Annotated in this window: 111 protein-coding genes and 1 tRNA gene (1 of these 112 cut by a window edge); 74 read left to right on the top strand and 38 right to left on the bottom strand. The window is 57.1% G+C overall.

All coding sequences use genetic code 11. The features are described from left to right. From ffh to rplS, 5 genes are all read left to right on the top strand, one after another. Positions 1–623: the end of a signal recognition particle protein gene (ffh, locus tag ACY8FN_RS00560; RefSeq protein ID WP_042024260.1), read on the top strand. Its footprint begins 754 nt before the window's first position; 623 of the gene's 1,377 nt are visible here — the last part of the coding sequence; its start codon lies beyond the left edge, outside the window; it ends in the stop codon at positions 621–623. Positions 624–801: 178 nt separating this feature from the next. Further along, the gene (gene rpsP, locus ACY8FN_RS00555) at positions 802–1,050 is read left to right on the top strand and encodes a 30S ribosomal protein S16 (RefSeq protein ID WP_021141082.1); all 249 of its coding nucleotides are present in this window, start codon (positions 802–804) and stop codon (positions 1,048–1,050) included. Between the two features lie 24 nt (positions 1,051–1,074). Beyond that, positions 1,075–1,596 (top strand): ribosome maturation factor RimM, encoded by a 522-nt coding sequence (gene rimM / locus ACY8FN_RS00550; protein ID WP_042024262.1) that lies wholly within the window; start codon positions 1,075–1,077, stop codon positions 1,594–1,596. 34 nt (positions 1,597–1,630) lie between these two features. Further along, positions 1,631–2,380, top strand: a complete 750-nt coding sequence (gene trmD / locus ACY8FN_RS00545; RefSeq protein ID WP_005340400.1) for a tRNA (guanosine(37)-N1)-methyltransferase TrmD — start codon at positions 1,631–1,633, stop codon at positions 2,378–2,380. Positions 2,381–2,412: 32 nt separating this feature from the next. Continuing rightward, positions 2,413–2,760, top strand: a complete 348-nt coding sequence (gene rplS / locus ACY8FN_RS00540; RefSeq protein WP_005313505.1) for a 50S ribosomal protein L19 — start codon at positions 2,413–2,415, stop codon at positions 2,758–2,760. Positions 2,761–2,864: 104 nt separating this feature from the next. On the opposite strand, the gene ACY8FN_RS00535 is transcribed toward rplS, so the two are convergent. Beyond that, a complete protein-coding gene (locus ACY8FN_RS00535; protein WP_033135513.1) occupies positions 2,865–3,188 on the bottom strand; it encodes an isoamylase early set domain-containing protein in 324 nt (107 codons plus the stop codon). 80 nt (positions 3,189–3,268) lie between these two features. Then, positions 3,269–3,943 carry a DNA mismatch repair endonuclease MutH gene (mutH, locus tag ACY8FN_RS00530; RefSeq protein ID WP_463098947.1) on the bottom strand — a complete coding sequence of 225 codons (675 nt, stop codon included), beginning with the start codon at positions 3,941–3,943 and terminating at the stop codon, positions 3,269–3,271. 733 nt (positions 3,944–4,676) lie between these two features. On the opposite strand from mutH, the gene rppH reads away from it, so the two are divergent. The 8 genes from rppH (at position 4,677) to ACY8FN_RS00490 (ending at position 12,275) form a co-directional block, all read left to right on the top strand. Next, positions 4,677–5,204 (top strand): RNA pyrophosphohydrolase, encoded by a 528-nt coding sequence (rppH, locus tag ACY8FN_RS00525; protein ID WP_042024265.1) that lies wholly within the window; start codon positions 4,677–4,679, stop codon positions 5,202–5,204. 13 nt (positions 5,205–5,217) lie between these two features. Beyond that, positions 5,218–7,497 carry a phosphoenolpyruvate--protein phosphotransferase gene (gene ptsP / locus ACY8FN_RS00520; RefSeq protein WP_463098946.1) on the top strand — a complete coding sequence of 760 codons (2,280 nt, stop codon included), beginning with the start codon at positions 5,218–5,220 and terminating at the stop codon, positions 7,495–7,497. A 67-nt stretch (positions 7,498–7,564) separates the two neighbouring features. Continuing rightward, on the top strand, positions 7,565–8,389 hold the full coding sequence (gene lgt / locus ACY8FN_RS00515) for a prolipoprotein diacylglyceryl transferase (protein WP_101323584.1): 825 nt from the start codon (positions 7,565–7,567) through the stop codon (positions 8,387–8,389). Further along, positions 8,389–9,183, top strand: a complete 795-nt coding sequence (gene thyA / locus ACY8FN_RS00510; RefSeq protein ID WP_303845593.1) for a thymidylate synthase — start codon at positions 8,389–8,391, stop codon at positions 9,181–9,183. The genes lgt and thyA overlap by 1 nt, the downstream gene beginning before the upstream one ends. Positions 9,184–9,407: 224 nt before the next feature. Continuing rightward, on the top strand, positions 9,408–10,598 hold the full coding sequence (gene nhaA / locus ACY8FN_RS00505; protein WP_463098945.1) for a Na+/H+ antiporter NhaA: 1,191 nt from the start codon (positions 9,408–9,410) through the stop codon (positions 10,596–10,598). Then, a complete protein-coding gene (locus tag ACY8FN_RS00500) occupies positions 10,595–11,002 on the top strand; it encodes a Rossmann-fold NAD(P)-binding domain-containing protein (protein ID WP_101317880.1) in 408 nt (135 codons plus the stop codon). The genes nhaA and ACY8FN_RS00500 overlap by 4 nt, the downstream gene beginning before the upstream one ends. Next, positions 10,989–11,921, top strand: coding sequence for a transcriptional activator NhaR (nhaR, locus tag ACY8FN_RS00495; protein WP_101323635.1), 933 nt, complete (start codon positions 10,989–10,991; stop codon positions 11,919–11,921). The genes ACY8FN_RS00500 and nhaR overlap by 14 nt, the downstream gene beginning before the upstream one ends. 51 nt (positions 11,922–11,972) lie before the next feature. Continuing rightward, entirely contained in the window at positions 11,973–12,275 is a 303-nt protein-coding gene (locus tag ACY8FN_RS00490) for an ArsR/SmtB family transcription factor (protein WP_068977384.1), read from the top strand. Between the two features lie 49 nt (positions 12,276–12,324). Here ACY8FN_RS00490 and rpsT read toward each other — a convergent pair whose 3' ends face one another. Further along, positions 12,325–12,588, bottom strand: a complete 264-nt coding sequence (rpsT, locus tag ACY8FN_RS00485) for a 30S ribosomal protein S20 (RefSeq protein WP_005892298.1) — start codon at positions 12,586–12,588, stop codon at positions 12,325–12,327. A gap of 191 nt (positions 12,589–12,779) precedes the next feature. On the opposite strand from rpsT, the gene murJ reads away from it, so the two are divergent. From murJ to tapY2, 12 genes are all read left to right on the top strand, one after another. After that, positions 12,780–14,342, top strand: a complete 1,563-nt coding sequence (gene murJ, locus ACY8FN_RS00480; RefSeq protein ID WP_068977385.1) for a murein biosynthesis integral membrane protein MurJ — start codon at positions 12,780–12,782, stop codon at positions 14,340–14,342. Positions 14,343–14,487: 145 nt separating this feature from the next. After that, the gene (gene ribF, locus ACY8FN_RS00475; RefSeq protein ID WP_463101113.1) at positions 14,488–15,462 is read left to right on the top strand and encodes a bifunctional riboflavin kinase/FAD synthetase; all 975 of its coding nucleotides are present in this window, start codon (positions 14,488–14,490) and stop codon (positions 15,460–15,462) included. Beyond that, a complete protein-coding gene (gene ileS, locus ACY8FN_RS00470) occupies positions 15,462–18,323 on the top strand; it encodes an isoleucine--tRNA ligase (protein ID WP_463098944.1) in 2,862 nt (953 codons plus the stop codon). Before ribF ends, ileS begins: the two co-directional genes overlap by 1 nt. Next, positions 18,323–18,820, top strand: coding sequence for a signal peptidase II (gene lspA, locus ACY8FN_RS00465; RefSeq protein ID WP_463098943.1), 498 nt, complete (start codon positions 18,323–18,325; stop codon positions 18,818–18,820). Before ileS ends, lspA begins: the two co-directional genes overlap by 1 nt. 8 nt (positions 18,821–18,828) lie before the next feature. Further along, positions 18,829–19,281 carry an FKBP-type peptidyl-prolyl cis-trans isomerase gene (gene fkpB, locus ACY8FN_RS00460; protein ID WP_463101112.1) on the top strand — a complete coding sequence of 151 codons (453 nt, stop codon included), beginning with the start codon at positions 18,829–18,831 and terminating at the stop codon, positions 19,279–19,281. A gap of 79 nt (positions 19,282–19,360) precedes the next feature. Beyond that, positions 19,361–20,296: a 4-hydroxy-3-methylbut-2-enyl diphosphate reductase gene (gene ispH, locus ACY8FN_RS00455; protein WP_463098942.1), complete on the top strand. Its 936-nt coding sequence runs from the start codon at positions 19,361–19,363 to the stop codon at positions 20,294–20,296. Positions 20,297–20,406: 110 nt separating this feature from the next. Further along, positions 20,407–20,832, top strand: coding sequence for a type IV pilin protein (locus ACY8FN_RS00450; RefSeq protein ID WP_463098941.1), 426 nt, complete (start codon positions 20,407–20,409; stop codon positions 20,830–20,832). A 2-nt stretch (positions 20,833–20,834) separates the two neighbouring features. Beyond that, a complete protein-coding gene (gene pilV / locus ACY8FN_RS00445) occupies positions 20,835–21,401 on the top strand; it encodes a type IV pilus modification protein PilV (RefSeq protein ID WP_101317892.1) in 567 nt (188 codons plus the stop codon). Then, the gene (locus ACY8FN_RS00440) at positions 21,398–22,393 is read left to right on the top strand and encodes a PilW family protein (protein ID WP_463098940.1); all 996 of its coding nucleotides are present in this window, start codon (positions 21,398–21,400) and stop codon (positions 22,391–22,393) included. Before pilV ends, ACY8FN_RS00440 begins: the two co-directional genes overlap by 4 nt. Next, a complete protein-coding gene (gene tppD, locus ACY8FN_RS00435; protein WP_463098939.1) occupies positions 22,390–22,827 on the top strand; it encodes a type IVa pilus pseudopilin TppD in 438 nt (145 codons plus the stop codon). The genes ACY8FN_RS00440 and tppD overlap by 4 nt, the downstream gene beginning before the upstream one ends. Positions 22,828–22,837: 10 nt before the next feature. Continuing rightward, positions 22,838–26,542: a pilus assembly protein gene (locus ACY8FN_RS00430; protein ID WP_463098938.1), complete on the top strand. Its 3,705-nt coding sequence runs from the start codon at positions 22,838–22,840 to the stop codon at positions 26,540–26,542. Then, on the top strand, positions 26,539–26,820 hold the full coding sequence (tapY2, locus tag ACY8FN_RS00425) for a type IVa secretion system protein TapY2 (RefSeq protein WP_101317898.1): 282 nt from the start codon (positions 26,539–26,541) through the stop codon (positions 26,818–26,820). Before ACY8FN_RS00430 ends, tapY2 begins: the two co-directional genes overlap by 4 nt. Positions 26,821–26,847: 27 nt before the next feature. Here the strand turns inward: tapY2 and ACY8FN_RS00420 are convergent, their stop codons facing one another. Both ACY8FN_RS00420 and ACY8FN_RS00415 read right to left on the bottom strand, forming a co-directional pair. Next, positions 26,848–27,375: a GspH/FimT family pseudopilin gene (locus ACY8FN_RS00420; RefSeq protein ID WP_463098937.1), complete on the bottom strand. Its 528-nt coding sequence runs from the start codon at positions 27,373–27,375 to the stop codon at positions 26,848–26,850. Between the two features lie 97 nt (positions 27,376–27,472). Continuing rightward, positions 27,473–27,991 carry a GspH/FimT family pseudopilin gene (locus ACY8FN_RS00415; RefSeq protein WP_463098936.1) on the bottom strand — a complete coding sequence of 173 codons (519 nt, stop codon included), beginning with the start codon at positions 27,989–27,991 and terminating at the stop codon, positions 27,473–27,475. 146 nt (positions 27,992–28,137) lie between these two features. On the opposite strand from ACY8FN_RS00415, the gene ACY8FN_RS00410 reads away from it, so the two are divergent. From ACY8FN_RS00410 to luxS, 4 genes are read left to right on the top strand one after another with little or no spacing between them, the layout of a single operon-like run. Continuing rightward, positions 28,138–29,760 (top strand): NAD+ synthase, encoded by a 1,623-nt coding sequence (locus ACY8FN_RS00410; RefSeq protein ID WP_463098935.1) that lies wholly within the window; start codon positions 28,138–28,140, stop codon positions 29,758–29,760. A gap of 9 nt (positions 29,761–29,769) precedes the next feature. After that, positions 29,770–30,108, top strand: coding sequence for a nitrogen regulatory protein P-II (gene glnB, locus ACY8FN_RS00405; protein ID WP_005308848.1), 339 nt, complete (start codon positions 29,770–29,772; stop codon positions 30,106–30,108). A 59-nt stretch (positions 30,109–30,167) separates the two neighbouring features. Then, positions 30,168–30,761 carry a transglycosylase SLT domain-containing protein gene (locus tag ACY8FN_RS00400; RefSeq protein ID WP_275066015.1) on the top strand — a complete coding sequence of 198 codons (594 nt, stop codon included), beginning with the start codon at positions 30,168–30,170 and terminating at the stop codon, positions 30,759–30,761. Positions 30,762–30,779: 18 nt separating this feature from the next. Next, positions 30,780–31,289 carry an S-ribosylhomocysteine lyase gene (gene luxS, locus ACY8FN_RS00395; RefSeq protein WP_101323652.1) on the top strand — a complete coding sequence of 170 codons (510 nt, stop codon included), beginning with the start codon at positions 30,780–30,782 and terminating at the stop codon, positions 31,287–31,289. Between the two features lie 324 nt (positions 31,290–31,613). On the opposite strand, the gene ACY8FN_RS00390 is transcribed toward luxS, so the two are convergent. After that, complete coding sequence (locus tag ACY8FN_RS00390) at positions 31,614–32,225, bottom strand: type II secretion system protein (RefSeq protein WP_463098934.1); 612 nt, start codon at positions 32,223–32,225, stop codon at positions 31,614–31,616. 41 nt (positions 32,226–32,266) lie between these two features. On the opposite strand from ACY8FN_RS00390, the gene ACY8FN_RS00385 reads away from it, so the two are divergent. From ACY8FN_RS00385 to deoD, 7 genes are all read left to right on the top strand, one after another. After that, complete coding sequence (locus ACY8FN_RS00385) at positions 32,267–33,046, top strand: TatD family hydrolase (RefSeq protein WP_463098933.1); 780 nt, start codon at positions 32,267–32,269, stop codon at positions 33,044–33,046. Between the two features lie 220 nt (positions 33,047–33,266). After that, positions 33,267–34,541 carry a NupC/NupG family nucleoside CNT transporter gene (locus ACY8FN_RS00380; RefSeq protein ID WP_068977402.1) on the top strand — a complete coding sequence of 425 codons (1,275 nt, stop codon included), beginning with the start codon at positions 33,267–33,269 and terminating at the stop codon, positions 34,539–34,541. 125 nt (positions 34,542–34,666) lie between these two features. Then, positions 34,667–34,837 (top strand): XapX domain-containing protein, encoded by a 171-nt coding sequence (locus ACY8FN_RS00375; RefSeq protein ID WP_042024325.1) that lies wholly within the window; start codon positions 34,667–34,669, stop codon positions 34,835–34,837. Positions 34,838–35,260: 423 nt separating this feature from the next. Continuing rightward, complete coding sequence (gene deoC, locus ACY8FN_RS00370; protein ID WP_040096802.1) at positions 35,261–36,034, top strand: deoxyribose-phosphate aldolase; 774 nt, start codon at positions 35,261–35,263, stop codon at positions 36,032–36,034. Between the two features lie 109 nt (positions 36,035–36,143). Beyond that, on the top strand, positions 36,144–37,475 hold the full coding sequence (deoA, locus tag ACY8FN_RS00365) for a thymidine phosphorylase (protein ID WP_463098932.1): 1,332 nt from the start codon (positions 36,144–36,146) through the stop codon (positions 37,473–37,475). A gap of 14 nt (positions 37,476–37,489) precedes the next feature. Continuing rightward, positions 37,490–38,698, top strand: a complete 1,209-nt coding sequence (locus ACY8FN_RS00360; RefSeq protein ID WP_463098931.1) for a phosphopentomutase — start codon at positions 37,490–37,492, stop codon at positions 38,696–38,698. Positions 38,699–38,773: 75 nt separating this feature from the next. Beyond that, positions 38,774–39,490, top strand: a complete 717-nt coding sequence (gene deoD, locus ACY8FN_RS00355) for a purine-nucleoside phosphorylase (protein ID WP_042024331.1) — start codon at positions 38,774–38,776, stop codon at positions 39,488–39,490. A gap of 72 nt (positions 39,491–39,562) precedes the next feature. On the opposite strand, the gene ACY8FN_RS00350 is transcribed toward deoD, so the two are convergent. Further along, positions 39,563–41,428 (bottom strand): bifunctional diguanylate cyclase/phosphodiesterase, encoded by a 1,866-nt coding sequence (locus tag ACY8FN_RS00350; protein WP_463098930.1) that lies wholly within the window; start codon positions 41,426–41,428, stop codon positions 39,563–39,565. 64 nt (positions 41,429–41,492) lie between these two features. Next, positions 41,493–42,104: an AhpA/YtjB family protein gene (locus tag ACY8FN_RS00345; protein ID WP_101317922.1), complete on the bottom strand. Its 612-nt coding sequence runs from the start codon at positions 42,102–42,104 to the stop codon at positions 41,493–41,495. A 120-nt stretch (positions 42,105–42,224) separates the two neighbouring features. Here ACY8FN_RS00345 and serB point away from each other — a divergent pair, with 120 nt between their 5' ends. Together serB and ACY8FN_RS00335 are read left to right on the top strand one after the other, a co-directional pair. Beyond that, positions 42,225–43,235, top strand: a complete 1,011-nt coding sequence (gene serB / locus ACY8FN_RS00340) for a phosphoserine phosphatase SerB (RefSeq protein WP_463098929.1) — start codon at positions 42,225–42,227, stop codon at positions 43,233–43,235. A gap of 27 nt (positions 43,236–43,262) precedes the next feature. Beyond that, positions 43,263–44,168, top strand: coding sequence for an alpha/beta hydrolase family protein (locus tag ACY8FN_RS00335; protein ID WP_463098928.1), 906 nt, complete (start codon positions 43,263–43,265; stop codon positions 44,166–44,168). A gap of 48 nt (positions 44,169–44,216) precedes the next feature. Here the strand turns inward: ACY8FN_RS00335 and ACY8FN_RS00330 are convergent, their stop codons facing one another. After that, positions 44,217–46,589 (bottom strand): PilZ domain-containing protein, encoded by a 2,373-nt coding sequence (locus ACY8FN_RS00330; RefSeq protein WP_463098927.1) that lies wholly within the window; start codon positions 46,587–46,589, stop codon positions 44,217–44,219. 100 nt (positions 46,590–46,689) lie between these two features. Between ACY8FN_RS00330 and radA the strand changes: the two genes are divergently transcribed. After that, positions 46,690–48,057 carry a DNA repair protein RadA gene (gene radA / locus ACY8FN_RS00325; protein WP_068977410.1) on the top strand — a complete coding sequence of 456 codons (1,368 nt, stop codon included), beginning with the start codon at positions 46,690–46,692 and terminating at the stop codon, positions 48,055–48,057. A gap of 96 nt (positions 48,058–48,153) precedes the next feature. On the opposite strand, the gene ACY8FN_RS00320 is transcribed toward radA, so the two are convergent. Both ACY8FN_RS00320 and ACY8FN_RS00315 read right to left on the bottom strand, forming a co-directional pair. After that, positions 48,154–48,534, bottom strand: coding sequence for a PilZ domain-containing protein (locus tag ACY8FN_RS00320; protein ID WP_042024345.1), 381 nt, complete (start codon positions 48,532–48,534; stop codon positions 48,154–48,156). A gap of 102 nt (positions 48,535–48,636) precedes the next feature. Next, the gene (locus ACY8FN_RS00315; RefSeq protein WP_042024348.1) at positions 48,637–49,119 is read right to left on the bottom strand and encodes an Rsd/AlgQ family anti-sigma factor; all 483 of its coding nucleotides are present in this window, start codon (positions 49,117–49,119) and stop codon (positions 48,637–48,639) included. A gap of 331 nt (positions 49,120–49,450) precedes the next feature. Between ACY8FN_RS00315 and hupA the strand changes: the two genes are divergently transcribed. Continuing rightward, entirely contained in the window at positions 49,451–49,723 is a 273-nt protein-coding gene (hupA, locus tag ACY8FN_RS00310; protein ID WP_042024350.1) for a nucleoid-associated protein HU-alpha, read from the top strand. A 142-nt stretch (positions 49,724–49,865) separates the two neighbouring features. Here hupA and ACY8FN_RS00305 read toward each other — a convergent pair whose 3' ends face one another. From ACY8FN_RS00305 to ACY8FN_RS00295, 3 genes are all read right to left on the bottom strand, one after another. Further along, complete coding sequence (locus tag ACY8FN_RS00305) at positions 49,866–50,309, bottom strand: PACE efflux transporter (protein WP_139694395.1); 444 nt, start codon at positions 50,307–50,309, stop codon at positions 49,866–49,868. Between the two features lie 155 nt (positions 50,310–50,464). Then, positions 50,465–51,322 carry an alanyl-tRNA editing protein gene (locus ACY8FN_RS00300; RefSeq protein WP_463098926.1) on the bottom strand — a complete coding sequence of 286 codons (858 nt, stop codon included), beginning with the start codon at positions 51,320–51,322 and terminating at the stop codon, positions 50,465–50,467. Positions 51,323–51,450: 128 nt separating this feature from the next. Next, a complete protein-coding gene (locus ACY8FN_RS00295; protein WP_463098925.1) occupies positions 51,451–52,674 on the bottom strand; it encodes an Nramp family divalent metal transporter in 1,224 nt (407 codons plus the stop codon). A gap of 237 nt (positions 52,675–52,911) precedes the next feature. Between ACY8FN_RS00295 and rpsF the strand changes: the two genes are divergently transcribed. From rpsF to ACY8FN_RS00275, 4 genes are all read left to right on the top strand, one after another. Beyond that, positions 52,912–53,298 carry a 30S ribosomal protein S6 gene (gene rpsF / locus ACY8FN_RS00290; RefSeq protein ID WP_042024358.1) on the top strand — a complete coding sequence of 129 codons (387 nt, stop codon included), beginning with the start codon at positions 52,912–52,914 and terminating at the stop codon, positions 53,296–53,298. 30 nt (positions 53,299–53,328) lie between these two features. Next, on the top strand, positions 53,329–53,559 hold the full coding sequence (gene rpsR, locus ACY8FN_RS00285) for a 30S ribosomal protein S18 (protein ID WP_005313392.1): 231 nt from the start codon (positions 53,329–53,331) through the stop codon (positions 53,557–53,559). Between the two features lie 49 nt (positions 53,560–53,608). After that, positions 53,609–54,055, top strand: a complete 447-nt coding sequence (gene rplI, locus ACY8FN_RS00280; RefSeq protein ID WP_042011812.1) for a 50S ribosomal protein L9 — start codon at positions 53,609–53,611, stop codon at positions 54,053–54,055. Positions 54,056–54,156: 101 nt separating this feature from the next. Then, positions 54,157–54,900, top strand: coding sequence for a ferredoxin--NADP reductase (locus ACY8FN_RS00275; protein WP_463098924.1), 744 nt, complete (start codon positions 54,157–54,159; stop codon positions 54,898–54,900). 71 nt (positions 54,901–54,971) lie between these two features. On the opposite strand, the gene ACY8FN_RS00270 is transcribed toward ACY8FN_RS00275, so the two are convergent. Together ACY8FN_RS00270 and ACY8FN_RS00265 are read right to left on the bottom strand one after the other, a co-directional pair. Next, positions 54,972–55,328, bottom strand: coding sequence for a hypothetical protein (locus ACY8FN_RS00270; protein WP_463098923.1), 357 nt, complete (start codon positions 55,326–55,328; stop codon positions 54,972–54,974). Between the two features lie 19 nt (positions 55,329–55,347). Then, positions 55,348–55,626: a hypothetical protein gene (locus ACY8FN_RS00265; RefSeq protein ID WP_139728919.1), complete on the bottom strand. Its 279-nt coding sequence runs from the start codon at positions 55,624–55,626 to the stop codon at positions 55,348–55,350. Between the two features lie 274 nt (positions 55,627–55,900). On the opposite strand from ACY8FN_RS00265, the gene ACY8FN_RS00260 reads away from it, so the two are divergent. After that, on the top strand, positions 55,901–56,911 hold the full coding sequence (locus tag ACY8FN_RS00260; protein ID WP_463098922.1) for a Preprotein translocase subunit SecY: 1,011 nt from the start codon (positions 55,901–55,903) through the stop codon (positions 56,909–56,911). Between the two features lie 52 nt (positions 56,912–56,963). Here the strand turns inward: ACY8FN_RS00260 and ACY8FN_RS00255 are convergent, their stop codons facing one another. Further along, positions 56,964–57,131 carry a hypothetical protein gene (locus ACY8FN_RS00255; RefSeq protein WP_162511886.1) on the bottom strand — a complete coding sequence of 56 codons (168 nt, stop codon included), beginning with the start codon at positions 57,129–57,131 and terminating at the stop codon, positions 56,964–56,966. Between the two features lie 56 nt (positions 57,132–57,187). On the opposite strand from ACY8FN_RS00255, the gene ACY8FN_RS00250 reads away from it, so the two are divergent. The 4 genes from ACY8FN_RS00250 to gshA all read left to right on the top strand — a co-directional run bounded on the left by ACY8FN_RS00250 (position 57,188) and on the right by gshA (position 63,097). Further along, the gene (locus ACY8FN_RS00250) at positions 57,188–58,162 is read left to right on the top strand and encodes an NADP-dependent oxidoreductase (protein ID WP_463098921.1); all 975 of its coding nucleotides are present in this window, start codon (positions 57,188–57,190) and stop codon (positions 58,160–58,162) included. Continuing rightward, on the top strand, positions 58,159–58,596 hold the full coding sequence (locus tag ACY8FN_RS00245) for a YqaA family protein (protein WP_101317941.1): 438 nt from the start codon (positions 58,159–58,161) through the stop codon (positions 58,594–58,596). The genes ACY8FN_RS00250 and ACY8FN_RS00245 overlap by 4 nt, the downstream gene beginning before the upstream one ends. A 27-nt stretch (positions 58,597–58,623) precedes the next feature. Next, the gene (locus tag ACY8FN_RS00240; RefSeq protein ID WP_463098920.1) at positions 58,624–61,437 is read left to right on the top strand and encodes a M16 family metallopeptidase; all 2,814 of its coding nucleotides are present in this window, start codon (positions 58,624–58,626) and stop codon (positions 61,435–61,437) included. A 61-nt stretch (positions 61,438–61,498) separates the two neighbouring features. After that, positions 61,499–63,097: a glutamate--cysteine ligase gene (gene gshA / locus ACY8FN_RS00235; RefSeq protein ID WP_463098919.1), complete on the top strand. Its 1,599-nt coding sequence runs from the start codon at positions 61,499–61,501 to the stop codon at positions 63,095–63,097. 69 nt (positions 63,098–63,166) lie between these two features. On the opposite strand, the gene ACY8FN_RS00230 is transcribed toward gshA, so the two are convergent. Further along, positions 63,167–64,957: an AMP-dependent synthetase/ligase gene (locus ACY8FN_RS00230; RefSeq protein ID WP_101346306.1), complete on the bottom strand. Its 1,791-nt coding sequence runs from the start codon at positions 64,955–64,957 to the stop codon at positions 63,167–63,169. Between the two features lie 185 nt (positions 64,958–65,142). Here ACY8FN_RS00230 and ACY8FN_RS00225 point away from each other — a divergent pair, with 185 nt between their 5' ends. Then, complete coding sequence (locus ACY8FN_RS00225) at positions 65,143–65,688, top strand: thioredoxin domain-containing protein (RefSeq protein ID WP_463098918.1); 546 nt, start codon at positions 65,143–65,145, stop codon at positions 65,686–65,688. 39 nt (positions 65,689–65,727) lie between these two features. Here ACY8FN_RS00225 and rimI read toward each other — a convergent pair whose 3' ends face one another. Next, the gene (gene rimI / locus ACY8FN_RS00220) at positions 65,728–66,177 is read right to left on the bottom strand and encodes a ribosomal protein S18-alanine N-acetyltransferase (protein WP_463098917.1); all 450 of its coding nucleotides are present in this window, start codon (positions 66,175–66,177) and stop codon (positions 65,728–65,730) included. Between the two features lie 109 nt (positions 66,178–66,286). Next, the gene (locus tag ACY8FN_RS00215; protein ID WP_463098916.1) at positions 66,287–66,721 is read right to left on the bottom strand and encodes a DNA polymerase III subunit psi; all 435 of its coding nucleotides are present in this window, start codon (positions 66,719–66,721) and stop codon (positions 66,287–66,289) included. A 268-nt stretch (positions 66,722–66,989) separates the two neighbouring features. Between ACY8FN_RS00215 and ACY8FN_RS00210 the strand changes: the two genes are divergently transcribed. The 4 genes from ACY8FN_RS00210 to prfC all read left to right on the top strand — a co-directional run bounded on the left by ACY8FN_RS00210 (position 66,990) and on the right by prfC (position 74,076). Next, positions 66,990–68,603 carry an ATPase RavA domain-containing protein gene (locus ACY8FN_RS00210; RefSeq protein ID WP_463098915.1) on the top strand — a complete coding sequence of 538 codons (1,614 nt, stop codon included), beginning with the start codon at positions 66,990–66,992 and terminating at the stop codon, positions 68,601–68,603. A 9-nt stretch (positions 68,604–68,612) separates the two neighbouring features. Then, positions 68,613–70,067, top strand: a complete 1,455-nt coding sequence (gene viaA / locus ACY8FN_RS00205) for an ATPase RavA stimulator ViaA (protein WP_463098914.1) — start codon at positions 68,613–68,615, stop codon at positions 70,065–70,067. Between the two features lie 188 nt (positions 70,068–70,255). Beyond that, positions 70,256–72,121 (top strand): GGDEF domain-containing protein, encoded by a 1,866-nt coding sequence (locus tag ACY8FN_RS00200; protein WP_463098913.1) that lies wholly within the window; start codon positions 70,256–70,258, stop codon positions 72,119–72,121. Between the two features lie 365 nt (positions 72,122–72,486). After that, entirely contained in the window at positions 72,487–74,076 is a 1,590-nt protein-coding gene (gene prfC / locus ACY8FN_RS00195; RefSeq protein ID WP_101317961.1) for a peptide chain release factor 3, read from the top strand. 248 nt (positions 74,077–74,324) lie between these two features. Here prfC and ACY8FN_RS00190 read toward each other — a convergent pair whose 3' ends face one another. Further along, the gene (locus ACY8FN_RS00190; RefSeq protein ID WP_463098912.1) at positions 74,325–75,236 is read right to left on the bottom strand and encodes a bifunctional helix-turn-helix transcriptional regulator/GNAT family N-acetyltransferase; all 912 of its coding nucleotides are present in this window, start codon (positions 75,234–75,236) and stop codon (positions 74,325–74,327) included. Positions 75,237–75,370: 134 nt separating this feature from the next. Then, positions 75,371–76,567, bottom strand: coding sequence for a multidrug efflux MFS transporter MdtH (gene mdtH, locus ACY8FN_RS00185; RefSeq protein ID WP_463098911.1), 1,197 nt, complete (start codon positions 76,565–76,567; stop codon positions 75,371–75,373). Positions 76,568–76,659: 92 nt separating this feature from the next. Between mdtH and ACY8FN_RS00180 the strand changes: the two genes are divergently transcribed. Then, the gene (locus ACY8FN_RS00180; protein ID WP_463098910.1) at positions 76,660–77,553 is read left to right on the top strand and encodes a LysR family transcriptional regulator; all 894 of its coding nucleotides are present in this window, start codon (positions 76,660–76,662) and stop codon (positions 77,551–77,553) included. A 32-nt stretch (positions 77,554–77,585) separates the two neighbouring features. Here the strand turns inward: ACY8FN_RS00180 and ACY8FN_RS00175 are convergent, their stop codons facing one another. Next, positions 77,586–79,361, bottom strand: a complete 1,776-nt coding sequence (locus tag ACY8FN_RS00175) for a M4 family metallopeptidase (RefSeq protein WP_463098909.1) — start codon at positions 79,359–79,361, stop codon at positions 77,586–77,588. Positions 79,362–79,708: 347 nt separating this feature from the next. On the opposite strand from ACY8FN_RS00175, the gene ACY8FN_RS00170 reads away from it, so the two are divergent. Further along, entirely contained in the window at positions 79,709–80,263 is a 555-nt protein-coding gene (locus ACY8FN_RS00170) for a GNAT family N-acetyltransferase (RefSeq protein WP_463098908.1), read from the top strand. Beyond that, positions 80,263–80,814: a ribosomal protein S5-alanine N-acetyltransferase gene (rimJ, locus tag ACY8FN_RS00165; RefSeq protein WP_463101111.1), complete on the top strand. Its 552-nt coding sequence runs from the start codon at positions 80,263–80,265 to the stop codon at positions 80,812–80,814. Before ACY8FN_RS00170 ends, rimJ begins: the two co-directional genes overlap by 1 nt. A gap of 62 nt (positions 80,815–80,876) precedes the next feature. On the opposite strand, the gene ACY8FN_RS00160 is transcribed toward rimJ, so the two are convergent. The 3 genes from ACY8FN_RS00160 to ACY8FN_RS00150 form a co-directional block, all read right to left on the bottom strand. Next, positions 80,877–81,125: a hypothetical protein gene (locus tag ACY8FN_RS00160; protein WP_042024461.1), complete on the bottom strand. Its 249-nt coding sequence runs from the start codon at positions 81,123–81,125 to the stop codon at positions 80,877–80,879. A 308-nt stretch (positions 81,126–81,433) separates the two neighbouring features. Next, positions 81,434–82,483, bottom strand: coding sequence for an oxidoreductase (locus tag ACY8FN_RS00155; protein WP_463098907.1), 1,050 nt, complete (start codon positions 82,481–82,483; stop codon positions 81,434–81,436). 135 nt (positions 82,484–82,618) lie between these two features. Further along, on the bottom strand, positions 82,619–83,782 hold the full coding sequence (locus ACY8FN_RS00150; protein ID WP_172954075.1) for a multidrug effflux MFS transporter: 1,164 nt from the start codon (positions 83,780–83,782) through the stop codon (positions 82,619–82,621). A gap of 237 nt (positions 83,783–84,019) precedes the next feature. Here ACY8FN_RS00150 and rdgB point away from each other — a divergent pair, with 237 nt between their 5' ends. Both rdgB and hemW read left to right on the top strand, forming a co-directional pair. Continuing rightward, complete coding sequence (gene rdgB / locus ACY8FN_RS00145) at positions 84,020–84,613, top strand: RdgB/HAM1 family non-canonical purine NTP pyrophosphatase (RefSeq protein WP_042024421.1); 594 nt, start codon at positions 84,020–84,022, stop codon at positions 84,611–84,613. Between the two features lie 75 nt (positions 84,614–84,688). Continuing rightward, positions 84,689–85,834: a radical SAM family heme chaperone HemW gene (hemW, locus tag ACY8FN_RS00140; protein ID WP_463098906.1), complete on the top strand. Its 1,146-nt coding sequence runs from the start codon at positions 84,689–84,691 to the stop codon at positions 85,832–85,834. A gap of 117 nt (positions 85,835–85,951) precedes the next feature. Here hemW and ACY8FN_RS00135 read toward each other — a convergent pair whose 3' ends face one another. Further along, positions 85,952–86,191 (bottom strand): alternative ribosome-rescue factor A, encoded by a 240-nt coding sequence (locus tag ACY8FN_RS00135; protein ID WP_463098905.1) that lies wholly within the window; start codon positions 86,189–86,191, stop codon positions 85,952–85,954. Positions 86,192–86,385: 194 nt separating this feature from the next. Beyond that, complete coding sequence (gene zntR / locus ACY8FN_RS00130) at positions 86,386–86,841, bottom strand: Zn(2+)-responsive transcriptional regulator (RefSeq protein WP_139728898.1); 456 nt, start codon at positions 86,839–86,841, stop codon at positions 86,386–86,388. Between the two features lie 438 nt (positions 86,842–87,279). Between zntR and purH the strand changes: the two genes are divergently transcribed. From purH to ACY8FN_RS00085, 9 genes are all read left to right on the top strand, one after another. Continuing rightward, complete coding sequence (gene purH, locus ACY8FN_RS00125; protein WP_463098904.1) at positions 87,280–88,872, top strand: bifunctional phosphoribosylaminoimidazolecarboxamide formyltransferase/IMP cyclohydrolase; 1,593 nt, start codon at positions 87,280–87,282, stop codon at positions 88,870–88,872. 114 nt (positions 88,873–88,986) lie between these two features. After that, on the top strand, positions 88,987–90,273 hold the full coding sequence (gene purD / locus ACY8FN_RS00120) for a phosphoribosylamine--glycine ligase (RefSeq protein WP_463098903.1): 1,287 nt from the start codon (positions 88,987–88,989) through the stop codon (positions 90,271–90,273). Between the two features lie 279 nt (positions 90,274–90,552). After that, on the top strand, positions 90,553–90,927 hold the full coding sequence (locus ACY8FN_RS00115) for a cytochrome b562 (protein ID WP_463098902.1): 375 nt from the start codon (positions 90,553–90,555) through the stop codon (positions 90,925–90,927). Next, entirely contained in the window at positions 90,908–91,465 is a 558-nt protein-coding gene (locus ACY8FN_RS00110; RefSeq protein ID WP_463098901.1) for a cytochrome b/b6 domain-containing protein, read from the top strand. The genes ACY8FN_RS00115 and ACY8FN_RS00110 overlap by 20 nt, the downstream gene beginning before the upstream one ends. 396 nt (positions 91,466–91,861) lie before the next feature. Next, positions 91,862–93,154 (top strand): tyrosine-type recombinase/integrase, encoded by a 1,293-nt coding sequence (locus ACY8FN_RS00105; RefSeq protein ID WP_461603601.1) that lies wholly within the window; start codon positions 91,862–91,864, stop codon positions 93,152–93,154. Then, positions 93,154–93,711: a hypothetical protein gene (locus tag ACY8FN_RS00100; RefSeq protein ID WP_461603602.1), complete on the top strand. Its 558-nt coding sequence runs from the start codon at positions 93,154–93,156 to the stop codon at positions 93,709–93,711. Before ACY8FN_RS00105 ends, ACY8FN_RS00100 begins: the two co-directional genes overlap by 1 nt. A gap of 78 nt (positions 93,712–93,789) precedes the next feature. Next, a complete protein-coding gene (locus ACY8FN_RS00095) occupies positions 93,790–93,987 on the top strand; it encodes a helix-turn-helix transcriptional regulator (RefSeq protein ID WP_461603603.1) in 198 nt (65 codons plus the stop codon). Further along, positions 93,987–94,439 (top strand): hypothetical protein, encoded by a 453-nt coding sequence (locus ACY8FN_RS00090; RefSeq protein ID WP_439984404.1) that lies wholly within the window; start codon positions 93,987–93,989, stop codon positions 94,437–94,439. The genes ACY8FN_RS00095 and ACY8FN_RS00090 overlap by 1 nt, the downstream gene beginning before the upstream one ends. Positions 94,440–94,762: 323 nt before the next feature. Continuing rightward, positions 94,763–95,404: a YagK/YfjJ domain-containing protein gene (locus tag ACY8FN_RS00085; RefSeq protein ID WP_463098900.1), complete on the top strand. Its 642-nt coding sequence runs from the start codon at positions 94,763–94,765 to the stop codon at positions 95,402–95,404. 211 nt (positions 95,405–95,615) lie between these two features. On the opposite strand, the gene ACY8FN_RS00080 is transcribed toward ACY8FN_RS00085, so the two are convergent. From ACY8FN_RS00080 to rpsU, 6 genes are all read right to left on the bottom strand, one after another. Beyond that, complete coding sequence (locus tag ACY8FN_RS00080) at positions 95,616–96,302, bottom strand: hypothetical protein (protein ID WP_461603606.1); 687 nt, start codon at positions 96,300–96,302, stop codon at positions 95,616–95,618. Positions 96,303–96,610: 308 nt separating this feature from the next. Further along, a tRNA-Ile gene (locus ACY8FN_RS00075) sits at positions 96,611–96,687 on the bottom strand. A gap of 165 nt (positions 96,688–96,852) precedes the next feature. After that, positions 96,853–98,709, bottom strand: coding sequence for an RNA polymerase sigma factor RpoD (gene rpoD / locus ACY8FN_RS00070; RefSeq protein ID WP_042024428.1), 1,857 nt, complete (start codon positions 98,707–98,709; stop codon positions 96,853–96,855). A gap of 222 nt (positions 98,710–98,931) precedes the next feature. Further along, positions 98,932–100,719: a DNA primase gene (gene dnaG, locus ACY8FN_RS00065; protein WP_463098899.1), complete on the bottom strand. Its 1,788-nt coding sequence runs from the start codon at positions 100,717–100,719 to the stop codon at positions 98,932–98,934. An 88-nt stretch (positions 100,720–100,807) separates the two neighbouring features. After that, on the bottom strand, positions 100,808–101,251 hold the full coding sequence (locus tag ACY8FN_RS00060) for a GatB/YqeY domain-containing protein (protein ID WP_463098898.1): 444 nt from the start codon (positions 101,249–101,251) through the stop codon (positions 100,808–100,810). A 15-nt stretch (positions 101,252–101,266) separates the two neighbouring features. Next, entirely contained in the window at positions 101,267–101,482 is a 216-nt protein-coding gene (gene rpsU, locus ACY8FN_RS00055) for a 30S ribosomal protein S21 (RefSeq protein WP_005309452.1), read from the bottom strand. A 179-nt stretch (positions 101,483–101,661) separates the two neighbouring features. Here rpsU and tsaD point away from each other — a divergent pair, with 179 nt between their 5' ends. Next, complete coding sequence (gene tsaD / locus ACY8FN_RS00050) at positions 101,662–102,675, top strand: tRNA (adenosine(37)-N6)-threonylcarbamoyltransferase complex transferase subunit TsaD (RefSeq protein ID WP_463098897.1); 1,014 nt, start codon at positions 101,662–101,664, stop codon at positions 102,673–102,675. 222 nt (positions 102,676–102,897) lie between these two features. On the opposite strand, the gene ACY8FN_RS00045 is transcribed toward tsaD, so the two are convergent. After that, positions 102,898–104,217, bottom strand: coding sequence for an anaerobic C4-dicarboxylate transporter (locus tag ACY8FN_RS00045; RefSeq protein ID WP_042024432.1), 1,320 nt, complete (start codon positions 104,215–104,217; stop codon positions 102,898–102,900). 127 nt (positions 104,218–104,344) lie between these two features. Next, entirely contained in the window at positions 104,345–105,787 is a 1,443-nt protein-coding gene (gene aspA, locus ACY8FN_RS00040; protein WP_101323693.1) for an aspartate ammonia-lyase, read from the bottom strand. 443 nt (positions 105,788–106,230) lie between these two features. Here aspA and ACY8FN_RS00035 point away from each other — a divergent pair, with 443 nt between their 5' ends. Next, positions 106,231–106,710 carry an FxsA family protein gene (locus ACY8FN_RS00035; RefSeq protein ID WP_463098896.1) on the top strand — a complete coding sequence of 160 codons (480 nt, stop codon included), beginning with the start codon at positions 106,231–106,233 and terminating at the stop codon, positions 106,708–106,710. 36 nt (positions 106,711–106,746) lie between these two features. Here ACY8FN_RS00035 and ACY8FN_RS00030 read toward each other — a convergent pair whose 3' ends face one another. Next, positions 106,747–108,081, bottom strand: coding sequence for an MATE family efflux transporter (locus ACY8FN_RS00030; protein ID WP_463098895.1), 1,335 nt, complete (start codon positions 108,079–108,081; stop codon positions 106,747–106,749). Positions 108,082–108,340: 259 nt separating this feature from the next. On the opposite strand from ACY8FN_RS00030, the gene ACY8FN_RS00025 reads away from it, so the two are divergent. The 4 genes from ACY8FN_RS00025 (at position 108,341) to ACY8FN_RS00010 (ending at position 112,873) form a co-directional block, all read left to right on the top strand. Beyond that, positions 108,341–108,634, top strand: coding sequence for a co-chaperone GroES (locus tag ACY8FN_RS00025; RefSeq protein WP_033136012.1), 294 nt, complete (start codon positions 108,341–108,343; stop codon positions 108,632–108,634). Positions 108,635–108,678: 44 nt separating this feature from the next. Next, positions 108,679–110,313 (top strand): chaperonin GroEL, encoded by a 1,635-nt coding sequence (groL, locus tag ACY8FN_RS00020; protein WP_042024445.1) that lies wholly within the window; start codon positions 108,679–108,681, stop codon positions 110,311–110,313. 104 nt (positions 110,314–110,417) lie between these two features. Continuing rightward, positions 110,418–110,918 carry a putative pterin-binding protein gene (locus tag ACY8FN_RS00015; RefSeq protein WP_463098894.1) on the top strand — a complete coding sequence of 167 codons (501 nt, stop codon included), beginning with the start codon at positions 110,418–110,420 and terminating at the stop codon, positions 110,916–110,918. A gap of 23 nt (positions 110,919–110,941) precedes the next feature. Further along, positions 110,942–112,873, top strand: coding sequence for a putative bifunctional diguanylate cyclase/phosphodiesterase (locus ACY8FN_RS00010; protein WP_463098893.1), 1,932 nt, complete (start codon positions 110,942–110,944; stop codon positions 112,871–112,873). A gap of 42 nt (positions 112,874–112,915) precedes the next feature. On the opposite strand, the gene ACY8FN_RS00005 is transcribed toward ACY8FN_RS00010, so the two are convergent. Continuing rightward, positions 112,916–113,122: hypothetical protein (locus tag ACY8FN_RS00005; protein ID WP_463098892.1), on the bottom strand; the 207-nt coding region annotated here is incomplete at its 5' end.

Genomic DNA, 113,122 nt, shown 5'->3' with positions numbered 1-113,122 from the left:
GTGATGCTCGTGGTGGTGCCGCCTTGTCGGTGCGCCACATCACCGGCAAGCCGGTCAAATTTATCGGTATGGGCGAGAAGACCGATGCGCTGGAGCCATTCCACCCGGATCGTCTCGCCTCCCGCATCCTCGGTATGGGCGATGTGCTGTCGCTGATCGAGGAAGTCGAGCGCAACGTTGATAAAGAGAAAGCCGCCAAACTGGCCGACAAGGTCAAGAGTGGCAAGGGCTTTGATCTGGAAGACTTCCGCGAGCAGCTGGCCCAGATGCGCAACATGGGCGGCATGATGGGGATGCTCGACAAGCTGCCCGGTATGTCTGGCTTGCCGGATAACGTGAAAGATCAGATGGATGACAAGCTGACCGTGCGGATGGAAGCGATCATCAGCTCCATGACGCCCAAGGAGCGTGCTCATCCTGACCTTATCAAAGGGTCGCGTAAACGCCGTATCGCGGCAGGCTCTGGCATGCAGGTGCAGGACGTGAACAAGCTGCTCAAGCAGTTCACCGAGATGCAGCGCATGATGAAGAAGATGTCCGGCAAGGGCGGCATGCGCAAGATGATGAGTCAGATGAAGAACATGATGCCCCCCGGTTTCGGTGGCGGTCGCGGTCCGTTCTGATCCGGCCTGTGGGTTTATGGGGGGTCTGCGGTGGCAGGCCCTTTTTCATTGCTGTTCTGCGCAAAAAATGGCTGGCTTGGTTGCAATTATTACGAATCCAAGTAGAATTACGCGGCTTATTTTAAGCTAGGGTCCGCGTGTTTGCGGGCCTTGTTCATTAGATGTTAATGAGGACGATATGGTAACCATTCGTTTACAACGTGGTGGCGCGAAAAAGCGTCCGTTTTACCAGGTAGTAGTTTCTGACAGCCGTTGCGCCCGTGACGGCCGCTTCATCGAGCGCGTTGGTTTCTTCAACCCGGTTGCTTCTGGTTCTGCCGAAAAGCTGAACCTGGACCTGGCTCGTATCGAGCATTGGGTTGCTACTGGTGCCGCTGTTTCTGACCGCGTTGCCAAGCTGATCAAAGACGCTGCTAAAGCTGCTTAATCAGCCAAACGGTAAGGAGTTAAGGTGGAAAAACCTATAGTTCTGGGCACCCTGGGTACCGTTTATGGCATCAAGGGTTGGCTTAAAGTGAACTCCTTCACCGATGTTGCCGAAGCGATTTTCGATTACAACCCTTGGCTGATTAGTCAGAACGGGGTGTGGCGTGAACTCAAGGTCTCGGCCTGGAAGCGTCACAACAAGGGTCTGATCTGCAAACTCGATGGTATCGATGTGCGCGAAGATGCCCTGGCATTGACCAATGTCGAGATTGGCGTACCCGCCGATCTATTGCCTGCGTTGCCTGAAGGTGAGTTCTACTGGCGTGACCTGATTGGTTGCTCCGTGATGACCACCAAGGGATACGACCTGGGCAAGGTGACCGAATTGATGGAAACCGGCTCCAACGATGTGTTGGTGGTTGAGGCCAATGTAAAAGATGCCTTTGGTGCAAAGGAGCGGTTGATTCCGTTCCTGGAAGAGCAGGTGATCAAGAATATTGATCTGACTGCTCGAACAATCGAAGTTGATTGGGATCCTGGTTTCTAGTTTCCCGCGCTAACACGGGTGCCGGAGGTTTCTTATGTGGATTGGGGTGATTAGCCTCTTCCCTGAAATGTTCCGAGCCATTACCGAGCACGGGGTAACGGGTCGGGCCGTCAAGAGTGGCCTGCTGCAGATTGAGTGCTGGAACCCCCGGGAGTTTACCCACGATAAACACCGTACGGTCGATGATCGTCCTTATGGTGGTGGGCCCGGCATGTTAATGATGGTTCAGCCGCTGCGTGATGCGATTCATGCAGCCAAGCAAGCGGCGGGAGACGGGGCGAAAGTCATCTATCTCTCTCCTCAGGGACGCAAGCTGACTCAAGCGGGCGTAACCGAGTTGGCGACGAATCAGAAACTGATTCTGGTAGCCGGTCGATACGAAGGTATCGATGAACGCGTGATACAAACCGAAGTCGACGAAGAGTGGTCTATCGGGGATTACGTGTTAAGTGGTGGCGAGTTGCCTGCCATGACCCTGATCGATGCGGTTTCGCGTCTGGTCCCTGGGGTCTTGGGCGATCAGGCCAGTGCTGAGCAGGACTCCTTCACGGATGGCTTGCTGGATCATCCCCACTACACTCGGCCAGAGGTGTTGGATGGATTGGCGGTGCCCGAGGCGCTGACAAGCGGCAATCACGAAGTGATTCGACGCTGGCGTCTCAAGCAATCGCTCGGACGAACCTGGCAAAGAAGGCCGGAACTTATTAACAACCTAGCTCTGACTGACGAGCAAGAATCACTTCTTGCCGAGTATGTCCGCGAAGTGCGTGACAGCGTTAAGTAGAGTTTTCAGTTTATCCTAGGTAAGGAAAGACAATGAGCAAGATTATTCAGCAGCTTGAACAAGAGCAACTGCGTACCGACATCCCGGCTTTTGCCCAGGGCGACACCGTACGTGTTCAAGTGCGTGTTAAAGAAGGTGGCAAAGAGCGTCTGCAGGCTTTCGAAGGCATCGTTATTGCCAAGCGTAACCGCGGTCTGCACTCTGCTTTCACCGTTCGCAAGATCTCCAACGGCGAAGGTGTTGAGCGTGTATTCCAGACTCACTCTCCGCTGATCCACAGTGTAGAACTGAAGCGTCGTGGTGATGTTCGCCGCGCCAAACTGTACTACCTGCGCAACCTGTCCGGTAAAGCTGCTCGTATCAAAGAGAAGCTCAACTAATTCGATTCGAATTAGTGTCGATATGTCGGCAAATAGCTCGACAGGTAGTGAAAAGGCTCGCCAATGGCGAGCCTTTTTTGTATCCGGTTCTTGGGGAGGGTCATCTATTGGATGACGCGTACCACCGAGTTGTCGCGCCCGAAGGGGCCTGGCACATAGTCATCCGCTTCCCAGTCATTCTCGTAGAGGGTTTCCCCTGCCGGCGTGATGAGCTGGTAGCAATATTCGAAGTAACCCGGGCCGTCGGTCGGCAGATTGAGAGTGGCTTTGAACTCGCCGCTCTTCATGCGTTTCAACTCGACCGGTTGCCACTGGGTGAACTCGCCAATCAGCATCACCTGCTCCGCGCCTGCGGCAGCCTCTTTCTCTACGGCAAAGGTCACCTTGACCTCGGGCTTGGACTTCAAAAACTGTTTGATCAGTGGCATGACGCCTCCTTGTCTGTGAGTTAAAAATGGCTCCTGACTATTTTTATACCACCATATGACAAAGATGTTGATAAGGCAGATCAAGTCGGCAAGGCAAAATAGCGTTGCAGCAGGCTGTGGGTGAAGTCGATCTTGAGATAGAAGCCGCGAGGCAGGGTCATGATGGGTTGACCATCGCGGCCGATGGCGCGAGTCAGAGCCTTATTGTTGGCGGCTTTGGGGCGCAGCTGCATCACCTGGCCGTGGCGAGCGCTGATCTGCTCCACTTCTCCCAGCACTATCATGTCCATCAGCTCTTCCCAATCCTGACGCAGTAGCCGATCTTCCTCTTCATTCGGGCTCCACATCAGCGGCATGCCGACCCGTCGTTCACCGACCGGGATCTCCCTGCTGCCCTCTACCGGGATCCACAGTACCCGGGAGAGCTTGTTACGCACGTTGGACTCCTCCCAGCGTTGACCGCTGACACCGATCAGCGGTGCAACGCAGACGAAGGTGGTCTCCAGCGGTTTGCCTTGAGGATCGATGGGGATCGTCTTGAGCTCGATGCCGAGATCCGGGAAGTCCTGCTCCGGCCTGCTCCCTGCGCTGGCCCCCAGTTGCAGCTCGATCAACTGACCGACCCACCCCTTGTCACGACGCAGATCTCTGGGTACCGCGACGCCAGCTTCTGCGGCCAGTTGTGCCAACGTGAAGCCAGCCATGGCGTAGGCCCGGTTCAATAACTCCTGTTCGGATTGAGGATTGCTTGGCATGTTTGGCTCCATCTTGCTCGCCATAGTCTAACAGGGGAGGATCCTGAGCTGGATCGCTGTTTTTATAACCGATCCAGAGTGGATAAGATCAAATACCGAGAATCTGGGGGTTGTTGGCTCATCACAATGATTTTAAAGGGTTTTATATATTTTATCGAGTGGCGATCCTGGCACTGCTTGAGCTCTAAATAGTTGTCCAAGGGTTTGTGCATGATGTTACACACAGTTATCCACAGAAATCTTGGATAAGTGGATGAAAGTGGGATGAGTCTCTGAGATGTTACAAAAAATTGTGAATGCAACCCCATTTTTACCCTGCTAACCGAGTAGATACTGTGCCACTCCTGTGGATAATTTGGTCGTGGTGGATCTTTGAACAGTTGAACTTGTTCACAATCAGGATCGTGGATCCTGCATGGATGATGCGAGAGATCAAACGCAGGCTTTTATAGTTTAAGTCTATGTATATTAATTGTTTTTTTGTATTTCCATGGCGTGGTGGAACAGGCTGGCGCTTTTTTGTTATCGTCAAAAAGTACTGTATATACCCGTTTGCTAACAGCTTTATGCACAGTCTGGGTGGGCAACTTGGGCGGGAGGATCGTTGAATTTGTTTATAACTATGTTTGAAATGGAAAGTTATTCATGAAACAGGGGATTCACTCCCTGTTTGCTGCCACGGAGTGAATGTGGAACAATCTCCTTATAGATTCAGCCTTTATAAGGTGATCACGTGATTGATGGCGACGGATTTCGTCCCAATGTCGGTATCGTGATCTGTAACCGTGAAGGACAAGTGTTGTGGGCTAAACGCTATGGGCAGCACTCCTGGCAGTTTCCGCAGGGGGGAGTTGATGATGGTGAAACGCCAGAGCAGGCCATGTATCGAGAGCTGTATGAGGAGATTGGCCTCAAGCCCGAAGATGTGACCATTTTGGCCACCAGTCGTAACTGGCTAAAGTATCGTTTACCCAAACGTCTTGTCCGCTGGGACAGTTCACCGGTCTGTATTGGCCAAAAGCAAAAATGGTTCCTGTTACAACTGGGTCAGGGCAGGGAGTCGCGGATCCAGTTCGGCTGTCATGGCCATCCCGAATTTGATGATTGGCGTTGGGTCAGCTTCTGGTACCCGGTACGTCAGGTCGTCTCGTTCAAGCGAGAGGTTTACCGCCGGGTCATGACAGAGTTTGTCCCGCTGGCGATGCCGGTGCCGGCAGTACAGGTCAACAAGAAGGATGGACGGCGTAACCGTCCTCGTTAAGGAGCACTATTAGTTGTTAACGGATCTGAGACGTATCGTCGAGAGCATGGCCGAGGCTAACACCCTCGAGCAGGCCCTGCAGGCCTTGGTAAGCCAGACTCGGCAGGCCATGGCAGTAGACTGCTGCTCTGTGTACGTCTCGGAGCCCGAGATGCGTCGCTATCGCCTGGCTGCCACCGACGGGTTGGCATCCTCTGCGGTCGATAAGGTGACCCTGCCATTCGAGCAGGGTATCGTCGGGTTAGTGGGCCAGCGAGAAGAGCTGATCAACCTGGCCGATGCCCCCGCTCACCCCAGTTTCAAGTTCCTGCCCGATGTTGCCGAAGAGGCGTTCCGCTCCTTCCTTGGTGCTCCCATCATGCACCAGCGTCAGGTGGTCGGCATTCTGGTGGTGCAGCAGAAGGAGAGTCGCCGCTTCGATGAGGGCGAGGAGTCCTTCATGGTCACCCTGGCAGCCCAGCTGGCCGCGCGTATCGCTCAGGCGCAAGCCAAGGGGTGGCTGCAGAAGACCGACTGGAGCAAGCCGCTGCGGGGCATTGCCGGGGCCAGCGGTATCGCCATTGCCAAGGCCTGGGTGTGGCGGCCGCGCAAGGCGCTCTCGTCCATCACCCCGCGCAAGGATGAAGATCATGGGAGCCAGCTGGCCCGGCTGGAGCTGGCCGTGGAAGAGGTTCGCCACGACCTGGAGAGTCTGGCGCTGCGTTTTCGCGAGAGTTACAGCCAGGATTCGGTGGCGATCTTCGATATCTATCTCCATCTGCTGAACGATCCCGGCTACATCAAACCGATCCGCAACAAGGTGAGCAAGGAGCACTGGACGGCCGTCTCGGCGGTCAAGCTGATCAGTGATCGTCTGATCGAGCAGTTCAAGGGGATGAAGGACCCTTACCTGCAGGAGCGCTCCACCGACGTGAAGGATATCGCCCAGCGGCTGATCAGCCGACTGGTGCAGAACGAACCGGAACATATCGCCATTGGCGAGCCGGTGGTGCTGGTTGCTGACGAGGTGACCGCCACCATCCTCGCTGAGGTGCCCCGCGAGTATTTGACCGGGGTGGTATCGCTCAAGGGGGGCACCAACTCCCACGCCGCCATTCTGGCCCGCGCCATGGGGGTGGCCGCCATCATGGGGGTGGATCTGCCACTCGGCGACATCGGCGGTCGCATGTTGGTGGTCGATGGCTACAGCGGCGATCTCTTCATCGAACCCAACCAGGTGATCCTGACCGAGTATCGGCAACTGCTCAACGAAGAGCGGGCGCTCGATACTCTGGTGCGTAGCGTTGACAGCCTGCCCTCCGAGACCGCCGACGGCACCAAGGTCTCCCTGCTGCTCAACGCCGGGCTCAGTGCCGATACCGAGATCTCCCTCAATCAGCTGGCGGACGGGGTCGGTCTCTATCGCACCGAGATCCCCTTCATGTTGCAGGAGAGCTTTCCTTCCGAGTGGGAGCAGACTGCCCGCTATCGCGGCATTCTGGAGACCTACCGCAACCGGCCGGTCTGCATGCGGACGCTGGATGTGGGCGGCGACAAGCCATTACCCTATTTCCCCATCGTCGAGGAAAACCCCTTCCTTGGCTGGCGGGGGATCCGGATCACCCTGGATCACCCCGAACTGTTTCTGGTGCAGCTCAAGGCGATGTTGCGGGCCAGCGAAGGGCTGGACAATCTGGCCATCATGCTGCCGATGATCAGCAGCGTCAGCGAAATCAAAGCCTCTCGTCGTTTGCTGGATCAGGCGTGGCGGGAAGTGTCGGAAGAGGCGGCGAGCCGCGATGCGGTGATCCGCTACCCCAGCCTTGGGGTGATGATCGAGGTGCCCTCAGCCCTCTTTATCTTGCCGGAGATGGCGCCGCTCATCGACTTCTGGTCGGTGGGCAGCAATGACCTGACCCAGTACCTGCTGGCGGTGGATCGCAACAATTCCCGGGTTGCCAACATCTACGACGCCTTCCATCCAGCGGTGATCCGCGCCCTGCAACAGCTGGTTGATGCCTCTCACCGCTACCAGAAGCCGGTGTCGGTCTGTGGCGAGCTGGCCGGTGATCCGGTCGGTGTGCTGCTACTGCTGGCCATGGGCTATCGCCGCTTCAGTATGAACACCCACAACATCGCCCGGATCAAGTACGTGCTGCGTCAATCCACCCTGAGCGAGTTGACCGAACTGATGGCCGATGGCCTCAAGCATGACAATCCCCATGTATTGCGTGGCCTGTTTGCCCGCTATCTGGAGGAGCACGGTTTGGGTGGTTTGCTGCGTGCCGGTCACAAAACGAAACAGACTGATTGATAATCATGCCTTGTCCCTGCTGACGAATGATCGGAAAATGCGGCTTTTCTTATGACTGGGGCCGCATATGCAGCACGATGGATATTGGGTTTTCTCGCAGATTGATCCCGTAGCATTCAGTTTGGGACCACTATCGGTACGCTGGTATGGTCTCATGTACCTGTTTGGTTTCGCTTTTGCCATGTGGCTTGCCGGCCGTCGCGCCGATGCGCCCAACAGCGGCTGGACCCGCAACGAGGTGTCGGATCTGCTGTTCTACGGTTTCCTCGGGGTGATCCTCGGTGGCCGTGTCGGTTACGTGCTGTTCTACAACTTCGATCTCTTCCTCGCAGATCCCACCTACCTGTTCAAGATCTGGACCGGCGGTATGTCGTTCCACGGTGGTCTGATCGGGGTGATCACCGCGATGATCTGGTTTGCCCACAAAACCAAGCGCCACTTCTTTACCGTGGCTGACTTTGTGGCACCGCTCATTCCGTTTGGTCTCGGCGTTGGCCGGATCGGCAACTTCCTCAACGGCGAGTTGTGGGGGCGGGTCACCGATGTGCCTTGGGCCATCATCTTCCCGGAGGCGGGCTCCGAGCCGCGTCATCCTTCCCAGCTCTACCAGTTCGCACTGGAAGGGGTGGTGCTGTTCATCATTCTCAACCTGTTCTGGCGCAAGAACCCGCCGCGCGGCGCCATCTCCGGCATGTTCCTGCTGTTCTACGGCCTGTTCCGCTTCCTGGTGGAGTTTGTGCGCCAGCCGGATAGCCAGCTCGGTCTCTACTTCCAGGAGATCAGCATGGGCCAGATCCTCTCCACCCCGATGATAGTGGTTGGTGCCCTGATGATCTGGGTTGCCTATAAGCGCCCGCAGTTGTTCGGTAATGCCGTGAAGGAGGCGAAATAATGCGAGCTTATCTCGACCTGATGCAGAAGATCCTCGATGAGGGCACCATCAAGTCAGACCGTACCGGTACCGGTACCGTCTCCCTGTTCGGCCATCAGATGCGCTTCAATCTGGCGGAAGGTTTCCCGCTGGTGACCACCAAGAAGTGCCACCTGCGCTCCATCATTCACGAGCTGCTCTGGTTCCTCAATGGCGATACCAATACCGCTTATCTGAAGGAAAACGGCGTCAGCATCTGGGATGAGTGGGCCGACGAGAATGGCGAGCTGGGGCCGGTTTACGGCGCTCAGTGGCGCTCCTGGCCTGCGGCCGATGGGTCTGTCATCGACCAGATCCAGAAAGCGGTGGATGACATCAAGCACAACCCGGATTCCCGCCGCATCATCGTTTCAGCCTGGAACGTGGGCGAGCTGGACAAGATGGCGCTGGCCCCCTGCCACGCCTTCTTCCAGTTCTATGTGGCGGACGGCAAGCTCTCCTGCCAGCTCTACCAGCGCAGCTGTGATGTGTTCCTCGGCCTGCCGTTCAACATCGCCAGCTACGCCCTGCTGACCCACATGATGGCCCAGCAGTGCAACCTGGCAGTGGGTGATTTCGTCTGGACCGGCGGTGATGTGCACCTCTACTCCAACCACATGGAGCAGACCGCGCTGCAGCTCTCTCGCGAGCCGCGTCCGCTGCCGCAACTGGTGATCAAGCGCAAACCCGACTCCATCTTCGACTACAAGTTCGAGGATTTCGAGATTGAGGGTTATGACCCCCATCCCGGGATCAAGGCGCCCGTCGCCATCTGATCGAAAGGCGCCTCAGGGCGCCTTTTTTATGCAGCTAAATAATTGAAAATTCACTTTATTGATTAATAAGACGGTAGCCAGAGACAAGGCGAAAACCTGCTTATAGCAGGTATGTTCTATTTTGCCTTCGGTTTTTTCGTTGTGTTGAGCAGCAAGAAACGATTTTCCATTGGTTGTTGCAGGATATAGACTCGAATCAAAGCAATACGGTGGAAAATTTAACCATGAGTGACGTAATCAAAAAGTTCCTGAAGCTGGAGGCCGCCTCCGGAATTATTCTGATCATGGCGGCCATGCTGGCGATGATTTTAGCCAATACCGCGCTGGCTGGCGGGTATCAGGCGTTTCTCGACACGCCGGTGCAGGTGCGCATCGCGGCCCTCGACATCAACAAGCCGCTGCTGCTGTGGATCAACGATGGCTTTATGGCGATCTTCTTCCTGCTGGTTGGCCTGGAAGTGAAGCGTGAAATGCTGGAAGGGGCGCTCTCCACCCGAGTGCAGGCGACCTTCCCGGCCATTGCGGCGGTGGGCGGCATGCTGGCTCCGGCCTTGATCTACTCCTTTTTCAACTATTCCGATGAAGTAGCCCGTGCTGGCTGGGCGATTCCGGCTGCGACCGACATCGCCTTTGCCCTCGGGGTGATGGCGCTGCTCGGCAAGCGGGTGCCGGTGAGCCTCAAGGTGTTCCTGCTGGCGCTGGCCATCATGGATGACCTCGGCGTCATCATCATCATCGCGCTCTTCTATACCCAGCAGCTGTCGCTGGAGGCGCTGGCCATCGGTATTCTGGCAACCATCACCCTGTTCTGGATGAATCGCCGTGGTGAGGACAGGATCAGCCTCTACATGCTGGTCGGTCTGGTGCTCTGGGTGGCGGTGCTCAAGTCTGGCGTTCATGCGACCCTGGCCGGCGTAGTCGTGGGTTTCATGATCCCGCTTAAGGGCAAGCGCTATGCCTCGCCGCTCAAGCATCTGGAACATTCATTGCACCCCTGGAGCGCCTACCTGATCCTGCCGTTGTTTGCCTTCGCCAACGCAGGGGTCTCGCTGGACGGTATTGGTCTGTCTGCGCTGATGAGCCCGGTACCGATGGGCATCATGCTGGGGCTGTGTATCGGCAAGCCACTCGGGGTGTTCACCATCAGTTGGTTGGCCGTGAAATTGGGTATCGCCCAATTGCCACGGGGAGTTAATTTCAAGCAGATTTTTGCGGTCAGTATCCTCTGTGGTATCGGGTTCACCATGTCGATGTTTATTGCGTCGCTGGCGTTTGAGCACGGCGGCCTGGACTACGGTAGCTACTCGCGGTTGGGGATCCTGGTTGGTTCCACTGTCGCCGCTGTCGTGGGGTATCTGGCATTGCGGGCTTCGTTACCTAAAGGTGAAGGAGATCAGCGTTCGGAGGGATTATGAGAATACAGACAGGGTTGTTGATGTTGTTGCTGAGCCCCATGGCACTGGCCGGTGGGCTGGAGGATTGCAAGCAGGACGCCGCCTCGGCGAACTGCTCTGCCTATCTGAACGGGGTGGTTGATAGCGCCCTGCTGCTGGGGGACAAGCAGGCCAAGGCTCGCTTTGGCGAGACTTTTTCCGAGCGGGCTCTCAGCAGTCGGGCTGGCGAAATGGTCAAACATTCCAACAAACGCTATTGCGCTGAGCGAATGCCGGACAAGGCACGGCTAAAGGCCAGCCTGATGGAGCAGTTTGGCGCGAACAAGGTTGACTCGGTTAGCGACATGTATGACATTCTGGCGGTTGAACTCAGCTGCTACCGGAGTCCGCGACCAGCGGGAACCCCATCGGATGTCACACCTTAACTACAACCATCTCTACTATTTCTGGATGACTCAGAAGAAGGGCTCCGTTACCCAGGCAGCGGAAGCCCTTTTTTTGACCCCGCAAACGGTCACCGGACAGATCAAGCTGCTGGAGCAGCGGCTCGGTGGCAAGTTACTCAAGCGCAAAGGGCGTACCCTCGAAGCGACCGAGCTGGGTCAGCTGGTGTTTCGCTATGCCGACAAGATGTTCAGCCTCTCCTACGAGATGCTCGATATCGTCAACTACCGCAAGGAGAGCCAGATCCTCTTTGACGTCGGTATTGCCGATGCCCTCTCCAAGCGCCTTGCCAGCCGCGTGCTGCTCTCCGTCATCCCCAATGATGGCTCCATCCACCTGCGCTGCTTCGAATCGACTCACGAGCTGCTGCTGGAGCAGCTGAGCGAGCACAAGCTCGATATGATCCTCTCTGACTGCCCGGTGGATTCCAGCCAGCATGCGGGGCTGCTCTCCAAGCGATTGGGGGGCTGTGGCGTCAGCTTCTTCTGCAAGGCGCCACTGCCCGAGAAGCCCTTTCCTGCCTGTCTGGAGGAGCGCAAGCTGCTGATCCCCGGTCGCCGTACCGCCATGGGTCGTCAGCTGACCCAGTGGTTCGAGCAGCAGGGGGTGTCGCCCAGTATTCTTGGCGAGTTTGATGATGCGGCGTTGATGAAGGCCTTTGGTTTCTTCAATCAAGGAATTTTCATGGCTCCCACCATCTATCGGGAGGAGATCCTGGAAGGGGAAGGCGTCATGTTAATCGGTGAAACCCTGGATTTGATGGAAGAGTACTACGTTATCTTCGCTGAGCGGATGATCCAGCACCCGGCGGTTAAACGGGTGTGCGAGAGTGACTTTACCTTCCTGTTTGCCGGGCAGGAGAACTTCTCGACCATTCAGCCAACGACCCTGTCGTTTTAAAACGATGCGTCAGCACGTATCATTGGCGATAAGCGGCAGAGGAGAGATGTGATGCAACTTGAAGAGATGGAGGCCAATGCGAGTCAAGCGGTGGCCTTGCTCAAGGCGCTGGCCAATGAACGGCGGCTGTTTATCTTGTGCCAATTGCTGGAGCGGGAGCTGTCGGTGGGGGAGCTCAACGAGCGGTTGGGATTGAGTCAGTCAGCCTTGTCACAGCATCTGGCATTGCTGCGGCGGGATGAGCTGGTGACGACGCGTAAAGAGGCTCAGACGGTCTACTATTCGCTGCGCAGCCATGAGGTGCGTGAGGTGATCAGTTTGCTGCATCGACTTTATTGCAGCGCAGATAAATAAAAAACCGGCACGAAGGCCGGTTTTTTTAGCGTAAGTCAGCCGAGGCTGATTAAGCCATAGCTTTGATCTGGGCAGACAGGCGGCTCTTGTGACGAGCAGCTTTGTTCTTGTGGATCAGGCCTTTAGTAGCCATGCGATCCATGATCGGCTGAGCGGTAGCAAAAGCGGCTACAGCGGCAGCTTTGTCGCCAGAAGCGATTGCAGCAATTACTTTCTTCAGATAGGTACGGGTCATTGAACGACGGCTGGCGTTGTGTTGACGACGTTTCTCTGACTGAATCGCGCGCTTCTTAGCAGATTTGATGTTAGCCAAGGTAAAACTCCTAAAACTGTCTTAGCGAGTGTATTGAAAAGGCCCGGAAATATGCCTTCTCAACCACATAATGTCAAATGATTTGTGCAAATAAACACCGCCTCCCGGTGGTGTGTCAGTTGGGAGGCGGTTAAACTGTCGGCCGATTCTAGCAGCATTCTTTTCATTCTGACAGTTCCAGAGGCCTCGTCTTGAGTAAGAAATTGATCAAATCCGGCATGATAGTGTCCGGAATGACCCTGGTGTCCCGTGTAATGGGCTTGGTTCGTGATGTTGTCATCGCCAATCTGCTCGGTGCAGGTGTGGCCGCCGATGTCTTCTTCTTTGCCAATCGCATCCCTAACTTTTTGCGCCGATTGTTCGCTGAAGGTGCTTTCAACCAGGCTTTTGTCCCCGTGATGACGGAGTACAAGAAAAATGGCGACGAGCGCGAAGTGCGTGAATTGCTGGCCGCGGTGGCGGGTACGCTGGGGGGCATAGTGACTGTGGTCACCCTGCTCGGGGTGCTGGGTTCGGGTGTGCTGACCGCACTGTTTGGCTGGGGTTGGTTCTGGGACTGGCTGCATGGCGGGCCAGCGGCCGAGAAGTTCGAGCTGGCCAGCCTGATGCTCAAAATTACCTTCCCCTATCTCTGGTTCATCACCTTTACCGCCATGGCGGGGGCCATCCTCAACACCTTTGGCCGCTTCGGGGTCTCCTCGTTCACGCCGGTGTTTCTCAATCTCACCATGATTGCGGCAGCCTGGTGGATAGCGCCCCTGATGGATCGGCCAGAGATAGCCCTCGCCATCGGTGTCTTTCTGGGTGGTCTGGTGCAGTTCCTGTTCCAGTATCCCTTCCTGCGCCAGATCAACATGCTGGTGTGGCCCAAGTGGGGCTGGCATCACCCCGGGGTGGTGAAAATTCGCACCCTGATGATCCCGGCGCTGTTTGGCGTCTCGGTCAGTCAGATCAACTTGTTGATCAACACCATGCTGGCTTCCTTCCTCGCCACCGGCGCCATCAGCTATCTCTATTACTCGGATCGCCTGCTGGAGTTTCCCCTCGGCCTGTTTGCGGTGGCGATCAGTACCGTGATCCTGCCTGCGCTGGCCAAGAAGCATGTGGATGCTGACCCGGCCGACTTCTCCCGCACCATGGATTGGGGCGTGCGGATGGTGATGTTGCTTGGATTGCCTGCCATGGTCGGCATCGCGGTGCTGCGCGAGCCCATTCTGCGGGTGCTGTTCATGCGCGGTGAGTTCGGCATGCATGAGGTAGCCATGTCCAGCGCCAGCTTGCTGGCGTCCACCACCGGTCTGCTCTCCCTGATGCTGATCAAGGTGCTGGCACCGGGCTATTACGCCCGTCAGGATACCCGAACGCCGGTGCGGATCGGGGTGATGTCGATGATCGCCAACATGGTGTGCAACATCGCATTCATCTTTCCGCTCGGTTATGTGGGGCTGGCGCTCTCGACCGCCTGCTCCGGTACCCTGAATGCGGCACTGCTGTTCAAGGGGTTGTATCAGCAGGATGTTTACCGTCCTTCCCGCAATACCGGGGTGTTCTGTCTCAAGTTGCTGGTAGCAACGGTATTGATGGGGGGGCTGCTTGCCTATCTGTCGCCGGATCTCGCCCAGTGGGGGGCGTGGAGCATGGGCAAGGCCAGTTTGCAGCTGACCATGCTGCTGGTGCTGGGTGCCGGGCTCTATGCCGCTGTGCTGCTGGTGCTGGGTGTTAGACCACGACATCTTAAAGCTGGTCAGCAGTAGCTGTGGCCCTGGGGGCGATGCGGGAATGTGTCACTGGTGCGTGCGATTTGCTCCAGATAGCTGAAATAGGACCATGAGGGCTGACCCTGCCTGCTGCCTGTTATATAATCCGCCGATTTCCATGGCAGCAACGCACAAGGCACTGATGGAGCTTATTCGCGGCATTCACAATCTCAAACCCCGCCACCGGGGATGTGTATTGACCATTGGCAACTTTGATGGGGTTCATCAGGGTCACCATGCGGTATTGGCACGTCTCAAGGCGAAAGCGGCCCGACTGGGATTGCCTGCCTGTGTCATGTTGTTCGAACCGCAGCCGCTGGAGCTGTTCGCCGGTAGTGATGCACCAGCTCGCCTTAGCCGGTTGCGAGAGAAGTACGAAGCACTGCAAGGGCTGGATATTGACCGGCTGCTCTGCGTGCGCTTTAGCCAGCGCTTTGCCGAGCAGGCTGCTTCGACCTTCATCGAGCAGTTGTTGGTGGACAAGCTCGGGGTGCGCTATCTGGTGGTCGGTGACGACTTTCGTTTCGGCAAGGGACGGCAAGGGGACTTCCATCTGCTGGAGGAGGCGGGCCATCGCTTCGGGTTCGAGGTGATCAGTACTCAGAGCTTCCAGCTCGAACGGCAGCGGGTCAGCAGCACACTCGTACGCGAGGCGCTCAAAGCGGGCCGGATGGCGGAAGTGGAGCTGATGCTCGGCCGCCCCTATACCATCAGCGGCCGGGTGGCCCACGGCGACAAGCTGGGGCGCACCATAGGTTTTCCCACCGCCAATCTGGCCCTCAAGCGCCAGGTGATCCCGGTCGGTGGCGTGTTTGCGGTGGAAGTGATATGTTCCGGCAAGACCTTCCCCAGTGTAGCCAATGTGGGTGTACGGCCGACCTTGAGCGGTACACAAGCCAGATTGGAAGTACATCTATTTGATTTTTCTGGTGATCTATATGGTCAACAGGTCAAGGTGCTGCTTCGCCACAAGCTGCGCGAAGAGCAGAAGTTTGCCTCTTTCACTGCCTTGAAAGAGCAGATCGAACGAGATGCCCTGGCAGCCCGAGCCTGGTTCGGGCTGCCACAATTCAATTTACCCAGCACTCTTTTAGAAAAGAAGGGAACCCAGGACTGATGAGCGACTATAAACACACCCTGAATCTGCCGGAAACCGAGTTTCCGATGCGTGGCGATCTGGCCAAGCGCGAACCCAACATGCTGAAACGTTGGTACGATCAGGATCTCTACGGCGCTATTCGCCGCGCCAAAGCGGGCAAGCCTTCTTTCATTTTGCATGACGGCCCCCCCTATGCGAACGGCAATATTCACATCGGTCACTCGGTCAACAAGATCCTCAAAGACATCATCATCAAGTCCAAGGGCCTCTCCGGTTTCGACTCCCCCTATGTACCGGGTTGGGATTGCCACGGTCTACCCATCGAGCTGAAAGTAGAAGGCATGGTTGGCAAGCCAGGTGTGAAAGTCTCCGCTGCCGAATTTCGCGCCGAGTGCCGCAAGTACGCCAAGACCCAGATCGACGCACAGAAGACCGACTTCATCCGTCTGGGCGTGCTGGGTGACTGGGACAACCCCTACCTGACCATGGATTTTGGCACCGAAGCCAACATCATCCGCTCCATGGCCAAGATTGTTGAAAACGGCCACCTGCACAAAGGCTCCAAGCCGGTGCACTGGTGTACCGACTGTGGCTCTGCGCTGGCAGAGGCCGAAGTGGAGTACTACGACAAGAATTCCCCCTCCATCGACGTGCGCTTCAAGGCCGTTGACGAGGCGACCGTGGCCGCCAAGTTTGATTGCGCCGAAGGCCACACCGGCAAGGGCCCGATCTCTGCGGTGATCTGGACCACTACCCCGTGGACCCTGCCAGCCAACCGTGCCATCGCCATGCACGCCGACCTCGATTATGCGTTGGTCCAAGTTGAAGGCGAGCACCCGGAGCGTCTGATCCTGGCCGCTGAACTGGTCAAGGATGTGATGGATCGTGCTGGTATCGAGCGCTTCCATAACCTGGGTTACGCCAAGGGTGCGGCGCTTGAGCTGCTGCGCTTCAACCACCCTTTCTATAGCTTCGATGTGCCGGTTGTGCTGGGTGACCACGTCACCCTGGATGCCGGTACCGGCGCCGTGCACACCGCCCCTGGCCACGGTCAGGAAGACTTTGTAGTCGGTCAGAAGTACGGTCTGGAAGTGGCTAACCCGGTGGGTAGCAACGGCGTGTATCTGCCAGATACCGAGCTGTTTGCTGGCCAGCATGTCTTCAAGGCCAACGCCTCTGTGGTCGAGGTGCTGACCGAGCGCGGTGCCCTGCTGCATCACAAGGTCTTCAACCACTCCTACCCGCACTGCTGGCGCCACAAGACCCCGATCATCTTCCGTGCCACCCCGCAGTGGTTCATCAGCATGGAGCAGAAAGGTCTGCGCCAGCGCGCGCTGGAAGAGATCGAGCGTATCGAGAAGGACGGTATCGCCCAACAAGGCCAGAGCGGCTGGGTGCCTGCCTGGGGTAAGAACCGTATTCAGGCGATGGTCGAGAACCGTCCGGACTGGTGTATCTCCCGTCAGCGTACCTGGGGCGTGCCTATCTCCCTGTTCGTCCACAAAGAGACTCAGGCGCTGCACCCCGAATCTGTGCGCCTGATGTTTGAGGTGGCCAAGCGGGTCGAGCAGTCCGGCATCCAGGCATGGTGGGATCTGGATAAGGCCGAGCTGCTGGGCAGCGATGCCGACATGTACGACAAGGTGCCTGACACCCTGGACGTCTGGTTCGACTCAGGTTCCACTCACTCCTCTGTCGTGGATGCTCGTCCCGAGTTCAACGGCAAGTCAGCCGACCTCTATCTGGAAGGTTCTGACCAGCACCGTGGCTGGTTCATGTCCTCCCTGATGATCGGCGTGGCGATGAAAAACAAGGCGCCTTACAACCAGGTGCTGACCCACGGCTTCACCGTGGATGGCCAGGGTCGCAAGATGTCCAAGTCCATCGGTAACGTGGTCAGCCCGCAGGACGTGATGAACAAGCTGGGCGCCGACATCCTGCGTCTGTGGGTAGCGAGCACTGACTATACCGGCGAGATGACGGTCTCTGACGAGATCCTCAAACGCTCTGCCGATGCCTATCGTCGCATCCGCAACACCGCCCGCTTCCTGCTGGCCAACCTGAACGGCTTCAATCCGGCGACCGACATGGTGGCGCCTGCCGACATGGTGGTGGTGGATCGCTGGGCTGTGGGTCGTGCTAAAGCGGTGCAGGCCGAGATCATGGCGGCATTCGACGAGTACAACTTCCACGGTGTGACCCAGAAGCTGATGCAGTTCTGCTCCATCGAGATGGGCTCCTTCTATCTGGATGTGATCAAGGATCGTCAGTACACCGCCAAGGCTGACAGCCTGGCCCGTCGCTCCTGCCAGACTGCTCTCTATCACATCGTCGAGGCCATGGTGCGCTGGATGGCGCCGATCATGAGCTTCACCGCTGATGAGATCTGGGCACTGCTGCCCGGTGAGCGCGGCGAGTTCGTCTTCACCGAAGAGTGGTATGACGGCCTGTTCGGGCTGGCTGCGGGTGAAACCCTCAACGACGATTTCTGGGCCGAGATCCTCACCGTTCGCGGTGAAGTGAACAAGGCACTGGAAGTGGCCCGTGGCGAGAAGCGCATCGGTGGCTCCCTGCAGGCCGAGTTGACCTTGTTCGCCAAGCCGGAGCTAGCCGCTCGCCTGAACGCCCTGGCCGATGAGTTGCGCTTCGTGCTGCTCACCTCCAAGGCCAAGGTGGTGGTGGCTGACACTGCACCGGAAGGCTCTGTGGCGACCGAGCGTGATGACCTGTGGCTCTGCGTAGCCCAGTCTGCTGCCGCCAAGTGCGACCGCTGCTGGCACCATGTGGAAGACGTCGGCACCATCGCCGGTCACGAAGAGATTTGCGGTCGCTGTGTGACCAACGTTGAGGGTGACGGCGAAACTCGTCAATTTGCCTGATGAACATGACCCAACATAAAACCGGCCTGCGTTGGCTGTGGCTGGCGGTGCTGGCCTTTGTACTGGACCAGGCGAGCAAGCTCGCCGTGGTCAAGTTGCTGCCATTTGGTTACCCGGGGGTGGAGATCACCCCCTTTTTCAATCTGGTCCATGTCTACAACAAGGGCGCGGCATTCAGCTTTCTGGCTGATCAGGGGGGCTGGCAGCGCTGGTTCTTCGCGGTGCTGGCGTTTGCCATCTGTGGTCTGCTGATCCACTGGCTGCGCAAGCAGTCGGTGACCCAGCGTTGGAGCGGCATCGCCTATTCCCTGATCATCGGCGGCGCCCTTGGCAACGTATTTGATCGACTGGTGCTGGGCCATGTGGTCGATTTCCTCGACTTTTATTGGCAGCGTTCCCACTGGCCAGCGTTCAATCTGGCTGACAGCTTCATCTTTATCGGGGCTGCCATGATAGTGCTGGAAGGCTTCCGCTCCGAGAAGGAGGAGGTGGCATGAGTCAGCCTATCGTCGCTGAGATTACAGCCAACAGCAGCGTGCTGTTTCACTTCTCCATCAAGCTGGAAGATGGCTCGGTGGCCGACAGCACTGCGCTGCAGGGCAAACCGGCCCGTTTGCGGATGGGTGATGGCAGCCTGACGTCCACCTTCGAGCAGTGCCTGCTGGGCTTGCGTGAAGGGGAGAGCAAGAGCTTTACCCTGGCGCCGGAGCAGGCGTTTGGCCTCTCCAATCCCGACAACATCTACCATCTCGACCGTGCCAAGTTTGGCGCCGATGTGGAGCCGAAAGTCGGCACCATCATACTGTTCGATCAGCCTAATGGCAGCGAGCTGCCGGGCATCATCCGGGCGGTGGCAGGGCTGTCGGTGACGGTCGATTTCAACCACCCGTTGGCTGGTCATACCGTCACCTTCGAGGTGGAGATCCTGGGCGTTGATGACGAGGAGAAGGTGCACTAATGGATATTCTGCTCGCTGACTCTGGTGGTTTTTGTCGTGTTGATGTTGATCGCGCCATCGGCATGAGTGAGGTGTACTAATGGATATTCTGCTCGCTAATCCTCGTGGTTTCTGCGCTGGTGTCGATCGCGCCATCAGCATTGTCGAGAGCGCGCTGGAGAAGTTCGGCGCCCCCATCTATGTCCGTCACGAGGTGGTGCATAACCGCTATGTGGTGAACAAGCTGAAGGATGCGGGGGCGGTATTCGTCGAGGAGCTGGACGAGGTGCCGGATGACAGCATCGTTATCTTCTCCGCTCACGGCGTGGCCAAGTCGGTGCGCGAGATGGCCAAATCTCGCGCCCTCAAGGTGTTCGATGCTACCTGTCCGCTGGTGACCAAGGTGCATATGGAGGTTCATCGCGCTAGCCGCAAGGGCTCCGAGGCTGTGCTGATCGGTCATGCAGGTCACCCTGAGGTGATCGGGACCATGGGGCAGTACGAGAATCGCGAAGGTGGCATGTATCTGGTGGAGACACCGGCCGATGTGGCCAAGCTCAAGGTGAAGAATCCGGATGACCTCTGCTTTGTCACCCAGACCACCCTGAGTGTGGATGAGACTTCTGACGTGATCGATGCGCTGCGCCAGCACTTCCCCAAGATCCAGGGGCCGCGCAAGGACGACATCTGCTACGCCACCCAGAACCGTCAGGATGCGGTGCGGGAGATGGCGGGGCTGGTGGATTTAATGCTGGTGGTGGGATCTCGCAATTCATCCAACTCTAACCGGTTGCGCGAGCTGGCGGAGAAGGTGGGTACCACAGCCTATTTGATCGATGATGCCACCATGATTGAGGCGGCTTGGCTCACTGGCATTAACGCCATCGGCGTGACCGCTGGGGCCTCTGCACCAGATGTGTTGGTACAGCAAGTTGTCGCCCGTTTGCGTGAGCTGGGTGGCAAGGCGGTTGCCGAGCATCCTGGTCGTGAAGAGAATGTGGTGTTTGAGGTTCCTCCCGAACTTAGAATAATTTGAGTGCAGCCAGGAAGGCTTAAGAATAAAGTGCAATGATGATGACGCCGGGTTTGTTCTAGTGACAGGCTCGGCGTTAAACTTATCTAGCAGTCAGTCACCAAGGATGGGATATGATTGGATACTTTCGTGGTTTTTCTCTTATTGAGCTGATGATTGTCGTCGCCATTGTGGCGATTCTCGGCACCATCGCTTACCCCTCTTATCAGCAATATGTGCTGAGTAGTCACCGTGTCGAAGCAAAAAAAATGCTGCTGGATGCCGCGAATAGGCAGGAAACCTATTTTATGGATTTTAACCGGTATGCCTCGTCGATTGCAGACTTAAGTATCGTGCTTGAGCCCGATGCCCGCTATAGCTTAGAAATTAGTATTTCCGCAGGAATTCCTAGCCCTAACTTCAAGTTGACGGCGATCGCCTCGGGAGCTCAGGAGGCCGATAGTCGCTGTTTTAAATTAATGATTAATCAAGGTAACAATAAAAATGAAAAAAATGCCGAAGATCAGGCCGGTAATCCAGTTGATGGGTGTTGGGAGTGAATATGAAATCATCGATTATTTCATCTGCCGGATTTAGCCTATTAGAAGTGATGATCACTGCGGTGATCCTGTCGCTGGGGCTGCTCGGTCTGGTTGCCTTGCAAACCCATTCCAAATTTGCCAGTTATGAAGCTCGCCAGCGTACCATCGCCAGCTGGCTGGCTAACGATATGGTCGAGCGGGTGCGGATCAACAGGGACAGCTGGAGTGAAGAAAGCTCTGCAGCGGTAGGTCTTGCCTCTAATTTAACTCGACCGACTTGCGCATCGGAAGATGGCACTATCAGTAATTGCAGTGCTGCAGATTTACGTAATGCCGACCTTCACTACTGGCAACAAGCCTTGCTTGGGGCCAGTGTTTCGGGTGCGGCATCTTCCTTGAATTCACCTATAGGCTGCGTGGTGCGGCGGGCCAATAATGTGCTGGCGGTCGGGATATTCTGGGCTGGCAAACAAGAGATATCTGATGGGGGGGCTGCCGCTGCGGCAGTGACGCTGATCAACGAGTGTAAGTTATCTAAAACAAGCGATGCAGCGAGGCGTCAGTTTATTTTGACGACAACCTTATGAAATCTCATGGATTTACTCTGGTTGAATGGCTTATCTCCATGACGATGGGGCTGTTCTTATTGGCGGGAGTTTTTTCGGTCTTTGTAATGTCTCGCTCCAGCTCTGAAGATGCCTTTGATCAAAGTGAATTACAGGAAAATGGTCGATTGGCCATTCGGCTGATTAGCCAGGATATCAAATGGGCTGGTTTTTTTGGAGCTTATACCGGCCAGTCAACACAAGTTGGCTCCTCACTGTCGCTCAGCACTGGCAGTACCATTTTATCAGCCAGTGATTGTCTGGATGAGCGCTCTGTCGGTAGTTTGCCATCACCTCTTGGGTCAATTCGCGGGCTTTGGGTTTCACGGGTTTCCGCAAGCAAAGGATTGAGTGGTTTTACTTGTATTGATGCCAACGACCGAGTGGCAAACTCCGATGTAATCAGTATCAAGCGACTGGTAGGGCGTCCTATACCAGCATCAGAGGGATTGAATACAAACCGCTTTTATATGGCAGCCAATAGTCAGGAGGCGAGAGTCATCAAGGGAAGCGAAACCAGACCACTCTTTGGTGCCAATAATGAGAGCCAGGTCTGGGAATACCAGCACTATATTTATTACCTTTCACAAGAAGATGGTATTCCTGTCTTACGCAAGCGCTATTTGACCGTCAATGGTGGTTCTTCTCTGATTGGTGGTGCTATGGCCGAAGGCGTTGAACATATGGTTCTGATGTATGGAGTTGACGATTCCTTGATCCCTGATGGACGTATAGACAGATATATGTCAACGGACCAAATGACAACACAGCGCTGGAATGAGGGGCGAGTATTGGGGGCTCGGCTTTTCTTGCTGATTAGAGCTGCTCGGGAGTCAAGTCGCTATAAGAATAACAATAGCTATCAACTCGGTAATATTACGGTTAATGGTGGTGGTGATGGTTATCGCCGTCTGCTCTTGGAAAGCAGTATTGCATTACGCAATCAAAAAATAACCACCCGAGGTGGAACATGAGATTGGTTAAAAAAAACCAGGGTGTAGCATTGATTGTTGCACTGGTTATTCTTGTTCCCTTGACTCTGATTGCGGTAGTGGTGATGCAATCTAGCGGTATGAGTCTGAAGATGGCGGGTTCCAGTGCCAGTTTGCAAAGGGCGGAGCACGAAGTTGAAGGTACTCTGGAGTCTGCATTGAGCGATACTTCTCTCTCAACACAAATTGCTATGCAGGCTATTGGGGTTTCCGCTGCAATAGGCACTACCACTCCAGCTACAACCTTGACAGTCAATACAGAAAGTGTATGCAAACGCAAATTTGAAGCCAGTAGCCAGAATGTAACGCCAGCTTGTCGTTATGCTGAGGCCACCACATCCAGTGCTTATGGCAAGGTGAATAGCCAAATGACCTTTACTGCTGGGGTAGAACAACCCTTGCTCAGTGCCAATTAGGGAGCCAGTAATGAACATAAGGAACTGTTTGTTTACAAGCTTGCTGGTATTGTGTTGCGGAATATCAGGGACATCTTTAGCAGTAGGGACAGGTTATTCCGATGATACCGAATTGTTTATTTATGATTTTGCTAAAGCGGGGGATTTTCGGCCAAAGGTTCTATTTATATTCGATAATTCAGGAAGTATGGGCGAAACAACTTTGCTAGGAAAGGAAGAGTATGACCCTGAATTTCCTTATCCAAGATTGGCATATGATGATGGGAGTAACAGTGTTCTCTATTACTCAACAAATGGAACTCCCCCTCAAACGTTAGATAGTAACAATACCAGACGGTTCTCAACGAGTAAAAATGCTTGTGCCACATCTCGGGAGCCTCTTAACCAAATTGGAATATTCTCATCTGTCTATTGGAATTATGAGGTGTCTGGCACTGGAGCTAAAAGGAAAGGAGAGTGGAAGCCATTAAAGAACTATGCGTCCAACACAACCAATATAGTGGATTGTCAACAGGATATTTCAGCAAAAAACAATGATAATAGCGGTTTTACCGGCTCATATCAGTCTGTCTCAGGAACTACTAAAGGTTACCCTGTAAATAGATCAAACAACACTAATATTAATATTCCATGGGTTGATAGTACTACTCCTGTCGCCCCGAATACGGGTGGAACAGAAGTGCTGACCATATATACCGCCAACTATTTGCGTTGGTATCATGCACCCTCCACTATTACCACATCGAGACTAAATGTAGCCAAACAGGCGCTGAGGGAGTTGGTTCGCTCTACGCCAGCGGTAGACTTTGGCCTTGCGGTGTTTAACCAAAATGATGGTAACGGCAGTACCAATAAAAATGGTGGTCGTATCATTAGGCACATCATGGGTAATGACGCTATCTTGGCTAGCGGTAAAACAGGTGCGCAGGATCTTATTGACAAATCAGATAGCCTTTCGGCGGAGACATGGACGCCTTTGTGCGAAACCATGTATGAAGCCTATCGCTATTTTGGTGGGCTTGACATCTACTTTGGCGATGATGATGCGAGTCGCAATCCTCAGCGAGACCCTAATGCCGAAATCCCTACAGCTAATAAGTATAAATCGCCATACGATAAGTGCTCCGATAATGGCTATGTCATTTATATGACGGATGGTGCACCAACAAATGATACTGCAGCGGATAGCCTTGTATTCGGATTACTTAACAGTTCGACTGACCCTAATAAGCCAGGGTATAGTGGTGCGGTCGGTTATGGGACAGGCAAAGATAAAAGTTACCTTGCTGCACTTGCTGGTTATATGAAAAACAATGATATCAATACGTCAGTTAAAAATAAGCAAACCGTCACTACCTTTACCGTCGGGTTTGGTGATGATGCAATTAAGGGGGCTGGCGTTCTATTGGCTGAAACAGCCCGTCGTGGTGGCGGAAAATATTATCCTGCTACCGATGCAACACAACTTAACGAAGCGTTAAAGTCATCATTGCTTGCGATCTTGAAAATGAATACCTCGCTGGTTTCGCCTGCGATCGCTACCAATAACTTTGACCGAACTCGCAGCCTTAATAATATCTACTACGCCATGTTTGAACCCGGTGCAGGTCCGAGATGGAAGGGGAATTTGAAAAAGCTGGTACTGGCACCAGATAAAGGTTACGTGGTAGACAGTACTCCATATACAGGTAAGGATGGAAAACCTCAGATAGGATTACCTGCGATTTCCAGTGACGGAACAATTCTTGAGTCAGCAAAAACCTATTGGTCCTCAACCACTGATGGTAACAAGGTTGCCGAAGGTGGGGTGCAGGAGATGCTTGCAGCTAAAACTAATCGCAATATTTATGTGATCCCCCCTTCCACCATTACATTAAGTCCTTTTAGCAAGTCTGTTCTTGAGGGCATGGCTGGGGGGGCGGCGCAGCTACGCACTGCCATGAAGCTGGATAGTGCTGATAGCATGGATGACCAGCTTAATTGGACCAAGGGCATCGATGCGTTTGATGAGAATCGGGATGAGGATAAAACAGATAATCGGGATCATATTCTGGGTGATCCGTTACATTCTCGGCCATTAGTGATCAATTATGGTTGTACAAAGTCGACGGGACAGACTTCATGCACTCCTGATCTGCGAATCGTGATGGGGAGTAATGCCGGCTTCTTGCATATGTTCAAAGACAGCGGCACCACGGTTGATGAAAGCTGGGCGGCCATGCCTTATCAATTCATCGCTAATCAGAAAGCACTGCGAGAAAACCTGGATTCGTCGGTTCATCTATATGGTGTAGATTCATCGCCCACTGTGCTGGTTAATGAGTATGTCAAAGATGGTCATATCAAGTCGTCACAAGGTGACAAGGTGTGGTTATTTACCGGGCTGCGGGGTGGTGGTAAGGCTTATTATGCTTTGAATATATCCAATCCGGATTCCCCTTCGCTTATGTGGCGGTTGGATAAAAACAGCGTCGGTTTCAGCAAACTGGGCGAGACCTGGTCGATCCCCGAGGTTGCGTTTATTCCCGGTTATTACACAGAAACCAATGGTAAAAAAACCTATAAGCCGGTCCTGATATTCTCTGGAGGTTACGATCAGGCCAAGAGCTATTTGGGCCAGGGGGCTGAAGACAGCGAAGGGTTGGGTATTTATATCGTGGATGCTGAGGCCGGCACGCTGTTGTTCAGCTTTACCCCGGATGCGGCCAGTGCAACCAACAAACAGGTTGCAGGCATGGTTTATAGCATGCCAGGCGCTGTCTCTGTGCTGGACAGCGATGGAGATGGTGTCTCTGACCGGGTTTATGCGGGTGATACCGGCGGTCAGATCTGGCGCATCGACATGAAGGGGACAGAAAAATCCAAGTGGACGGCCATCAAGTTTGCCAGTCTTGGCAATGCCCATTTAACTGGTACTGCCAAGAAGCTGGAAGATGACCGCCGTTTCTTTACCCAGCCCGTATTGGTGCGCACCATCAATAAAGGTTGGAAGTATGATGGGACAAATTATCTCTACAGTGAGCGCCCGTTTGACGCCGTGCTGATTGGTAGTGGTGATCGTAATCGCCCCTCCTCAGAAGCCATCACCAATAATGTTTATGTGATGCTCCGTGACTACAATGTCAGTCCGAGCTTGTTTGGCGGTACGTCTGAGCCATCAGTGCCATCAAGTATCACATTGAACGACCTCTATGATGTGACCAGTGACCCATTTACCGGTTTGAATGAAGAGCAGATCGTTAATACAACCAAGGCTCTTACCAGCAAACAAGGGTGGAAATTCTGGCTCAATGAAAGCGGTGAAAAATCCATGGGGGCTGGCTTGGTGTTACAAGGCAAGCTCTATTTCACTTCTTTCCTGCCCCAGGTTCAGGATTTCCAGCAATGTACCATTCAATCTATCGGTGCCATGCGCCAGTATATGATTGATATGCACTATGGCACTTCGTTCAAATATGTGCTGGATAGCAACAATCAGGAAGTTATTCAGCGTTACGTAGAGGTGCAAAATAAGGTTGCTGATGATCTGGTTATTCATGGTGGGGATGATGGCCGGATCAGGATCATCGGCGGTGCGCCGGGCAAGGAGGTCATCCTCACAGAAGGAAAACCGGAGCGCTGTACCGCTGAAGGTGAGTGTTCACAAGGCGCAGAGGAGGCGAAGATGGATATGTCTCCCAAGAAAATCTATCTCTATGAAGGAGAGCAGGGATGAAACGCATACTGCTCTGGCTGGTGAGCTTACCCTTGTTGGTACAGGCTCAAACTGAAGACATAAAATGTTATGTCACTCTGGAAGGTGGTGTGCAGATGGTGTTGCAGCAGCCGGTTGCTGATACCAGCAAGGCAAATCTGGACCGGGTTTTTAAATTAAAGGGTTATGAGATTGATGGGGTGGTGCGCCCAGTGATAGAGGTGATCGAGTGCGTACCCTTGGCGGCAACCTTTTCGCTGGCTGCTGCAAAAAAACAAGACGACATTCAACCCAGATAGATCTGGTGATGGCGTCGGGCAAAGGGGCTAAGAACAACTCAGCCCCTTTTTTTCGCTCCGGCTTCGCCCTGATGGCGAAACGATGATATCGACTCGTGATGTTTGGTCGATGCAAAGCTGCAATGTCATGTTGGTGCCTATGGCTGTGCCATCCGGGCTAAAGCGTACAAATTGTCGATTGGCCGTGACGGTATGTTTCTCAAGAAAGGGTTCTGTTGCTGATAGCAAGATATCGCCACTTGCAATATTGAGTTGGCGATCCTGATTGGTGTCGATAAATACCAGCATGCGTTGGGCGCCGGTTTGATTTGCGGTTATGCAACTCTCGGTTGTGGCGTTACTGACAGGAGTGGCAAGGCATGCGGTGACGGTTTGTTGCTGCGTGATGGCTTGCCGTTGACCGAAGATCAAATGATCCAAAAGGTTTCGGCTGTAGATGTTGCTGTCACTGGTGGTGATCAGGCTTGCCAATGATGGTAGACCCATGGTCAGCAAGATAATGGTCAGGCTTACTGAAATCAAAAACTCCAGTAAGGTAAAGCCATGTTTTTTCATGCCGAGTGAGTCCTTGTTCAAAAGAGACTCTAAGCATAGCTATTGGAGTGAAATGGATCCTTTTGCTCTTGTGTGTTTTAGCAGTAGCTAAAACTTTTCATGGACAGACAGCACCACTTGCCTGGCTATGGGCGCGTCCGGCAGGCATAACTTCAATCTCAATGCCTTTTTCACCGCTTACACAGAGTGAAAAAATGACCTCGCTGTCAGACGTAATGGTGCCATCGGGGGTGAAGCGCAGCGCCTGTGCATCTGCAGAAATGGCCAGTGCTACGGGAAACTCGGGACTTGCCGAAATCGTTGTTTCGCCACTATTGAGCTTTTGGTCGCTGTTACTATCGATAAAGGCGATCAGCCGGGTCGCTCCATTTTGATTGGCAGTAACGCACTCCTCGACCGAATTATTGATAGTGGTCAGGCAGAGAGTAACCGTTTGCTGGTTAGAGATAGCTTGTTGTCTGGCGTAATTTAAATGGTTGAGAAGGCTTTTCTCTTGGCTAGCCAAATTATTGCTGCCAAGCAGGTTAGAGAGGGAAGGAATACCAATCCCCAACAGAATGACGCCCAGCGCAATGGCTATCATCAACTCCATGAGGGTAAATCCGGCGTTTTTCATATCTGCTGAGGCCTGTCGTTCCGTGACTGTTTACAGCTTATCTCTCCCGCTGGTTGCTGTCACATGCTTACGCCCGTCTTGAACTGGCAGATTGCCCCCCTTTTCTTTATCATTCCCCATCATTTTTGATTTTAAGATGCATCGCCATGGCAAAAGCCCTCTCTCTGATGCTTGCCCAGTTGAATCTGACGGTAGGCGCCATCGAAGATAACACTGACAAAGTGCTCGCTGCGGCGGCTCAGGCCGAGCAGCAAGGCGCTGATCTGCTGGTCTGCTCCGAGCTGGCCCTGACCGGCTATCCGCCGGAAGATCTGCTGCTGCGTGCCGATCTGATGATCCGGGTCGATGCCGCGTTGGCTCGCATTGCCGCATGGCAGGGCAACTGTGCCATTTTGGTGGGCCATCCTTGGCGTGAAGGGGAGGCGCTTTACAACGCGGCTTCCCTCTATGAGCAAGGCAAGCTGATAGCCCGCTACTTCAAGCAGGATTTGCCCAACTACGGCGTGTTTGACGAGAAGCGCTACTTTACCGCTGCCACTGAGACCTGCGTGGTGCCGTTCCGTGGTCACCAGCTGGGGCTGCTCATCTGCGAAGATTTGTGGCAGCCGGGCCCGGCGCTGGCCGCCAAGGCGGCAGGCGCCGAACTGCTGCTCACCATCAATGCGTCGCCCTACGATCAGGAGAAACCCTGGATCCGCCGCGAGCTGATGGCTGAGCGCTGTGATCAGACTGGCCTGCCGCTGGTCTACCTCAATCAGGTATGCGGTCAGGATGAGCTGATTTTCGACGGCTGCTCCAAGGTGTTCAACAGTCAGGGCGAGTTGACCCACAAGCTGGCCCCGTTTGCCGAAGAGCTGACGCTGGTACGCTTTGCCGATGGTCAGCCGCTGAAAGAGTGTGAACCGGCTGCGCCGCTCGAGCCGTTGGCCGAGACCTATCAGGCGCTGGTGCTGGCGGTGCGCGACTACGTGACCAAAAATGGCTTCCACGGGGCTGTGCTGGGCCTCTCCGGCGGCATCGATTCTGCACTGACGCTGGCCATCGCGGCTGATGCCATCGGGGCTGACAAGGTGCAGGCGGTGATGATGCCATTCCGCTACACCGCCCAGATGAGTGTGGAAGATGCCAAAGAGCAGGCCGAGCGGATGGGGGTTGAGTTCAACATCATCTCCATCGAGCCGATGTTCGAAGGCTTTATGACCCAGCTGGCGCCGCTGTTTGAAGGCACTGCCCGCGACACCACCGAAGAGAACCTGCAGGCCCGCTGCCGCGGTGTGCTGTTGATGGCACTCTCCAACAAGCGTCGTCGCATCGTGCTGACCACCGGTAACAAGAGCGAAATGGCGGTTGGTTATGCCACGCTGTACGGTGACATGGCGGGCGGTTTCGACGTGCTGAAAGACGTGCCCAAGACGCTGGTCTTCAAATTGTGCGAATATCGCAACTTGGTTGACTACGTGATCCCGCAGCGGGTCATCGACCGCCCTCCTTCAGCGGAGCTGGCGCCGGATCAGGTGGATCAGGACAGCCTGCCCCCCTACGACATCCTCGATGCGATCCTCAAGCGCTACGTTGAAGAGGATGCCTCGGTCGCTGACATGGTGGCGGAGGGCTTCGAGGAAGCTGTGGTACGCAAGGTGATCCGTCTGGTGGATCTCAACGAATACAAGCGCCGTCAGGCGGCGGTCGGGCCCCGTATTACGGCTCGCAACTTTGGTAAGGATCGCCGTTACCCCATTACATCCGGGTTCGGCAAACAGAACTGGTAAGGAGTCACCATGAAGAAGATTGAAGCCATCATCAAACCGTTCAAGCTGGACGATGTGCGCGAGGCCCTGGCCGAGATCGGCATCAACGGCATGACCGTATCCGAAGTCAAAGGCTTCGGCCGCCAGAAGGGTCATACCGAGCTCTATCGCGGCGCCGAATATATGGTCGACTTCCTGCCGAAAGTGAAGGTGGAGCTGGTAGTGCAGGACGAGGATCTCGATGCCTGTCTGGAAGCAATCCAGAATACCGCCCGCACCGGCAAGATTGGTGATGGCAAGATCTTCGTCTGCGAGGTGGAGCGTGTCATTCGTATCCGTACCGGCGAAGAGAACGAAGACGCGATTTGACCTTGGCTATTTATTTACCTGACCAAGGGAACGAAGCGCGACCTCATCTGATGGGTTGGATGCGCTTTCTGGTAGTGGCCAGCCTGTTGGGTGGTCTGACCGCCTGCAGTACCCGCCCACCTGCTCAGCCGGAAAATCTGTGCCAGATTTTTCGCGAGAAGCCGGAGTGGCACAAGGCTGCGCTCAAGATGAACGAGAAGTGGGGGACGCCGATCCACGTGATCATGGCCATGATGTATCAGGAGTCCTCGTACGTACATGATGCCCAGCCGCCGATGCAGTATTTCCTCTTCATCCCGACCGGGCGGGCAAGTTCGGCCTATGGTTATGCTCAGGTGAAAGATGAAACCTGGGCTGATTACCAGCGGGAAACCGGCAACAGCTGGAGTGACCGGGATGACTTTGCCGACGCCATCGATTTTATGGGTTGGTACACTAACAAAGCCCAGCGGCTCAATGGCACCTCCAAGTGGGATGCCTATGGCCAGTACCTCAACTATCACGAAGGGTGGGGTGGCTACCGGCGTGGCAGCTATCGCAGCAAGGGGTGGTTGATGAAGACCTCTCGCAAGGTGGAAGCTCGCGCCCAGCGCTACGGCGCCCAGTACCGTCAATGCAAGGATCAGCTCTCCCGTGGGGGCTGGTTCTGGTAACCAAAGCAGGAGTCAGAAATGCCGTTATTGGACAGTTTTACCGTTGACCACACCCGTATGGAAGCGCCAGCGGTGCGTGTGGCCAAGACCATGCAGACCCCGAACAAGGACACCATTACCGTGTTCGACCTGCGTTTTTGTGTGCCGAACCAGGAGATCCTCTCCGAGCGCGGTATCCATACGCTGGAGCACCTGTTCGCCGGTTTTATGCGTGATCACCTGAACGGCAATGGCGTGGAGATCATTGACATCTCCCCCATGGGTTGCCGTACCGGCTTCTACATGAGCCTGATCGGTGCGCCGGACGAAGCCCGTGTTGGCGCAGCCTGGCAGGCAGCCATGAGCGACGTGCTGACCGTGCAGGATCAGGCCAAGATCCCCGAGCTGAACGAGTATCAGTGCGGCACCTACAGCATGCACTCGCTGGAAGAGGCCCACGCCATTGCTCGCCATGTGCTGGAGCGCGGCGTTGGCGTCAACCGCAATGACGAGCTGGCTCTGCCGGAAGAGAAGCTGAAGAGCCTGTGAGGCGGATGAGCTTGCCGCTCATCGGGTAATCGCTTCGGGGAATGTTAAAGAGCCGGTCAGCCATGCTGACCGGCTCTTTTTATCTCGCCCGATCGCAATAATGGGGATGACTTGCTCCCCTTGCCGACTCTGATTAGGATGGTTTTTGACCTGAACCTGTTGGCGGAGGTGTGACGATGAAAGGGGTATTGCTACGTTGGCTGGCCCGTTACGACGCGTGGTGCGAGGAGTGGGGGCTCACCCAAGAGAACCGGCGCTGCTGCACACCGGTTCGTTATGATGATGATTCAAGCAAAGAGCGAGCCTGCGCAGAAGAGGCTGAGCTCAATCAAAATTGCGGGTCACGGCACCGGTAACACTGTTGTACTCGAAGCCGAGGCCGTTTCGATAATCCGAGCTGGTCTGGAAGCGGCCAATTGAGTCGCGCAGGATATAGCGGCAGTTATCGTGGCGTAGTCCATTTTCAACTTGGCCCGGGACTCTGATTATTTTTGAATAATAATGTCCCTTGCCATCTTTTTGTCTTGAGGACGTTTGGTCTGTATCGAGTAGCCCTGCGAATAGCAGATCGCAATCCTCTTCGCTGTTGACAGAAATTTCCTCACTATTGCCGCCGGGGAAGATGGTATCAACCCCTTGGCCCCCTTCTTCCGTCCCCACCGGCCAACCATAATGGTTGATATCCAGATCTTTGTTACCCATCCCACTGAAGTTATACAGTGCGAGGTCTTGCCCCTGCACTTTCACCGCCCAGCCAGCATGAGCCAGTTGTACTGCACTGGCAAAGCTGCCAGCGGTCGCCGAGACAGTGCTTTTCAGGGCATCATCCTTGATATTGATAAAGCGGGGCAGGGCGGTGACGGCCAGGATCCCTAGCACTATGATCACCAGCACCAGTTCAATCAGAGTAAAGCCGTTGTTTCTATTGTTCATCATGTTCAATGACCCATTAAATCCCGCAAACAGGTTTGAGTGATATGCAGCTGATAGATACCCATTGCCATCTCGATTTTCCGGTTTTCGACCAGGACAGGGAGGCGTTGCTAGCCCGCTGCCGAGCATTAGGGGTGACGGAGTATATCATTCCTGCCATCGCAGAGGATAACTGGACTCGTGTGATGGCACTGGCAGATCAGCATGCCGACCTCTTTTATGGCCTGGGCATTCACCCTTGGTATGCCGCTGAGCAGCGGGAGGGGGTAATGGATCGCCTGCGAATGCTGGTGATGAGCCAACCTGCCGGGCTGGTGGCCATTGGCGAGTGTGGGCTGGACCTGCGCTCTCACGTGCCGCAGGAGGGGCAATTTGCGCTGTTTGAGGCTCAGATCCGGCTGGCCGCCGATGCCGGGTTGCCCCTGATGATCCATTCGGTGCGAGCCAATGACACAGTGGTCAAGCTGTTGCGCCGCTTCAAGCCGCCACGTGGTGGGGTGATCCACGCCTTCAGCGGTTCGTTGCAGCAGGCTGAAGCATTCTGGCAGCAGGGCTTTCGACTCGGGGTGGGCGGGGTGATCAGCTTTGAGCGGGCGAACAAGACGCGAGAGGTATTTCGGGCCATGCCGCTTGAGGCATTGGTGCTGGAAACCGACTCGCCAGATATGCCGTTGCAAGGTGAACAAGGCGCCCGAAATACCCCGGAAGCACTGCCGAAAATAGCGGAAATATTGATGACATTGCGGGAGGAATCATCGGCAGATGTTGCCAAGGTGTTATTTGAAACTACCCGGCATATTTTCCATCACGACCAATTGCCATGAAACAAATTCGCAACATATGATTAAGTTGTCAGGAAAAAAAATGAGCGTAAAAATCGTTTGCTGTCTAATTTTGTGACACTTGGACATTTTGATAACGATAAAATGTGACCAGCATTCTATTTTATCGGGCATTAATTAGTATAATGCGCACCCCTTGGCTAGTGGCTGTTGTTCACATTTCACTAACAAGCTAGGTGCTACATAAGAGGATAAGATAATAATGAGTATAATCATGGGTCTGGTGGGGATGGTCACCCTCATCCTTATCGCGGTACTGTTCTCCAGCAATCGCAAAGCAATCAACATGCGCACAGTGGTAGGCGCCTTTGCGCTGCAAGCCGGTCTCGGTGCGTTTGTACTGTATGTTCCAGTTGGCCGCGATATTCTGGTTACCGTCTCTAATGGCGTCTCCAGTGTGCTGACTTTCAGTAAATTCGGTATCGACTTCCTGTTTGGTGGTCTGGTCAGCGACAAGATGTTTGAAGTGTTCGGTGGCGGTGGTTTTATCTTTGCCTTCCGTGTCCTGCCCGTCATCATCTTCTTCTCTTCGCTGATCGCCGTGCTCTATTACCTGGGCATCATGCAAGTGGTCATCAAGTTGCTGGGTGGTTCACTGCAGAAGGTTCTGGGCACCTCCCGTACCGAATCTCTCTCTGCAACTGCCAACATCTTCGTCGGTCAGACTGAAGCCCCGCTGGTGGTTCGTCCTTATATCGCCAAGATGACTGACTCCGAGCTGTTCGCTGTCATGTGTGGTGGCCTGGCTTCTGTAGCCGGTGCGGTATTGGTTGGTTACGCCGCAATGGGCGTCAAGATGGAGTACCTGATTGCAGCCTCCTTCATGGCCGCTCCGGGTGGTCTGCTGTTCGCCAAGTTGCTGGTTCCCGAGACCGAGACCCCGAACTATGACGACGACTCTGTCAACGCCGAGCTGGATGACAAGCCTGCCAACGTGATCGACGCGGCTGCTGCGGGTGCTTCTGCAGGTATGCAACTGGCTCTGAACGTTGGCGCAATGCTGCTGGCCTTCATCGGCCTGATCGCCATGGTCAACGGTATTTTCTCCGGTGTCGGTGGTTGGTTTGGTATGCCAGAGCTCTCTCTGGAACTGCTGCTGGGCTGGTTCTTCGCTCCGCTGGCCTTCCTGATCGGTGTGCCTTGGCACGAAGCGGTCGTGGCTGGTTCCTTCATCGGTCAGAAAGTGGTGGTGAACGAGTTCGTGGCTTACCTGAACTTTGCTCCATACCTGAAAGATGAATTGCTGATCAATGGCGCGGCCATGTCTGACCACACCAAAGCGATCATCTCCTTTGCTCTGTGTGGTTTTGCCAACCTCTCCTCTGTTGCCATCCTGCTGGGTGGTCTGGGGTCGATGGCACCGAACCGTCGCGGCACCATCGCCCGTTTCGGTCTGAAAGCCGTATTGGCTGGCTCTTTGTCCAACCTGATGTCTGCCACTATCGCAGGCTTCTTCCTGGCTCTGTCTGCCATGTAATAGCTGTCTGACTGACAGACTATAAACACCAACGCCACGGCATTTGCCGTGGCGTTGGTGTATGGGGCGGTGACAACCGTTTTCCTATCTAAACTAATAATAAAATGAGTCAAATCGGAGGTTATATGAATGAAGTATTACTGGCGATTGTGGCTGGCTTTATTGTCGGTTTGTTGTTTTCTTTCCTCAAATTACCGATCCCGGCACCACCCGTGTTATCGGGAGTGATGGGGATCATCGGTGTCTATCTGGGGGGGCTTGCTTACTCCTGGATCCTGACCCGCTTCTTTTCGTAAGGTTTTTTAGTCCCTGATTTGCCAGATGTGAGGTACCTCTGAAATTGGTAAATCCGGCTTGCAAACAGGGGGTATCTCGGCTGAAATAGGCGTTGCCAGCAGGGTGCTGGCAATGACTAATACTCGATGCAATCGGGTGTTGGCGGTCAAATGGAATTGATTGGGAACCCGGGTCAGATGTTGTCGGCCTTTCTCAAGTCTTCATGGAACCAAGTCCGCACTTTTGTAAGAAAGTGACAGGGCTCTTGCCTTATTTACAGTCGCAGTGCCTGCGGGATGCTTTGAATAGCATCCGGATAGTGCCGGTGCCTTCGCACTGTAATTCCATTCCCGTATAGCTGGGGATTACTGCCTGTGCATCCATCACTGGATGGCTTGGCGGTGGCCGGTTATCTGGATTAAATCGAGACTTTGGAGAATAGAATGACTGATCTGAATGTGGCCGCTCAGCGCGCCCTGAACCTGATGGACCTGACCACCCTGAACGATGACGACACCGATCAGAAAGTGATCGACCTGTGCCGCAAGGCCAAGTCACCGGCTGGCCTGACTGCCGCCGTCTGTATCTATCCCCGTTTTATTCCTATCGCTCGCAAGACCCTGCGTGAGATCGGCGCTGCCGACGTGCGCATTGCGACCGTGACCAACTTCCCCCACGGCAACGACGACATCGAGATCGCCGTGGCCGAAACCCGTGCCGCTGTCGCCTACGGTGCCGACGAAGTGGACGTGGTCTTCCCGTACCGTGCCTTCATGGCAGGCAATGAACAGATCGGTTTTGATCTGGTCAAAGCGTGTAAGGAAGCCTGTGGCGCCAAGGTACTGCTGAAAGTGATCATCGAGACTGGCGAACTGAAAGAAGAGGCGCTGATCCGTCGCGCTTCCGAAATCTGTATCGATGCTGGTGCCGACTTCATCAAGACCTCCACCGGCAAGGTGCCGGTCAATGCGACCCCGGAAGCGGCCCGCATCATGATGGAAGTGATCAAGGCCAAGAATCCGAAAGTCGGCTTCAAGCCCGCTGGTGGCGTGAAAGACGCAGCCGTTGCCGGTCAGTATCTGGCCATGGCCGAAGAGATCCTCGGCAACGACTGGGTATCCGCCCGTACCTTCCGCTTTGGTGCATCCAGCCTGCTGGCCAGTCTGCTGGCCACTCTGGGGCATGGCGACAAGCCGGCCAACACCAGCGGTTACTAATAGGTTGATGAGAGGGCGGGGGACTCCCGCCCTCTCAAGCCCCCACCAGAAGGTGTGCGGGCAAGGATTCAGGCTTGTTTGACGCCAGCAATGGCGGAGGGAATGAAAGATGTTTTTGCCTCAAGAAATTATTCGCAAGAAGCGCAACGGTGAAGCGCTCAGTACCCAAGAAATTCAATTCTTCATTCAGGGCATTACCAACAACACCATCGGCGAGGGGCAGATTGCCGCGCTGGCGATGGCGGTCTACTTCAAAGACATGACCATGGATGAGCGGGTTGCCCTGACCTGCGCCATGCGTGACTCCGGTATGGTACTGAATTGGGATCACCTGAACCTGGGTGGCCCGATTGTCGACAAACACTCCACCGGTGGTGTGGGTGATGTGGTTTCCCTGATGCTTGGCCCTATGGTCGCTGCCTGCGGCGGTTTCGTGCCGATGATCTCCGGCCGTGGTCTGGGCCACACCGGCGGTACCCTGGACAAGCTCGATGCCATCCCCGGCTACCAGACCTCGGTCGATAACGAGCGTTTTCTGAAAGTGGTGAAAGAGGCGGGTGTCGCCATCATCGGCCAGACCGGCGATCTCGCCCCGGCTGACAAGCGTATCTATGCAGTAAGGGACATCACTGCCACCGTCGAATCCATCGCGATGATCACCGGCTCCATCCTCTCCAAGAAGCTCGCCTCCGGGCTCGAAGCGCTGGTGATGGATGTGAAAGTGGGCTCCGGCGCCTTTATGCCGACCTTTGAAGCCTCCGAAGAGCTGGCCAAGAGCATTGTGGCCGTGGCCAACGGTGCCGGTTGCCGCACCTCTGCGCTGCTGACCGACATGAACCAGGTGCTGGCTTCCAGCGCCGGTAACGGGGTCGAAGTGCGCGAAGCGGTGCGTTACCTGACCGGTGAATACCGCAACCCGCGCATTCACGAAGTCACCATGAGCCTGAGTGCCGAGATGCTGATCTCCGCAGGTCTGGCCAGCGATGACGGCGATGCCCGTCGCAAGCTGCAGGCGGTGCTGGATAACGGCAAGGCTGCCGAGATCTTCGGTCGCATGGTGACCGGCCTCGGTGGCCCGTCCGACTTCATGGATCGCTATGATGCTTACCTGCCGAAAGCTGCCATCGTGCGCCCGGTCTTCGCGGCCAACAGTGGTTTCGTGACCGCCATGGATACCCGTGAGCTGGGTCTGGCCGTGGTGGCGATGGGCGGTGGTCGCCGCGCTGCCGGTGACAAATTGGATTATGCGGTCGGCTTGACCGACTTTATCCGCCTGGGTCAAAGCGTCGATGCTGACAAGCCGATCGCGCTGATCCACGCTCAGACTGAAGAGCAATATGCTCAGGCTGCCAGCATGGTGCAGGCGGCTGTCCGAATTGGTGGCGAGCGACCACAGGCACTGCCTGAAGTGTACCGTCGCATCACCCTGGCTGATTTGTAACAAGGGGAAGACCCATGAAACGTACCTTTATTCTGATGATGGACTCTTTCGGTATTGGCGCTGCTGCCGACGCCGAACAGTTCGGAGATGTGGGCGCCAACACCCTTGGTCATATCGCCAAGGCGTGTGCAGCCGGTGAGCTGGAAGGCCGTGGTGCCCTCAAGCTGCCCAACCTCAACAAGCTGGGTCTCGGCCACGCAGGGGAGCAGGCTTCCGGCTACTTCCCGGCAGGTCTGGACAAAGATATCGAGGTGGTCGGTGCCTACGGTTTTGCTCAGGAGCTCTCCTCCGGTAAGGACACCCCGTCCGGCCACTGGGAGATCGCCGGGGTGCCCGTGCTGTTCGAGTGGGGCTACTTCAAGGATCACACCAACAGCTTCCCGCAGGAGCTGCTGGACGCCATCGTCGAGAAGGCGGGTCTGTCCGGATATCTGGGCAACTGCCACGCTTCCGGCACCCAGGTGCTGGACGATCTGGGCGAAGAGCACATGAAGACCGGCAAGCCGATCCTCTACACCTCTGCCGACTCGGTGTTCCAGATTGCCTGCCATGAAGAGACCTATGGTCTCGAGAAGCTCTATGAGCTGTGCCACATAGTGCGCGAGCTGCTGGAACCCTACAACATTGGCCGCGTGATCGCGCGTCCGTTCGTCGGCAGCGGCAAGGGCAACTTCAAGCGTACCGGCAATCGTCACGACTACTCCGTGCTGCCGCCAGCGCCGACCGTGCTCGACTATATGAAAGAGGCGGGTGGTCAGGTGGTCTCCATCGGCAAGATCGCTGACATCTACGCCAATCAAGGTATTACCAAGCAGGTGAAGGGTACAGGTCTGGTTGAGCTGTGGGATCGTACTCTGGAAGAGGTGAAAGCGGCCGGTGACAACACCATCGTCTTCACCAACTTCGTCGACTTCGACTCCTCCTACGGTCACCGTCGTGACGTGAAGGGTTACGCCGATGCACTGGAGTATTTCGACGCCCGCCTGCCGGAGCTGTTCGAGATACTGCAGGGCGGCGACGTGGTGGTGCTGACCGCCGACCACGGCTGCGACCCGACCTGGGGTGGCACCGACCACACCCGCGAATATATTCCGGTGCTGTTCTTTGGCAAGCCGGTCAAGGCTGGCTCTGTCGGTCGTCGCGAAACCTTTGCCGATATCGGCCAGAGCATCGCGGCTTACCACGGTCTGCCCAAGTTGCAGTACGGTACCAGCTTCCTGTAATTTACCCGCCCGCCACTTCGGCGGCGGGCAATTTATAAAACAATAAAACTCAACCTGTGTGAAGGAATCAAGAGAATGGCAACTCCTCATATCAATGCGAAAGATGGCGCCTTTGCTGATACCGTACTGATGCCGGGCGACCCCCTGCGCGCCAAGTACATCGCCGAAACTTTCCTGGAGAACGTTGAGCAGGTGTGCGATGTGCGCAGCATGCTCGGCTTTACCGGCACCTACAAGGGTCGTCGTATCTCCGTGATGGGCCACGGCATGGGTATCCCGTCCTGCTCCATCTACACCAAAGAGTTGATCACCGATTACGGTGTGAAAACCCTGATCCGCGTAGGCTCCTGTGGTGCTGTGCGTGAAGACGTGAAACTGCGTGATGTAGTGATCGGTATGGGTGCTTGCACCGATTCCAAAGTAAACCGTCTGCGTTTCAAGGACCATGACTTCGCCGCTATCGCTGACTTTGATCTGGTCGCCAATGCGGTACAGGCTGCCAAGAACAAGGGTACCCCGGTGCGCGTGGGTAACCTCTTCTCCGCAGACCTGTTCTACACCCCGGATCCTTCCATGTTCGACGTGATGGAAAAATACGGCATTCTGGGTGTCGAGATGGAAGCCGCCGGTATCTACGGCGTGGCTGCAGAGTACGGTGCCAAGGCACTGACCATCTGCACCGTCTCCGACCATATCCGTACCGGTGAGCAGACCACCTCTGAAGAGCGTCAGCTGACTTTCAACGACATGATCGAAATCGCACTGGACTCAGTGCTGCTGGGCGACAAGTAATCCCCCGGTAGTTGAATGAAAACGGCGGCCTTCGGGCCGCCGTTTTGCATTTCTGAGCCCGGAAGTAGAGGGTCAGAGGTCGAGGGCAAAGCGCCCCTTGCCCGCCATCTTGGCCCGATACATGGCGGCATCGGCCCGGTGCAGCAGCTCGTCGATATGGCACTGCTGGCCTGAGTGGCAGAGCGCCCCGCCGATGCTGCCCGCGAGCGGCAGCTGGTGGCCAGCCACATCCCACGGTTCGGCCATGGCGTCCAACAGCCGTTGACAGAGGACTGGCAGCTCCTGCTCGGGGTGGCGCAATGCGGGCAGTATGATGGTGAACTCGTCGCCCGCGAGGCGGGCCACCATGTCGCCGGGACGCACTTGGGCGCAGAGCACGCTGGCGAAGCGGTGCAGCAGGGCATCCCCTACATGGTGCCCCAGCTGGTCGTTGATCGCCTTGAAACCATCCAGATCGAGAAACAGCAGGCCGAGCGCCTCCCCGTCATGGTGTGCCCGCTCCAGCTCACGGCTCAGGCGCCGGGTGAAGGCGCGCCGATTGGGCAGGGCGGTGAGGGGGTCGTGGCTGGCGTCATGTTCAAGCTGGCTCTGCAGTGCCTTGAACTGAGTGATATCGGCACCCAGGATATAGACCCCGGGCTCGTCGCCCACACTCGGGATCATGGTGATCTTGAGATCGCGCGGGCCGATGGGCAGCTCGAAGCGGTATTCGAAGCTCACCTGTTCCCCCGCCTGTGCCCGGGCCAGATAGCTCATGGCATTGAGGTAGGCTGCTTCACCGATCACCTCCCGCGCACTCATCTCCAGCATGCGTTCGGGATTGAGCCCGAAATAGCGGCAGTAAGCCTGATTGGCAAACAGATAGCGCCCCTCTGGCGAGAGCATGCTGATGGTGACCGGCAGGCCATCGCTGATCGAGCGTAGCCGGGCGCGGTTGCGCTCGACCTCGGCCATCGCCATATGCAACTGCTCGACGGTGGCTGACAGCTCGCGGGTGCGATCCCGCACCTGCATCGCCAGTCCCAGCTGCAGTTGCATCAGCTTCTCTTCGGCCAGTTTGCGCTCGGTGAGGTCGGCAAACACCGCGATCAGATGCGGTGCTGTGGTGCGACTTCTGCACAGTGTCACGCTCAGCTGTACCCAGCAGAGGGTGCCATCGGCGCGCAGCATCCGCTTCTCCAGCCGGTAGTGCTGGCGCTGGCCATCGCGCAGTGCCTGAAACAGCGGCAGCTCCCGCACCAGATCGTCGGGATGGGTCATGGTCTGCCAGGTGCGGCTCAGCATCTCGGATTCGCGATAACCGAGCAGCTGTTGCAGACCCGGATTGGCTTTGAGCCATACCCCTTCCAGCGAGGAGAGCGCCATGCCGACCGCTGACTGGTTGAAGGTCTGGGTAAAGAGATGCTCCTGATCTTCCAGTACATTGCTGAGGCTGCGCACCTGATGGCGCCGCTCAAGGTCGTGCAGGGTGTTCTCCACCAACAGACCGAAATCATCGAGATCCTGATACTGCTTCTCGTCCAGCTGGCGTGGCTTGCTGTCCACCAGACAGAGAGTGCCGAGCACTACCCCATCCAGCGCGCGCAGGGGGCGGCCTGCGTAGAAGACCACATGGGGCGGCCCGATCACCAGCGGGTTGTCGGCAAAGCGGGGGTCGAGGCGGGCATCCGGCACTTGCATGATGTCGGGCTGCAAAATGGCGTGGCCGCAGAAGGAGATATCCCGGCCAATCTCACACAGGGCGATGCCGGTGCGGGCCAGAAACCACTGGCGATCGGTATCGGTCAGGGAGACCAGCGCTACGGGTAGATCAAAATGGCGGCTGATGAGGCGGGTCAGGCGATCCAGGTGATCGATCGGCTCGCGATCGAGCAGCCCGAGGATCCGCAGCCGCGCCAGCCGACTCTCTTCATCAACAGGGATTGGTGGGGCAATCATACTGAGCTCCTGCTGGTTCTACCCTCATGGGTATATACAAGGTGGCTGGGGGATTGACCCCGGTCTATGGCTGATCGGCCGGTTTGTGCTTTTTTTTGTGCTTGCGTACCCGCATGTAGTTACGGCGAATGCCGTAGGAGATAAGCAGGCCAGCCAGTAGGGCGACCAGCAGCATCAGGCGCTGTTTCTCCTGCACCACCTTGAGCCGGGTGTCCTTGTCTGCCAGCATCTGCTGCTCTTCCAGGGTGATGCGCAGGAAGCCGATGGTCAGCTCACCATCCCGGATCTCCTGCACGAACTGGATCCGTCCCTTGCCCTGCTCCGGTAGCGATTTGTTATCGCTGCCGATGGGCAGCAGGCTCTCCAGTGGCACCGCCTGCTCCGACTGGGCAAGGGGAATGCCGCGTCCATCGTACAGGGTGGCATCGAGGATCTCCGGCTCCGCCGCCAGATCCCGCGCCAGCCGCTCCAGCTCGCTGCTCTTATCTTCTTTGATCCAGCGCTTCATGTCGCGGGCGGCGTAAGCGACCAGTGCCTGCGCCCGGCTGCGGGCTTCGTTGTGCAGCGAAGCCTGGCTTTCACCCTGCATATGGATAAGCACGCCGAGCACCCAGCAGCCGAGCAGAATGCCGGCGGCCAGGCTGAGCGCGCGTTTGATGGGAAGATGACGCTGCAAGCGTGAGACCTCATGGTGACAAGAAGTGGCGGGATCTTGGCGCTTGCCTGTACAAAAAGCAATACGCTACTCTGGGCCAGCATTGTTAACTCCCTGATCACCAAGGAAGGCGTATCCCTTATGTTGTTGTCCCGGCTCCCCCCGCTGTTATCCGATTGGCCCGCGTTTTTGTCCGGCTCTCCCTGTTGGCAGCTCAACGCAGATGCGTTGCAACCGACAGAGACCCCGCTGGCAGGCGGTTGGCTGGTGCTGTTTGGCAAGGGGCTGGGCACCTCCCATCTGGCACGTCTGGCGCCACTGCTGGCGGAGCAGGGGCTAGCCGTCACCCTTTATCCTCCCACCGAGGTGGCGGGTGTGCCGCTGCTGCTACTTGGCTGCGATCGTTTCTCCCCCGCACTGGTTGCCGTGCTCAAGAGTGGTGAGTGGGAGATCGATCTCTGTCATCTGCCCGCGCTGCCGACCCTGAGTGAACCCGGCCTGCTGGTGATGGACATGGACTCCACCGCGATCCGCATCGAGTGCATCGACGAAATTGCCCGCCTTGCCGGGGTGGGTGAGCAGGTAGCGGCGGTAACGGCCGCCGCCATGCAGGGCAAACTGGAATTCTCCGACAGCCTGCGTAACCGGGTGGCCCTGCTGGCAGGGGCACCGGTCACCATTCTCGATGAGGTGGCCGCCAACATGCCGTGGATGCCCGGTTTGCAGCTGATGGTCGATACCCTCAAAAGGGCGGGCTGGAAGGTGGCCATCGCCTCCGGCGGTTTTACCCGTTTTGCCGGCGAGTTGCAGCAGGCGCTGGGGCTCGACGCCATCTTCGCCAACGAGCTGGCGGTTGAAGGGGGGCGGCTGACCGGCCAGGTGAGCGGGCGCATCGTCGATGCCAACGTCAAGGCCGAGGTGCTGCAGCAGCTGGCGCAGGAGTACGGCATTGCTGCCGCCCAGACCGTGGCCATCGGCGATGGCGCCAACGATCTCAAGATGATGGGGGTGGCGGGCCTTGGTATCGCCATTCATGCCAAACCGCTGGTGCGAGCACAGGCGGCAGCCACCCTCAATCATCACGATCTGGAAGGGGTGATCTGCCTGTTGGCGGCGCGGGCCTGTAGCGAGCTGCGCTGGGATCAACGCTGACAGTGTTTCAAGGAGAAAACCAAGACAATGGAATTGTTGCAGCAGTCTCTGTTTATCCCCTGTGGTGGCCATCAACTGCATGTGCGCCACATCAAACCCCGGGTCGCCGTTCATGGCGAGCCGATCCTGATGGTGCACGGCGCCATTGAAAATGGCCGGATCTTCTACACAGAATCGGGCAAGGGTCTGGCCTGTTTTTTGGCCCGCCACGGTTATCAGGTCTATGTGGCTGATTTACGGGGGCGAGGGCTCAGCACTCCGGCCATCGCCGAGCAGTCAGGGCATGGTCAGCACGAGCTGATCACTGAGGATCTGCCCGCTCTGCAGCGCTGGATTGCCGAGCGTCATGGCGGCTTCAAGGTGCACTGGGTGGCCCACTCCTGGGGCGGCGTTATCATGGCGTCGACCCTGGTGCGCTTCCCCGAGCTGGCGGAACAGGTGGCCAGCCTGCTGTTTTTTGGCACCAAGCGCGGGGTGTCGGTGCACAATCCCGAGCGTTGGCTGAAAGTCGATCTGATCTGGAACCGGCTGGCCCCTTGGCTGGCTCGCCGCCGCGGTTTTTTGGCGGCTCGCAATCTGAAGATCGGTGCCGATGACGAGTCGCTGCGCTATCTGCAGGAGACCATCCCCTGGGTCAAGTGCGGCCCCTGGCAGGATCCTCACGACGGCTTTGCTTATGATGAGGCGGCTGCAGGGGTTAACTGGCCACCGCTCTGGATGATCTCGGCCAGAGCCGACAAGGTATTGGGTCATCCGACCGATGTGCGCCGTTTCAGCGACGAGATGGGCTCGGCAACTCGCCACACCCGCCTTGGCCGGGACAACGGCAACCGGCTCGATTATGACCACATCAATATGCTGACCGCCCCGCAGGCCCAGGAGGATCACTTCCCCCAAATCCTCGAGTGGCTGCAAGCGCCATCTGCTGCATGACAAACAGGGCGCATCATGCGCCCCGTTTCGTGCAGAACAAGGTCAGTTTTACGGCTCAGTGATGCCGAGCCGGAACAGGGTGGCCTGAGTGGTGTCGGTCAGCTCCCCCACGCCCACTACACTCCAGAGCTCCTCCTCCAGCTTTTTAGCTTTGTGGATGGCAAACTTGGCGATGTAGTCCAACTCGTTGGCGATGAAGTTGGTATCGGGCCGCCCGGTACGGGAGATGCCGACCAGTACCGAGTAGAACTCTCCCTGTCGCTGTGCCAGTTCGATAAACTGACGCTTCTCTTTCGCGCTGACCAGGCTGCTGGCCAGTCGACTGTTGAAGACGGGGAGCCCTGCCTTGGTCTGGATACTGGCAATATAGACCTCATCCTCTCTGGGCTTGTCCTCCCGCTCGATAGCGCGCAGCGGGGTCATCAGTAACTCTTTGAGCAGCTCCCCCTGAAATAGCGGGTAGAGGTTCTCCTGCTCCGGCAGCTCGGCACAGGCCTGTAGCAACCGTTGCAGACTGCGTGGCTGCAGCGATTTGCCGATAGAGGCCGGTTTGGGGGCGCCTTTCAGCTTGTTGACGTAGACCGGCGAGTTGAACAGGTGGTGGGTATAGATGTTACGCAGGGCCCGCGCCAGCCCGCGATAGCGCCGCTGCTCCTGCGCTGCCTTGAGCTTGTTCTGGTTGCTCTCGATCAGCAGGCTGAAGAACTGGCGGCCAGTGTGGCGGTCTGAATCCCCCTCAATACAGAGGTGTAATACGGTGCGGGTCATGTTGATGCTGACCAGCCGGTAGGAGAGGTGCTGCAGATCCATGCTCTTGGAGAGTTCCTGCAAGCGGGGCAGGGCTATGGTCACCACATCGCTCTTTTCACCGACGAAGGCCTCTTCCAGCTCGATCTGCAGGCCATGGGTCGAGATGTCGCGGGTCCAGCCGAGCCAGGATTTGCCATTATGGTGGATGGCGACCGCCGTCTTGTGGATGTAGCGGGACTCCTTGCGTAGCTGGACATAGTGCAGGGTCTCGATTTCAAACGGCACAGCCCCCTGTTCGTGACCAAAACGCTGCAGCTCGTTGGCATTGTTATTGACCGCCTCTTGATGGAACTCCTCACGTTGGGACTCCTGGCTGATATCTTGTATCAAGCCGCAATAGCCGATCTGCTTGAGTCGCTCGAGCAGCAGAATATCTTGCAACTGGGGGTTATCTTGCCCCTGTAACTGGCCGACATCCGCCTCGACCAGATCGCACGCCTCCATGCTGAATTTGTAGATGCGCCAGCTGGGGCGACGGGAGCCGACCTGAAAGAAGAGGGCGGTGAGGCCACTTTGGCGCAGTTCATCGATGGTGGCGGAGAAAAAGTAGATATGGCTGCGCACCGTGTGGGTAAAGCAGTAAATGATCGTCTCTGTGGTGGTGCCCGGCGCTGGGCACAGTTGCTTCATCCGATCAGCATTGAACAAACCGGCCAGGGCGTCACGGTTCTTCTCGTCCCGCCAATACTCCAGCAGGTGCTGGTTGTTCTCGGTACGCAGGGCGATCTCCAGATGAGGGCTGTCACCGGTGCCGAAGAACAGCGGCATGCCGGTCATCCGTGGCAGGTAGAACTGCTCGTATCCCTTGATGATGGCGGCAGAGAGCAGGTAATCGACACTGACCCGATAGCGGGCCTTGTTGGCTTCTATAAATTCGCCGAGAAAGGCATCAAAGACTGCGTGCTCGCCTGCGCGTACCAATCGTAGCCAGAACTTTCCGTCTTTAATCTCTTCGCCCAGGATCTGGTAGCCGACCGACTGGTGCAGCACCGGATTGGGGGTGTCTCGCTCCAGCCCGGTGAAGAAGACCTCCACTTGAGCACCGGTATGGTAATTGGGCAGGTAGGGGACAGAGACTCTCATCCCCCCCAGCGAGAGATCAGAACTTTTGGCAAACAGCTTCTCGCCATCCTGCATCTTGATCAGCAGTGGCGAGCTAAAGTGCATCCGCTCCTGACGGCGGCCGTAGTAGCTGGCAAAGGCGATGGTATTGACATCATATTGCCGGAAGGGGCTGGCTGGTGGCGAGAGTTGACCGTCTGCACGGGTATGATGGCGCTGTTTTTGCCACTGTTGCAGCGCCTCATAGACACCGAGGGTATAGATATCGCGGTAGAGATAGCATTGGGACTGGAACAGCCCGATCGCGTCGGCAGGCATGAAGTGGGTGATGCCATCGAACTCATGCACCAGGCTCTCATCTTCCAGTTCGTCACGCATATCAATGACCCTGCGGCAGGGCGAGCACTTGCGTTTGAGCTCCATCTTGATCAGAAAACGGCTATTGCTGTTCTCTTCATGGGTGATGCGCTGGAAGAGCTCCTCGAAGTCCTTCTCCCGCAACAAGGGGACGAGCTGTTCAATCAGATGTTGCTGGTGTTCTGAATCCATGTGTTCCTGCCACGGAAAGTCATTTTTCCGATTCTGGGTTTGATATGTCGGTCGCAAACAAGTATATCAAGCAGGAATTCATCCTGTCCCCGAGTTATCAATGGCCAAAAATAAAACTGCTTATGTTTGTTCTGAATGTGGTGCCGACTTCACACGCTGGCAGGGTCAGTGTAGCGAGTGCAAGGAGTGGAACACCATTACCGAGGTGCGGCTTGGCTCGGTGACCCCGGCGGGCAAGAGTGCCCGCTACACCGGCTATGCCGGAGCGATTGGGAGTAAGGTTCAGACATTGGCAGAGATCGCCACCACCGAGATCCCCCGCTTTTCCTCCGGTTTCAAGGAGCTGGACCGGGTGCTTGGCGGCGGTGTGGTGCCCGGCTCGGCCATTCTGATCGGCGGCAACCCGGGTGCGGGCAAGTCAACCTTGTTGTTGCAGACCATGTGCGGCTTGGCGGAGCGGATGAAAACCCTCTATGTCACCGGTGAGGAATCCCTCCAGCAGGTGGCGATGCGCGCCAGTCGCCTCGGCCTGCCGACCGACAAGCTGCGGATGCTCTCCGAGACCAGCGTCGAGCAGATCTGCCTGATTGCCCAGCAGGAGCAGCCGCAGATCATGGTGATCGACTCCATCCAGGTGATGCATGTGGCGGATGTGCAGTCCTCGCCGGGTTCGGTCTCCCAGGTGCGTGAAGCGGCGGCGCTGCTGACCCGCTACGCCAAGCAGAACCATGTGGCCATCTTCATGGTGGGCCATGTGACCAAGGATGGCAGTCTGGCGGGCCCCAAGGTGCTCGAACACTGTATCGACTGCTCGGTGCTGCTCGATGGCGGCCATGATTCTCGTTTTCGAACTCTGCGCTCCCACAAAAACCGCTTCGGCGCGGTCAACGAGCTGGGGGTGTTTGCTATGACCGAGCAGGGGATGCGGGAGGTGAGTAACCCTTCCGCCATCTTCCTCAGCCGGGGTCAGGAGCAGGCGCCCGGCTCCATCGTGATGGTGATCTGGGAGGGAACCCGGCCGCTGCTGGTGGAGTTGCAGGCGTTGGTGGACTACTCCCAGCTCTCCAATCCGCGTCGGGTGGCGGTGGGAATGGATCACAACCGGCTGGCCATGTTGTTGGCGGTGCTGCACCGTCACGGCGGCCTGCAGATGGCGGATCAGGATGTCTTTATCAACGTGGTCGGCGGGGTCAAGGTCGAGGAGACCAGTGCGGATCTGGCGCTGCTGCTGGCGATGGTCTCCAGCTTCCGGGATCAGGCGTTGCCCAAGGATCTGGTGGTGTTCGGCGAGGTGGGGCTTTCCGGTGAAATTCGCCCGGTGCCATCCGGCCAGGAGCGGTTGCAGGAGGCGGCCAAACATGGTTTTCGTCGGGCCATAGTGCCGCACGCCAATGCCCCCAAGCACCCTATCGAAGGGATGGAAGTGGTGCCGGTCAAGAAGTTGTCTGATGCGCTTGAAGCGTTGTAACGGCAGGTGCGAGTAGTGAGCGTTGGCCAACTTGGCCAAATAGCCTTGCAACAAAAAGAGCGCCGCGGCGCTCTTTTTGTCAAAGCGTAGCAGCCATCAGGGTTGGCTCTGTTCCAGGTGCTCGCTCAACAGTTGCTCCAGCTCGCGGTGCAGCAGCGTTTCATCGCCGACGTTGAGTTCGATCATCCGCTTGAGGTGGGTGGCGCTGTCGATATCGATATGGTGGCAGTAGAAGCCCAGCTTCTTGCTGGCTTCATGGTTAAGCTGAACCTGCATCTTGATCTCGATATCGCTACCGCTCAGGACAAAACTCAGCTGGTACTCCTTGTTGTCACGGCTCTCCCAGTCATCGGGGCGGACCAATAAGGCTCCCTGCAAAGAGACGTCGACAAGTTGAGTTTGCCACTTTTTTTCCCCTTGGGTGAGTTCTGACATGGTCAAGTAGAGGATCCGTGCAAAACGGCGGCGCTCAGACATGCTCATCTCCTGTATGCAATATAAGTAAAGACGCGGTGGTCATTACTCTGAGTGTAATCCACCTTGGTTGCCCGTATCTTGAACTTGATCCGAAAATGGGGTTCAGGCTTGCTGGGCACTCAAGGATTCCACCACATGTAGCGTCTTTACCAGCCGATCTTCCTGTTTAAAGCGATCTTCCAGTACTGGGCCCAGCTCGTTGAGATCATCGTCAAGTAGCAGCAATTGGGCCTCATCGGCATCACTGTACTTGTCATTAAACTCGAGGGCGAATTCGGTGCTGGTACGGATATGGGGGTAAATACGTTTTGCCAGTTCAAGGGTTTCGCCATTGGCTTGCTCGAACGCAGTGACAACATGGTGGTAGATTTCGAAATGACCCGCGCTGACATAGTCGACCAGTCTGTCGCAAAATTGCTGTAGCTGTTCGGTCTTGGGCAGGCTGCGCTGCTTGGTGCGAGCCGGGGTGAGCCCTGCCAGGCGCATGTAATCGACCAGCAAGGCTTGCCTTGCATCCAGCCAATCATCGATTGCTTTGTGTTTACCTGCCAGCGCTTGCTTGGTCTGTTCCAGTTTTGTCAACATAATCCCTCCATGGGACAAAGGCCGGGCGACTGATGTGGCTTCCGAGCCGTTCGAACGGTGACACTGTCTATAACTAGGGAAAATCTGGGCAAGCGTCAATAGGTTGGCCGGGATATTGTTAAGTGACGAAGAAATAGGCGGCAGATTGTTTAACCGAGCTTGCAGGTTTCAGGCCTGATGAAGGTTTTTCGCGTGTGGAATGTGACTATTTTCGCAGATCTTGATGAAAACCCCAGCGTTTGGCGTGCACCACTCGATAAAGCCTTTGCCTGAGTGTTTTTTTTTGCATAGAGTGAGCCAGCGCTAAATGCCCGATCATAAAGGAAATGTTATGAACAAAGCTCAACTTGTAGATGCGATTGCCGCCAAAGCAGATCTGAGCAAAGCTCAGGCTAAAGTGGCTCTGGAAGAGATTATCAATGGTATTACCCAGAGCTTGAAAGAAGGTGATGCTGTGCAACTGGTCGGTTTTGGCACCTTCAAGGTCTCCCACCGCGCAGGCCGCACCGGTCGTAACCCGCAAACTGGTCAAGAGATCCAGATTGCTGCGGCCAACGTGCCTTCATTCGTAGCTGGCAAGGCGCTGAAAGACGCCGTCAAGTAAGCCCGAAAGTCTGTTTTGTCCAATGCCAGTCAGCTTGCTGACTGGCATTGTTTTTATGGGGTTTTCCCATCTTTTCGGTTAGTGCTTCCTGATATTTCCCGCTGTTCCAGTTCCTTCTGTCAGCCTTGCTGTGGCTGTGACCTCATGCCGTCTGCGGGGTGGCTGGCAGTGGCCAGATCCGCTCATAGGCCCAGGTAAAGCCGATGATGTAGACCAGGTAGAAGGCGACGAAGCCGAGATCCAGCATCAGAGCATCCCACAACCCCAGTTCGAGCCAGAACATGACGCAGGGGAGAGAGAGCATCATAAAGCTCGCTTCATAACCCAAGGCATGGAGAAAACGATCGAGCGGTCGCTTGTTGGTGCGCCCGCACAGTTTGAGCAACCCCTTGTCGAACAACAGGTTCCAGCCGTAGGTCCAGGCGGTGGCGACGATGGAAAAAAAGATGGCCAGCGAACCGACCTCAGCCACCCCCTGCCCGAACAACTGGCTGATCAGCGGTGCGACCAGTGCCAGCCCGATGCCTTCGTAGAGAACCAGATAGCGAAGTCGATCCGGGGTGGTGCGCAGTTGGGTACTACTCATGTGATGTGCCTCCTGTGGGAGGCGCATTCTAATCAGGGAGTGGTTAAAAGAGAAGCACCCTAGCCCGTCAGAGCATGAGTGGAGGAGCCATGATGGTGATGTTCCCTCTCTGTGGCACTTCTCTTGGTTGCCAACTCTGAGTGTTAGCCCTGTGCTCAGGCGCCGGTTGGCGTGACCCGGGTCAACATGGCAAAGCCCTCTTCCACCAGATTGAGCTGAACCCTGACTTGGCCGAGCTCGGCCAGGGTGGCGACATGGGTGCCACCACAGGGGATGGTCACCTCTTTCCCTTCCAGCATGCAGTGCCAGTAGCGCGAATCGATGATCGCCTCGCCAGCCCGGCTGCGGCGGATCTCGCCCCCGGCTGCGACCCAGTCGGCCAGTTGCTGATTGACCTTCTCTTCAATCAGCGCCAGATCCGCCAGCAGCACCTCGCTGTTGACCCCCTTCTTGCGCAGGCTTTTGCCGATGCGGTACTGCTCGCGGGAGCCCATGGGCTCGACCCGTGAACTCTGGATGGCAAGGCGGTCGAAGTCGGGCTGATCCAGTGCATCACGCTCACTCACTTCCTTACGCCAGTAGGGGATGAGTACCCGATTGAGCGCCAGCGCCGCCAGATGGCAGCCACTGTGACCCAAGCTCAGGGCGTGGCGGGCATCCCTATCCACCTGCAACGTGACAAGGCTGCCGACGGCCAGCGTGTGGTCACCGGTCAGCGGATGGACCACCACGAACCGCCACCCCTCAGCCCCTCGTTTGACCGGAATCGCGGTGTCTACGAACAGTTCGCCATCCGGGCTGATGGCTCCCATCCGGCAGGGGCCAACGGCTGCTTCGCCACCCTCCCAGCGAGCATGTCCGACATCTCCCGGCTGATCGGGCCAGAGATGACTTTGCGGATGAAAAGGGGTGAGGCCGGTGACCAGTAGCGTGGTCTCACCGCGCTGGCAGCAGACCACGCTGGCTTGCTCCTGATGATGGCCCAGCACGAAGCTGGCTCGGGTATGTTCCATGGCGAGGCTCCCGCAACGATATGAAGAGAAAGGAAAGGTGGCAGCATACGCCAAAGTGGCAAGGGGCTCATTAACCAGAGTTAATAAGCCCCTCCCTTTGTCATTGCTGGCTTTGTCATAGCCGGGTGCTAGAGCATGCCGACCAGCAGGTAGGCGTTGAGGCCGATCACTAGCGCCACGATCAGGCGACCTATGGCCTGGGTGACCGGGTGGTTGCGATGTGCTCCCATCAGTACCCGATCGCCGGTCAGCATCAACAGCGGGATCAGGGCCAGCGCGATGCCAAAGCTCAGGATCACCTGACTCAGTACCAGGATCTCGGTGGTATTAAAACCCATGGCGATCACCACAAAGGCGGGGGCCATGGTAATGGCACGGCGCAGCCAGAGCGGGATGGTAAAACGCACGAACCCTTGCATGATGACCTGGCCAGCGAGGGTGCCTACCACGGTGGAGCTGATGCCGGAGGCGACCAGCGAGAGGCCAAACAGAGTGGCTGCTGCCTGGCCCAGCAAAGGTGTCAGGGTCTGGTAGGCGGACTCCAGCTCTGCTACCTGCTGGTTGCCTGTGCCATGAAACGCGGCTGCGGCCATCGCCATCATCGCCAGATTGACGAAACCGGCGATGGTCATGGCGATAGCCACATCGACCCGGGTGGAGTGCAGTCGTTGGGTGACGGATCCCTGATCCTGAGTGTGCTGGGTCAGCGCCGAATGCAAGTAGATGACGTGGGGCATCACGGTGGCTCCGAGCACCCCGGCCGCCAGATAGACCGCCTCGCTGTTGGGCAGGCCGGGAAAGAGGGCGCCCTCCAACAGGCTGGGCAGATGAGGGCGGGAGAACACCAGCTCGACGATGTAGGCCGCCGCGACAAACAACAGCAGGCTGCCAACCACCCATTCCAGCGGTTTCTGGCCGCGACTCTGCAGCATCAGAATGCCCCAGGTCACCACCGCGGTGATCGTGGCGCCCTCAAGCAAGGTCACCCCGAGCAGCAGCTTGAAGCCGACCGCTGCACCGATAAATTCGGCGAGATCGGTGGCCATGGCGATGATCTCTGCCTGTACCCAGTATGCCCAGACTGCGGGTTTCGGCAGTCGGTCACGGATATGCTCCGCCAGATTTTTGCCGGTGACGATACCGAGCTTGGCTGACAGGGTCTGCACCACCATGGCCATCAGGTTGGCCCACACCACCACCCAGAGCAGCTGATAGCCGAAGGTGGATCCCGCCTGAATATTGGTGGCAAAGTTGCCCGGATCGATATAACCGATGGCGGCGATAAAGGCAGGCCCAAGTAGAGTCAGTTTGAATTTTCGAGCCGGAATGGCCGTGGTCAGCGCGGGTTGCATGGCATCACCCTCCATAAGGATATGGAGTCAGAATAGATCTAAATGATAATAATTATCAATTGATGTTTTGTATTGCACCCATAGGGAAAAACATCTGTTGCGGCCAGTTGCAGTGAGGGATGTGATTTCGTACAATATGCCGCCCTAGAAAAGCAGCGACTAAACACCACTATGTTCCTTGCCTCCGAGGTCTGGCTGCACCTGGGCGGAGGCTGAATTAATCCGTAAGGAGCTAAAATGCGTCATTACGAAATCGTCTTCATGGTTCATCCGGACCAGAGCGAGCAAGTACCAGGCATGATCGAGCGTTACACCGGCGCTATCACCACCTCCGGTGGCACCATTCATCGCATGGAAGATTGGGGCCGTCGTCAGTTGGCTTACCCGATCGACAAACTGCACAAAGCCCACTACGTTCTGATGAACGTAGAAGCAGAGCAAGCCGTTATCGATGAGCTGGAAACCAACTTCCGCTTCAACGATGCCGTTATCCGCAACATGATCATGCGCACCAAGCACGCTGTGACTGAAGTCTCTCCGATGGCCAAGGCCAAGGAAGAGCGTTTCGTCCGTCGTGACGACGAGCGCCGTGAAGAAGCTACTGAAGCTGCTTCCGAAGAGTAATTCTGGATCACTGAATAGAGGATAAAGGCCATGGCACGTTATTTCCGTCGTCGTAAGTTCTGCCGCTTCACTGCCGAGAACGTTACCGAGATCGACTACAAAGATATCGTTACTCTGAAAAACTACGTCACTGAATCTGGCAAGATCGTACCGAGCCGTATCACCGGTACTCGCGCCAAGTATCAGCGTCAGCTGGCACGCGCCATCAAGCGTGCTCGTTACCTGGCTCTGCTGCCGTACACCGATCTGCACAACAAGTAAGAATCGGTCCGGCACTTAAGCCTAACTCAACTTCTCTAGAGGAAAGGTAATGCAAGTTATCCTGCTCGACAAAATCGCCAAACTGGGCGGTCTGGGTGATCAAGTCGCTGTTAAAGCTGGCTACGCCCGTAACTATCTGATCCCGCAAGGCAAAGCCGTTATGGCTACCAAGGCCAACATCGAGACTTTCGATGCTCGCCGTGCTGAACTGGAAGCCAAGCTGGCTGCCGGTAAAGCTGCCGCTGAAGAGCGCGCTGCCAAGCTGGGTGAACTGGCTGCTGTTGTTATCGCCTCCAAATCTGGCGACGAAGGCAAGCTGTTCGGTTCCATCGGTACCCGTGACGTGGCTGATGCCATCACTGCTGCCGGCGTTGCTGTTGCCAAGAGCGAGGTCCGCATGGGCAACGTTCTGCGTAACACCGGCGAGTACGAAGTTGTTGTTCAGCTGCACGCTGACGTTAAAGCAACCGTACAGATCCAGGTTGTTGCTCTGTAATAGCGATTCGCTGCTGCAGATAAAACCCGCGCACTTGCGCGGGTTTTTTATTTTGGGGCCCGGGGGTAGAGTGAAGGTCTGTTCCGTTGGAGGAGATCCTTATGGCTGCCTGGGTCGAAGGTCGGGTCATCGAGCGTATCGAGTGGACGCCTACCCTGTTTTCCCTGCGCGTAGCGGCAGAGCTTGCCCCCTACCAAGCAGGTCAATTTACCAAGCTGGCCCTCGAGCAGGGCGAGCAGCGCATCCAGCGCGCCTACTCCTTCGTCAATCCCCCCTCTGCGCCATACCACGAGTTCTATCTGGTCGAGATCCCGAGCGGTGAGCTGACCCCTTCTCTCGGTTCGCTGCAAGCGGGCGACACCCTGCTGGTACAATCCCAGGCGAGCGGCTTTCTCACCTTGGCTGAGGTGCCAGCCGGGCGCGATCTCTGGTTGCTTGCCACTGGCACTGCCATTGGCCCCTTTCTCTCTATGCTGGCCGATGGCGAGGCTTTTGAGCGTTTCGAGAATCTGGTGCTGGTACACGGGGTGCGCAAAGGGGAGGAGCTGGCTTATCAGCCGTTTATCGCCCGTTTTGGCGAACAATATGGCGAGCGCTTTCGCTACGTGCCTTTCGTCAGTCGCGAGCCGTGGCCGGACGCGATGCAAGGACGGATCCCGGCGGCCATCGCCAACGGTCAGCTGCAGCAGCGGGTGGGGCTGGATTTTTCAGCCGAACATAGTCAGGTGCTGATCTGCGGCAACCCGGAGATGGTGAAAGAGACCCAGCAGACCTTGCTGGCGCAGGGGTTGGCCAAAAACCTGCGGCGGGCGCCGGGCAATATCAGTGCGGAGAACTATTGGTAACAACAGCTGGTAATAACAGCTGCACAGGGGCAGCTGGCCCCTGCATCATGAGGATGAGGAAAAGGAGGGCATCAGTTCTTCTTGCCGTTGTTCTTGTTCTTGTTCTTATCTTTGTGTTTGTCGTGACCTTGTCCCGGGTTATTACCGCTGTGGATGCTGCGGTTGTAGTGATCCCGGTACTTGCCATCCATCTTGTCGCAGTTGAGTTTGAGCCGGCTGTCACCAATGCCGAGATCCAGGCAGTTGTTTTGCCACCAGTTGTACTCTTTGTCATCCCAGTTGAGGTTGACCTTGATGTCATCGCCGGAGATGCGGATACCATCACCGTTTTTGGCTGGGTGGGCAGCAACGGCGGCTCCGTGCACGATAAACAGCGAGATCAGCAGCAAGCTGCGGTTGATCGTGGGGTGGGGGGTGAGCTGTTTCATGAAAGAGAACTCCGGTTAATTACTGGCCACCCTGCTGGCTGGCTGGGGCCTGATTGGTACTGGGTGGCTGGTTGCGGTTCTCTTCATCTTCCAGATTGAAGCGTGTTGTGTTGCAATCAGAGGGGATGTTGTCGCCAACCCCCAAATCGAGGCAGTCACTCTGTGACCAGCCAAACTGCTTGTCATCCCAGTCCAGATTAAATTTGATCTGGTCGATCGAGAGTTCTGAACCTTGGGGTTCCTGGGATTGTGGCGCCGCGACGGTCGCGCTGCTTGCGAGCAGCAGGGACAGTATCATAGTGGTTGTTCTGTTCATGATGGCCTCGAATAATTGCAACTGCGGGTCAGTGTACGCCGGTCGGGCTGAACCCGAGCGGAACCGTACATAACCTCACCATATGATTAGGTCTGTCGGTGATTGTACCGGTTTTCTGCTGCCGATTTGTCCGTTTTGGTCGCACTCTGGGCAGCTGGTTGTCAATCTGAAGGAATTCAGTCATTTGCCCTTCTCTGTGCGAGTCTGGCGACTATAATCGGCAGCCAACTTTTCCTGCACAGCACACCCCTTCATCATGACTACACAGGACTCCTCCGCACTGCGCTACCCCAAGGGGTGGTTTGCTCTGACGACGGTATACAGTTTCACCGGGCTGGCCATTCTGGCCTCCATCATCTTCTCCCTGCTGCTGTTCCTCTCCATCGATGACAACCCGCTGATGAAGTGGCTGTTTGGCGGGCTGGCCATCATCTTTGAACTGGGCAAGTTTTACGTCTGGTACGAGTACGGTGAGCGCAAGGCGCGGCGGGATTTGAGCGGCGCTTTCTGGTCGCTGCTGTTCTATAGCGTGCTGGCGGCCATCTCCATCGGCGGCAGTATCGGCGGCATCAACAGTGCCACCAACACGGTGTTGAGCCAGCAGGCGCGCCACGAGCGGGAGCTTGCCCGCTTCGACGAGCAGATTGCCAGCATCGAGCGGCAGATCCAGCTCAACGAAGAGGCGGCCCGCAAATACATCGAGCTGGAGCGTATCTCCAGCGGCGTCTCTTCCCTGCAGCACGCCAACACCAAGCTGCGCTTGCAGCAGGATGAGCTGCGTCAGCAGCGCGATGCCAAACCGGTCAATGAACAATCCTCGATGCTGGGGCTGATGAGCAGCCTGGCGGACGGGGTGGGGATGAGCATCAGTCAGGTGCAGTTCCTGCTGGTCTGCTTCCTATCTGTGTTGCTCGATGTGTTTGGCGCCTTCTTCGTCAGTCTGATCGGCGAGGAGAACCGCTTTCGCCGGATGTGGCGCTGGCAGCAGGATCAAGCCCGCCTTGAGGCGCAGGAAGCGCTGGCGCTGGCGGCTCAACCCGAGCTGATGATGCCCCCCGAGCCCGCACCCGAAATGCTGGCGCAGGTGCGCGGTGCGCTGGAGAGTGGTGAGCTCAAGTGCAGCAAGCGCTCGGTGGCGCAGGCACTGTCACTCTCGCTGGAGGAGGTGGATCGGGTGTTCCACCATCTGCTGTCGCAAGGGGTGTTGGGGCAGGGGGGCAATCGCCACTACTACCTCAATCCACTGCTGGAGCAGCAACCCGGATAATGAGAAGGCCACCGGAACGCGGTGGCCTTTTTGTTATCGAGTGGCTGCGCACTCAGTGAGTCAGCACCATCATCAGGCTGAGGAAGGCGGCCAGTCCGCCACCGATGCCGATGATCCAGTAAAACCCCTTGGCCCCCTTTTTGAGGGGAATGCGGAAGTAGAGCAAAAATGCCAACCACCCCAGCGCCAGCAACAGAGGAATAAGAAACATTCGAGCCATGGTGTCCTCACTGTTATTCTGTTGACCCTTGATCAATCAACAGGATGGATTGTGCAATGACGCAGCTACAGATTACCGCATTCGGTGACCCCTCGGTACTCAAGCTCAACCCTTCCCTCGATAAGGTGCCTGCCGATGGCGAAGTGCGGGTGCGCATCTGCTTTGCGGGGGTCAATCCCATCGATGCCAAGACCCGGGCTGGCCTCGGTTGGGCGGCGGCCCAGAACAAGGACAAGCTGCCCTGGACGCCGGGCTATGACGTCTCCGGCGTGGTGGAGAAGCTGGGCCCCGGTGTGACCTCGCTGGTCGAAGGGGATCTGGTGTGCGGTATGGTCGGTTTTCCCCTGAGCGCCGGTGGCTACGAGGAGTCTGTGGTGGCAAGCACAAGCGAGCTGGTCAAGCTCGACGGGGTGAGCCTCCAGCAGGGGGCGGCGCTGCCGCTGGCCGGTCTCACCGCTTGGCAGGGATTGCTTGAGCACGGCGGCCTCCAGAGTGGTCAGCGGGTATTGATCCTCGCCGGTGCCGGTGGCGTCGGCCATCTGGCGGTGCAGTTTGCTGCCGCATATGGTGCCCACGTCGTGGCCACGGCGAGCGGCGACAATCACAGCTTCCTCCATAGTCTGGGGGCGAGCCGGATAGTTGATTACCATCAGGCCGAGTGGTGCGCCGAGGTCATCGCCGATGGCCAGTTCGATCTGGTGCTGGATCTGGTGGGGGGCGAGAGCGGCAAGGCGGCGCTGGCCTGCGTCAAGTCGGGTGGCCGTTTGGTGACTGTGCCCACTCTCACCGCCCAGCTGATTAAGGATGCTGGCGCCGCTTCGGGTATCGAGGTGGTCGGCATGCTGGTTCACCCTGACCAGCAGCAGCTGGGTCAGATGTTGATGCTGCTGCAGCAGGGGGAGGTGAAGGTCACCGTCGCCGCTGAGTTCGCTCTGGCCGAGGGGGCGCTGGCCCACCAAGCCATCGAAGGGGGCCATGTGCGCGGCAAACTGTTGCTGCGGATGCCAGCTGCCGATGGCCTGCCCGGATGAATGGCATTACCGAGATGGGGCTCAGCTGGCTGTTTCTGAGCGCCTTCACCTCCGCCACCCTGCTGCCCGGCAGCTCCGAAGTGCTGCTGGGGGCCATGGCGGCCAAGGGGGAGTGGAGCATGGCGAGCCTGCTGCTGTGGGCGACGCTGGGCAATACCCTCGGCTCCATGACCACCTGGTGGCTCGGCTGGCTTGCCACTTTCAAAAAGAAACCGGAAGATTTTCAAGGCCGTGGGGAACAAAAAGCCTTAGGCTGGCTCAAACAACATGGTCACTGGTGTCTGCTGCTTGCCTGGACGCCGCTGGTCGGTGATGGTCTCTGTCTGCTGGCCGGTTGGCTGCGCCTCTCCTTCTGGCGCTCTCTCATCCTGATCGGGCTCGGCAAATTGTTCCGTTATGCCCTGGTTTTTCTGCTGGCCAGTCACATTTTCTAGCCTGTTTTTGTCACTCACGAGGTTACCGTGAACAAAGTCATACCTTTAACGATTCTGCTGGGCTTTACCCTGCCGGTGCTGGCGGCACCGACCCTGATCTCCGAACAGGGCAAGGAGGAGGGCAAGCTCGCTATCCCCTACCAGATGTACAAGCTGGACAACGGCCTGACCGTGATCCTGGCCCCCGATCGCTCCGATCCGCTGGTGCACCTCGATGTGACCTATCACGTTGGTTCATCCCGCGAGACGGTCGGCAAGTCCGGCTTCGCCCACTTCTTCGAGCACATGATGTTCCAGGGCTCGAAACACGTCGGTGATCAGGAGCATATGCGGATCATCAACGAGGCCGGTGGTGACATGAACGGTACCACCAACAAGGACCGCACCAACTACTACGAAACCGTGCCAGCCAACCAACTGGAGAAAGTGCTCTGGCTGGAGGCGGATCGGATGGGCTTCCTGCTCGATGCGGTGAGCCAGAAGAAGTTCGAGATCCAGCGCGCCACCGTCAAGAACGAGCGGGCCCAGCGGGTCGACAACCAGCCATACGGACTGGTGAGCGAGAAAGTGGGGGAGGCGCTTTATCCGCGCACTCACCCCTACTCTTGGCAGCCTATCGGCTACGTGGAAGATCTCGACCGGGTCGATGTTAACGACCTCAAGCAGTTCTTCCTGCGCTGGTATGGCCCCAACAACGCCACCCTGACCCTGGGCGGTGACTTTGACAGCAAGCAGGCCCTCGGCTGGATTGAGCAGTATTTCGGCTCCATCCCGCGCGGCCCGGATGTGGCCGAGCCGACGCCAAAACCGGTGACCCTGCCCGAGACCCGCTATGTGACGCTGCAGGACAAGGTGCACCTGCCGCTGCTCTATATCAGCTACCCCACTGTATCGCTTGGCGATCCGCAGGAGCCGGCACTCGACATGTTTGCCGACGTGCTCGGCGGTTCCGCCAGCTCCATGCTCTACCAGTCGCTGGTGAAAACTGGCAAGGCGATCGATGTGGGGGCGTCCCACTACTGCGAAGAGCTGGCCTGTACCCTGACCGTTTACGCCTACCCCAATCCGTCGCAGGATGGCAGCCTCAAGACCCTCAAGGGGGAGGTGGACAAGGTGATCGGCGAGTTCGCCCAGCGCGGCCTCAAGCCGGAAGATCTGGAGAAGGCGATCGCCAAGTACCGCGCTTCCGCTATCTGGGGTCTGGACAGCGTCTCCGGCAAGGTGAGCCAGCTCGCCATGGGGCAGGTGTTTACCCAGGATCCCAACTATGTGTTCAAGACCCTGGATGCCATCGGCAAGGTGACACCGGAGCAGGTGAAGGCCGCCTACGACAAGTTCATCGCCGGCAAGCCTGCGGTGGTGCTGAGCGTGGTGCCCAAGGGCAAGGCAGAGTGGCAGGTCGCCACCCCGAACTTTACCCCCGCCCAGCGGGAGCTGCCGGATTACAGCAAGCATGATGAAGCGCTGGCCGAACGACCGGTAAAAGACAATGTCGATCGCAGCGTGCAGCCCAAGGCGAGCGAGGCTGTGAGCGTCAAGGTGCCCGCCATCTGGCACGGCAATCTCGACAAAAACATCGAGATTATTGGCACCCGAAGTGACGAGATCCCTGCGGTCTCCATCATGATCGCTCTGCCGGGCGGCATTCGTGCCGAGGATAAAGGGCAACTGGGGCTGGCTAATCTGACCGCCGCCATGCTGGGGCAGGGGTCGATACGTCTGACCGAGGCTCAGCTCAGCGACGAACTGCAAAAGCTGGGTTCCTCTATCGATGTTTCCAGCGCCCAGTACAACAACCTGGTCACCATCAGCTCGCTGGTGGACAAGTTGCCCCAGACCCTGGCGCTGGCACGGGAAGTGTTCGAGCGCCCCGGTATGCGCGAGGCGGACTTCGAGCGGGTCAAGGCGCAACTGTTGCAAGGAATGCAACAAGCCCAGCAGCAGCCCGAGTGGCTGGCCGGACAGGCGTTCCGCGAGCTGGTCTACGGCAAGCAGAACCGCCTCGGTCAACCCGCTGACGGGGTGCTGGCTGATGTGGCCAAGCTGACCCTGGCGGATGTGAAGCACTTCTATCAGGCCTACTACAACCCCAGCAACGCCAAAGTGGTGGTGACCGGTGATGTGAGCCAGAAGCAGATCGAGGAGCAACTTGGCTTCCTGACCGAGTGGAAAGGTGCCACGCCAGTGTTGGGGGATCTCAAGCTCAAGGGTGAACAGGCCAAGCCGGGTATCTATCTGGTGGACAAGCCGGGGGCGCCCCAGTCGGTGATCCGCATCGGCCGTCGCGCCATGCCGTTCGATACCACAGGGGAGTATTTCACCGCCGGGCTGATGAACTTCAACCTGGGTGGCAACTTCAATAGCCGCATCAACCTCAACCTGCGGGAAGACAAGGGCTACACCTATGGTGCCAGCTCCGGTTTCTCCGCCAACCGCGAGGTGGGCACCTTTGCCACCGGCGCCAATGTGCGATCCGATGCGACCGTCGATGCCATCCGCCAGTTCCTCAAAGAGATGGATAACTACCGTGCGACCGGCCCTACCCCGGTGGAGCTGGCCTATATGCGCAGCGCGGTCTCCCAGCAGGATGCCCTCTCTTACGAGACTCTCGGCCAGAAGGCGGGTTTCCTGCTGCAGATGGTGATGTATGACCTGAAACCGGACTATGTGCAGGCGCAGAACAAGCTGATCAAGACGGTGTCGCCAGAGGCGCTGAAGGCCAGTGCCGCCCGTTGGCTCAATCCGGCCGACATGGTGATCGTGGTGGTGGGAGACAAGCAAAAGCTTGAAAAACCCCTGAAGGAGCTGCATCTTCCCATCTATCCGCTGCAGTTGCCGTAACGGGCACCTTATAAAAATCAAGAGCCGCCCCGGATGGGGCGGCCTCACATGAGCCGTGAATATGACTACTACAAGCTTGTCACTCACCGAGTTGCTGAACGTTCTGGGGTCACCGGAGCGCTTGACTGCACTCAAGGGGATCCGGCGCGGGATCGAGCGTGAATGTCTGCGCATCACCCCGGATGGCAAACTCGCCCAGAATAACCATCCCCGGGCGCTGGGCTCGGCCCTGACTCACCCCAATATCACCACCGATTACTCCGAGAGTCTGCTGGAGTTCATCACCCCGGCTACCGACTCCATCGATAGCCTGATGGAGCAGCTTGGTGATATCCATCACCATGTGATGCAGCATCTGGGTGAGGAGCGGATCTGGCCGCTCTCCATGCCCTGCTTCGTCGGTGGCGAGGAGAGCATCCGGCTGGCCCAATACGGCAGCTCCAACATCGGCAAAATGAAGACCCTCTACCGGCAGGGGTTGAAGAACCGCTACGGCAGCCTGATGCAGGTGATCGCCGGGGTGCACTTCAACTTCTCGATGCCGGACAGCTTCTGGAGCGAGTGGCAGGAGCTGGAGTGTGTCGGTTGCTGCAGCCAGCGCTTTATCTCCGACAAGTACATGGGGCTTATTCGCAACGTCTACCGCTTCGGCTGGCTAGTGCCCTATCTGTTTGGCGCATCGCCAGCCATCTGCGAATCCTTCCTCAAGGGGCGCAAGAGCAACCTGCCGTTCGAGAAGACCGGCAAGGGCACCCTCTATCTGCCTTACGCCACCGCGCTGCGTCTCTCTGATCTCGGTTACACCAACAGCGCCCAGGCGGGGCTCAAGATCAGCCACGACAATCTGCCGGCCTATGTCAGCAGCCTGCGCCGTGCCATCAACACCCACAATCCCGACTTTGCCAAGATCGGGGTCAAGGTGGATGGCGAGTACCGCCAGCTCAACGACAACGTGCTGCAGCTGGAGAACGAGTTGTACGCGCCGATCCGCCCCAAGCGCACCCCGCGCAGTGGTGAGAAGCCGTCCGATGCGCTGGATCAGCGCGGCATCGAATACATCGAACTGCGCACCGTGGACGTTAACCCCTTCACTCCGCTCGGCATTGATGCCGACCAGATCCGCTTCTTCGATCTGTTCCTGGTCTGGTGCTTGCTGCGCCCGTCCGCGCTGCAGAGTGACGAAGAGATTGCCCGCAACCGCCGCAACCAGAACAAGGTGGTGCTGGAAGGGCGTCGCCCCGGCCTAACGCTTGAAGATGAGCAGGGCAATGCCATTGGTCTTAAAGAGTACGGCCTTAAGCTATTCGACGAGCTGGCTGAGGTGGCCGACCTGCTGGATCGCTGCTGCGGCCGCAACCGCTATCGCGAGACGCTGGCGATGCATCGCGAGAAGCTGCTCAACCCCGAGCTCACCTACTCCGCCCGCATGCTCAAAGATCTGCTGGAGAGTGGTAAAGACAACGGCTGCTATGGCGACAAGCTGGCGACCCGCTATCGCGAGGAGCTGCTAGCCGCTGAATTGCAGTACTGGGATGAGGCCTATTTCGCCGGTGAGGCGAAGGATTCGCTGGCCAAGCAGCGGGAACGTGAGCGCAGCGACAGCCTGTCGTTCGACGACTTCCTGGCCGACTACTTCGGGACCAGCACGACGACAGCCTGATGCCAGGCACGCACAAACAAAAAGCCGCTCGAATGAGCGGCTTTTTTATTGCTTGGAATCTGAGCGTGATCAGGCGTGGTTATACATGGCCTCGATTTCGCGCTGGTATTTGGCCTCGATGATCTTGCGGCGCAGCTTCATGGTGGGGGTTATTTCCCCTAACTCCATGGAGAAGGCGCTCGGTAGCAGGGTGAACTTCTTCACCTGCTCGAACTTGGCCAGCTCTTTTTGCAGGTCCGCGATGCGGGCTTCGAAGAACTCCATTACCCGGGAGTTGCGCAGCAGCTCGCTCTTGTTCTGGTACTGCAGGTTGATGGAGCGGGCGTACTCCTCCAGCGACTCGAAGCAGGGGACAATCAGCGCCGAGACGAAGTGGCGGGCATCGGCGATGATGGCGATCTGCTCGATAAAGCGATCCTTGCCGATGGCGCCCTCGACCACTTGTGGCGCCACGTACTTGCCGTTGGAGGTCTTCATCAGCTCTTTCAGGCGCTCGGTGAAGTAGATATTACCCTTGCTGTCGAGATCACCGGCATCGCCGGTCCGCAGGAAGCCATCCTCGGTCATCACTTCGGCGGTGGCTTGCGGCTTGTTGTAGTAGCCACGCATTACGGTGGGCGAGCGCACCAGCAGTTCGTTGTTCTCCCCCAGCTTCACCTCGATCCCGTTCAAGACAGTACCGATGGAGCCCAGTTTGAACTGTTGATCTTCGTAGCAGCAGACGGTGGCGGTGGTCTCGGTCATGCCGTAGCCGTACTTGAGGTTAAGCCCCATGGCCTGGAAGAACAGGTTCACATCGTCGGCCAGACGGGCGCCCGCCACCGGCAGGAAGCGGGTGCGGCCGCCAAAACGGGCGCGCAGCTTGCGAAACACCAGCCGCTCGGCGAGCCAGAGCTGGGCATAGAGCTGGGGAGAGGCTGACTTGCCAGCCTGACGGGTGGCGACCATCTGTTTGCCGACCCGGGTAGCCCAGCCAAACAGGGCGCGACGGGGGGCGGGCGCTTGGGCAACTTTGGCCTGGATCATGGCGTAGGCCTTCTCGTAGAGGCGCGGCACGGCGCACATCACGGTCGGTTTCACCTCGTCAATCACCTCCATCACCTTCTGCGGATCGCGGATATAGACGTTCTCGCCGCCGCAATAGAGCACGTAGAAGCTCCAGACCCGCTCAAATACATGGCTCAGTGGCAGCATGCAGAGCGATACATCCTGCTCGTTCAAATCGAGGCGGCTATTGTGCATCTCGAAACAGGCAGCGATGTTGGCGAAATCGAGCATGACCCCTTTGGGCTCGCCGGTGGTGCCGGAGGTGTAGATCAGGGTCAGCAGATCGTCCATCCGGTACTGCTGCTCGCGCTCGCGCAGTTGCTGTTCACTGGGCTGGTGGTTGCCGGAGACCAGAAATTCCTGAAAGTAGCTCGCTTGCGGGCAGCCACGCAGATTGACGTTGCCATCGAGGGCGACGATTTGGCGGATCTCGCCATTTTGCAGCAGAGTCAGTGCCTGATCGAACTGGGGCTGTTCACCGACGAACAGGATGCCAATCTTGGCGTCACGCACGATATAGCGCACCTGATCCAGGGTACTGGTGGGATAGATGGGGACGCTGACGCCACGGGCGGCAAGGATGCCGAGATCAGCCTGGGTCCACTCTGGCATGTTGCGTGCGTAGATACCGACCATTTCGGTGGGCTGGTGACCACAGCGGATCAGTGCCTGGGCGCAGTAATCCATGGCCTGACCCAGGGTGCGCCAGCCGATGGCACGCCATTGACCATCTTGCTGAACCCGCAGGGCCGCCTTGTTACCAAGCTGGGTAATACGTTCACGCATCAGTCGAACCAGATGAAGCTTCGGCATCAGTCAAGCATCCTTTAATTACAGTTGTACGCCGGTTAGGGCACTAAAAATCGGGGTAGAGTTTAAACTCCAACATTACAGCTTACAAGTGTTCGCCGTTTGTCTTGGATCACAAAGCATGCAAATAGCTATGCCTTGGCGCAGGCTGGCCGATACTGCAGATCAGTAGCAGGAGGGTTAACGATATGAATCTGTGGGTGAAAGGGGCGTTGGCTGCGGTTGGGTTCATGGTGGTGGGTGGCGGTGCGGCCTGGTTTTTTGTGGGCCAAGCGCCGAAGGCCCCTGCCAATCCCTGGTATCAGGGGGCCGAGGGGTATCATCAGGCACAGCAACAAGCGTTGACCTTGGGCTATCCGCTGCTCTATGTGCTGGAGACCCCCAAGTGCCGCCGTTGTGGCGATTTGGAGAAGAAATTCTGGCAGAACAAGGAGATGGCTGACCCCTTGGCCAAGCTGGTGAAGGTACGGCTCAATCCGGGCAAGGGGGATGGCAGCGAGCAGATCTTGCGCCGCTTCCCCAAGGTGGCCACGCCGCCCGGCATTTATGTCCAGCAGCCGGGCCAGCCCCTCAAGCCCATCAAGATAGTGGTGGATATCGAACAGATCTGGATGCCGGGAAAAACCTGGCAGCGGGGCTTCTATATGCCGCTTTCCGCCGCTGGGTTCGAGGCTGTGCTCCACACCACCCTGGCGTTGCAGGATCCCGCGCTGGATAACGCGCCCCTGGATTGAAACGGGGCAAGGCGGTTTAGTGTGGTGAGATATGCAGGATCAGCCGAAGTCGAACAGCCGCGACATCAGTACCGCATCTTCCCGATCATTGCCGGTGCCATAGTAGTCGGCGCGGCGGCAATATTCGGCAAAGCCGGCGCCTTCGTAAAGGGAGATGGCGGTGTGATTGCCAGCCCGCACTTCGAGGAACCAGGCCTCTGCCCCGGCTTGCTTGCTGCGAGCCAGATAGGCCTGCAACAGCGCCCGTCCCAACCCCTTGCCCTGAAACGCCGGATGCACGCAGATGTTCATCAGCGAACTGTCACCGGCCACCAGATCCGAGATATAGAAGCCTGCCGGGCGACCGTCGATCAGCATCAAGCCATTGAGGTAGCGAGGACCGAAGCAGGAGAGCAGGTTGGCCTGACTCCACGGCTCCTTGTGAGCGGCTTGCTCGATGGGATAGACAAGCTCGAAATCGCTCTCGAGCAGGGGACGAAACTCAGGCATGGGGGCTCCGGGGTGCTGGATTGTGGGTGGCAGGGTCTGCCCGCGCGGTTTTTGTAAAATCAGGTAAAAAGAGCGGCATCGGTGAAGGGGCCTGAGGCATGATGCGAGATCACGCCGCGCTGGCCGCAAGGTGCTGGCGCAGCTGTTGCCACAGGGCGCGCTTTTGCGCGGCGCTGGGGACGAGCGGGCAGATCAGCGCATTTGGCCGCGCGGGGTTGGCATCGGTCAGCCAGAGCAGGGGCTGCTGGCCCGCCAATGGCAGGTCGGCTGGTGGCAGCTCGCTGAGCAGGGATACCTCGTCGAGAGTGACGCCCAGCAGGTGGCAGATATCCGCCAGCAGCGTGGTGACAGGCAGCTGGGGTGCTAGCAGCCAGAGTTTACCGGTGGGCAGCGGGGCGCTGATGGCAGACGTTGACTGACCGCTGTCTGCGGGCGTTTCCCTGATGCCAGACAGGGGGCCTTCGCCCAGCAATGCCGGACGACGCAGCTGCCAGCTTTGAATACCCATGCGGGTCAACATGCTCTGACGTACGGGATCTTGCATCGGGGGCGACTCACTCTTGATCTGCGTTGGAGAAAATAGTGCTGCGAAGGGTACACTCGAACCGCTTTTGCTGCACCCCTTTGCAAAGGGTTGTCAGCAAAACAGCGCTGGCAGCGGATCCTGGGGAGCTTGCGTTTTTTCCTGCCAGAGTCGGGTATTCTGCGGCAAGAGATACCAGAATAAATATCATAACAAGACAAAACCCAAGGCCGAGCAAATGGATATCGCGCCTTGGGGCTATCATCATCCCAGCTTCGGAACAGTCTCTATGTCGTCATTAGCTCAAGCACAGAACCCTGCGCGTGTCATTCCCATCCAGGAGCGGCTGCCTCGACTGCTGGCAGCCCTTGGCGAGGGACTCTATGAACGGCAGGATGCGTTGCGACTCGGTCTGCTGGCCGCTCTCAGCGGCGAGAGTCTTTTCTTGCTGGGGCCCCCCGGCATCGCCAAGAGTCTGATTGCCCGTCGGCTCAAGCTGGCGTTTCACGACGCGCGCCATTTCGAATACCTGATGACCCGTTTCAGTACGCCGGAGGAGGTGTTTGGCCCCCTCTCCATTCAGGCGTTGAAAGAGGATGGTAAATACCTGCGATTGACCAAAGGTTATCTGCCAGAGGCCGAGGTGGTGTTTCTCGACGAGATCTGGAAGGCGGGCCCAGCCATCCTCAACACCCTGCTCACCGCCATCAACGAACGGCAGTTTCGCAACGGCGACAGCCAGCACCCCATCCCGATGCGTTTATTGGTGACTGCCTCCAACGAGCTGCCAGCACCGGACAGCGGGCTGGAAGCGCTCTACGACCGGATGCTGGTGCGGATCTGGATGGATAGGGTGCAGGAGAAAGCGAACTTTCAGGCGATGCTGGCCAGCGATGGCCATGCCCACCAGAACCTGCCGGAATCCTTGCAGATCCGGGGGGATGAGTACGAGCAGTGGCAGAGTCAGATTGAGCAGGTACGGCTGCCGGATGCCTGCTTCGAGCTCATCTACCAACTGCGCCAGCAGCTCGACAGCCAGCTGGCCCACCGCTGCTATGTGTCGGACCGTCGCTGGAAGAAGGCGGTACGACTCATCAAGGCGAGCGCCTTCTTCAATGGCCGCGACGAAGTAGCCCCCCTCGACCTGCTGCTGTTCAAGGATTGCCTCTGGCATGACGAGGAGTCCCGCACCTCCCTGCTTGAGATGATGACCGAATTCTCCCGTCTCTATGGTTATCAGCAATTGGCGATGACCCGCCAGCTGCTGGCGCTGCGGGATCAGTTCAAACAGCTCAAACAGAGCGTGGCTCAACGGCTCTGTACTAAGGCCCGCCAGCGCAAGCAGTGGTTTGGCCGTCGGGCCCGGGGCATCGAGATCCCACTTGCCAATGCCAGACCCTTTGGCAAGCAGGTGCACTTCCATCTGCTCACTCCGGCACCGCTGGATAGCAGCGATCCCGAGCGGTTCACCAACACATTGGTGTTCGACCGCACCCTGCTCTCCCACTGGCACCCTACCGGCGAGGCATTGGTCGGCTATCAGTTTGGCAATCCAAAGGCAGGGCACTACGAGCTGGTGCTGGATGATGAGCTGCGGCTCCAGGTGCTCGATATCCAGCGCCAGCAGATCCCGCTGGTGTTGATGGAGCGCAACGCCATCCCCGAGGTGGTGCTGGAGCCCTGGTTGCAGGCGCTTGATGAGCAACTGCTCCGGGTCGGCAAGTTGATGCAAGAGCTCAAGCAGCAGCGCAGTCTGTTCGATCGTCATCAACAACACCTGTTTATCGCCTCACGCTGGCTGCAGCAGGTGGAAGACAGTTTCTTCGTGCTGAACCGGGATCTCGAACTGCTGCACAGCGAGCTGGCGCAGTGGCGCGAGCGGTTGCCAAGGTTGGACGAGTAAGGAGCGCTCATGCTTGAGATCGGCATGCTGGATCTGGGGCTCCTCATTGGTGAAGGGGAGCTGGCGGGTGAGATTGCGCTATTGCTGGCGGCGTCGCCCAAGATTTCCGAATTTATCCGGCGCTCTCCACTGCAGGGCAAACTGCTGAAAAAGCGCCTGCAGAGCTGGGGCGAGCAGCTTGGCGAGGAGATCCGCCACAAGCCGGTGCCGGTGGCGCTGGAGCAGGAGTACCTGCTCTATCAGGCGCACCGGCAACTGCCGATGACCGAGCTGATTGGCCGCCTGCCCGGCCTGCTGGAGTCGCTTGAGCAGTACAGCCCCTTCGCCGGTGAGGCCCGATCCTTGGTGCGCCAGCTGGCGGCCCACCCCACCGAGGGGCTGCGCCAGCTCTTTATCGACAAGTGGCGCGCCAGTCTGGTGGGGAGCCTGCTGCAACTGCAGCAACAGATCGCCGAGGCGGAGCGGGAAAAGCAGCGTCAGGAGATTGAAGATCAACTGTTGGCGAGCCGTACACTGGCCGATGCCCTCGATCCCAACCAGATTTCAGCAGGTGGTCTGTGGGATCTGGCGCAGGGGAGCTGGCACAAGCGCAGCCTGGTGCTGGTCAAGCAGTATGCGCGCATGTTGCAGCGTGAGCCGCTGCTGGCGGAGATCGCCGCTCTGCTCGGGCGCAGTGAGCGGGATCGGCGGGCGCAGGAGCAACCGGTGCCACCGGTCGAGGTGCTGGAGCTGGAGCCTGCCCCCAGCGATGATGTGCCGGACGATCTGGTGGGGATCCATCAGGCGAGCGATCTGATGCGGCTGCTGCCAAGCGAGGCGGTGATGCTGGCCTTGCCCGAGCTGGAGCTGGAGTTCTATCGCCGCTATCTGGAGCGGCGTCTGCTCAGCTACCAGTCGCGCGGGACGTTGCCGCGCCAGCGCATCATGCTACGTACCCCGGAGCAGGGGGGCCAGCAGTTGCAGCAACGCGGCCCTTTCATCGTCTGTGTCGATACCTCCGGCTCCATGGGGGGGTATCCCGAGGAGTGTGCCAAGGCGCTGTTTCTGGCGCTGCTCAAGGTGGCGATGGACGAGAAGCGCGGCTGCTACCTGATGCTCTTCTCCACCGAGGTGGCAACCCTCGAGATCACCGCTGAGACCGGTCTGGACAAGGCGGAACGCTTTCTCTCCATGAGTTTTCACGGCGGTACCGACCTGGTGCCCTGCCTGGAAAAAGCGCTGGCCAAGCTCGATGATCCCGCCTTTGCCAAGGCGGATGTGTTGGTCATCTCCGACTTTATCGCCCAGAGCTTGCCCCATCCCCTGCTCGATCAGATGAACCGCTATCGTCAACGCCAGACCCGTTTTCACGCCGTTGCCATGTCTCGCCACGCCAAACCGGCGCTGCTGCGGGTCTTTGACCGTAGCTGGCTGCTCGATTGTGGCCTGCGTGGCCGCCTGCTGCGCCGCTGGCAGCAGCACTGAATCCCCATTGTCGGGGGCATGTCATTCCCCCGCTATATCAGCAGTTTCTGCTCAGTGAACCCCGCCAGTCACCCAACGAACAGGTACTGCCCACTGTGACCTGAATCACGTTATTCAGTCACGGTCCAGTTAGCGAGGCTATAATCGCGCCCCCGCGATTTACTGAGAAAGACACCGCCAAGATGGGTATGCTCCATTTTTTCATCTGTTTACTGCTGATCACGGTTCCATCCATTGGGCGAGCGGATACCCTTGCACCATCGGCGTTCTTGCAAGAGCTGCAGGCGCTGGAGGCGGATTTCTCTTATAGCGAAGATTATCGCCAGCGGGTGGCTCAGCTGGTCAGCCAAAAAGATCAGCATTCGAGCGCAATCCAGAGCCGGATCGCCCAACTGCAGTGTGATTCATGGCCAGCCAACCATATAAGCGATTATCTGCAGGGGATCCGGTTTGCCGAGCGTGAACTGGGGATTATCAAGGGGCGCAAGGATCTTCATAGTGAAGCGGGGCTCCGGCTGTGTCGGGGCTGGTTCAGGCAGCGCCTTGGTGACATCGCCAAGGCCAAGGATGATTATGATGCCGCCCTGGCGATGGCCAGCCAGCTTGGCGCACTCCCGTTACAGGCCAAGGCCCGCAGTTATCTCGGTACCATGCTCGCTTCCCAAGGCGACATGCTGGAAGCGCTGCATCATCTCAAGCAGGCCAAGGCGCTCTATGATGGCATTGGCTTGACCCGCCTGAGCCTGCGCCAGCAAACCCTGATTGCTAACACCTATCGGCGGATGGGGAGCTACGTTCAGGCGGAAGTCCTGTTCGATGAGTTGCTGCTGAGCTATCGCAATAGCGGCGATGAGGGGGTGCTCAATGATCTGCGGGTCTACCAGGGCATCCTCTACACCAAGACTGGCCGTGATGATAAAGCCATTGCGCTACTGACCCTTGCCGAGTCCTATTTCATGGCACAGCAGCTGTGGATGGAGGTGAGCGAAGTCCGTTTATGGTGGGCCAATTCCCTGCTCGCTCAGGGTCGGGTAGATGAAGCCCTTTCCAAGGGGGACTGGCTTGATCTGCCACTACCGGACAATGAAGTTGAACCGATCCTGCTTGCCATGCGCAACTTGCTGCGGGGGGCAGTCATGGAGCACAAAGGGCTCTATCAGCAGGCGGTTGATTATATTGAACTGGCGGTGCCGACCCTGACGTCCGAGGCCCATCAGGAGATGCTGGCAAAAGCGTATCGCATTGAATCGTCAGCGCTGAAGTCGTTGGGCCGTTACCAGGCCAGCTTGCAAAAGCTGGAGCGGTATATCGAAACCTATCAGCAAGTTGAGCTGGAGCTGCAGGGGCATCGACGGCTGCAGATGCTGCTTGAGCAAGACCTGGCGCAACAGAAGCAGGAAAATGAGCGGCTGCAGGTGCGGCGCAAGATGCAGCAGCAAGAGTTGGTTGCGCTTGAGGCGGCACGCCGATGGCGGATGATGGCGGTTGTGCTCGGGGGCGGGATGCTGCTGCTGGTATTGCTCTATCAGTTGCAGCGTGGCCGCACCTTGCGTCAGTTGACTCTGACGGATGAGTTGACTGGTATCCAGAATCGCCGTCAGGTTCAGTTGCAAGCCGAGGCGCTGTTTCTGCGGGCCAAGAGCGGTCATCTCAATCATCTCTCCGTGCTTATCGTCGATATAGATCACTTCAAACGGGTAAACGACCGGTTGGGTCATCTGATGGGTGACAAGGTGCTGACCGAGGTTGCGCGCACCATATCAGCTTCGTTGCGAGGTCAGGATCGGGTTGGTCGCAACGGCGGAGAGGAGTTTATGGTGCTGCTGCCGGGGGCGCCGCTGGCAGCTGCGGGCGAAGTCGCAGAGCGGATCAGGTTGCAGGTGGCCAACCTGCGGGTGGATGGCGTGCCAGAATCTATGCCGATCCGGGTCAGCATAGGGTGTGCGCAATATGACCTGCGTGATGGCGAGTTATCCGGGTTGGTACACCGGGCGGATATGGCGATGTACCGGGCCAAGGAGCATGGGCGAGACCGGGTCGAACTGGCAAGCTAGCCGTTTGCGGCGGCCGATTTCTGCGCGGTCGACAGCTTGATGGCAGACCCTGCCTATCTGGTGCGGGTGGTCTGGCAAGCGGGGGATCTGGTCTGGCCGCCATGGCATCATGCCGTTAGAACGCGGGCTGGGTATTTTTCACTCGCGCGGGTATAATGTCGCGCAATTTTGCTTTGACTCAGGCGAGCAGACCCATGTAAGGCAAGGTACCCCATCATTACCATCACACTGCCGGGTGTTAGCGGCTATAGCTGTCATCAGGGCAGGTCAGGTACCATTGCGCACCAATATGCCGTGAGTCGAATGCGGCATCCCGGATGTATTCCCACGGTGACCGAGGTCACCGCTCAATAGAAGAATGTTGAATTATGTCAGCTGAATTTCTGAGTGAAGTCTCCAAGAGACGCACTTTTGCGATCATCTCGCACCCCGATGCGGGTAAAACCACCATCACCGAAAAAGTCCTGCTGTTCGGACAGGCCATTCAGCGCGCCGGTACCGTCAAGGGCCGTGGTTCAGGCCAGCATGCCAAGTCTGACTGGATGGAGATGGAGAAGCAGCGTGGTATCTCCATCACCACCTCGGTGATGCAGTTCCCCTACTCCAATTGTCTGGTCAACCTGCTCGACACCCCGGGTCACGAGGACTTCTCTGAAGATACCTACCGTACCCTGACGGCGGTCGACTGCTGCCTGATGGTGATCGACGCCGCCAAGGGTGTTGAAGACCGGACCCGCAAGCTGATGGAAGTAACCCGGCTGCGTGACACCCCGATCCTCACTTTCATGAACAAAATGGACCGCGAAGTACGCGACCCGATGGAAGTGATGGACGAGGTGGAGCGCGAGCTGAAGATCATGTGCGCCCCCATTACCTGGCCGATCAGCTGTGGTAAATCCTTCAAGGGTGTCTATCACCTCTACAAGGATGAGACCTATCTGTATCAGACTGGTCAGGGCCACACCATCCAGGAGAAGCGAGTAGTCAAGGGGCTGCATAACCCCGAGCTGGACGCTGCCATCGGCGAAGATCTGGCCGCCCAGTTGCGTGGCGAACTGGAGCTGGTGCAGGGTGCCTCTCCCGAGTTTGATCACGAGGCTTTTATCGCCGGTGAGATGACGCCGGTGTTCTTTGGTACTGCACTCGGTAACTTCGGTGTCGACCACATGCTGGATGGTCTGACTGACTGGGCACCGTCCCCGATGCCGCGCAAGGCCGAGAGCCGTGAAGTCGCCGCGACCGAGGAGAAATTCTCCGGCTTCGTATTCAAGATCCAGGCGAACATGGACCCGAAGCACCGCGACCGTATCGCCTTTATGCGAATCGTGTCAGGCACGTACAGCAAGGGCATGAAGATGCGCCACGTGCGGATCGGCAAGGATGTGAACATCTCCGACGCCGTGACCTTTATGGCCGGTGACCGCGAGCAGGCGGTTGAAGCCTGTGCCGGTGACATCATAGGTCTGCACAACCACGGCACCATCCAGATCGGTGACACCTTCACCCAGGGTGAGGATCTGAAATTCACCGGTATCCCGAACTTCGCACCGGAACTGTTCCGCCGCATCCGCCTGCGCGACCCGCTCAAGCAGAAGCAGCTGCTCAAGGGGCTGGTTCAGCTCTCCGAAGAGGGTGCAGTGCAGGTGTTCCGTCCGCTGATCAGCAACGATCTGATCGTTGGTGCGGTCGGTGTGCTGCAGTTTGACGTGGTGGTATCCCGTCTGAAGAGCGAATACAACGTCGAAGCGCTGTACGAGGCGGTCAACGTCTCCACCGCCCGCTGGGTGGAAGGGACCGACGTCAAGAAGTTCGAAGAGTTCAAGCGCAAGAACGAGGTTAACCTGGCTCTCGATGGCGGTGACAACCTCACCTATATCGCACCGACCATGGTCAACCTGCGACTGGCACAGGAGCGTCACCCCGACGTGGAGTTCCGCCAGACTCGCGAGCACTGATAACGGCTGGTTTGCCTGTTGGCAGATGATAAGAGACCTCGCTTCGGCGGGGTCTCTTTTTTGGTGCCATTTTGCCTGTTTAAGGAGAGGCGCTGGGGGCAATGGTCCCGCATATTGCCAGTCGCAAGCAGCCCTCACCCTAGCCCTCTCCCAGAGGGAGAGGGCTAGGGTGAGGGCTGCCCGAAAGATAGCGGAAGTGTTTTTGCTCCCTTCTCCCCTTGCGGGAGAAGGGTTGAGGATGAGGGGTGCTACTCCAGTGTCAGCACCATGCAGATTTCGCAATCCCCGTGGCCGGTACAGCCGAGGGGGCCGGGAAGATGTGCAAAGCCCAGTGATTCATAGAGGCTGGTGGCTTCCCGCAACACCTCTGTGGTCTCCAGATAGCAGCGTTGATAGCCGAGTGCCCGCGCCTCATCGATGGCCTGCAATACCAGCCGCTTGCCAAGGCCCAGTCCACGCAGGGTGGGCATAAAGTACATCTTCTGCAGCTCGCAGACCCCCTCTTCTCCCGCCAGCGGCGCTATACCGCCCCCGCCGAGGATGGAACCGTCCGGCCCTTCGATAACCCAGTAGCGGCTCTTCTCCCCCTGATAGCTTTGGGAGAGGGTGTCGAGATTGGGATCCGAGACCCCATAGCCTTTATCGGCGGTGAGGCCATATTCGGCCGATACGGCGCGGATCACCATGGCGATCTGGGGATTGTCCGCCGCCGTGATGGGGCGGATTTGGTAACCCTGCTGGCGGCGGGCGCGGGAGAGGGCGCTGCGATAGAGCAGCAACCCTTGCCACAGCTGCTCCCGCTCGGGCAGGCTCAACTGCGCTAGCATCTCCTCCATCGCTGCGTCCATCTCCAGGTGCAAGGTCAACAGCATGGCCTGGCCTTGTACGGTGAGGCGAGCCTCCTTGCTACGCCCGTCAAAGGGGTGCGGGTGCCAGCTTATCAGCTCCCGCTCGGCGAGGCGGGCCAGCGGGCGGCTGGCGTTGGATTTGTCGATGTGCAGTTTTTCTGCCAGCTGCTGGTTGGTGGCGGGGGCGTTCTCCAGCTCGATCAGCAGGTGCGCCTCAATGGGGGTGAGGGCCAGATTGCCGCACTGTTGGGAGAGCATGCCGAGTTCGCGCACCAGATCGCGTGACAGGGCGCGCAGGGGACGGGGATCCATATCGTGGTTTCCTTTTTAGTTGTGCATGACAACCAATATAGCATTAAGGTTGTGATGCGCAACCTTTTTGCCGCCATGGTGGCACCCAATGGCGAGCGGCAGCCAGGAGGTGCTGCCGCAGGCAAGCTGGTTCGTCAGGCGGCGGCTCTCACCCCCAGTTCCGGACGACGGGAGAAGCAGCGGGCGAGCAGTAGCATGGTGGCCACGCCTATGGTGCCCAACACCAGCCAGGGGAGGGCCGGTTGCCCCTGTTGCAGCGAGAAGTCATAGAGGGAGCCGCCACCCACATAGCCGGTCATGCCTCCCAGTGCCAACCCGAGGCGGCTGAAGCCCATGTAGCTGCCACGGGCATTGGGGTTGGCGAGCTTGGTCATCAGGGTCTCCCGCGCCGGTTCACAGATGATGATCCCCAGATAGAAGCAGGCCAGCAGTACGAAGATGCCGGAAAGGGTGCTGACAAAGGCAACCAGCCCGATCCCCACCGTCATCAGCAGGATACCCGCCATCAGCCGGTTCTCCAGCCGGAAGCGCCGCTCGCTGAAACGGGCGATGGGGTAGAGCAGCGCCAGCGAGAGCGCCGTTTCGAGGCTGTACATCCAGCCTACTGCCGTGGTGGTGCCAGCCAGTTGCTTGACCAGGATCGGGAAGATCAGCATCACCTGTACCCACAGCATGTAGTAGCCGCTCAGGATCAGTACCAGCCGACAGAAGGCGCGATCCGCCAGTACCTGCCCCAACCCTTCCCGCATCGGGGTCGGTTTGACGGAGATGCGATAGGCGGGCAGCAGGGTCCAGTTGCACAGGGCGGCCAAAGTGAAGAGCCCGGCCCCCAGCAGGCAGACATAGGTGAAGTCGAAGCGCAGCAGCCAACTGCCGAGCAGCGCGCCAGTCACAGCTCCTGCGCTTTCGAGCATCATCAGCAGGGAGATAAAGCGGCTCCGTTCACGAGGGCGGGTGAACTTGATCACCAGCGCTGCCCGTGGCGGGTCGAACAGGCAGCCGCCGAGGCCCGAGAGAAAACAGGAGAAGATCAGCATGGCGCCGCTGTCGGCCCAAGCCAGCGTGGCAAAGCCCACCGCTCGCAGCAACATGCCGGTGACGATCAGTGGGCGGGCCCCGAAGCGGTCGGCCAAGGATCCACCAAAGATCCCCAGCCCCTGCTGGGTCAGCTGGCGCAGACCGAGGGCCAGCCCCACCAGCCCCGCGGCCCAGCCAAGTTGATCGACGAAGCGCAGACTGATCATCGGCATCACCACAAAAAAACCCAGGATCACCAAGGTGGTATCCAATGCCAGAAACCAGCGTCCCCAAAATCTCGCCCTATCGACCATAACATCCTCTCATTCACAGATAACTTCATTCTGGAGAGGGTTTAGATATAGTGGTAGACGACAACTACCTATATTTCATATCAGGATTATTTATGTCTATGGATCTGGACGATCTGCAATTGCTGCTGGATGTCGCCGAGCTGGGCAGTTTCAGTCAGGCGGCGGCTATTCGTAGCTGGTCGCAGCCACTGGTGAGCCAACGGATTGCCCAGCTCGAACTCAGTCTCGGGGCGTCGCTGTTTCAGCGTCATCGGCGCGGGGTGACGCCGACTCGTGCCTGCGAGCAGTTTCTACCATCGGCCCGCTCGGCGCTGGCCACCCTGAGTGAGGGGCGACTGGCACTGCAGGGGGCGCCAGCCTTGCCTTGCATCCGTCTTGCCAGCCTGCCCTCTCTCACTGCTGTGGTATTCGGTTCCTTGTTGATGGAGCTGGTGGACGAGGCGTTCGAGATCCGCTGCACCACGGATCACTCCGGGGTCATCATGCAGGAGTTGTTGACCGGGGTGACCGATATCGGCTTTGTGCTCAAGTGTCCGCCGGTTGCAGGCTTGCAGATGGAGCTGCTCTGCTGTTCCCCCATCATTGCTATCGCCTCGCCACTGCACCCACTGGCGGGGCGCCCGGGTCTGACCCTGCAGGATATCGCCGATCAGCGGTTGGCACCCCAGGTGTGGGGCCCCGGTTGTGATTCCTTTATCCAGCAGTTGCGGCGACTGCGGCGGGCGGCAAGCCCCCTGCATGCGGTGCAGCCCGCCAGTGCGGCGCGGGATCTGGCGCTGGAGCACGGCTTTATCACCCTGATGCCGGAGCTGGCCATCAAGCGGGATCTGGAGGTGGGTCGGCTGGTCAGGCTCGATGTGCGTAATCTGCCGCAGGATCACTGGGACGTGATGATGGCCTGGCGCGGCGGCAAACGGCCCAATCCGGCCCGGGAAGCTGTGCTGGCCACCGCTCGTTCGCTGGCCAAACGCTGGCGTAATGAGTAGAAAGGTGCGGGACAATGCCCGCACCGGATGACTCAGTAGCTGGCCTTGAGGGTAACGCCACTGAATGCTGCAAACCCTGACAGTTGCACATGCCAGGTGCCAGCCTTGGGATTGGTGAATGAGCAGTTTTCATTATTGCCCCCCTGGTAGGGACGGCAGTCGTAACTGCTGCTAGTGGGGGAGCTGCCAAAGCGGACGTAGAGGTCGGCATCACCGGTGCCGCCGCTGCTGCTGATCTGCAGTGACCTGGTGCCAGCCGGTACGGTCAGGGTGTAGTTGAGCTTGCCTCCCCTGCTGGCGGCGAGGTTGCTCCTCGGCACGCCGTTTTGCAGCACATTGTCACTCGGTGGCGGCGTGGTGCCGCAGCTGGCATCGACCCCGACGGTCTGGAAGGCACGCGCCACATCCGCTTGGCTGTAACCCAGATCGGCGGTTGCCCGGCTGACGCCGCAGGCCCCTTGCTGGTAGTTGGTGTTGGCGCCCCAGTAGAGGCGGTTGGCCAGCACGAACACTTCAAACGCCTTGCGGGTGTTCCAGCCGCTGCTGGTGGCGAGCAGGTAGAAGGCGCGGTTGTAGACCCCGGAGCTGTGGTGCACATCCATCCCCTCCTGATAATCCGCCGCATGGCCGATGGACCTGCCATCCCGGGTTGGATCCTCGAAGTAGCGCAGGGAGCCGTTGCCCTTGAAGATCTGGGCGCCGACCAGCCAGTCGTTGCTCCCCTTCATGTAGAACTCGGCCGCTTCCCCCGCCATGTCGGAGAAGGCTTCATTGATGCCGCCGGATTGTCCTGAATAGACCAGCCCGGAGTTCTGTTCTGTGAAGCCGTGGCTCACTTCGTGGGCGGCGACATCGAGGCTCACCAGCGGGTGGAAGGTAGTGGCGCCATCACCAAAGGTCATCTGGCTGCCATCCCAGAAGGCATTCTCGTAATTCTTGCTGTAGTGAACCCGCATCTTCAGTTTGAAGGTGAGGGGCGCCGTGTTGTACCAGTTGCGGTACATGTCGAACACCACGTTGCCGAAATAGTGGGCGTCGTTGAGGGGGGAGTAGGCGCCGTTGATCTCCTTGACCCGGTTCTCCGGGCAGGTGAACTGGTGGATGGTGCCGCCAGAAGTGGCGTGGTTGAGGTTGATGGTATCGACGTTGGGGCTGGTCATCCGGCAGTTGTCATCGACGATCAGCGGGCCAAAGTCGGTGCCGTAGATGTATTTGCCGGTCTTGATGTTGCCCCCGGGGCCGCTGGCATTCTTGTGATTGATCCCCTCCCAGCGTTTGAGCTCTTCGCCGCTCTGGGCATCGAGAATGACGAAGGGGCGGCTGGGTTTGTCACCTTCGGCGACGAAGGAGACCTGATAGACCAGCCGGGCCAGCCCGTTCTCGTCCTGCATCACGTAGAGTTTGACCTGCTCGTTGCTCCCCTTGCTGCCCGCCTTGGCCTTGCTGGCGGCATCCTGTGGCGAGAGAGTGGTGGTCGGGCTTGCCACATCCTGATCGATCTGGCGCAGCATGCGCCCGCTGGCCTGCTGCAGCTGGCCGTTCAGGCTCTTGTCAGCCACAACCCCCTGACCCATCACCGGGATGCCGTTCCAGACCTGCTCGTAGCGGATCCGCTGCTGGCCATTGGGCAGTTTGACCACCCGCACCTGACGAAACTCGCCATCTTCCAGCTGCAAGGTGCCGCTCGCGGCACTGAGGCCTGTCATGGCCCGGATGCCGTTTGCCGTTACGTTGATCTCTACCTCTTGCGCCGCCAGTGCGGCGCCTCCCCAGCAGGCCAGCACAACGGCCAGATAAATTTTATTCATCTCTTCTTTCCTTAAATCGATGAGGTTGATGAACCGACCCATGGTCGGGCGCTTTGAAGCTAGTGCCGCTGAGGGAAAGTGCCCCCTGTCAAATGTGACAGCGCAGCACAAAGGGGGAGCAGGATCTGCCAAAGTGCCTTTTGGGTGCATCACTTGGCGTCATATGGAGAGCTTTATCCGGTTTCAGCCACACCCCCTCCTCTTTTGAGGGAGGTGCAAACTTGCGCAGCCACCCCCTGCGGGATCTGCCGGAAGATCGCGGTAAAAGTGGTTGGCGCGACCAGTAGCAATTGGCTACATTGGGTGGCTGGTTCGCTATTGGATAACTGATTTGAAAGGAGAATTTCATGTTTTCATGGCAGTTGGACGATGAGCTTGCACTGCTCTTCTTGCAGCCCGATATGGCGAGCGAACTGTTTGCCCTCTGCAATAACAACCGGGAGTACCTCTCCCAGTGGCTGCCCTGGCCGCCGCTGATCCAGCGTCCCGTCGACAGCGCCCTCTTCATTCGCAGTGCCATCGAGAAGTTTGCCCGGGGCGAGGGGCTCAGCACTGCCATCGAATATCAGGGGGAGGTGGTGGGTGTCATCGGTTACAACAGCATCGATCACGATCTTGGCAAGGTGGTCATCGGTTACTGGCTGGCGGAGCGCTGGCAGGGCAACGGCATCATCACCCGGGCTTGCCAGGCCCTGATCCATCACGCTTTCGAGGAGATGGGGATGGAGAAGGTGGAGATCAGTGCCGCCACCGATAACGAGCCCAGCAGAGCCGTCTGTGAACGGCTTGGTATGCAGCAGGAGGGGGTGACCCGGCGGGCAGAGCGGCTGGGCAACCGGATTGTGGACCATGCTCACTACAGCCTGTTGCGCGATGAGTGGCTAAGCCAGAGGGAGATATGATGGTGTTGCCACATATCAAGACGGCCCGTAGCCATCTGACCATACTGTCGCCGGATCAGGCCCCCATGATGCTCGACTTTTACCGGCGTAACCGTGCTCATCTTGCCCCTTGGGAGCCATTGCGGGACGAGCACTTTTACACCCTCTCTTACTGGCATGCCCGGCTGCAGGACAGTTACAGCCAGTTCTTCAACGGCACTGGCGTCAGTCTGGTGGCGCTGGATCCGACAGGGGAGCAGGTGATCGCCACCTGCAATTTCAGCAATATTCTGATGGGGGTCTTCAAGGCGTGTCATCTGGGCTACGCCATCGACCAGCAACAGCAGGGGCAGGGGATAATGCGGGAAGTGCTATCTGCGGGTATCGACTATCTGTTTCGGGAGCATGGCCTGCACCGGATCATGGCTTGCTATATGCCGGTGAACCAGCGCAGCGGCGCGCTGCTGGAGCGGCTCGGTTTCGAGCAGGAAGGATTTGCGCGGGCGTATCTGATGATCAATGGTCGCTGGGAGGATCACATCCTCACCTCCCTCATTAATCCCGAGCCCTGATCGACAGATAAAAAAACGGGCCCGAAGTTGCCTTCGGACCCATCTTCGAATGAGGTGCAGGCTTATTTAGCCTTGGCATCGCTCACTGCAGCTTCAACCTTGGTAGCTACGTCAGCGGCAGCTTTTTCTACGGTTGCAGTCGCTTCGGAGGTGGCCTTCTCTACGGTAGAGGTGGCTTCGCTAGCGGCTTTTTCTACAGTTGCAGCAACTTCGGCGGCCGGAGCAGCAGCAGGAGCAGCAGCTTTCTCTTCTTTCTGACCACAAGCGGTCAACATCAGACCCAGGATACCGGCTACCAGTACTTTGTTCATGTGCATACCCTCAAAAAAAGATGGAGAGATGGTCTGTGCAACCATCACAGCGCCCGCTGTGACCCGGTATTGAAAAAAGAGGCCGGGCGGCAGAGAGCGCGCGAAATATAGCCCCATTAGTGACCAATGAAAACGGATATCACAATGACATTTTTTCGTGCCGTGGATGAAAAGCACCACTGCAACGACGAATATCAATATAAGATGCCGTCAAGACAGCAAAAACGCCCAATAAACCACCATTTCATGGCTGCAGGTTAGCACTTTGGCTATTTTCTGCCCCCAACTGAGTTGTGAGAAAACGGACTTTAGTCAGACAGCTTCTGACAGGGCAGCCGTTTTCCATCAAGGTGGCTCTGACGGGCCAGATCCAGCAGCGCCATCACCGCCAGCGCCTCGGTTGCCGGAACCGGGTTGCTCCCTTCGCCCCTGATGGCGGCGCAGACCCCTCGATAGTAAGCGCCATAATCCCCCGCCTCGCCGACCACGCTCTGCTGCTGCAACTGACCATCGACAATGCGGCTGAGCTGACCGGATTCGCCATCCACACCCCAATCCGCTGCCGGTGGCCGCTTGCCCTGCTTGAGCTGATCTTCCTGCACGTCCATACCGAATTTGACGAACGAGCCCTGGCTGCCGTGGATCACGAAGCGCGGCATGGTGGCCGATACCAGACAGCTGCCGTGTAAAACGACCCGCAGCGCACCATAGCCCAGTACAACGTGGAAGTAGTCATCCGCCAAGGCGCCGGGGCGCTGCCCGGCCAGATCGGCCTGCAGCCAGTCGGGCAGACCGAACAGCTGCAGCGCCTGATCCAGCACATGGGGGCCGAGATCGAACCAGAGGCCGGAGCCGGGGCCACCCGCTTCGCGCCAGCGCTGACGCACCTCGGGGCGATAGCGATCGAAGTGTGACTCGAACTGGGCGATCTGCCCCAGCGCGCCTTCTGCCAGCAGACGGCGCACGGTGAGAAAATCGCCATCCCAGCGGCGGTTGTGGAAGATGCTGAGCAGCCGTTGCTGCTTTTGTGCCAGTTCGACCAGTCCTTTCGCCTCGGCCAAGTCCAGTGCAAATGGCTTGTCGATCACCACATGCTTGCCAGCCAGCAGTGCCTGGCGGGCGAGGGGAGCATGGGTATCGTTGGGAGTAGCGATCACCACCAGATCGACGCTGTCATCGCTCAGCACCTGTTCCAGTGAACCGACTCGACAACCGGGCAGATCGGCCTGCACTTTGGCGGCATCGCTGCTCACCACCCAGCCGAGGGACAAACCGGGCGTGGTGGAGAGGAAGGGGGCGTGGAAGGTCTTGCCTGCAAAGCCATAGCCCACCAGGGCGGCGTTAAGAGAGTGACTCATCGGGTGTGCTCCGCTGACATCGAGTGAGTGGGATTGCCATCACCGGCGGGCTGCCGGATGGTCATACCCTGTAAAGGCGATACAAAAGAGAAGGGGGCCGCTGGCCCCCTGAGTGTGCCCATCAGAGCACAGGATTTATTGCAAACACAAGCTGCGTCCGCGGCGGGTCATCAGCATCACCAGCGGCGGCAGCAGCAGCCACATGTGCAGTGCCAGCTGGCTGAGCGGGTCTGCTGTCAGTAAGCCGGTCAGGCCAACCAGCGCGCCGGATCCGCTCATCTGGAACAGGCCGAGCAGGGCGGCAGCAGTGCCAGCGCAGTGGCCGAACGGTGCCAGCGCCATCCCGGCAGCAGAGCCCAGAATCATGGCAAAGCCGATGCTGGAGAGGAACACCGGCCCCATCATCGCCAGCGGATGTTCAATGTGCATCGCCAGGGTCAGTATGATGGCGGAGAGGAGCAATACCAGCAGGCCGATGCGCAGGGTGCGTCTTGGCCCCACCTTGGCGATAAAGCGCGGCGCCATGAAGCAGGCCAGAATGTTGAGTGCGGCGTTGGCGGTAAACCAGTAGCTAAAGCCACTCATATCCAGCCCCAGTTTCACCATCAGCTGCACCGGTGCGGCAGTGACATAAGCGAGGATCACCGCCATCGCCAGCATGCAGAGCGCCGCGTTGAACAGGAAGCTGGGGGAGCGCAGTACCGGGCTGTAGCGGGACCAGCTGATCAGGGCTCCTTCGCTGCGGGTGGCGTTCGGGCGAGTCTCCGGCATCCGCCACATCAGCCAGCTACCGACGATGACCGCATAACCGGCCATAAACCAGAAGTTGGCTGACCAGCCCGCCTTGGCGGTGAGCCAGCCACCGAGCAGGGGCGCCAGTGCTGGAATAAAGCAGATGGCACCATTGAGGTAGGAGATCATCTGGCCGCTCTTTTTCGGGCCGTAGCTGTCACGCACCACCGAGAAAGCGGCCACCGAGGTGGCGCAGGCCCCGAAGCCCTGCAGCACCCGGGCCAGCATCAGTTCGCCGAGACTGGCGGCAAAACCGGCCGCCAGTGCGCTCAGACCATAGAGCAGCACGCCACCCAGGGCGATAGGCTTGCGGCCATAACGATCGGCCAGCGGCCCGACCAATAGCTGACCCAGCCCCATGCTGAACAGGAACCAGGTGATGGTGCCCTGCATCAGGGTCACTTCGGCACCTAACTGCTCGGCCATTTGCGGAATGGCGGGCAGATAGATGTCGATGGCCAGCGGACTGAACAGCACCAGTAGCACAAGTAAAAGAATCAATGGCATCAGTCACCTCGGGGCGTGGGGGAAAAATCGATTGGGGCGCGAGTCTACTGACTCACAGTAATGAATTGAAATGGTATTTTATCACTTGTGTTATTCCGTTATGGAAACATGCAGGCAACAGCACCGGCTAACAGGAGCTTGGTCTTCATCACATGTCAGGCTAGCGCCGCTAATTGGCGCTTTTACTAAACCCTTGCGCCGCATAGAATGCGCAGATTATTTTTGCGGAGGTGCGCGATGAACAAGCTTGTCCTGGCAACAGGTAACCAGAAAAAGGTGAAGGAATTGGCCGCCATGCTGGCCGATATGAAGATCCAGGTGATCCCGCAGAGCGAGTTTGCAGTCTCCGATGCCGAAGAGACCGGCACCACCTTCGTCGAGAATGCCATTATCAAGGCCCGCCACGCCGCCCGCATTACCGGTCTGCCCGCCGTTGCCGATGACTCGGGTCTGGAAGTGGATCTGCTGCACGGTCGTCCCGGTGTCTACTCGGCCCGTTTTGCCGGCCCTGATGCCAGCGACAAGGATAATATTGAAAAGCTGCTGGGCGAGCTTGCAGGTGCACCGGATTACCTCAAGAGTGCCCGCTTCTGGTGTGTGCTGGTCTATATGCGTCACGCCGACGATCCCACCCCCATCATCTGTCAGGCGAGCTGGGAAGGGGTGATCATCGATGAGCCGCACGGTCAGCACGGCTTTGGTTATGACCCTGTGTTCTTCGTGCCGGATCACGACTGCACCGCTGCCCAGATGCCCGCCGAGCTGAAAAACCAGCTCAGCCACCGCGGTCAGGCGCTGGCCAAACTGAAAGCGGCGCTGGCCGCTCACTGAGTTCTGACCCTCCTCGCCCATCGCGTATTGTCATCTACAATGGGGGCCTTGAGCCCCCGTTTTATTGGAAGCCCCATGCTGCAACTGCCGCCCCTCTCCCTCTATATTCATGTGCCCTGGTGCGTCCAGAAGTGCCCTTACTGTGACTTCAACTCCCACGCCCAGAAGGGGGAGCTGCCTCACCTCGAATATGTCGCCGCCCTGCTCGACGATCTGGATCAGGATCTGAAGTGGGCGCAGGGGCGGCCGCTCTCCTCGATCTTTATCGGCGGTGGCACCCCCAGCCTGTTGACGGTGGAGGCAATGCAAACCTTGCTGGACGGAGTACGGGCCCGCATTGCGCTCACCGCGGATTGCGAGATCACCATGGAGGCCAACCCGGGCACGGTGGAGGCGGACAAGTTCGCCGGTTTCAAGCGCGCCGGCATCAACCGCATCTCCATCGGGGTGCAGAGCTTCCAGCAGGAAAAACTGACCCGCCTCGGCCGCATCCACGGCCCGCAAGAGGCGCGCAAGGCCGCCGCACTGGCCCACGCCATCCAACTGCCGACCTTCAATCTGGATCTGATGCACGGTCTGCCGGATCAGAGTCTGGATGATGCCCTCTATGACCTGCAGCAGGCCATCGACTGCGCACCGCCCCATCTCTCTTGGTATCAGCTCACCATAGAGCCGAACACGGTGTTTGCCTCCAAGCCGCCTCGGCTGCCGGAAGATGACACCCTGTGGGATATCTACGAGCAGGGGCACGCCATACTCACCGCCAGCGGCTATCGCCAGTACGAGATCTCGGCTTACGCCAAAGAGGGCTACCAGTGCCGCCATAACCTCAACTACTGGCGCTTCGGCGACTATCTGGGGATTGGCTGCGGCGCCCACGGCAAGATGACCGATCTCGCGAACCAACAGATCCTGCGCACTGCCAAGGTGAAGCATCCAAAAGGGTATCTGGATAAGAGTCGCCCCTATCTGGACCAGCAGTGGCAGGTGACTGCGGACGATCTGCCGCTCGAATACTTTATGAATCGGTTCCGGCTGTTTGAACCGGCCCCCAAGGCGGAGTTCGAGGCATATACAGGTCTGGAGCTGGAGCGGGTGGAGACGGTACTCGCCATCGCCCAGAGCAAGGAGCTGATCGAAGATCTGGGGGATAGCTGGCAGCTCACCGCCCTCGGCCACCGCTATCTGAATGTGTTGCTCGAACTGTTTATGGATGAGTGATCGGCCTTTGAGGCGCAGGTCTTGAGGCGGTGAGTTGGCGTTGCCAGACTGCTTCTGCTGTAAAAAAAATCAGGGCGCCATTGGCGCCCTGATTGTTGATGGTCGGTAGAAACCCGCTCAGCAGCAGACGCTGATCATCTGCTGCTGGCCGGGCTCCCACCGCTTGCCAAATTTGGCCTTGCGCTGGTAACTCCCCTTGCCCTTCTTGTTGCGCTCGACCCGGCTGCGAAACAGGGGATCGGAGAGCAGGGCGTGCAGATGGTTATCCTTTATCTCGCCGCGCTGATGGGCATAGTTGCCCCCTTGCACATCTTCCTCACGGGGGAGGGCGGGTTGGTCGACCCGAATTTTGGCCATGATGGCTCCTCTTCTTGCTCTTGGTGTGTTGACTCTTGTGTCTGGATGGCGGTTTTCGCTACGGGCGCCTGTTCAGGTGAGCACCCGGCAACCGGATGCTCTGGCACCGGTGGCACCGGTTAAAAACGCGGCGATTTTGTCACCAAATTGCTGTTGGAGCAATGAGTCTGGCACGCTCAGTCAGGTATACCGTGTCAGCCGTGAACGTGGTCATGCTGGTCGTGGCTGTGATGCTCGTGATGGGCCGGGGCGCCAGACTCCAGCGTCTCGAGGATGGCGCAGTGTTCGGCCGAGCGGGGGCCGCCGCAGCAGATATTGGAGAGCTGGCGCAGGTTGTCGCGAAAGCGGGTCAGTTCGATGATCTTCTGCTCCACCTGGGCCAGCTTGGTGTCGGCCACCGCTTTCACCTCCTGGCAGGTCACCTTGGCCTTGTTGGTATCGAGGTCGAGCAGCTCGCCGATGTCCGCCAGCGAGAATCCCACCGACTTGGCGCGGATGATGAACTCCAGCCGCCGCTTGTCCTGTTCGTTGTAGAGGCGGTAGCCGGATTGGTTGCGGATCCCCGGTGAGATGAGCCCGTTCTTCTCGTAAAAACGCAGGGTATCTGCCTTGACCCCGCACGCCTTGGCCAGTTCACCGATCCGATACATGCTCTCTCTCTCCCCTTGGATATATGCCGCAACAAAAACCGGAATCCACTATCGCCCCTTTGCCAATGGATTGCCAGCCAAGGGCATGAAAGGGGCAGGTAAACGTCTCTTTGCGGCCCTTTTTCCGATAAAACACTGAAAGTGCAAACGTTTCGAGAAAATCAAGTGGAAAACGTTTAACGCCGCGCCAAATAAGGCTTTGCAGTTTTAAAAAATCCACCACAGGTCACATTTTTTGTGTAGAATACGCGCCCATAACAGAGCGCTGCGTCAAGCGGGCATTTCTTAAAACACCTTTGCCCTTGAACGACTATCCGGGTGAGAGTGGTTTGCGAAATCCCCCACTTCCATTTATTTGGGGACTCTCTGTGTTTGGTGCGACCCAAGTGCGCTTGCCTCCCATGGAACGGTCCCCGTTATGTTGAGGACGATAGTGTGATGGAACAAGCTCGACCCATTCGCCGTGCACTGCTGAGTGTGTCTGACAAAACGGGCATTCTGGAATTTGCCAAGGCACTCAACGAGCGTGGTGTTGCCCTGCTCTCCACCGGCGGTACCGCCAAGCTGCTTGGCGAGGCGGGTCTGCCGGTGACCGAGGTCTCTGACTACACGGGTTTCCCTGAAATGATGGATGGTCGGGTCAAGACCCTGCATCCCAAGGTTCATGGCGGCATCCTCGGCCGTCGGGATCAGGATGACGCCATCATGGCCCAGCACGCTATCTCCCCCATCGACATGGTTGTCGTCAACCTCTACCCCTTCGCCGCGACAGTGGCCAAAGCGGGCTGCACCCTGGCTGATGCGGTCGAGAACATCGACATCGGCGGCCCGACTATGGTGCGATCTGCCGCCAAAAACCACAAAGATGTCGCCATCGTCGTCAACGCTGCCGACTATGATCGGGTTATTCGAGAAATGGATGCCAACGGCAACAGCCTGAAACTGGCGACCCGTTTCGATCTGGCCATCGCAGCCTTCGAGCACACCGCCGCCTATGACGGCATGATCGCCAACTACTTCGGCACCATGGTTCCTTCCTACGGTGACAACAAGGAGGGTGACGAAGAGTCCCGCTTCCCGCGCACCTTCAACAGCCAGTTCATCAAGAAGCAGGACATGCGTTACGGCGAGAACAGCCATCAGGCTGCCGCTTTCTACGCCGAAGAGCATGCCGCACCGGGTTCCGTTTCCAGCGCTACCCAGTTGCAGGGCAAGGCGCTCTCCTACAACAACATCGCCGATACCGACGCGGCGCTGGAGTGCGTGAAGGAGTTCAGCGAACCGGCCTGCGTCATCGTCAAGCATGCCAACCCCTGCGGTGTGGCCATCGGTGATGACCTGTTGAGTGCCTACGATCGCGCCTACCAGACCGACCCCACCTCTGCTTTCGGTGGCATCATCGCCTTCAACCGTGAGCTGGATGGCGCCACTGCGGCAGCCATCGTTGCCCGCCAGTTTGTCGAAGTGATCATCGCCCCGACGGTGAGTCAGGAGGCCCGCGACGCGGTCGCCGCCAAGCAAAATGTGCGTCTGCTGGAGTGCGGTCAGTGGACGGCACCGGCGCAAGGGTTTGACCTCAAGCGCGTCAATGGCGGCCTGCTGGTGCAGGAGCGGGATCTCGGCATGGTGACCCTGGGTGACCTGACCGTGGTCAGCAAGCGCCAGCCGACCGAGGCCGAGCTGCAAGATCTGCTGTTCTGCTGGAAAGTGGCCAAGTTCGTCAAATCCAATGCCATCGTCTACGCCAAAGATGGCCAGACCATCGGCGTCGGCGCCGGCCAGATGAGCCGCGTCTACTCCGCCAAAATCGCCGGTATCAAGGCGGCGGATGAAGGGCTGACCGTGGCGGGCTCCGTCATGGCGTCCGATGCCTTCTTCCCGTTCCGCGACGGTATCGATGCTGCCGCGCAGGCCGGTATCTCCTGCGTGATCCAGCCGGGTGGCTCGATGCGCGATCAGGAGGTGATCGACGCCGCCAACGAGCACGGCATGTGCATGGTGTTCACCAAGATGCGCCATTTCCGTCATTGATGGGTCAGGGGCTGCCGATGGCGGCCCTTTTGTTGTCTCTTTTCAACTGACTATTGCCACTGGCTGACGGCCCGAGAGGCCGCCTGGTGACCACAAATAGAAGCGAGCGATACGATGAAAGTACTGATCATTGGCAACGGTGGCCGCGAACACGCCCTGGCCTGGAAGGCCAAACACTCCCCACTGGTACGCCACGTCTTCGTGGCGCCGGGCAATGCGGGCACCCAACTTGAGCCGGGTGTCGAGAACGTTGCCATCGAGGCGACCGATATCGAAGGGCTGCTGGCCTTTGCCAAAGAGAAGCGCATTGGTCTCACCATCGTCGGGCCGGAAGCGCCGCTGGTCAAAGGGGTGGTAGATGCCTTCCGCGCCGCCGGTCAGCCCATCTTCGGCCCGACCGCTGCTGCCGCCCAGCTGGAGGGCTCCAAGGCCTTCACCAAGGATTTCCTGGCCCGTCACGCTATCCCGACTGCCGACTACCAGAACTTCACCGAGGTAGAGCCTGCGCTTGCTTATCTGCGGGAGAAGGGCGCCCCCATCGTCATCAAGGCCGATGGTCTGGCGGCGGGCAAGGGGGTGATTGTCGCCATGACCTTGCAGGAGGCAGAAGACGCGGTACGCGACATGCTCTCCGGCAATGCCTTTGGTGAAGCGGGCTCCCGGGTGGTGATCGAGGAGTTTCTGGATGGCGAAGAGGCGAGCTTCATCGTCATGGTTGACGGCGAGCACGTGCTGCCGATGGCCACCAGTCAGGATCACAAGCGGGTGGGCGACGGTGATACCGGCCTCAACACCGGTGGCATGGGGGCTTACTCGCCAGCACCGGTAGTGACTGCCGACGTGCATAAAAAGGTGATGGAGCAGGTGATCATGCCGACCGTGCGCGGCATGGCGGCCGAAGGCAACGTCTACACCGGCTTCCTCTACGCCGGTCTGATGATCGACGGTGCAGGCAACCCCAAGGTGATCGAGTTCAACTGCCGCTTTGGCGATCCCGAGACCCAGCCCATCATGCTGCGGATGCAGTCCGATCTGGTGGAGCTCTGTCTGGCCGCTTGCGAGGGCAAGCTGGATCAGAAAGAGGCCATCTATGATCCCCGTGCCGCCATCGGCGTGGTACTGGCTGCGGGTGGTTATCCCGGCGATTACAGCAGCAATCACCCCATCAGCGGCTTGCCGGTGGATGAGGTGGCTGGTGAGAAGGTGTTCCACGCCGGTACCCGGCTGGAGGGCGATACCAGCCTGACCCAGGGTGGCCGCGTGCTGTGTGCTACCGCCCTTGGCCACACGGTTGCCGAGGCCCAGCAGCGTGCCTATCAGCTCGCTGGCCGCATCAAGTGGGATGGTCTCTTCTACCGCAAGGATATCGGCTGGCGCGCCATTGCTCGCGAACAGGAGTAACTGACGCAAGCAAATGGCCAGCTGATCCAGACCCCGCTTCGGCGGGGTTTTTTGTCCCTGTTAACCGGTTTCAACCATCCTTTTGCCGTGCGTCACCGGCGTTCAATCAGTTACCAAGTGCAAACAAGCGCGGCATACTTGTCACTATTTGCCACAAAAAACAGCATCTTTCACAAACTCTTCACCATGAGTCATGGCATTATGCTGGTGATGAATTGCTGTCTGGATTCATAAGTACCCCTAACAATTCGAGCATGTCGTTATAAATAAGGAAATCCCATGTTGAAAACCGTTCGCCCCCTGCTGCTGCCCCTGATGTTTGGCCTGATGACCCTGCCTGCCGTGGCAGGTGATCTGGAACAGCCGATGAAGAAGATTGGCTTCAACTACAAGCAGGCCGTCAAGGCTGATGATGCTGCCATCATGGAGAAGCACATCAACGAGATGAAGGCCCAGCTGGACGTGGCCAAGCAGAAGAACATGCCGGCTGCCAAGAAAGAGAAGTTCCTTGAGGGAATGAACGAGGTACAGACCGAGCTGGACGCCAGCCTGGCCGCACTCAAGGCGGGTGATGAGGCCAAGGCGCGCGAACATCTGGCCAAGGTCAACGACCTGAAGAAGGAGTACCACAAATATGCCAAGCAAAAAGGGTGAGCCCTTTCGCTGGGACGCGCTGGTTCGCCTGACCCACTGGGGAGTTGCTGTTGTTTGCATCGGCAATCTCTGGGTTAACGAAGCGGGGGAGCAGTGGCATGAGTGGCTGGGTTACGGCGCGATTGGGCTGGTCACCCTGCGGCTGTTGTGGGGAGTCTCGTTCGCCAAGGGTCATGCCCGTCTGGGGGCACTGATCCCCGGCAGCGATGATTTTCGCCAGCAGGTGCGCGAGATGCGTGAGCGGTTACCGCCTGCGCCGGGTCATCACGGCAGCGGCAAGCTGGCGGTGTGGGCGCTCTGGTTGGTGGTGCTGGCCACCGCAGGCAGCGGCTGGTTTCAAAATACCGAGATGGGTTTTGAACTGGGAGCCGACGAGTGGCATGAGTGGTGCGTACTGGTGTTGCAAGGGCTGATTGGCCTGCACCTGCTGGCCATTGTGTTCACCTCCTGGCGTCAGCGCAGCAATCTGGTCACCCGGATGCTGCCCGCCATCGGCCGTCGCTCATCCATCCAGAGCGGCAGCAACGAGCAAACCTGAGGCTCAGCATTAGGCTCCTTGTGATCTCTCTGATTGAGGCGCCTGATCCGGACCCTGCCCAGACCCGCCAATGGCGGGTCTTTTCTATGATGTCATCAATGGATATTGCCAAGATGGCAGATGCAAAAAGGCCGCTCATGATGAGCGGCCTTTTCTAATTTGGTGGCCCCTGGCGGACTTGAACCGACGACCAATCGATTATGAGTCGTGAATTTAACGTTTTCACAACGTTTCAGTCTGTCTTGATATTGCCAGAAAAACCCCTTAAATCACAGACATATAGCCAAAAGGCTTGTATCATTGGAACTCATAAAGTATCGGGTAGCTTCACCTTAAAAGCACCCATTACAGCACCCATTTTAACGTTTGGGTGCCTTTAGCTGAGACCAATCGACTATGCCGCTAACACACAACGAGATCGCCGCGCTGGTGGCGAAAGAAAGCGCCTATTACAGGATGGATGATGACCGCACCCGTGGAGCTGGTGGGTTAGGCGTCAAGGTATTGCCGAGTGGCGGCAAGATGTTTGTGTTTCGCTATACCCGCAACGAGAAGCGCGCCTTCATTCAGCTGGGCCGCTTTCCAACCCTCTCCCTTGCCGATGCCCGCGAAAAGGCCAAGGCATTCAGCCAAATGATCCGTGATGGCCTAGACCCCAAAGACGAACTGGCCCGCCAAGACAGGGCGCGGGAGCAGGAGAAGCGGGAGCATGAACAGCAAGGCACCATTGAGCAGCTATTCAAAAGCTACACCGAGCAGATGAAGAAGGACGGCAAGCGCACCCATGCCGCCGTGCTGCTGGCCTTGGAGAAAGAGACCTATCCAGTCATCAAACCCACGACCAAAGCCAAGGACGTGGCCGCGCACGACATAAAAATCATTCTGGCGCACATGATCCGCCGTGGCGCTGATACCCAATCCAATCGCGTCAGAAGCTACCTGATGGCGGCGTTTAATCACGGCCTCAAACATGACAACGACCCCGCCAATTTCATAGACGATGCCAAATTTGGCTTGGTGCTTAATCCGGTGGCGGCCATACCCAAGCAAAAGGCCGCTGAACGTGTCGGGGAACGCTTCCTGACGTGGGCTGAGGCTCGCCAGTTGCTCGATGATATGGAGCAGCCCACCAGCCTAGGCTTGACCCTGCGCACCCTGATCCGGCTCTGTTTCTTCACGGGCGGCCAACGCCCTTATGAGCTGGCCGCCTCACGCTGGGCGAGTATCGACTGGCAAGCCAAAACCCTGACCATTACCGCCGAGCTGTCCAAGAATGGCCGCCCGCACCTGATCCCGCTCACCGATAGCGCCTTGCGGGTGTTGAGAGAGCAACAAGCGGCCACGGGAGACAGTCCCTTTATCTTTGCCCACGCCACCAAGCCGAGCGAACCAATGCCGATGGCCTCACTGAGCCAAGCGATTGACCGTTACCGCAAACGCGCCGAGATGGCGCACTTTATCCCCCGTGATTTCCGCCGCACCTGTAAGACCCTGATGGGCGAGCTGGGCATAGCCAAAGACCTGCGCGACCGCCTACAGAATCACGCCCTGAATGACGTATCCAGCAAGCACTATGACCGCTACGAGTACCTGCCGGAGAAGCGGCGAGCACTGGAGCTATGGGAGCGGCGGTTATTGGATTTGGCGGCGGATAACGTGATTTCGGCCAGCTTCGGGGGGCGTGGGTGATGGATCAAGAAATTAGGATTAAACATATGCTTGATTCAATGCGCCAAATAACACACGGTGACGCCGCTCCGTTTAAAGAGGACTTAGATGCGTTTATTGGAGCCTATCGATACGGTATAAAGAAGCACGCCGCTGCTGATATTAGTGAAATCCGAACGGTGGATGACCCAGACGGGATAATGGCTGTCTTAGCTGAACACTTAAGACAGAGGCGCGGTGAGAGTTTGGATGATTTAGATGTGCTTTGTTTGGCTGGTTCTGTGTTGGTGAGCTTGGGTTTTCAGGGCTTAGGGAATCGCTTGGAGGGTGTTTTTTGCTCACATGTGGTAAGTGTGTTTGAGCAAGGCAAGAAGCGCTTAAGCACAGGTAGAATATCAAAATTCTCAGAAGAGGACATGGAAAAGGCTTGTGAAGGCGTCAGAGCGCTGATGTCTAGAAATAAGAAAATTTCGCGTTCTGATGCCTGCAAAAGAATAGCTGATGAAGATAGTCGCTTTACGGGAAGAACGTTAATAAGATGGCTGAAAAAAAGCGATGAAATAAAAGGTCAGACTTAAACTAGTTTGTGTCCCCCTGAGCATTAGCGTGCTGGTTATAGTCGCTCCTGTTTTCAATAAGTAACAGGAACGAAAATAATGAATCAACCTTCCCAACTACTGACTCAACGCGCCGTATGTGAAGCGCTAGCGATCTCAAGGCCAACTCTTTGGAGGTGGCGCAAAGGTGACCCCGCCTTTCCACAGCCCGTTTATATTGGCCCACGCGCCGTGCGCTTTAAGCAGGTTGATGTAGAGGCCTATATCGAACACCTCCTCGCAAAGGGGGCTCGCTAATGCTGACTAATCCCATGGTGCAAAATCACTGTGCTCCCAGCTGGTCATTCCCTCGACTGAATACCAAATCTTACATGATGCTGACCTTGCTGCTAACTGGCGAGGTTATTGCCGAAACTGAGATTTGTCGCATCTTTGGTCATAATTATCGCAGTGTAATCCAGAGCCTAGGAGGGAGGCGTTACTGCTGGCGCATTGAAAACGTACTCGATGCAAAGGGCGATATAGCTGGGCGTAAGTTAGACCCCCGTCACCTGTCCGGTGTGCCCTCTCAAGATATTAAAGCTCGCCTTGAACGGGCTGTTGAACTTAAGAAGACGAGTGCCGATCAGGCATTTCGCGGAAAGCGTAGAGCTGTAAAAGCGGGGGCAGAACTAGATATTGCGATAGAGCGACTGGAGGCGTTCAACGCACACAGGGAAGAAAGCCCCGAGGACTCCCTCGAGGCGTAATCTAAATACTGCTGGTGCCTGCCACTTACCACAAGTTGGGCACCAGCATTATCGAGCATATCACCCATGACAATAACCACCAACGGCAATCCTTGCCGCCCGTTATCGTGCCCGCTCGCTGGCTTGAGCCGCTGTGAATCGATTTACGCTAATTGGGACATGCTAATTGGGATCGCCAAACAGGGCAAAGTACAGCAATGGCGCGGCCTGGCGGGGAATGAAAAATCGGGAATACGAGCGGTATTTTATAATATCTATGGGGTAAGAGGTTTATATCTGGGGGGAAATACAACCAAGCAGGGGTTAGATCAGGGGGCGGCCCAATGAAACGAGCCGATGACCTGCCAAGTGCCGTTACTGCCAAGCTAGCAGGCAAGACCAAGCGAAAACAGGGCAAGCGATATGGGCACGTCACCCACCAGTCCGTTTACTGCTATCAAGGGAAGGATTATCCGATCAACACCAAAGTAGCGAGCGGCTGTTACACCCAACCACTACGCGAGATAATTCAGCGTATCGTGGAAGCGGTGGCGCGTTATCGGCGGGTGCTGTTTGTTCGGCTAGACCTGAGCATGGGCGAGGAAGCCGCCACCAGTGAGCGCCTGAGCGCATTCCTAAAGCTGGCCTCTCGCTATGTAAGGCGAGAGTATCAAACGCGCTTAGAATACGTTTGGTGCCGTGAGCAGGAGAAGGCCAAGCGTCAGCACTACCATCTGGCCTTGTTCATAGATGGCGACAAGCTACGCCACCCCGCCAGATTGTATGAGGAATTGGCCGAGATCTGGCAACGCAAAGGGGGGCGGTTATCCATTCCTGAAAATGGCTACTTGATGACCGATGATCACAATATCACCGAGGCGGTTTACCGAGTCTCATATCTAACCAAGGAGCGGGGCAAGGGATACCGACCGGACGGGGCGCGTGATTTCGGCTATTCACGCCTGACAAAACTGGATAAAACTTGATATTGGCAATAAGCGAGGGGGGCTAGATGACGAGAGACGCAATCAACCGAGCTAGAAAGCGGCGAGCCCGCGAGCAGGGGGAGCGGTACTATCAGCCCGTAATGCCCTGTCACTACGGCCACCACTCGCCCCGTTATACGAGTGACGGCCATTGTGTAGCATGTCGTCAGTTGCGTTATTCAGGGAGCACCGAGGGCGCACCCTAAATCACTCATTTGAAGTTACTGATTACCCGATAGGTAATGTTCTCATTGGTGGCGTTGAGGACTTCTATTTTTGCGCCCTTGTATCCAATGATCTTGGATTGCGAAAGGTCATATTCAACGTCATTACTGAACGCCGCACGGGCCAGTTTGTTGCTGAATTCGCGGTAAGCGACATTGATTTTTTTACCCACCATGCCGTTGTATATTAGTGTTTGCTGAAATTCATTTTCATCGACTGATTTCACCGTGGTTTTGGTCGCTGGGGACTGATCCCCCCCACATACGGCTTGATATGTATACATAATCACGCAGAGCTCATTCGTTGCTCTATCAAGCTGTATCGCGATTGCCGGAGATGCTAACCCCCTGCTTTCAATTTTTCCACCACTCACGCCTTCCATGGGGGTGTAGTAATCATGCTTTGAGTTTTCACCTGTTTTAACAAATTTACCCGCTGTAATTCGATAGCTCCAGCCGTTGGGCTCAAACATCGACTTAAACTCGATGGCCGCTCGTTCGCTGTATGTACCCTGACTAAGCAAATGATCGCCCACATAAGCGGTTTGTGTTTGATTCAACGACGGTTCGCTGATGTTTTGAGTTGGCGGAATGTATGGGCCAATTTGAGCAACTGAGATACAGCCAGCTAGAAATGGGGTGGTGATGAGTAATGCGGCAATAGGCTTTAACACTGGGCGTCCCCTGAATCGTGATCATGGAAAATCAGTATAAAGATTTTTTGGTCAGGTTTGGATAAAACAGTCTCTTTTTGAGACTTGTATCAATGGGTTTAAGGTCGCAGTCTGCTTCGCTTAGTCCATTTTCCGACACAGATAAAAGAGATAGCCGTCTAGAAGTCCATTTATAGGCACCTAAAAAGAACGCTCGCCCCATGTTGTTAAGCGCCTAGCCTTCCCTTAAAAGCACCCATTAAAGCACCCAAAAGCGCCAGATAAGCAAAAGGCGTAGCGGCTACTAACCTGCTACGCCTTGCTATATATGGTGGCCCCTGGGGGACTTGAACCCACGACCAATCGATTATGAGTCGACTGCTCTGACCAACTGAGCTAAGGGGCCAAATTGTGCATTTAGCGGCGAGGATTATAGGGTAAGAGGAAAGGGCAGTCTATAGGCAGATCAACCACTTGGCGACTAAATAAGCAGTTGGATACAAGGAGTTGAACCCGATAGCAGATAAAATAAAGCCCCGCATGGCGGGGCTTTGACAGGGCAGAGTCAGGACTATTCGTCCAGGAAGCTGCGCAGCACTTCCGATCGGCTCGGGTGGCGCAGTTTACGCAGTGCCTTGGCTTCAATCTGACGAATACGCTCACGGGTGACATCGAACTGCTTGCCCACTTCCTCAAGGGTGTGGTCAGTGTTCATGTCGATACCAAAGCGCATCCGCAGTACCTTGGCTTCACGGGCCGTGAGACCTGCCAGCACGTCGCGAGTGGCGTTACGCAGGCTTTCGCTGGTCGCCGCATCCGCTGGCAGAGCAAGGGTGGTATCTTCGATGAAGTCACCCAAGTGGGAATCTTCATCATCACCGATCGGCGTCTCCATGGAGATGGGCTCCTTGGCGATTTTCAGAACCTTGCGGATCTTGTCTTCCGGCATACCCATGCGCATGGCCAGCTCTTCCGGGTTCGGTTCACGACCCATCTCCTGCAGCATCTGGCGGGAGATACGGTTGAGCTTGTTGATGGTCTCGATCATGTGTACCGGGATACGGATAGTACGAGCCTGATCCGCGATGGAGCGGGTAATGGCCTGACGGATCCACCAGGTGGCATAGGTCGAGAACTTGTAGCCGCGACGGTATTCAAACTTGTCTACCGCCTTCATCAGACCGATGTTGCCCTCCTGGATCAGATCCAGGAACTGCAGACCACGGTTGGTGTACTTCTTGGCGATAGAGATAACCAGACGCAAGTTGGCTTCAACCATCTCTTTCTTCGCTCGGCGGGCTTTTGCCTCACCGATGCTCATACGACGGTTGATATCCTTGATCTGGGCAATCGACAGACCGGTCTCTTCTTCGATCTGCTGCAGTTTGCCGATGGCGCGCAGCACGTCTTCAGCCATCTCGACCAGACGGGGAGACCAGGCTTTACCAGCCTGCTTCTGGTACTCAAACCAGGCACTATCACACTCGTTGTTGGTGAAGGCAGCGACGAAGGTTTTCTTCGGCATCTTGGCCTGCTCAACGCAGAGTTTCAGGATGATACGTTCCTGCACGCGGACCCGTTCCATCATTTCGCGCATGTTGTTGACCAAGCGATCGAACTGCTTGGGCATCAGGCGGAATTGACGGAACACATCGGCCAGCTGAGCGATGGCAGCCTGGGTATCTTCGTGCGCACGGCCATTCTTCTGAATGGAGAGGCGGGTTACCTCATACTGGGCGCGCAGCTCGCCAAACTTCTCGCGAGCGACTTCCGGATCCGGGCCACTGTCGCCTTCATCATCCGAGTTGTCGCCATCCTCATCTTCATCTTCGTCCTCTTCCTCGTCCTCATCAGCCAGATCATCTTCGCTGAGTTCAGAGCCGATATGGGTGGCAGTAGGCGCCACATCTTCGGTTTCGTTAGGATCGATAAAGCCTGAGATGATGTCAGAGAGACGCAACTGCTCGGCTTCGTACTTGTCGTACTGTTCGAGCAGATAGGTAATTGCTTCAGGGTACTCTGCAACAGAGCTTTGTACCTGATTGATACCGTCTTCGATCCGTTTGGCGATGTCGATTTCGCCTTCACGGGTCAGCAGTTCGACGGTACCCATTTCCCGCATATACATGCGGACGGGATCGGTCGTACGACCAATCTCAGATTCAACAGATGCCAGTGCCTGGGCCGCTGCTTCGGCAGCGTCCTCATCGGCGGTACCACCTTCAGCCATGATAAGGTCATCGGCATCCGGAGCGTTTTCAACCACTTGAATGCCCATATCGTTGATCATCTGGATGATGTCTTCGATCTGGTCTGAATCGACAATGTCTTGCGGGAGGTGATCGTTCACCTCGGCATAGGTCAGGTAGCCCTGTTCTTTACCTTTGGCAACGAGGAGTTTAAGCTGAGACTGCGGGGTTTGCTCCATAGAACTCATCCGGTTGGTGATGCTAGGTTACGCGTACGGTGTACTGCTGCGCAAATAGCCAATTCTAATAGAAAACCGCCAGACATGCTATGTCTGGTTGCGGCGTCGGTCGTGAGAAACCCCTGCCCGCAGTATTGTCGGGGCCAGGCGGTTATAAAAATTTTGCTTTTCATCCCGTCGTTTCGGGCAACGTTATCCATATTGGGGCCAACCACTCAAATATCAAGCCCCACCCTCATTTCTTTTCTCAATTTGTACCTCTCTGATCAGCATCATCAACTCTTGGGTTTCTTCGGAGCTTAGTCCTTCTTGAGCCACTTTGGCCTGCAATTCTTCGATTCTTTGTTTCAGAAACTGGTTGATGAAGCCGACGAAGGTATCCTGTAACTCGCCCAGAATATCGGGTTCATGGTCAAGCCGGACCTCTTCGAACAGATCGTGCATGGCCAGCTGAGCGAGGATCTCGCCCTCCTTGGTGCCACGCCAGTGTTCCAGCAAGATACCGGTGGTGATGGCTGGTTGTGCCAGGATCTGCTGGTGCAGTTGCAGCAGGAATTTGATCCCTTGTACGCGCAGTCCGACCAATTCTGGCATGGGGGGCAGTTCAGCGGTGACCGCCGGGTATTGCACCATCAGCGCCAGCGCCCGGCGCAGCGGTGTCAGCTTGGCTGCCTTTGGTTTGTTGACCCCGGCTTTGGGCTGACTGTTGCGGGCAAAGAGCTCGGCGATGCGCTGCTTGTTCTCGCCCCAGCGCATCATGCTGGAGAGGCGAGTGATCAATCCCTCGCGGGTAAACCCTTCCGGTACCCGGCGAATAAGTTCAGCTGCCTTGTTGGCCACTTCGAACTTGCCAGCCTCACCGCTCAGAGCCGCATCCCGTCCGAGACGTTCGAACATGAAGTCAGCGAACGGCTGGGCCTGATCGAGCAGGGCTTCAAAGCCCTCCTTGCCGATCTGGCGTACCAGCGAGTCGGGATCCTCGCCATCCGGCAGGAACACGAACTTTAGCTCGCGGCCATCCTGCAGATGGGAGAGGGCGTTATCCAGCGCTCGCCAGGCTGCTTCACGGCCGGCTTTATCGCCATCGTAGCAGCAGACTACCTCGGCCGTGGTGCGAAACAGGGTGTGGATATGGTCGCTGGTTGTCGCAGTGCCCAGCGCCGCCACCGCATAGTCGATGTCGTACTGACCGAGCGCCACCACATCCATGTAGCCTTCCACCACCAGGATCCGGCGCGGATCCTTGTGTGCCTGTTTCACTTCATAGAGGCCAAACAGCTCGCGACCTTTATGGAAAATGGGGGTTTCTGGCGAGTTCAGGTACTTGGGGGTACCGTCACCCAGTACCCGGCCACCAAAACCGATAACCCGGCCGCGCTTGTCGCGGATCGGGAACATGATTCGGTCGCGAAAGCGATCATAGCTGCCCGGGCCATTGTCACGGGTGATCAGCATGCCGCCCGAGATGAGCAGCTGTTCGTGATCCCGGCTGGCGCCAAAGCGGCGGCGCACCTGATCCCAGTCGCTGGGGGCGTAGCCAATGTTGAATCGTTTGACCACTTCACCGGTCAGACCGCGACCTTTGAGGTACTCCACCGCATGGGGAGCGCTCTTGAGATTGCTTTCGTAGAAGCGGGCGATCTGATTCATCAGCTCAAAGAGGTCTTTGCTGACGGCCGGCTGGCTATTGGCCGAGCCGCCAATGCTCTGCTCGCGAGGTACCTGCATGCCTTGCGTGCTGGCGAGTTCTTCGATGGCATCGGGAAATTCGAGGCCGTCATACTCCATGACAAAACCGATGGCATTGCCGTGGGCACCACAACCGAAACAGTGATAGAACTGTTTCTCTTGGCTGACGGTAAAAGAGGGGCTTTTTTCGTTATGGAAAGGGCAGCAAGCCTGGTAGTTCTTACCGGCTTTTTTCAGCCGCACTCGCGAGTCGATCAGCTCGACTATGTCTGTGCGTACGAGCAGATCATCGATAAAGGATTGGGGGATCCTGCCTGCCATAACCATCCTGATTCATTGCGGAAAAAATAAAAAAGCCGCGCATTCCAAGGGAAGCACGGCTTCTTCTACTAAACAAGAGAGTTGCCTGTTACGCCAAGCGGGTTTTCACCTGAGCACTGACGGCGCCGACATCGGCACGCCCCTGAATTTTCGGCTTCAAGACAGCCATGACTTTGCCCATATCAGCCATGACGGCAGCACCACTTTCAGTGATGGCTTGCTCAATCAGTGCGGCAATTTGATCTGAGGTCAGCTGTTGTGGCAGGAATTCCTGCAACACAACAATCTCGGCGGACTCTTTGTCGGCGAGATCCTGGCGACCGGCAGCTTCAAACTGGCTGATGGAATCGCGGCGCTGTTTGACCATTTTGGTCACGACAGCGAGGATATCCTCATCATTGAGCTCGATACGGGTATCAACTTCACGTTGCTTGATTTCTGCCATCAACAAACGGATCGTCCCCAGGCGAGCCTTATCTCTGGCAAGCATGGCGAATTTTTGTTGATCCTTGAGTTGATCCTTCAGAGACACGGCATTGACTCCTGATTAGTACAGGCGGATACGACGTGCGTTTTCGCGAGACAGCTTTTTGGCGTGACGCTTAACAGCAGACGCTTTAGCGCGCTTACGAATGGTAGTCGGCTTCTCGTAGAACTCACGGCTACGAACTTCGGACAGGATACCGGCCTTTTCGCAAGAACGCTTGAAGCGACGCAGAGCAACGTCAAACGGCTCATTTTCACGGACTTTGATTACTGGCATGTGCCTTTCACCTCAGTGATAAATTGTTAGCTGACCTTCAATCGATCAGCATGACTTAAAATGGTGCGAAATTATACTCTGGACAGGGAATGAAAGTAAACCCGCAGAGATCGCTCTGGTTTAAAAAACCCGCGAAGGTTACCATAGCCGTCTCATTTTAGCAGTGAAATTTTTTAGCAATGCGTGTATTGGGCATAGAGACATCCTGTGACGAAACCGGGATCGCGATCTTCGATGATCAAAAAGGGATCCTTTCCCATCAGTTATACAGCCAGGTCAAGCTGCATGCGGATTACGGTGGCGTGGTCCCCGAGCTCGCCAGCCGGGATCATGTTCGCAAGACGATCCCGTTGATCCAGGCCGCATTGCAAGAGGCGGGACTGGGTAAAGATGACATTGACGGCATCGCCTATACCGCGGGTCCTGGCTTGGTCGGCGCCATTCTGGTGGGAGCAACCATTGGCCGCTCGCTGGCGATGGCGTGGGACAAGCCGGCGATCGCCGTCCACCATATGGAAGGCCATCTGCTGGCCCCCATGTTGGAGGAGAAGGCTCCCGAGTTCCCCTTCGTGGCGCTGCTGGTTTCCGGTGGCCACTCCATGTTGGTGCGGGTTGATGGTATCGGCAGCTATCAGTTGCTGGGGGAATCCATCGACGATGCCGCTGGCGAAGCGTTTGACAAGACCGCCAAGCTGATGGGGCTGGACTACCCGGGCGGCCCGCTGCTCTCCCGTCTGGCCGAAAAAGGCACCACCGGGCGCTTCAAGTTTCCACGGCCCATGACGGATCGCCCCGGGCTTGATATGAGCTTCTCCGGGCTCAAGACCTTTGCGGCGAATACCATTGCCGCCAACGGTGACGATGAGCAGACCCGTGCCGATATTGCCCGTGCATTTGAAGATGCGGTGGTAGACACCCTGTCGATCAAGTGCCGTCGTGCCTTGCAGGAGACCGGCCTTAAACGTCTGGTGGTGGCCGGTGGTGTCAGTGCCAACCGTCACTTGCGCGCCCAGCTGGCAGAGCTGATGGATAGCCTCCATGGCGAGGTGTTCTATCCGCGTACTGAATACTGCACCGACAATGGCGCCATGATCGCTTATGCAGGTATGCAACGATTGAAAGCGGGGGTGTTTGAACCGCTGGCAGTCAAGGCGGTGCCACGCTGGCCGTTGGATACCCTGGATCCGGTCTGATCCGCAGGATCCTGCACCTTGATGGCGTGATGATGAGCATTGCCCATGGGATGGACCAGAGGCGCTTGCAGGGCTACTGAGGCATCATCACTGTGATGGTTGGATAGCTATCTAGCAGTGCCATCCAAAGTGTCAGCTTCTCTATATACAGCGATATGCAGCGATAAAAAAATCCCCGCCATGTGGCGGGGATTTTTGTTTGGCGCTCGGGGCTCGATGCGATTAGAGCATGATGCCACCGAAGAAGAAGCCCAGCGCGACGGCGCAAGCAATGGTAGCAACACCAGGTACAAAGAAGGGGTGGTTAAATACCGCCTTGCCGATACGGGTGGAGCCAGTGTCATCCATTTCAACCGCAGCCAGCAGGGTTGGATAGGTTGGCAGTACGAACAGGGCGCTCACCGCTGCGAAAGAGGCAATCGCAGTCAACGGGCTGACACCCAGCGCCAGTGCGGCAGGCATCAGGGCTTTGGTGGTGGCACCTTGTGAATAGAGCAGCATGGCAGCGAAGAACAACACCACAGCCAACAGCCAGGAGTACTGGTTCAGCAGGTCGCCCGCGATCAGCTGGATGGTATCCATGTTGCCTTTCACAAAGACGTTACCCAGCCAGGCGACACCCAGTACGCAGATACAGGCGGACATACCGGACTTGAAGGTCGGCATGTTGGTCACTTGAGTGGCGTCCAGTTTGCACACCAGAGTCATGATGGTGGCAGCTGCCAGCATGATGCCCATGATGGCACCGTCACGTGGGATCGGCGGGTTGGCGATCAGGCCCACTTTGCCGGAGATAGCGGTGGCGTAAGCCATAACCGCAATGATGGCGGAAATAAAGATCCACACAGAAACCTTGGCGTAAGGTTTCAGCTCAAGCTTGGTGGTGCCACGCAGCTTGATCAGCCCTCTGGCTTTGCGATCCAGGTAGACTTCGTCTTGCTCCAGCGGCTTGCCCAGCATGTTGGCGACAAAGGCACCGATGATACAGGCCAGGAAGGTGGACGGGATGCAGATGGCCAGCAGGGTCAGGTAGTCAACACCGAACGGCTCCAGCATGCCGGAGAAGGCAACCACAGCAGCAGAGATTGGGGATGCTGTGATGGCGATCTGGGAGGCGATAACTGCGATGGAGAGCGGACGGGATGGGCGGATCCCTTGCTCTTTGGCCACTTCAGCGATAACTGGCAGAGTGGAAAAAGCAGTATGGCCGGTACCAGCCAGCATGGTCATCAGATAGGTGACGATCGGTGCGGCGAAGGTGATGTATTTGGGGTTTTTACGCAGCGCTTTCTCTGCCAGGGAGACCAGATAGTCCATCCCGCCAGCCAGTTGCATACAGGCGATGGCGCAGATAACAGACATGATGATCATGATTACATCCCAAGGGATGTAGCTCACCAGTTGATCACTCGGGATGGGCATGCCCAGACCCCAGGTCAGTACCAGTACCCCCAGACCACCGGCAAAGCCGATGCCGATGCTGCCTATCCTTGCCCCCAGATAGATAGCGCCGAGCACCACAAGTAACTCGATTAAAATCATAGCGATAACTCCATTTATTTAGTTTTTGGTTTTTATTTGGCAAAAAGCCAATTCCCGATCGGGCTGGGGATAAAGACCAATCGGGAACTGACTTTAATGGGCCGGGAAGATCCCGGCCCATACTCGCTTATACGGTGGCTTCGCGGGTGAAACGCTTGGCTTTGTATTGCGGGTTCATCAAGTTCTCGATGGAGAGAATTTCGTCCAGTTGCTCGGCGCTCAGCAGGCCGCGCTCCAGCACGACTTCGCGGACGTTCTTGCCGGTCTGGGCACAGATCTTACCGACGATGTCACCTTCGTGGTGACCGATGAAGGGGTTCAGGTAGGTCACGATACCGATGGAGTTCAGTACGTGGTTCATGCAGATTTCCGGGTTAGCGGTGATCCCTTCCACGCACTTCTCGCGCAGGGAGATACAGGCTTTTTCCATCAGGCTCAGGGATTCGAACATTGCCTGACCAATCACCGGCTCCATAACGTTCAGCTGCAGCTGACCGGCTTCGGCGGCGAAAGTGATGGTGATGTCGTTACCGAATACCTTGAAGCAGGACTGGTTGACCACTTCCGGGATAACCGGGTTGACCTTGGCTGGCATGATGGAGGAACCGGCCTGCATTTCTGGCAGGTTGATCTCTTTCAGTGCAGTGCGCGGGCCGGAGGAGAGCAGACGCAGGTCATTACAGATCTTGGAGAGCTTCATGGCCAGACGTTTGACCGCGCCGTGCAACATCACATAAGCGCCACAGTCAGAGGTCGCTTCGATCAGGTCTTCTGCCGGTACATAAGCACGGCCAGTGATCTCGGCCAGACGCTTGATGGCCAGGGCAGAGTACTCTGGCGGAGTGTTCAGACCGGTACCGATGGCGGTGGCACCCAGGTTCACTTCCAGCAGCAGCTCCTGGCAACGCTTGATGGACTTGATCTCTTCACGCAGGGTAACGGCAAAAGCATGGAATTCCTGACCCAGGGTCATCGGAACCGCATCCTGCAGCTGGGTACGACCCATTTTCAGAATGCTCTTGAACTCTGCTGCTTTGGCATCAAATGCGGCGATCAGATGCTCCAGAGCATGCAGGGTCACGTCAGTGCTGTTCACCACGGCAACGCGGAAACCGGTAGGGTAGGCGTCGTTGGTGGATTGGCACTTGTTGACGTGGTCGTTCGGGTTGATAACGTCGTAGTTGCCTTTTTCCAGACCCATGATTTCCAGGGCGATGTTAGCCAGTACTTCGTTGGTGTTCATGTTGACGGAGGTGCCGGCACCACCTTGATAAACGTCGACCGGGAACTGGTCGAAGCATTTGCCAGTGCTGAGCATCAGGTCGCAGGCTTCTACGATCTTGTCAGCAATTTCCGGACGGATGGTACCCAGCTCGCCGTTTGCCAGGGCGGCAGCTTTCTTGGTCAGTACCATGCCACGGACGAATTCCGGAACGTCAGAAATCTTCTGAGAGCTGATCTTGAAGTTCTCGACTGCGCGCAGGGTATGCACACCGTAGTAAAAATCATTGGAAACTTCTTTGGTGCCCAGCAGGTCTTCTTCAATGCGGACGTTCTTGATGTCGCTCATTGTAATGCCTCAGAAATCAGAAAAATGGAAAAAATCCTCACCGAGTGGTCGCGAGTTCCTTGCGCACAGCTCATCCTGAAGCACCACACATCGAGTGGGGCAGTTGGGAGCACAGCCCCCGAATTACTGGCCAATATACTACTCCAATTGAGGTATCGGTTATTAGAGCTAGATCACTAAATTTAAGTCATTTTCAAATTACTTTGATGAACGCATACATATGTTGCAAGCTACGCATGGTTATGTTTTTTATGAATTTTTTTTAGAGTTTGCTGATTTTTTAGATTGCTGATGACGTAGGAGTCAGTTGAAGTGCTTGAAAAGAGGGGGATAGCCCCCATTTATTCAGAGTAGAGAGTGGGGATGACGCGGCAGAGACGTCACCGACGGACTGCTGTTGGACGGGCCCCGCTGTTTCTCAATTTACTGGCATTGGAGTGGATATGGGCAAGTTGTTTCTGTTGTTGGTGGGACTGGTGGTATTGGAGCTCACCGTGATGATCGAGGTCGGCTCCGTGATTGGCGCACTGCCGACCGTCGGCTTGCTCATCCTGACCGCGGTGTTGGGATCGTCTCTGGTGCGCAATGAAGGGATCAAAACCCTGTTCAGCGCTCAACAGAAGATGCAGATGGGCGAGATGCCAGGCCGTGAGGTGATGGGTGGCATGATGTTGGCGCTGGCCGGCTTGCTGCTGATCATTCCGGGCTTTGTGACTGACTTCGTTGGTGTGTTGCTGTTGCAACCCTGGCTGCGCAACAAGCTGGCTGACAAGCTGATCGGCAGCAACCCGTTCCGGATGCAGATGGGTGGCTTCCAGCAGGGAACACAATCGCCGTTTGGCAATGCACCGTCCGATGACCATCTGGAGCACCCCAAGCAGGGTGGCACTACCATCGAAGGCGAGTTTGAGCGTAAAGAGTAATCGACGAGACGAATGACTTGAAAGGCGAGTGACCGATCAGGGTTTACCCTGATGACACAGCGCCTCGAAGCGGTGTCGGGCATACCACCAGGCGAGGGTGCCCGCCGCCAGATTGGCCAACAATATTCCCAGATAGATCCCCTGTTCTCCCCCCAGTTTTGCCCCCAGCCACGCCCCTGGCAACAGGAAACCAAACAGTCGTAGCCCATTGAACAAGAACGAGATGCTGGATGCCCGCACGCCATTGAGCGCAGAAGCTAACAGCATCACCATCCCCTGAAAGCCGTAACCAATCGGCACCAGATGCAGGTAAAGAGTGATCAAGCGCACCACCTGTGGCTGCTCGCTGAACAGCCCGGCAATAAAGGGTGCAAGCAGCCAGGTCAGGCCATAGATGGCGAGCTGGAACATCAACGCAAAACTCATACAGCTCTGCAGCGCAGCCTTGGCGCGGGCCGGATTACCCGCCCCGCAGTTTTGCGAGATGAAAGGGGCAAGCACGGAGGCAAGGGCCATCATCACGATCAGCAGCAGCGCTTCGACCCGCGAGGCCGCGCCGTAGGCGGCCACCACTTCGGTGCCAAGACCGGCGAAAAAGGTCATCAGCACCGCATTGGCCAAGGGGTTGAGCATATTGGTAAAGGATGCCGGTACCGCGACATGAAGCAGTGAGCGCCAGTGCTGAAACAGTCGGGGTCGGGCAGAGAGGTGCCACAGCAGTAAACCTTCTCGATGGCGCAAGATATAGAGGCTGACCAGCATCGCCATCAACCAGGAAATAGAGGTAGCGATGGCCGCCCCGCGGATCCCCCATTCGGGAAACGGACCTATGCCAAAGATCAGCAAGGGATCCAGCACCCCGTTGACCAACCCGGCCACCGCCATCACCACGCTAGGAGTCTTGGTATCCCCGGTCGCGCGGATAGCCGCATTGCCTACCATGGGCAATACCAGCATGGGCACGGTCAGATACCAGATCAGCATGTAGTCATGGATAAGGGAGATGAGTTCGGCACTGGCTCCCAGCAGGGTAAACAGCGGTTTGATGGTGAGTGCACCGCCCACGGAGAGCAGGGCCACCATGATCACCGCCAGAAACAGACTGTCGGTGGCGAGATGGGCGGCCTCATCGTGCTTGCCTTGCCCCAGGGTATGGCCGATCACCGCAGACAGCCCGGCACCCAATCCCATGGCGAGGGAGGTGACTACAAAGGTCACCGGAAAGGTAAAGCTGATGGCGGCCAGCGCCTGAGTACCCAGCATGCCGATAAAAAAGGTATCGACCAGGTTGAACGCCAGAATAGCGATGATGCCGAAGATCATCGGGCCCGTCATCTGGCGCAGTACGACAGGGATAGGTGCTGTCAGCATGGGGTTAGTGCGGGTCAATGGCGAGTCTCTGTATCTGGCTTTGAGGATTCAGGCATGGCAGCGATGAGATGAATCCGGCTTTTATCCATGGTGAGGACACGGGCGAACAATCGAAGAGCTTCATAGTACGTGAAAATATTTTTTTTGTATTTGCCCTTGAAGGGTTAGCTACTTTGCCCCACATCAGTGCCATATCTAATTTGGTCAGAAACGGCCATTCCTCAAAGCAACAATAAGACTCATTTTGGGAGAGTTATCGATGAAAATTCGTCCGCTGCACGACCGCGTCATCATCAAGCGCATCGAAGCTGAAGCCAAATCCGCCGGTGGTATCGTTTTGACGGGTACCGCGGCCCAGAAGTCCACTCGTGGTGAAGTGCTTGCCGTGGGGACTGGTCGCATCCTGGATAATGGCGAAGTCAAAGCGCTGGCAGTGAAGGTGGGTGACAAGGTTATCTTCAACGAAGGCTACGGCGTAAAGACCGAAAAGCTGGATGGTCAGGATGTACTGATCCTCTCCGAAACCGACATCCTGGCGATTGTCGAAGCGTAATCCATCCTCCTTTTTCCCCGAATTGATTTAAGGATTGAAGAAAAATGGCAGCTAAAGACGTTAAGTTTGGTAACGAAGCCCGCATCAAGATGCTGGAAGGCGTAAACATCCTAGCCGATGCGGTCAAGGTCACCCTGGGCCCGAAAGGCCGCAACGTGGTGCTGGACAAGTCCTTCGGCGCCCCGACTATCACCAAAGATGGTGTGTCCGTTGCGCGCGAAATCGAGCTGGAAGACAAGTTCCAGAACATGGGCGCCCAGATGGTCAAGGAAGTGGCTTCCAAGGCTAACGATGCCGCCGGTGACGGTACCACTACCGCAACCGTTCTGGCTCAGGCGATCGTCAACGAAGGTCTGAAAGCCGTTGCCGCTGGCATGAACCCGATGGATCTGAAGCGCGGTATCGACAAAGCCGTTGTGGCTGCCGTTGCCGAGCTGCAAGCGCTGTCCCAGCCTTGCGCTGACAGCAACGCCATCGCTCAGGTAGGCACCATCTCTGCCAACTCTGACGAGAAAGTGGGCAAGCTGATTGCTGAAGCCATGGACAAAGTCGGCCGTGATGGTGTCATCACTGTTGAAGATGGCCAGGGTCTGGACGATGAACTGGCTGTGGTAGAAGGCATGCAGTTCGATCGCGGCTATCTGTCCCCTTATTTCATCAACAAGCAAGAGACTGGTTCCGTTGAACTGGACGACCCGTTCATCCTGCTGGTTGACAAGAAAGTATCCAACATCCGCGAAATGCTGCCGGTGCTGGAAGGTGTTGCCAAAGCTGGCAAGCCGCTGTTGATCGTTGCTGAAGATGTTGAAGGTGAAGCGCTGGCTACCCTGGTGGTCAACACCATGCGCGGCATCGTGAAAGTCGCGGCCGTCAAGGCACCGGGCTTTGGTGATCGTCGCAAGGCCATGCTGCAGGACATCGCAGTACTGACCGGTGGTACCGTGATCTCCGAAGAGGTGGGCATGGAGCTGGAAAAAGCGACTCTGGAAGATCTGGGTCGTGCCAAGCGCATCGTCATCACCAAAGAGAACACCACCATCATCGATGGCGTGGGTGATGCAACCGTGATCGAAGGCCGTGTTGCCCAGATCCGTCAGCAAATCGAAGATACTTCTTCTGATTACGACCGTGAGAAGCTGCAAGAGCGCGTGGCCAAGTTGGCCGGTGGTGTTGCGGTCATCAAGGTTGGTGCTGCCACTGAAGTCGAGATGAAAGAGAAGAAAGCCCGTGTTGACGATGCCCTGCACGCAACTCGCGCTGCCGTTGAAGAGGGTGTGGTTGCCGGTGGTGGTGTTGCGCTGGTGCGTGTTGCTGCCAAGCTGGTTGGCCTGCGTGGCGACAACGAAGACCAAAACGTGGGTATCAAGGTTGCCTTGCGCGCCATGGAAGCTCCGCTGCGTCAGATCGTGATCAACGCCGGTGAAGAAGCCTCTGTCATTGCCAACGCAGTGAAGAACGGTGAAGGCAACTTCGGTTACAACGCTTACACCGAACAGTATGGTGATATGCTGGCCATGGGTATCCTGGATCCGACTAAGGTTACCCGTTCAGCGCTGCAGTTTGCCTCTTCCATCGCCGGTTTGATGATCACCACCGAGTGCATGATCACCGAGATGCCGAAGAAAGATACGCCAGCCATGCCTGACATGGGTGGTATGGGCGGCATGGGCATGATGTAATCATCATCCCGGCTCTGTTTGAGAAACGGCTCGCCCTAGGCGAGCCGTTTTTTTATATCTGGCTAAACTGAGTCTGTTGAGACAGCACATTTTTGGGAGAGAACATGAACATTTTTGGTTGGATTCCCCTGCTTTTTTCATTGGTCATCATGCCAACGGCCTCAGCAGAGGCGCTCACCGGACCGGTGATCCTGAAAGTCAGCGGCAATATAAAGTCGGCAGATGAGGTGGATGGCAAGGTACTGTTTGACCTGGCCAAGCTGCAGGCGCTGCCACAGCATGAAGTTGTGACTGGCAATCCCTGGGTCGATAAACCGCACCGATATAAAGGACCCAAGCTGGCGGACCTGTTGGCTTCGGTTGGGGCCAGTGGTAAAACTGTTATCCTGACAGCATTGAACAGTTTCCAGATCAGTATCGAGTGGGACAAAGTCGCTAAGTATGATCCTATTTTGGCATGGCAAGATGATGGGGTAGTCATGCGAGTGCGCGATAAGGGACCGATTTGGTTTATGCTCCCTCTCGACCAGTATCCGGAACTGAAGCGCTCTGAATACACCGACATGATGATCTGGCAGCTTGATTCAATAGACATCCAGCGCTGATCAATACGCAACAGGAGCATCGGATGAAAGGGAAGACCAGAACTTGGCCACTGATCGTCATTCTGTATATATCCATCCTGTCGTTTACCGGGAGCACGCTCTACTGCCTGATGCAGATCCAGAACACCACCAGAGCGATGGAGAAATACACCTACGATGTTTCCTGGGCGTTGATGCAGTTGCAATTGGAGCTTGGTCGTTTCCTTAATGCCGTTAAGGTGTATCACTACGGTGGCATCGATCACGATGCCTTGATGCTGCGCTATGACCTCCTCTGGAGCAGAACGCCGATTTTGTTGAACGGCCAGTTGCGCAAAAGCATGGAGGACAAGCAGAAGACCTTGCGACTGGTCCAATTGATAGAAAACAATATCCGCAATATTGAACCCGATATCACCACCCTTAAAGCGGGCGTCAGCGATTATCAGCAAATCATGATGCGGCTGGAACCTCTTCAAGAGCCGCTTTCCTACTCACTTGCCTCTGTGATGCAAAAGAACATCAACATCTACTCAGATAACGATCGCTATTTTGGCCAGTTGCGCAATGCCTTGCTATTGATGGTGTCGGGTCTGATTGTCTCGGTCCTGTTGCTCAGTATTCTGCTTATATATGAAGGACGTCGCCATTTTAGAGCGGCAAGGCAGGATCCGCTGACCGGATTGCCCAACCGATTTGCTTTGTTGGAGCGAATGGAGCTGTGCACGACTCAAGACGTGCCGTTTGGACTGGTGTTGATTGATATCAACGATTTCAGGGACATCAATAGTAAGTTCGGCTATGACACCGGTGATTACTTGCTCAATGAGTTCGCCAATCGCATAAGAGCATTGTGTGGGGAGGGAGAGTGGAGTGGTCGCTTGGGGGGTGACCAGTTTGCCATTATTCAGCGTGGCAGCAGTGATCTGCGCCAGGTCCGGGAGTTGGTTGCTCGCTTACAGAATGCGCTCAAGCAGGATATCGTGTATGGCAACTATCCATTCCGGCTAGAGGCGGGGGTCGGGATTGCATTTTATCCGATGGACAGCAACAAAACTCAAGAGTTGTTGAGCCATGCAGAGCAAGCGCTGTTTCATAGTCGCAAGACCCAAGTACCTTATGTCATCTACGATAACTCTCTGCTAAACGAGACAACCCGCCGCAAGCACCTGGCCTCGGACATGATCATGGCGTTAGAACATAACGCCATGGAGCTCTATTACCAGCCGATAGTCAATCTTGAAAATGGTCGCTGTGAAGCGGTCGAAGCCCTATTGCGTTGGCGCCACCCTGAGTTAGGGTTTATTCCCCCTAATGAGGTGATCATGGTGGCAGAAGAGTTCCAGCTTGCAGAAAGAGTCGGTAGCTGGGTGTTAAATACCGCGTGCCAGCAACTTTCGCAGTGGCATCAGCTTGGCTTGGTGGACCTGCAGATGTGCGTCAATATTTCCCCTGGCATGTACCAGCGTAATTTGCTCAAACTGGTAGCCAAGGCATTGATGGAGCATCACTTGCCCGCCCGGAGTCTGGTATTGGAAGTGACCGAAGATACCACCATGCGGGAAGTGAAGAACTCGCTGCAACTTATGCAAGATCTTACCCAGCAGGGAGTGCTGCTGGCACTGGATGACTTTGGTACCGGCTACTCATCATTGAGCTATCTGCAAAAACTGCCGGTCAGCAAAGTGAAGATTGACCGATCCTTTATTCAGGGCATTGACACCTCTATAGAGGCATCCGAGTTGGTTGCCAACATTTGCCGCTTGGGATCCATGCTGGGCAAGAGTCTGGTCTGTGAAGGGATCGAGACCCAGGCGCAACTTGATGTGCTGCGCTCTCTGACCGATATCCACTTATATGGACAAGGTTATCTGTTCAGCCGACCTGAGCAGGCGGAAAAAATCTATCAAACCTTGCTAGAGATGGAGGATCTTTGGCTGGCACGTCAACAAACCGAGCCCGCTTACATGGGTTGAAGCAGTATCCCCTCTGGTGCGGCTAGCCTCTGAAACTGTGATTTAGTTCAAATATCCAACGCATTGTTTGTTGTTTGAACGTCTGTGTGATTTTTTCAAAAAAACATGCAATTCCTGCTTGCCAGAAAGATTCTGCTCCCTATAATGCGCCACATCGACAGGGCAAGCGGCAGCGCAAACAGCCCGGTCGGTAACCTCGAAAAGCCTTTGAAAATAAGGCTTGACTCGAGAAGGCGGTTGAGTATAATT

Source organism: Aeromonas sp. 160P (genome assembly GCF_055193095.1).
Note: the sequence above shows the minus strand (reverse complement) of the source record. Positions and strands in the feature narration are given on the sequence as shown.

Excerpts from the sequence above, each read along its gene's own strand:
- ACY8FN_RS00215 (WP_463098916.1), bottom strand. The coding sequence starts at position 66,721 with ATGCAAGATCCCGTACGTCAGAGCATGTTGACCCGCATGGGTATTCAA.
- aspA (WP_101323693.1), bottom strand. The coding sequence starts at position 105,787 with ATGAGCGACATCAAGAACGTCCGCATTGAAGAAGACCTGCTGGGCACC.
- deoC (WP_040096802.1), top strand. The coding sequence starts at position 35,261 with ATGACTGATCTGAATGTGGCCGCTCAGCGCGCCCTGAACCTGATGGAC.
- ACY8FN_RS00270 (WP_463098923.1), bottom strand. The coding sequence starts at position 55,328 with ATGAAACAGCTCACCCCCCACCCCACGATCAACCGCAGCTTGCTGCTG.
- ACY8FN_RS00385 (WP_463098933.1), top strand. The coding sequence starts at position 32,267 with ATGCAGCTGATAGATACCCATTGCCATCTCGATTTTCCGGTTTTCGAC.
- ACY8FN_RS00085 (WP_463098900.1), top strand. The coding sequence starts at position 94,763 with ATGAAACGAGCCGATGACCTGCCAAGTGCCGTTACTGCCAAGCTAGCA.
- ACY8FN_RS00135 (WP_463098905.1), bottom strand. The coding sequence starts at position 86,191 with ATGGCCAAAATTCGGGTCGACCAACCCGCCCTCCCCCGTGAGGAAGAT.
- ACY8FN_RS00335 (WP_463098928.1), top strand. The coding sequence starts at position 43,263 with ATGGAATTGTTGCAGCAGTCTCTGTTTATCCCCTGTGGTGGCCATCAA.
- ACY8FN_RS00200 (WP_463098913.1), top strand. The coding sequence starts at position 70,256 with ATGCTCCATTTTTTCATCTGTTTACTGCTGATCACGGTTCCATCCATT.
- ACY8FN_RS00320 (WP_042024345.1), bottom strand. The coding sequence starts at position 48,534 with ATGTCTGAGCGCCGCCGTTTTGCACGGATCCTCTACTTGACCATGTCA.
- lgt (WP_101323584.1), top strand. The coding sequence starts at position 7,565 with ATGCAGCACGATGGATATTGGGTTTTCTCGCAGATTGATCCCGTAGCA.
- ACY8FN_RS00190 (WP_463098912.1), bottom strand. The coding sequence starts at position 75,236 with ATGGATCCCCGTCCCCTGCGCGCCCTGTCACGCGATCTGGTGCGCGAA.
- ACY8FN_RS00420 (WP_463098937.1), bottom strand. The coding sequence starts at position 27,375 with ATGAAAAAACATGGCTTTACCTTACTGGAGTTTTTGATTTCAGTAAGC.
- ACY8FN_RS00030 (WP_463098895.1), bottom strand. The coding sequence starts at position 108,081 with ATGCTGACAGCACCTATCCCTGTCGTACTGCGCCAGATGACGGGCCCG.
- nhaA (WP_463098945.1), top strand. The coding sequence starts at position 9,408 with ATGAGTGACGTAATCAAAAAGTTCCTGAAGCTGGAGGCCGCCTCCGGA.
- ACY8FN_RS00390 (WP_463098934.1), bottom strand. The coding sequence starts at position 32,225 with ATGATGAACAATAGAAACAACGGCTTTACTCTGATTGAACTGGTGCTG.
- pilV (WP_101317892.1), top strand. The coding sequence starts at position 20,835 with ATGAAATCATCGATTATTTCATCTGCCGGATTTAGCCTATTAGAAGTG.
- ACY8FN_RS00410 (WP_463098935.1), top strand. The coding sequence starts at position 28,138 with ATGGCAAAAGCCCTCTCTCTGATGCTTGCCCAGTTGAATCTGACGGTA.
- nhaR (WP_101323635.1), top strand. The coding sequence starts at position 10,989 with ATGTCACACCTTAACTACAACCATCTCTACTATTTCTGGATGACTCAG.
- rdgB (WP_042024421.1), top strand. The coding sequence starts at position 84,020 with ATGAACAAGCTTGTCCTGGCAACAGGTAACCAGAAAAAGGTGAAGGAA.
- ACY8FN_RS00225 (WP_463098918.1), top strand. The coding sequence starts at position 65,143 with ATGAATCTGTGGGTGAAAGGGGCGTTGGCTGCGGTTGGGTTCATGGTG.
- lspA (WP_463098943.1), top strand. The coding sequence starts at position 18,323 with ATGAACATGACCCAACATAAAACCGGCCTGCGTTGGCTGTGGCTGGCG.
- ACY8FN_RS00230 (WP_101346306.1), bottom strand. The coding sequence starts at position 64,957 with ATGCCGAAGCTTCATCTGGTTCGACTGATGCGTGAACGTATTACCCAG.
- tsaD (WP_463098897.1), top strand. The coding sequence starts at position 101,662 with ATGCGTGTATTGGGCATAGAGACATCCTGTGACGAAACCGGGATCGCG.
- trmD (WP_005340400.1), top strand. The coding sequence starts at position 1,631 with ATGTGGATTGGGGTGATTAGCCTCTTCCCTGAAATGTTCCGAGCCATT.
- ACY8FN_RS00115 (WP_463098902.1), top strand. The coding sequence starts at position 90,553 with ATGTTGAAAACCGTTCGCCCCCTGCTGCTGCCCCTGATGTTTGGCCTG.
- ACY8FN_RS00245 (WP_101317941.1), top strand. The coding sequence starts at position 58,159 with ATGAATGGCATTACCGAGATGGGGCTCAGCTGGCTGTTTCTGAGCGCC.
- ACY8FN_RS00375 (WP_042024325.1), top strand. The coding sequence starts at position 34,667 with ATGAATGAAGTATTACTGGCGATTGTGGCTGGCTTTATTGTCGGTTTG.
- ACY8FN_RS00295 (WP_463098925.1), bottom strand. The coding sequence starts at position 52,674 with ATGCAACCCGCGCTGACCACGGCCATTCCGGCTCGAAAATTCAAACTG.
- thyA (WP_303845593.1), top strand. The coding sequence starts at position 8,389 with ATGCGAGCTTATCTCGACCTGATGCAGAAGATCCTCGATGAGGGCACC.
- ACY8FN_RS00265 (WP_139728919.1), bottom strand. The coding sequence starts at position 55,626 with ATGATACTGTCCCTGCTGCTCGCAAGCAGCGCGACCGTCGCGGCGCCA.
- deoD (WP_042024331.1), top strand. The coding sequence starts at position 38,774 with ATGGCAACTCCTCATATCAATGCGAAAGATGGCGCCTTTGCTGATACC.
- ACY8FN_RS00210 (WP_463098915.1), top strand. The coding sequence starts at position 66,990 with ATGTCGTCATTAGCTCAAGCACAGAACCCTGCGCGTGTCATTCCCATC.
- ACY8FN_RS00275 (WP_463098924.1), top strand. The coding sequence starts at position 54,157 with ATGGCTGCCTGGGTCGAAGGTCGGGTCATCGAGCGTATCGAGTGGACG.
- ACY8FN_RS00170 (WP_463098908.1), top strand. The coding sequence starts at position 79,709 with ATGTTTTCATGGCAGTTGGACGATGAGCTTGCACTGCTCTTCTTGCAG.
- zntR (WP_139728898.1), bottom strand. The coding sequence starts at position 86,841 with ATGTATCGGATCGGTGAACTGGCCAAGGCGTGCGGGGTCAAGGCAGAT.
- mdtH (WP_463098911.1), bottom strand. The coding sequence starts at position 76,567 with ATGGTCGATAGGGCGAGATTTTGGGGACGCTGGTTTCTGGCATTGGAT.
- ACY8FN_RS00015 (WP_463098894.1), top strand. The coding sequence starts at position 110,418 with ATGAACATTTTTGGTTGGATTCCCCTGCTTTTTTCATTGGTCATCATG.
- ACY8FN_RS00415 (WP_463098936.1), bottom strand. The coding sequence starts at position 27,991 with ATGAAAAACGCCGGATTTACCCTCATGGAGTTGATGATAGCCATTGCG.
- ACY8FN_RS00380 (WP_068977402.1), top strand. The coding sequence starts at position 33,267 with ATGAGTATAATCATGGGTCTGGTGGGGATGGTCACCCTCATCCTTATC.
- rpsP (WP_021141082.1), top strand. The coding sequence starts at position 802 with ATGGTAACCATTCGTTTACAACGTGGTGGCGCGAAAAAGCGTCCGTTT.
- ileS (WP_463098944.1), top strand. The coding sequence starts at position 15,462 with ATGAGCGACTATAAACACACCCTGAATCTGCCGGAAACCGAGTTTCCG.
- radA (WP_068977410.1), top strand. The coding sequence starts at position 46,690 with ATGGCCAAAAATAAAACTGCTTATGTTTGTTCTGAATGTGGTGCCGAC.
- ACY8FN_RS00090 (WP_439984404.1), top strand. The coding sequence starts at position 93,987 with ATGCTGACTAATCCCATGGTGCAAAATCACTGTGCTCCCAGCTGGTCA.
- viaA (WP_463098914.1), top strand. The coding sequence starts at position 68,613 with ATGCTTGAGATCGGCATGCTGGATCTGGGGCTCCTCATTGGTGAAGGG.
- ACY8FN_RS00045 (WP_042024432.1), bottom strand. The coding sequence starts at position 104,217 with ATGATTTTAATCGAGTTACTTGTGGTGCTCGGCGCTATCTATCTGGGG.
- ACY8FN_RS00100 (WP_461603602.1), top strand. The coding sequence starts at position 93,154 with ATGGATCAAGAAATTAGGATTAAACATATGCTTGATTCAATGCGCCAA.
- ACY8FN_RS00360 (WP_463098931.1), top strand. The coding sequence starts at position 37,490 with ATGAAACGTACCTTTATTCTGATGATGGACTCTTTCGGTATTGGCGCT.
- rpoD (WP_042024428.1), bottom strand. The coding sequence starts at position 98,709 with ATGGAGCAAACCCCGCAGTCTCAGCTTAAACTCCTCGTTGCCAAAGGT.
- serB (WP_463098929.1), top strand. The coding sequence starts at position 42,225 with ATGTTGTTGTCCCGGCTCCCCCCGCTGTTATCCGATTGGCCCGCGTTT.
- ACY8FN_RS00175 (WP_463098909.1), bottom strand. The coding sequence starts at position 79,361 with ATGAATAAAATTTATCTGGCCGTTGTGCTGGCCTGCTGGGGAGGCGCC.
- hemW (WP_463098906.1), top strand. The coding sequence starts at position 84,689 with ATGCTGCAACTGCCGCCCCTCTCCCTCTATATTCATGTGCCCTGGTGC.
- mutH (WP_463098947.1), bottom strand. The coding sequence starts at position 3,943 with ATGCCAAGCAATCCTCAATCCGAACAGGAGTTATTGAACCGGGCCTAC.
- ACY8FN_RS00105 (WP_461603601.1), top strand. The coding sequence starts at position 91,862 with ATGCCGCTAACACACAACGAGATCGCCGCGCTGGTGGCGAAAGAAAGC.
- groL (WP_042024445.1), top strand. The coding sequence starts at position 108,679 with ATGGCAGCTAAAGACGTTAAGTTTGGTAACGAAGCCCGCATCAAGATG.
- ACY8FN_RS00350 (WP_463098930.1), bottom strand. The coding sequence starts at position 41,428 with ATGATTGCCCCACCAATCCCTGTTGATGAAGAGAGTCGGCTGGCGCGG.
- ACY8FN_RS00155 (WP_463098907.1), bottom strand. The coding sequence starts at position 82,483 with ATGAGTCACTCTCTTAACGCCGCCCTGGTGGGCTATGGCTTTGCAGGC.
- ACY8FN_RS00305 (WP_139694395.1), bottom strand. The coding sequence starts at position 50,309 with ATGAGTAGTACCCAACTGCGCACCACCCCGGATCGACTTCGCTATCTG.
- ACY8FN_RS00450 (WP_463098941.1), top strand. The coding sequence starts at position 20,407 with ATGATTGGATACTTTCGTGGTTTTTCTCTTATTGAGCTGATGATTGTC.
- rplS (WP_005313505.1), top strand. The coding sequence starts at position 2,413 with ATGAGCAAGATTATTCAGCAGCTTGAACAAGAGCAACTGCGTACCGAC.
- purH (WP_463098904.1), top strand. The coding sequence starts at position 87,280 with ATGGAACAAGCTCGACCCATTCGCCGTGCACTGCTGAGTGTGTCTGAC.
- gshA (WP_463098919.1), top strand. The coding sequence starts at position 61,499 with ATGACTACTACAAGCTTGTCACTCACCGAGTTGCTGAACGTTCTGGGG.
- ACY8FN_RS00010 (WP_463098893.1), top strand. The coding sequence starts at position 110,942 with ATGAAAGGGAAGACCAGAACTTGGCCACTGATCGTCATTCTGTATATA.
- ACY8FN_RS00330 (WP_463098927.1), bottom strand. The coding sequence starts at position 46,589 with ATGGATTCAGAACACCAGCAACATCTGATTGAACAGCTCGTCCCCTTG.
- ACY8FN_RS00440 (WP_463098940.1), top strand. The coding sequence starts at position 21,398 with ATGAAATCTCATGGATTTACTCTGGTTGAATGGCTTATCTCCATGACG.
- ACY8FN_RS00300 (WP_463098926.1), bottom strand. The coding sequence starts at position 51,322 with ATGGAACATACCCGAGCCAGCTTCGTGCTGGGCCATCATCAGGAGCAA.
- ACY8FN_RS00160 (WP_042024461.1), bottom strand. The coding sequence starts at position 81,125 with ATGAACAAAGTACTGGTAGCCGGTATCCTGGGTCTGATGTTGACCGCT.
- ACY8FN_RS00315 (WP_042024348.1), bottom strand. The coding sequence starts at position 49,119 with ATGTTGACAAAACTGGAACAGACCAAGCAAGCGCTGGCAGGTAAACAC.
- rpsF (WP_042024358.1), top strand. The coding sequence starts at position 52,912 with ATGCGTCATTACGAAATCGTCTTCATGGTTCATCCGGACCAGAGCGAG.
- ACY8FN_RS00025 (WP_033136012.1), top strand. The coding sequence starts at position 108,341 with ATGAAAATTCGTCCGCTGCACGACCGCGTCATCATCAAGCGCATCGAA.
- ACY8FN_RS00180 (WP_463098910.1), top strand. The coding sequence starts at position 76,660 with ATGTCTATGGATCTGGACGATCTGCAATTGCTGCTGGATGTCGCCGAG.
- ACY8FN_RS00535 (WP_033135513.1), bottom strand. The coding sequence starts at position 3,188 with ATGCCACTGATCAAACAGTTTTTGAAGTCCAAGCCCGAGGTCAAGGTG.
- ACY8FN_RS00260 (WP_463098922.1), top strand. The coding sequence starts at position 55,901 with ATGACTACACAGGACTCCTCCGCACTGCGCTACCCCAAGGGGTGGTTT.
- tppD (WP_463098939.1), top strand. The coding sequence starts at position 22,390 with ATGAGATTGGTTAAAAAAAACCAGGGTGTAGCATTGATTGTTGCACTG.
- ispH (WP_463098942.1), top strand. The coding sequence starts at position 19,361 with ATGGATATTCTGCTCGCTAATCCTCGTGGTTTCTGCGCTGGTGTCGAT.
- glnB (WP_005308848.1), top strand. The coding sequence starts at position 29,770 with ATGAAGAAGATTGAAGCCATCATCAAACCGTTCAAGCTGGACGATGTG.
- ACY8FN_RS00035 (WP_463098896.1), top strand. The coding sequence starts at position 106,231 with ATGGGCAAGTTGTTTCTGTTGTTGGTGGGACTGGTGGTATTGGAGCTC.
- hupA (WP_042024350.1), top strand. The coding sequence starts at position 49,451 with ATGAACAAAGCTCAACTTGTAGATGCGATTGCCGCCAAAGCAGATCTG.
- rimJ (WP_463101111.1), top strand. The coding sequence starts at position 80,263 with ATGGTGTTGCCACATATCAAGACGGCCCGTAGCCATCTGACCATACTG.
- rpsR (WP_005313392.1), top strand. The coding sequence starts at position 53,329 with ATGGCACGTTATTTCCGTCGTCGTAAGTTCTGCCGCTTCACTGCCGAG.
- tapY2 (WP_101317898.1), top strand. The coding sequence starts at position 26,539 with ATGAAACGCATACTGCTCTGGCTGGTGAGCTTACCCTTGTTGGTACAG.
- rpsU (WP_005309452.1), bottom strand. The coding sequence starts at position 101,482 with ATGCCAGTAATCAAAGTCCGTGAAAATGAGCCGTTTGACGTTGCTCTG.
- ACY8FN_RS00490 (WP_068977384.1), top strand. The coding sequence starts at position 11,973 with ATGCAACTTGAAGAGATGGAGGCCAATGCGAGTCAAGCGGTGGCCTTG.
- ACY8FN_RS00500 (WP_101317880.1), top strand. The coding sequence starts at position 10,595 with ATGAGAATACAGACAGGGTTGTTGATGTTGTTGCTGAGCCCCATGGCA.
- ACY8FN_RS00150 (WP_172954075.1), bottom strand. The coding sequence starts at position 83,782 with ATGCCATTGATTCTTTTACTTGTGCTACTGGTGCTGTTCAGTCCGCTG.
- dnaG (WP_463098899.1), bottom strand. The coding sequence starts at position 100,719 with ATGGCAGGCAGGATCCCCCAATCCTTTATCGATGATCTGCTCGTACGC.
- deoA (WP_463098932.1), top strand. The coding sequence starts at position 36,144 with ATGTTTTTGCCTCAAGAAATTATTCGCAAGAAGCGCAACGGTGAAGCG.
- ACY8FN_RS00250 (WP_463098921.1), top strand. The coding sequence starts at position 57,188 with ATGACGCAGCTACAGATTACCGCATTCGGTGACCCCTCGGTACTCAAG.
- ACY8FN_RS00255 (WP_162511886.1), bottom strand. The coding sequence starts at position 57,131 with ATGGCTCGAATGTTTCTTATTCCTCTGTTGCTGGCGCTGGGGTGGTTG.
- purD (WP_463098903.1), top strand. The coding sequence starts at position 88,987 with ATGAAAGTACTGATCATTGGCAACGGTGGCCGCGAACACGCCCTGGCC.
- ACY8FN_RS00400 (WP_275066015.1), top strand. The coding sequence starts at position 30,168 with ATGCGCTTTCTGGTAGTGGCCAGCCTGTTGGGTGGTCTGACCGCCTGC.
- ACY8FN_RS00430 (WP_463098938.1), top strand. The coding sequence starts at position 22,838 with ATGAACATAAGGAACTGTTTGTTTACAAGCTTGCTGGTATTGTGTTGC.
- luxS (WP_101323652.1), top strand. The coding sequence starts at position 30,780 with ATGCCGTTATTGGACAGTTTTACCGTTGACCACACCCGTATGGAAGCG.
- ACY8FN_RS00095 (WP_461603603.1), top strand. The coding sequence starts at position 93,790 with ATGAATCAACCTTCCCAACTACTGACTCAACGCGCCGTATGTGAAGCG.
- rimI (WP_463098917.1), bottom strand. The coding sequence starts at position 66,177 with ATGCCTGAGTTTCGTCCCCTGCTCGAGAGCGATTTCGAGCTTGTCTAT.
- rplI (WP_042011812.1), top strand. The coding sequence starts at position 53,609 with ATGCAAGTTATCCTGCTCGACAAAATCGCCAAACTGGGCGGTCTGGGT.
- ribF (WP_463101113.1), top strand. The coding sequence starts at position 14,488 with ATGGAGCTTATTCGCGGCATTCACAATCTCAAACCCCGCCACCGGGGA.
- ACY8FN_RS00110 (WP_463098901.1), top strand. The coding sequence starts at position 90,908 with ATGCCAAGCAAAAAGGGTGAGCCCTTTCGCTGGGACGCGCTGGTTCGC.